Source organism: Pseudalkalibacillus salsuginis, from assembly GCF_021646685.1.
GTDB lineage: Bacteria > Bacillota > Bacilli > Bacillales > Fictibacillaceae > Pseudalkalibacillus > Pseudalkalibacillus salsuginis.
This window is the reverse complement of record NZ_JAKJHW010000003.1, coordinates 173015-288357: the sequence shown is the minus strand read 5'-3', so window position 1 is coordinate 288357 and position 115343 is coordinate 173015. Positions and strand designations below refer to the sequence as shown.

Genomic DNA, 115343 nt, shown 5'->3' with positions numbered 1-115343 from the left:
AATTGCCCCTCAGTTATAACTGGTCTGCTATGAGAATTTGGCAAGATATCGATGAATTTCTTCAACATTGGATTGTCACTACGGCCTAACTTCTCGTTAACAGTAGGAATTACTGAAAGATCACCAGGAAGCTCTGCAAAGTATACCTCTTGACCTTCTTCAGTACCGAAAAACTTTACGAATTCCCAAGCTGCTTCTACATTTTTTGCACCTTTCGGTATGATTACAGCATGACCACCAGACCAGGTAGTGAAGTCAGTACCAGTCGGAGTAGGTATAGGTGTTACACCGTAATTCAAGTCTGGCTTGTATTTCTCTATCGCGCTGATTGCCCAGTTTCCATCTACTTTCATACTGATTTGTCCTGAAATGAACGGATCCATAGCCCCTGAGCCTGCAGAACTTTCAAATCCAGCAATATCTTCTACATCGAACTTTTGAGCGACATCCGCCATCCACGTAAGTGCTTCAACAATTTTAGGATCATTTGCAGTTACTTCACCTGTTTCTTTATTGTAGAATTCACCACCAAAGCTCCATCCCCAACCATAAAGCCAACCTTGACCATACCACGGGATAAAACCAATTTGTTTAAAGCGATTTCCATTTTTTTTCGTTAATTTTTCTGCAGCTGCTTCTAGTTCTTGAGTGGTTTTAGGTGGATTTTCCGGATCTAATCCAGCTGCCTTAAAATGGTCTTTATTATAATAAAGCATACGTGAATCTGTTGTATAAGGAAGTCCATATAATTTTCCTTTGTAGTTCGCTTCCTCCCACGCATATGGGTAATATATATCCTCTGTTATGCCGTCCTCAGCAGCCATATCTGTTAAATCGGTAAGTGCATCTTGAGCTGCCCATGAACCAACCTTAAATCGGTCAAAAAGCGCTACGTCTGGTGGATTGCCGCCAGCTACAGCAGTTAAGAGTTTTTGGTCTGCACCTTCACTTGCTTCGGTATACACCATTTTCACTTTAATATCAGGATTTTTTTCTTCGAAGGCTTCTACCATTTTTTTTAATGCCTGTAAACCAATATCAGTTGCATCATGCCAGAAAGTTATTTCTGTCGTGCCTTCTTTTCCACCACTACTTGATTCTTCTGGGGAACACGCAGTTAAAACTAAACTGAAAATAAGAAAAAGCGCCAGGATGAAAATACCAACTTTTTTACCTCGAATTTTCACAAGAACTTACCTCCTATTAAAATTATAATCGTCTGTAATCCCCTTATATACAAAATCTAGGATGACTTACAATAAAAGAAGTGATCTCTTTCAACCAAATGAATGCGCTTTCATTTATTAGTTGAAATGAGATGTTCCAAAACCTATTACCCAACCTTCATGTTAGACACCAAAATTTATTCTATATGTATAAACGAGAGTTTGATATATCAAATCATATTTACTATTCATTGTTATATCAACTCTGTTATTAATGATGTCATTATAACAACTTAAATTTAAATATGTCAATATTTTTTTTGCAAGATTCTGAAAATTTCAGTTTGATTTTACAAAAAACTACACATTGAAAGTGCATTAACATAAGAAAATTTGTAATCATTACCATTCTTACTTCACAACTGTAGATCTTCTCGTACGAACCAAAAATAATAGAAGCTACATTCACATGAACATAGCTTCTATTATTAAATTGCTTTCATTGATCTCGATTGTGTAGATCTTCCTTTAATCACCTTAAATCCAACCTCAGAGTGAATTGGAGGCGTATCACTTTCTTGAATATGTTTAATTAATAAATCAACAGCATTAACCCCAATTTTTTCTTCGTCTTGCAATATATGAGTGAAGAGTGGTTCACCTATAGTATTTGTTGGGGTATCAAAGCATGCAATAGAATAATCTTCTGGCACTTTTTTACCTAATGAGATTAAGATTTCATATAGTAAAACAGCAACCAAATACTCACTTGTAATGAAGGCAGTGATTTCTGGGTTATTTTGAATTAATTTTTTTATTTCGTTTTTATCATTTTCATCAATTCTTAGCTTTCTATTATTTGAATTTTGCAGGGTACTCCTTATATTCTGTAAGATCGTATCAGGTTTAATTCTTACACCTTTGTCTGCCATTGCGACATGAAATCCCATTAGTCTATCTTCGAGAGAAGAAGTTCCCCCTGTTGGAGGTGTAAGGTAAGCGATATGTTTATGTCCAATCTCTAACATATAGTTTGTTAACTCAATTGCTGCCATTTTATTATTAATGCAAACTGCACTTGAAGGTATTCCTGTTAAGTATCTATCTACTAAAACAAGCGGGTAATTTTCTATAACTAACCTTAGTAATGCATTATTATAATGCTTTCCTGGAGAAGGCCATAAGATTAATCCCCTGACACCAAGATCTACTAAAGAATTTATTACTTTTTCCTCTGATTGAGGATTACCCAATGTTTGTTTCATGACCATAGCCAGGTTATGTTTAGAACATCTTTTCTCAACCGAATCGAGAAGCTTACTGCCGTAATCATCCCCAAACCCAGGAAAGATAAATCCAACTAATTCTTGTTTGGTATTGGATAGAAAGAGATTATTCTCTTTCTCTAAAGTTAAATTACTTGTAGTGTTAATATCCGAAACATAGGATCCTTTTCCTCGATATCGTTCTATTATATTTCTTTGAGCCAACATATCTAAAGCTCTTTTTGTTGTGATCCGACTTACATTGAACTTTTCGGCAAGTTCATTTTCAGACGGGATTCTATCCCCAGTTTTCAGTGTTCCATTTTTTATTTCTTCTAAAATTTCAAAGTAAATTTTCTTATATAATTTGCTCATTGTAACTCCTTGCAATGTTTAATTGATATATTAAATATAACAATTAAACATTGCTTTGACAACTATTGCACTTCGAAATTCGAACATCTTTTAAAGCATAAAGCCGTTGAATCGAGTGCAAAAAACAGTTACTTCTGTCGACCTGGCACACACGCCATTCATGAGAATCCCCGACTTCAGGTATCGTTTAATGAGTCTGAGAGGCGTACTGTCGGTAATCGACTTCGCCAGAAGACCCATGAGTTTATCATGATTGACCTTATCAAAGAATTTCGCCAAGTCCATGTCGACGACCCACCGTTTTCCTTCTCGAATGTATTGTTTCACCTGACATACCGCCTGATGAGCGTTCCGTTGCGGACTAAAGCCATAGCTATAATTCGAGAAGGTGGGGTCGAACACGTTGGATAGTACTTGTGCAATCGCTTGTTGGATGAACCGGTCCACCACGGTAGGGATACTTAAAAGCCTTACCCCTCCGTCTGGTTTCGGGATTTCGACTCGACGTACAGGAGAAGGCTCATAGGTTCCCGCCTCCAGAGCCAAACGTAAGGATGTTCAGTGTTCAGTTACATACCTTCGTAGGTTGTGTAAGGGTATATCGTCGACACCGTAACTTCCTATGTTTATGTCACTTGTTGTTCCACTAAACTCCCCGATTACTTAATACCAATTATTTCAATACCAGAAGACTAACTTAATCCTTAATTTTCATTAATAAAGACGCTTACCTTAATGAATGAACTGCACCCCAATTGTTAGTTGTGTCTAACAATTGGGGTGCAGTTCAATTTCAAATAGGCGCCCGATTACGGAATAAGTTTTAGACGAGGGTAAAATGGTCATTGCTCCTACAACGAAACAGATTCAAGTCTATCGAGCCAATTATTTACTAATGCCTCGAACAGGTCTGGTTGCTCAATTTGCAGGTTATGACCTGCCATGTCCATTATTGCAAAAGTTGCCCTTGGATATTTATCAATCAATTGCAATGCATCTATGTTTTTATTCTTCATTTAATCCCCCTAAATTATTCTTCAGTCTTATTCCAGAAAACAGCCCTTTAAGGGCATAGCTTACAAAACTAGGTGATCCAATTAATGTCCTTCTTTACTTTACAATATGACCCTTAACATTAAGAAAGAGCATAATTCTAATTACAGAATTACGCCCTTATCTTGAGTAAAAGTTTAGCTTTCTTTTCTTCTGAAATTTCCCACAATAAATGAAATAAGAAACCAAATGAACCCCACTCCAAGAAAAATTGCACCCATTAATAAATTTCCTATTCCTTCAAATCCTGGTGAAAAAATTCTAGCTTATTATGAAAAAATTCCAGTTTATTTTGAGAAATCACATCAGCCAACTACTTTTTTTCGTCTGGCGTTTTCTGGCTGTGCGAATAAGAGGCCAAGTTCGTGGTGTTCGTTCTGATACAGGGAACGTTGAACGAACCGGACATCATTGTTGAAGTTAAGTACCTCAAGCTTAACGAAATTTGCACTGCTCTGTACCGCTCCGTAAAAATCTTCAACCCTCTCCATCTTTTTTCCATTCACTTTGATGATCCGCTCCCCGATCGAGATGTTCATTTTAGAAGCAGGGGATCCTGGGATGATCCCCAACACCCGCAATCCTTCATTCATAGCACTGAAGTATGGGGAACTCTTGACTTCCAACTTCCTGTAATAAAGGATCAATGCATTACGCCCAACTAGCGCCAGGCAGACAATAATAATGCTGAGCATCTCCAAATCAAAAGTGAGAAGGACGATGGAACCGGCAAGCAATAGGATCCCAAGCCATAGGAACCGGATGCCGATACTTTTTACGATTGGTTCTGGCATCGACTGGGAGACGACATGGTGGAATCCGATCGCAAACGGAGCGAGTGCGATACCGACACTCGCCTCACCGATTTGCAGCAACGGGAACCAGTTTGAAGTCGCTACAACAGACCCTGGGACGAGTATGAATAGAGGTACGAGCCATATCCGACTGATGACATGGGCTCCGATTCCTTTACCTCTTTTACCCCGTAACAAGATCGGGGACGTATTTTTCACACCGATCGCCATGATAAGAATGCCTTCCGCTACAACCAAAGCAGCGATCAAAAGGGCAATCATACCGAGAGAAGCTCCTTGCAAATCCACCAGCCAACTATCTATGATCCGCACACCCGTTGTGAATGACGGCATATAAGCAGCGGCAAGATAGGTCAAACCTCCAGCAAACACCGGGTTGAAATAATTTTTACGCAATGTCAGCCCGAGTAATATGTAGAACACGGACATGACAGCGATGACGCCGATTGGCAGATACAAACCGGCGAATACGCTAAATATGGAAAAAATCAATCCTAGCAAGAGTCCCGGTCCAATCCCCTTGACAAAGTCGTCCATCGTGTCAAATACCCGCACGTGAAAATCACTACGCTCTCTTTTGACACGGGTGACCGCATGGAATCCGATCAATACTACTATCACGTAAAGAAGTGGATTGAGAAAGAACCAACCGATTCCCTTAAGTACATTCCACAATATATCTTGCATTTTCCAGCCTCCAAAAATCTATCGTTTGTCTATTTTTTGTATCACGTGATCAAGCTTACGTTCAATTTCTTTAAGACGGTTTTTCTTATACCGAATGTATGTAAATAAAAATACGATCCCTGAGATGATACTAAGAACCATCAAAAACGCTAACAATTGGTACACAATATCACCTATGTACATATCCATAACCTTCCTCCTATAGCATTCGAAAACGAACACAAAATAAAATCCGTAGAAGGGAATCTTCTACGGATATATTCGACAGTCGAAGGTTTCATCCTGCTATTACTTTTCGAATAAAACTTCAATTGCCGTCTGAAGCTGTTGATCATTCTTTCCACTATCGATCTTTTCAAGAAGCTTCTGTTCCATCAATGATGCGGTCTTTTCATCCACTTTACCAGTTGCCTTCACTTTATTGGCGTTCTGGAATGCCTTCACAGCTGTTTCCGTTTTATTATCGTAGTATCCATCATCCCTGCCAGGATTGAAACCTAGTCCCTTCAAGATCGTCTGGACGTTTTTCACCTGTTCTCCTGTCATATCATACGACAACGGTTTTTCAATCGTAATCGGGCTTGCCCGATAAAAGCCTGGTTGCTGTTGTTTCACTGTCGGCTCGACACCTTTCTTATGGATCCAGTTACCATCGGGCGTCAACCACTTGAACATCGTCAGCTTGATGCTGCTGCCATCATCCATTTCGACCGCCTGCTGGACGGTTCCTTTTCCGAAGGACTTTTCACCAACGACCTCATATCCACCTGCTTCTTTTAAAGCAGCGGCTAAAATTTCTGAAGCAGAAGCACTTCCACTGTCGATCAAGCCGACAATCGGGTAATCCTTTTTCTTGCTTGTGTCTGAGAAGAATCGCTGCTTATCTCCATCCCGCGATTCAATTTGGACGATCGGCTCATCTTTCGTGATGAACAACTTGCCGATGTCTTGAACGGCGTTAAGGAAGCCGCCTGGATTACCACGGACATCGAGTATCAGCCCATCTATTCCCTTATCCTCAAGCTCCTTCAACTGCTTTTCAACATCAGAAGCCGTATCTTCTGAGAAGGATGTGATTTTTAGATGCCCGATTTTTTTCCCATCTTTTTCAATGAGATCAGAGTACACTGTCTCAATTGGAATTTCATCACGCTTCACATCGATGGTCAACTTGTCATTGACCCCTGCCCGTTTGATTTCAAGCTTCACTGTCGTCCCTTTTTTACCACGGATCTTCAGTACTGCATCGTATAGATCAAGTCCTTTTGTGCTTTTACCATCAATGGTAATGATCTGATCACGTGGCTTCAAACCTGCTTTTTCAGCGGGGGAATCCTCGAATGGTGCCACGACTGTCACATATCCATCCATCATCGTAACTTCTGCGCCGATTCCTTCAAAAGAGGACTCTAATGTATCATTGAATTGCTCTGCTGTCTTGGCATCCATATAGACCGAATAAGGATCATCCAGTGTATTGATCATGCCCTGTATTGCCCCTTGGAGAAGCTTATCCTTGTCAACATCCTCTACATATTTCTCCGATATGAGCTCATATGTCTGTTCGATCTTGTCGAAATCTTCACCTGCGCTGGAGCTCCCCAATTTGAGATCTGTACCATTTTCAGTTCCTTTTTCTAAAAGCGAGGAACTACCTTCATCTGAGAACAAAGTCATTCCTGTATATGTTCCGCCTGCTCCAACAGCAAGTGAACCTGCTACCAACAATGCCACCACTTTACCTTTCACATTCATTTCATCACCCCATCGTGTTTGCAGGAAAAGGCACCACACCTCAAAGATGCGATGCCTTCTCACATGAGTAAGGTCCCCCTAAGTCCGTGCCATTCACTTACTCGATATACTATATGAACAGCTTGTATACTTTATGTGTGGAAAGAACACAATATGCGTTTAAATTAATTCTTTTAACGCAATCCGCGATACTCCTGCAGGAAAGGCGTGGCCCTGTTTGCGAGGCTTGTTGATCGCCTCCATGGAAAGGGAGGGAATATCGCATTCAAGTATAATTGAGTAAACGTATAAGCTAGCTTCATACTACTACACAACCTAAAATCTAACAAGGAAATTAGTATTATTTTATACAAGAATCCGTAAGAAGCCGCTTTAACTTGTAAACTGGCTATCCGTTCCTTCTTCCAACCCCAATTCTTTTTTCAATTGGGACCGGACCTCATTCAATTTCTGCTCATCAAGCTGCAAGTAATAAGTCGATCCAGGCTGGTAATCATACCCTTCCAATTGGAGTTTATTCATCTCTTTAATGTTTGTAAGATAAGGGACGTAAGAGAGAACCTCGTTAAATGAGAGATTCAAAGAAAAGTTGCCTTCAAGACTGTCCAATAAATCATCGTATTTTGATACTGAAGAAAAGGATTTCATCTTATTGATACTTGACTGGATGATTTGCATTTGGCGTTCCCCCCTCTTAAAGTCGGAATCCGCTTTACGTGTACGGGCAAAAGCTAAAGCCTCTTCACCATTCAACGTTTGATCGCCAGTATTCAATACGACTTTCCCATTCGTATCCTTTGCAATCTGATCGACGACGTATTGATCTTCAATATCGACCTTGACTCCACCGAGTTCATTTATTGCTGTTTTAAAGGCCTGGAAATTCCCGCGTACAACATAATCCACTGGAATATCAAGCAGTTCTTCAGTCGTCTGGACTGTCAACTCCATTCCACCCCTTAAATGGGCATGGGTGATTTTATCCATCCCGTAGCCTGGAATGTTCACATAGGAATCCCTTGGAATACTTAACATTGTCAATGTTTCGTCCGTTTTATTGAAGGTTGCCACGATCAAAGCGTCTGAAAGGGCACCGTTTGCCTTTCCATCACGGCTGTCAATGCCGACAAACAGCATGGAAAAATTATCTTTTTTCGGGTTGACGGTTTCTTTCCTCTTATCGGATTTCTCTCCCCTGTCTAAAGAAACCTGAGCGTTATCTGTTACCTCTGATGCTTTCGTATACAGATAACCTGCATATGATACCGGCACGAGCAGTATAACAAAAAGCATTATAAACAAAAATCTGATTACCCGTCGTTTTTTTTTCCGTCTACGAAATCTTGGCCCCATCAAAAACACCTTTCCGATATTTTTATTAAGAATTGTATAGAACGTTTACTAGTTCTGATTAAACTGAAAACTTCGGATTATGTTAAAGAACACTCCCTTCCTATTGTACATGAGAGTGTTCTTTGACCTAATCCCATATCAAATGAAAAATCATAAAAGTTTGTTACTTCTTAAGTCATCAAAGACTTATCTATTCAGCTTATCAAGTTGCTCTTTAACAATCATTAACAACCGACTAAAATCATTCAGGCCAGCAACCTTTTTGAACGTTTCGATGAATCCAAGCTTTTGTATGGAATCCTGAAGTTCCATCGCTTCATCATCATCTGGATGATCGTAACATAAGGCCGCCGCGATGACTTTTCCAAGATGGATCGGATTCTTTCCGACAAGTTCTAAATAGTCAATCGCAGGTCCGACCAGACGATCGTTAGCTCCCAACTTGCGTTTTGGTGCTCTGGCAACACGTGTCACTTCATCAGAAATATGCGGGTTCAAAAAACGGCCTATGATTCTTTCAATGTAAGCCTGGTGCTCCTCAGTTCTGAACTGGTATTTTCGGATTAAAACCTCTCCAGATTCTTGGAGAGCTCGTCGGACATCATTTTGGATGATTCTATCTTCCATTGCTTCCTTTATAGTTTGATATCCTTTTCGATACCCTAAGTAAGCTGCAGCTGCATGACCCGTATTTACAGTGAACAATTTGCGTTCAATATAGGGAGTAAGATCATCGACAAATGTGATTCCTGCAATATCCGGCTTCGCACCTTTCATTCCCTTCGTTTCCACTACCCACTCGTAATAGGGCTCAACCTTTACAAGCAGCGGGTCATCATTGGTTTGAAGCGGGACGATCCGATCGACAGCTGCATCCGGAAAACCGATGATATCCTCTAATGAATGTTTCGTATCTCGCTTGATGTTTTTGTACACATAGTCCTTCAAAAGAGTACTGCCACCAATCATATTTTCACAAGCTATAACATTCAGCTGTTTACCACCCTGGGCCAATCGTTTTTGCAATCCTTTCCCCAATAAATCGGATATGATAGGCAGGATATCAGGACCTACAGCTGTGGTGATGAGATCTGCCTCAGCAATTGAATTAATGACAGCTTCCGGATCCTTCAGGCTATTCAGGCCACTGATTCCGTTCACCTCAATGGTTTCATCATTTCCAACAAGCTCAATCGTATAGGAGCCCCGACGGTTCAATTCATCAATCAATTCAGCATTCACATCCACAAAGACCGTTTGAAAGCCTGCTTTTCCTAATAAGGCCCCGATGAATCCACGTCCAATATTACCGGCACCGAAATGGATCGCTAACATGTCAGTTCACCTCATCAAATATAGAAATGACTTCTTCTGCTGTTCTAGCTTGAAGAATTTTGTCGATATTCGCTTCTTCTGAACAGACTATCGCGATTTTTGAGAGGATTTCTAAATGCTCATCCCCTTTTCCTGCAATACCGATCAACAATTTCACAGTATTCCCATCACCAAAATCCACACCATCAGGAACGGTGACAATGCTTAACCCTGTTTCCTTGACAGATTTTTTCGCCTCATCTGTCCCGTGTGGTATCGCCACAAAATTCCCCATATAAGTAGACGTGATTTCTTCCCTTTTCAACATTTCACCAATATATCCTTGTTCTACATACCCCTGATCGTAAAGGATTCCCCCTACAAAACGAATGGCTTCTTTTTTGTTCGGAATCTTCGCATCCAAAACGATATTTTCAGCAGTTAAGATCGTATCAGACATTTTCATTTCCCCTTTATGATAGTTTTTCTTCTAAGAACCGATGCAGTTGATTGGCTACATACCGGTCAATTTTTTCAGCATTTTTCGATTGAAGGATCTGGACACTTTCTGAACTCTCCACAATCAATGAACTAAGAAAACTCAATACCTCCAGTCCTTCCTTATGAATATTCGCCGGCGCAAGCATGAGTAAAATCGTATGAATCTCCATAGCGGTCTGGTCCATGCTCTGAATTGAAATAGGTTCCGCCAGAATTTGAACCGTAAAGATCGGTTGTTTGATCTGTCCATGCCTTGCATGAAATAAAGCAAGCTTCGTGCCAGTAATTCCAAGACCACCTAGTTGCTCACGTTTTAATAGTGCCTCCATGACAGAATGACCGTCATCGATATACCCTTCCGTTTCAAAATACTGACACGTTACTTTCAATATTTCTTCATAGGTCCCCATAAGATGATGCGTAACCTTCATGGCGTTCAACAATTGATCTACTACTTCTGCATATTTATGGATCGCTTCAACAGAACCCCGGATTTCCTTTGCTGTTTTATCGGAGAACGGTTTCCTTCCTTCATCGAAATTTTTTATTTTGATTGAATCAGAGATTCGTATCTTCCTTAGTACATGCGCGATTTTATGGATATCTGAAGTGGGAAGCATCGGATTGACTTGGATGTATTGGTCAATATCGGACAAAGCAATCGTTGAAACAACCAGGTCGTACCGAGTTGTATCCAACTCTTCCAGCTCGAATAACGATCGATGCTCGATTTCTTCAATTTCTTTGAATTGTCTAGTTAATTTTGCCGCTAATATTTTCGATGTCCCGATCCCACTCGAACAAATGACCAATACTCTCAGTCCTCGGTAAGCTTCCATACTCAAAAGAGCAGAAGCGAAATGCATGACAAGAAATGCTATTTCCGTCTTTGGAAAATGATATGGAAACACTTCATGGGCTGTTTCCTCTACAATTTGAAAAAGCTCTTCGTAATCACGTTCAATCTGATCTGTTAACGGATTTTCGATCTCCTTATTTTCCTGAAGCCGATATAGACTTGGTTTCAAATGACTGACCAGATCATTCAGAAGGTGGTCAGACTGATTAAAATCCACATTTATTCTCTCGGAAACAAGTTCGATCAGCTGCTTTGCTTTGAAGGCCATCATTAAATCTGTCTCTTCTGAAAAATCCTCACCATTACGCACTTTCGCTCCTAAAAGATGGGTGGTGATATACCCCATTTCTGCCTCAGGAATCGTGATATTAAAAACATCCTCCAGCTGCTCGATCAAATTTCGCGCTACACCGAACTCTTTCGTCGACTTGAGTTTGTCCAGCTGTTCGAGAGGCATACGGATCGTCTCTCCTTGTTGGATCCGTTCCAATGCCAATGCCAGATGGATCACCAGCGCAATATACGCACTATCTACTAATTGGTTTTGTAAGGAATTGCGGATGGCATCGACACTCTGTTCAATGATCTTCAGCTTCTCTTTACTGATAAGTCCCAAAAGTTGTTCAGACAATGTGTTGGCCGTTGCCGGAATCGGTTTTACTATCTTTTCACGCAAAAGGGACAAAAGGTTTATTTCATCCGTATGCTGCATGATCAGATACCCGATCGCTTCCCTGATATGTGTTTCATCCCCTTGAATTTCAACGCCATAGCCACGCCTGCGAATCAAAGATAACTGAAAACTCTCCAACGAACTTTTAACCTTATCCAAATCATTACTGATGGTAGCAACCGTTACTCCTAATTCATCAGCAAGAGTGAATAATTTTACAGGGTCATTCGCTTCCAACAACTTCAAAAGGATCAATGCCTGCCTTTCACTTGGCATATAATCTGCCTGTATTTGTTGATGGATAATGGATAAAAGCGAATTGCGATTCCTTACAGAGGTGATTAATTTCAACCCACTTCCAGCTTTTTTGTCGAGTATGATTCCATGAGACTTCAGAATAGGTTCCAATCCTTTAAGGTCCCTGTGAATGGTTCTAGAGCTGACACCAATCTGATCGGCAATCTCTCTTATTGGAATTTCATCCTTGGTCCGTAACAAAACATCCAATATTTTTCGTTCCCTGGCTGTAATATACAACAGTCAATCACCTCCTCTGTTTGACAAAATTTGAATTTCAAGACCCTGTTTAAATCAAATTTTACGTTTCCCACCCTATATATATCAATGAAAACTAAATGTAATACCGTCTGATCTATTGTTGACAAAATTTAATTGGGGTATGCCCCACGGTTGATTTTACCTACATACAAAACGAAAGAGCTGACCCATTAGTGCACCATTGTTTTGGGACAGCTCAGCTCCTATATGTTTTTTCAATCTTTCTTCAATTCATTGACCAGTTCATCGTATTTAGGGCTGTTCAAGAAGTTATCGACAGAAATATGGTGTGCCTCAGGAACCTTTTGGATCGCCCGCTCGGTCAGATCCTTATGGGTAATGACAATGTCCACATCTGCAGGAAGATCATTGATCGCCATATTGGTGACATTGATCTCAATGCCGGCTTTCTTAAATTTATTTTTCAATAATGAAGCTCCCATCGCACTGGATCCCATCCCAGCGTCACAAGCAAAGATGATCTTATCGATATTTTCCTCATTGACACTTGGCACTTCATTCGTATCTCGATTGACAGGCTCATCAGTCGTAGTTACTTCTTCATCATCTTTCCGGGAAATCAATTGATCAGAAACCTGGCTTTTCTTTCCTTTCATTGCTTCCATCCGGGTAGTCGCTTCCGTAAGGTCATCTTCATCCTGCTTACTCGTTCTTAAAATGACTGAAGCAACAACAAAAGATACCAATGTAGCAACCAGTACTCCTAAAATGACACCAGCAAAGTTCCCTTTCGGTGTCAAGGCCATTAGAGCGAAGATACTTCCCGGAGAAGGAGTGGATGTAAGACCGGCTCCGAAAGCTGCAAATGTTGCTGTTCCACTTACCCCTCCAGCCATGACAGCAAGGACTAAAGCTGGTTTCGATAAGATGTAAGGGAAATAGATTTCATGAATTCCACCAAGGAAATGGATGACTGCGGCACCAGGAGCGGTTTGTTTGGAGATCCCTTTACCAAATACCATAAAAGCTATCAGGACACCTAGCCCTGGGCCTGGATTAGTTTCAAGTAAGAATAGGATCGATTTACCGACCTGCTGTGCCTGATCGACTGCAAGTGGACTCAAGATTCCATGGTTGATCGCGTTATTCAAGAACAGGATTTTAGCAGGTTCAATGAATAGATTGACCAATGGTAATAGTCCGGCATTGATCATCGCTTCTACACCGGCTCCAAGGGCTTTCGTAATTCCACTTACCACTGGACCGATACCAAGATAGGCGATGATAGTCAAAACTGCACCTGTAATACCGGCAGAGAAATTGTTGACAAGCATTTCAAATCCAGAACGTATGCGGTTTTCAAACAATTTGTCGACCTGTTTTATTGCATAACCGCCAAGTGGCCCCATTATCATTGCACCAAGGAACATAGGTATGTCAGCACCGACGATGACACCCATCGTCGCAGTTGCCCCGACGACACCTCCGCGCAAACCATAAACAATACGTCCACCACTGAATCCTATCAATAATGGAAGTAAATACGTGATCATCGGTCCTACTAGTTCTGCCAAGCTTTCATTTGGCAACCAACCTGTTTCAATGAATAAAGCAGTTATGATCCCCCAAGCAATGAATGCTGCAATATTAGGCATGATCATCCCGCTTAAGAAGCTGCCAAATCTTTGAACTTTAGCTCTTATGCCGGATTGACTTTTATTTTCAACCATATTTATTCCTCCCTTTTTTAACAACTTTACGATTACCTTTATCATAAAGCGTTTACAAGAGGACCATCAATACAATGTAAACGTATCTTTGTCAAAGGAGATGTTGACAATATTTAAGTAACGTAAAAATCACACCCCAATCATTGAGGTGTGATTTGAATTCATATCTTAAAAGAATTGACGTGGGTCGATGGCATTCGACTTGCTTTGGTTCCATTGTCCTTTGTGGATTTCAAAGTGCAAGTGCTGACCAGTCGATCTTCCTGTGTTCCCCATAATCCCAATCTGCTGTCCTTTTTTGACAGAGGCTCCATTACCAACATTACGCGAACGTAGATGAGCATAAACACTTGTATAGGTTTGTCCATTGAGATAGTGGGCAACAAAGATTACATTTCCATAACTGCTTGAGTAATAGGACTTGATGACTGTACCGGATGCTGAAGCTACGACAGGAACCGTTCCACCCTGTGCGATGTCAATACCAGGATGCATGGATCCCCAACGTTGACCAAATCCGGAAGTAAATCTTCCCGCTGCCGGTTTCATAAACATCCCGCCTGTTACGGCAGGAGTCGATGCTGTGTCTCCACTGCTGCTTGATTTTTTCTTAGCTGCTGCTCGGGCTGCTTCCTCCTGACGACGCTTTTCAGCTTCAAATGCCGCTTGTTGCTTACTTAACAGATCGGCTTCATCTTCTAATTTCCCGACTTCTTCATGCATATGTTCCTCTTCCTCTTTCAGGTCGCTTAACAATGCATTCTTACGTTTTACTTGAGTATCTAATTCATCTTTCAAACTTTGAAGTTCTTTCATTTGCTTTTGGAGATCAGCAAGCTCTTGTTCAATCTCCACTTTCATTTCTTCAAGAGCTTTTTTGTCTGCTTTATGTTCTTCGAGGATTTGTTTATCTTGCTTTGAAATTTCGTTCAAAGCAAAAACACGATCAAGGAAATCCCCAAAGTTTTGAGATCCGAGCAATACTTCTATGTATTGAACAGAACCACCGTTTTCATACATTGCTGTTACGCGATCTTTCAGCATTTCGTCACGTTCAGCAATACGCTTTTCCGTTTCTTGGATTTCAGCTTTCAGTTTTTCAATTTCTTCTTTCGTCTTTGCAATTTCTTTTTCTTTTGAGTCAATATTGTTTTGTGTATCAGCGACTTGTTGGTCTAGCTTTTTGATTTCAGCATCCAAAAGATTTTGGTTATTTTTAATTTTTTCTATCTCTTTCTTCGCTTCTTCTCGTTTAGACTTATTTTTTTCACGCTTTTCTTTCACACTATCGATCTTATCTTTTAAAGACTCGGCATGAGCCTCATTTCCCCCTGTGAAATTGAATCCACCGATCAATAAACTGACTGAGGCTGCGACGGCTATGAACTTCCTTTTCAATCTCTTATCCCCCATTCGAGTTTTTAAGTATATAAGGAGTCGGAGTCCGCCGCAGCGGCAGCTCCACCCTATTTTTTAACTTACAGAAAGTATTGATATCCTCCCCAGTACAAAGGCGAGTAAGGCTTTGTCTGGTTGATTTAAACTTTCAAGAACTTACGGACAGAAGTCAAGCTCCCCCATACGCCAATGAATGCGCCTATCACGATAAGCAATCCAGCCAGCTGGAACATTAAAGGATAGACAGGGAGAAGCTGAATGAACACTGTTTTCAAATCCACGCTCACAGCTTCATATATGAACTGATAGGCTAGAATCAACAATCCGATCGGGACGAGTGATCCAAGAACCCCTAACAGGAATCCTTCTACAAAGAACGGCCATCGGATGAATCCATTCGTTGCCCCTACCAGTTTCATGATTTCAATCTCTTTTCCTCGTGAGACAATTGTGATTTTAATTGTATTGGCAATTAAGAACATGGCTGTGAACAACAATCCGACAATCAGGATCAAGCCAACGTTACGGGCTGTGTCAGTGACCTTAAAAAGTTTTTCGACCGTGCCTTTCCCGTACTCTACTTTGTTGACGTTGTCGATGCCCTCAATCTTCTTGGCCACTACAGGTGTATCCTGAGGCTTTACTGTCTTGACAGCAAAAGCATCAGGCAGTGGATTTTCATTTTCAAGGGAAGCGAAGACTTCTCCTTCATCTCCTAAACTATCAATCAACTCTTTCAGGCCTTCATCTTTCGGAACGAAACGGACATCACTGACTCGATCGATTCCCGTTAATTCTTTTTCAATCTGTTGCTGTCCATTTTCGTCTGTCGTTTTATCAAGGTATACCCTGATTTCGACATCATCTTCTATTTGTGAAGCAATAGCATTGATATTAAGTAACAATAGTAGAAACACACCTACAAGCAAAAGGGTGACGGTAACTGCACTGATGGATGCGAATGACATCCAGCCGTTCCGTCCAAGGCTTTTAAACCCTTCTTTAACGTGGCGAGACAGGGTCCGGAGTTTCCTCATACCCGTAAACACCCCTTTTCTCATCACGTACGATACGACCTCCGTCAATAGCAATCACCCGTCGTTTGATCGTGTTTACGATCTCTTTATTATGGGTAGCCATGACTACAGTGGTCCCTCTATTCGAAATCTCTTCTAATACCTCCATAATTCCCCATGCCGTTTCTGGATCCAAGTTTCCTGTCGGCTCGTCCGCAATCACAACATGCGGCTTATTGACGATGGATCTTGCAATCGACACACGCTGCTGTTCACCGCCAGAGAGCTCATCAGGCAAAAACCGCGCTTTGTTCTTGAGACCTACGAGTTCAAGTGTTTCCATCACTAGTTTACGTATGACCTTAGGTGATTCCTCGATGACCTCGAGAGCAAACGCGACATTCTCATATACAGTTAATTTGGGCAGGAGTTTGAAATCCTGGAATACGATGCCGATCTGGCGTCTTAAGTATGGAATATGGCGTTCTTTTAACTTCGCCAAACTTTTTCCATTGATTATGATATTGCCTTTGGTCGGTTTTTCCTGCCGGTACATACATTTAATGAATGTCGATTTACCGGCACCACTCGGACCAACGACGTAAACAAATTCCCCTTTTTCTATATGGACATCTATCCCATTCAGTGCCATGACACCATTAGGGTAGGTTTTCCAAACATCGATCATTTCGATCAATTACATCACACCCTGTTTTTTCTCTTGTTGTCAATTCTAATCGAAGTAAATATCCTGTAATTTTATTTCAAAGTATAATAATAGATTTAGTTAAGATTGACTTTCAGCACAATTTATTATAACATCTCAATTCGCCAAAATAACCCAAAATAGTATTACATTTGTGTTTCAATTTGTTATAAAATGTGACGAAAACTAGGTATAATGCTACTTTTCGCCTTCGATAAGATTCGACAAGTTTTTACTTTTTCAAGTACCTTTCTACAATAACCTATAAATTCCTGCTACGAAATAGTCTGTTAGTATAAAAATTCTAGTTTTGGACCTAATTAGAAATAACTAGGTGTATTGTAAATATCGACAAAAAATATCAACGGATACATGACAAAAACCTCATTACTTTACTTATCGGCAGCTGCCTAGTGAAATTCAATCGATTAGTAGTAATAATAATTCGAAGCCGGTTTTATTCTGTGTCCTTAGTAGGAAAAGAAAAAATCCGGCCAACATGGAAATGACCGGATTTTTGAACAACATATGAACAAGTTTTTATAGAGAGCAGACCTGAAATAGTGTAATCGTTCAACAGAAGTGTCAATCATCAATAAAACGCTAGAAACGATCAGCCCCTTCGATCTTTATTTAATAGACTTGATCTGTTTCTGGCTGTTCACCTGAAGGAGGTCCATCTTGCTCTTATTGGTCGAAATCGTATAGATGGCCAGGACTGCTATGACTGTGATGATGGCTGTACCGAGATTCATGATCCCTTTTTCAGCCGTCCAGACGATCGAATACCCGAGTGCTCCTGCTGCAGTCGCATAGTAGAGGAACGGAATAAGTGTTTTTCGGATGACATCCCCTTCTTTTCCGACTAACCCGACGACTGCGGAAGCTGCAACGACATTATGCACACAGATCATGTTCCCGGCTGCTCCCCCAACAGCTTGCAGCGCCACGATCCAGGAAGCATCTACTCCAATCCTTGAACCTACATCATATTGGAACAAGGAGAACATCATATTACTTACCGTATTACTTCCTGCGATAAATGCACCAAGTCCACCTATGAACGGGGCAAACAACGGCCAAATGTCCCCTGTTAGGGAGGCTACACCATTGGCAAGTTCAATCGGCATCCTTTCATAACCAGCAGCCCCTCCACCTGAATTGAGGAAGACCTGGACCATCGGAACCGTAAAGACAAGAGCGGTAGATGCCGGGATCATCGTCTTTCCCGAATGTGCCCACGCTCTTTGATAAGACGATTGATCCATCTGATGGAGGAAAAAGGTGATCAACGAGACGACGATGAAAATCGTGCCCGGTAAATAGAGTGGCTGGAGGCTTGCTGTAATCCCGGTTCCGAACATATTTTCAAACGAGACAGTCCAGGACTGGAGCCAACCTTGGAAAGGAAGCGCTTTCATCCTTGTGATAACAAGAAACAAGCCAATGAGGATATAAGGCATCCACGCACGGACCATCGATATCCTGCCGTTTCTATGCTCGATGTCATGAATGACGATATTGCCAGTCCAGGATGGATCCCATTTGGACTTTTCTTCAAAATCCCAATGCTCCTCCTTCGGCGGCATTAAAAATCCTTTTTTGGCCGCAAAAACGACAATTGCAAGTCCGACGAGGCCGCCGATCAAAGAAGGGAATTCAGGTCCGAGCAAATTCGCGACGATCACATAAGGAATCGTCATCGCAAAAGCCGCAAACAAGGCAAACTTCCAAACCTTGAGGCCTTCTCTGAACGATTTGTTTTTTCCGAAGAATCGAGTCATGAGCGCAACGACGAACAATGGAACAAGTGTCCCGACAACCGCATGGACGATTGCGACCTTTCCACCGATCATCGTCACCAGGGCAAGGAAGTCACTCGTGATCCCAGGATCAGTCACTAACCCTGATTGCACCCCGACAAGGATCGGGGTACCTACCGCACCGAAGGAAACAGGGGTACTTTGGATGACCATTCCAGCAACAACGGCAGCCATGGCAGGAAACCCAAGTCCAACAAGCAACGGGACGGCCACCGCTGCAGGTGTACCGAAACCAGCGGATCCTTCAATGAAAGACCCGAAGAGCCAGGCGATGATGATGACCTGGACCCGCCTGTCTGGAGAAATCCCGATGAATCCTTCCCGGATGGTTTTGATTCCTCCGCTTTCCTGTAACGTATTCAATAGTAGAATGGCACCGAAAATAATATAAAGCAATGTAGCAGCAACGACTAATCCATTGACAGAGGCAGCAGCAACCGTCACACCGGGAATCTTCCATACAAATAAAGCCAATGCAACCGCCACTATGTAGGAAATGGGCATCGCTTTACTTGCCGGCCATCTGAGCCCTACGAGGAAGATCCCGACAGCAGCTATCGGTAAAAGTGACAATAACGCCAAAGCACCAGTACTCATATTTACCTCCTATAACCCTATTATTTTTCAATACCCTCCCCTGTTCACCGGTAGAATCAGAACTTCAGGACTTGACCGGGACTGGGGCTTTCACGAACGTGTTCCTCAAAGTGCCAATCTCATCAATCTTACATTCGACGACATCACCGTCCTTTACAAAATCGGCGCCTAATGGACTGCCTGTCAAAATGACATCACCTGGTTGGAGGGTCATAACCTTTGAAAGATAAGCAATCATATCTTTTAACGGCACGACCATGAGCTCCGTCAGGCTGTTTTGTTTCTCCTCGCCATTCACCTCCGCTCTTACATGGACTTTACTTGGATCAAGCTCCGTTTCGATGACCGGACCGATCGGCGTGAACGTATCGAATGCCTTCCCAAGGGTCCAATGGCCGTTCTCATGGAAAAATTGTGGAGCTGTTACATCATTTCCGATGGTGTACCCGAAAATAAAGTCAAGGACTTCTTCTTTCGGGACATTTTTCATTTCCCTCCCGATGACGGCCGCCAATTCTGACTCAAATTTGATTTCATCAAGGCTTTCAGGAACGATCACTTCGGTATCAGGCCCTGTTACAGAGGAATCCGGTTTGAAAAAGAAGACTGGCATTTCCGGCAGTGAAGATGGGAGTTCCTCCATCTTACCAACATAATTGGCGCCGATTCCGATGATCTTATTCGGGACGATTGGTGCCAGGAGCTCGACATCGTCTCTTACCAGTAATTCACCACTATATTCCCAGCTTCCAAAAATTTCTCCCTCAATCAACTTGATTCCATCCTCAGTTACCACTCCATAATGCTCTTTCTCTTTATACATGAATCTAGCAAACTTCATTTCCATCACTCCTAAGCTGATTATTTCTTTTTATGTCCAAAACTCTACATCACCTTTTTCACATCCATGCAGCGGCTTGGTGTCGGGAACAGCTTCCCGCTATTCAACAAGCCATCCGGATTGAACACGTCACGGACATTGGTCTGCGCCTCTAATTCTCCCTCGGTAAAAATGAAACGCATCTCCTCGATCTTTTCAATTCCTACACCATGTTCCCCGGTAATGGAGCCGCCTGCATCGGCACACGCTTTCAAACAGTCTGACCCAGCTTTTAACGCTTTTTCCGTCTCTCCAGGTTTTCTCGAGTCGAACAGGATCAACGGATGGAGATTTCCATCTCCCGCATGGAAAATGTTCGCAATCCTGAGCTCTGATTCCTCACTGATTTTCCGGATATTCCCAAGGACTTCCGGAAGCTTACTACGTGGGATCACCCCATCCTGGACAAGATAGTCAGGGGAAATCGCACCCATCGCTCCGAATCCGGTCTTCCGGTTCGCCCACCATCTTCCTCTTTCCTCTTCACTTTCTGCAACCTTCACTTCACGTACATTCCATCTCCGGCAGACATTCATGATCTCTTCGATTTGTTCAGCAATCCCTGCAATGATGCCATCCACTTCGATCAGCAGCAATGCTTCGATATCATCCGGGTGACCAACTGGATACGTTCCAGCCTCGACGCCTTCGATCGCTGTTTTATCCATCATTTCAAGTGCAGCCGGTACGATTCCTGCTGAGATGATATCGGACACAGCCTGGCTACCATCCTCAACATCATCAAAGTAAGCAAGAACGGTTTGTTTCCCTTCTGGATTCTTCAAAATCCGGACGGTGATTTTCGTTACGATTCCAAGGGTACCTTCAGAACCGGTAAGGAGCCCGAGCAAATCGTACCCTGGGGCATCCGGCAACCCGTTTTCACTGATCTCGATGATTTCCCCATCCGGCAGGACCACTTCAAGCCCTAATATGTGGTTCGTGGTCACACCATATTTCAGACAGTGTGCTCCTCCTGCGTTTTCCGCCACATTTCCCCCGATCGTACAGACATACTGACTCGATGGGTCAGGGGCATAGTAATAGCCTTTGTCCGCGATTGAGTTCGTTAGCTTCAGATTGACGAAACCAGGCTGGACGACCGCTTGCCTGTTTTCGAAGTCGACACTTAACAAATTTTTCATTTTCACTAGACTGATGATGACTTCTCCATTAAGTGGAATCGCTCCCCCACTCAAGCCAGTCCCTGCTCCCCGGGCCAGGAACGGCATTTTATGAGCTGAGCAATATTTTACGACGGCAGCAACCTCAGCTGTATCCTTTGGGAACACGACCGCTTTCGGCACCGCCTTATGAATCGTGAATCCATCACAATCGTAGGATAGGAGGTCTTCTTTTTTATACAAGATGGACTTCTCACCAACAATGCCGGCTAAGTGTTCAATGGCTGGATCTCTTGGTATTTTCTTCTTTTTTGTAAAAAACATCGTCAATCACCCCTCCCTTGCAGCTATGGTCTGTTTATCATCCGGGGTTCCTAAGCCATTCTTCTGGTCCTGTTGATAAGCCCAGTCGAGCAATTGGACGGTGTGGACGACCTCCGCCCTCCTGCCGTATTTCTGTACCCCGATCGCCATTTGCAGCATACAGCCAGGATTACCCATCGAAATCATTTCGACATCCCGCGGTACATTCTCCATTTTCCGCTCCAGGACGGCTCCTGCCATTTCCGGGTTCGTGATGTTATAAATCCCAGCGCTGCCACAGCACGTATCGGAATTCGGCTGTTCGACATACTCTACACCGTTGATATCATTGAGAAGTTTGCGTGGTTCATGCCGGATCCCCTGCCCATGAGCCAAATGACAGGCGTCATGATAAGTGATCCGCTTGTTCAATTCGCTATGCGGTTTTTCATAGCCGGTGTCATACAGATATTTTGAAATATCCTCGACTTTTTCGGCGAATTCTTCGGCTTTCTCTTTCCATTCAGGGTCATTCCGGAACAGCTCCGGGTATTCTTTTAACGCACAACCGCATCCAGCCGCATTGACAATGACTTTCTCCGCATCACGGAATGCTTCGATATTCTGCTTGGCGAGTTTTTTTCCGGTCCCGCGGTCCCCCGCATGAACATGAAGGGCTCCACAGCATGTCTGGTTTTTCGGTAAAACGACTTCATTACCGTTATAGGCCAGGACATTGATCGTCGACTGATTGATATCGGCGAACATGACATCCATGATGCATCCTGTCAGCATCGCAACCCTTGCTTTTGGCTTGCCGTTGGAAGGAATCACATCGACATCCTTGTATTTCTTATGGACCGGTTGTTGGATCGGAGGCATGATCGATTCCATCTCGACAAGATGCTTCGGCATTACCTTCAAGGCCCCTGATTTCCGAACGGCTTTTTGCAGGCCGCTCTTCTGGTAAAATTTCAGGATACCACCGACAGCATTCAATCGATTTTTATGCGGGAAAAGATCTTTCAGGAACAGGCGGCTCACTACTCCTTTCCAACCTTTCAACGGCATCGCTTGGCGGATTTGCCCCCTCGCCTCTTCAATCAATCCGCCGACATCGACGTCTGCAGGACACGCCGTCGTACATGCACGGCAATCAAGGCACTGGAAAACCGGATCCATGAAGTGTTTATTCACCTCCAGTTTTCCTTCTGCAACCGATTTGATCAGATGGACACGGCCACGGGGCGAATGCTGCTCCTGCCCTGTTTCGAGATAGGTTGGACATGATTCGAGACACATCCCGCAATGGACACAATCTGCCCACTTTTCCTCATCAGGGTGATCGTCCCATAAGTAATTGCTCAAACTATTGGAGGTGCAAGGCGGTTCGATATTCGTTTGTTGTTCCTTCATTTCTACAGCCATTTCATATCCCTCCTATAAAGCGCTTGTAATTCAAGGTGTTTTTGGGATCCGCTTTCCGTTTGATGCCTTCGAACAGGAAAAAGTAAGAAGGATTATCGTGCCAGGTGTCGATCTTTTTCCGGAGTTCAAATGGCAAATGCTTAATGGTTGTAAATCCTTGTTTTGTCCTGACAAAAACACGCAAGCTGGCAATAGTAGATGTGACTGATTCTTCTGGCCCTTTTAAAATGATGAAGCTCAAACCATGGCCTAGCCCTCCATGAGCATCCAGCTCTGCCTTGTTTCCTTGCTTCAGTCGCCGCACTTCCTCGAGGATGTCGAACACCTGCATGTTCTTGCTGCTGATTTTGACGGTCGCCAGAACATGGTCAGCTGGTTCATTTTCTTTCAATGCGTTCGGCTGGATGACGGAAAATCCCTTCCAAAATTCCCTCGATTCATCTGAAGATAAATTGGACAGGATCGCCGCATCCGGTTTGTTCGCTGCAACCCATTCCTCTTGGTAACGGACAGCCTTTTCCACATCCTCGAACGCGATCAGAAGAGTATATTCCTCCCGATCGAGCAGCTTTTTCGATAAAGAGGGGTTCACCAGTTCGAGTGATACCGGTTCAATCATCGAATCCTGCAGCTTCACCGTAAACGCTTTCAATTCTTCCAACCGATCTTCGTCGATCGATAAAAGGACCAGGCTTTCAAACTTTGGCAGCGGCCGTAATTTCATCGTGATTTCCGAGATCACACCTAACGTCCCCATCGAACCGATGAACAATTTGTTCATATCATACCCCGCCACATTTTTAACAACTTTCCCGCCTGTCCGGATAACACTTCCATCAGCATAGACGACCCTCAACCCGATGACCAGATCCCTGGCAGCCCCATACTTCAACCTTTTCGGACCGCTTTCATTCGCCGCAATGACACCACCGATCGTCGCCTCCTCCGGCCAGCTGGGATCTATGGAAACCATCTGCCCGTACTTTTTGAGGTATTCCTGTAGTCCCGCTATTGTCGTGCCAGGCCTTACCGTCACTGTCATATCACCGACAATGTGCTCAATGATCCCTTTATAATTGGCGAGTGAGAGAACGAGGTCGTATTCTTGTTTCACACCGCCATAACCGCGTTTCGTCCCCCTTCCCATCACTGAAATCTTTTTCCCTTCCTCATTTGCAGTGCGGAGGATTTGCTCGATCTCTTCTTCACTTTTCGGGGTGACCACGGACAACCCCGTATTTCCGTATTTTTCCGATAAAACAAGTTGTCCACCGCCGACTTCATTCAATTCCACAATATCCACCCCTTTTAGAGTGATCTCTTGTATTTGGATTCTTCGCAAGTGATCAACCACTGTTGTTCCTATTTATGTGTATTCAAGGTCAAAAACAGCATATGAGTACCTTATGTTCCGTTTTCAGCATTCTAAGGGACTCATAAAGCTCCTATGAGTACCTTAAGTTCTGTTTTCTGCGTTTTAAGGGACTCATAAAGCTCCTATGTGTACCTTATGTTCCGTTTTCGGCGTTCTAAGGGACTCATAAAGCTCCTATGAGTACCTTAAGTTCCGTTTTCGGCGTTCTAAGGGACTCATAAGACATTCATGATAGACATAAACCAACAGGATTACTTCACCGAATTTTAAAGAAAAGACCACTAACTGCACGTGAGTTAATGGTCTTATACTTTAAGCCGTTATTTCTGAGCCAGCATACGCTGTTTCGCTTCAATCCGACGGTGATGGAGGATCGGTTCCGTATAGCCGCTCGGTTGTTCGTACCCTTTGAAGACCAGATCGCACGCAGCCTGGAAACCGACCGAATTGTCATAGTCCTCAGACATCGGCTTATAATCCGGGTCACCAGCATTCTGTTGGTCAACAACCTTGGCCATGCGCTTCAACGTCTCCAATACCTGTTCTTCTGTACAGATTCCATGGTGGAGCCAGTTGGCCATATGCTGGCTGGAAATCCGCAATGTCGCACGGTCTTCCATCAAGTCGACGTTATTGATATCCGGCACCTTCGAACAGCCGATGCCATACTCTACCCAACGGACGACATAACCAAGGATCCCTTGCGCATTGTTATCCAATTCTTCCTGAATTTCCTCTGGACTCCAATCCGGATGGGCTTCAACAGGGATTTGCAGGATGTCATCTTTATAATCATCTGCCATTTCAAGTAGGATATTTTGCACTTCCTTTACATCGATCTGGTGATAATGGAGTGCATGGAGCGTTGCGGCGGTCGGAGACGGAACCCAGGCAGTACTCGCACCAGCCTCAAGCTGACTCCCCTTCTGTCTGATCATATCCGCCATCAAGTCAGGCATCGCCCACATTCCTTTGCCGATCTGGGCTTTACCCTGGAATCCGCTCGCAAGGCCGACCTGGACGTTTGATTTTTCATAACCCTGCAGCCATTTCGATGACTTCATCTCATGTTTACGGATCATCGGACCGGCTTCCATGGACGTATGCATTTCATCACCTGTGCGGTCTAGGAAACCTGTATTGATGAACACAATCCTCTCTTTCACCTTTTCGATACAAGCCTTCAAATTCAATGTCGTCCGGCGTTCCTCATCCATGACACCGATCTTCAACGTATTCCTTTTCACCCCGATCAGATCCTCTGTCCGATCAAAAAGTTCATTTGCAAAAGCAACTTCCTCTGAACCATGCATTTTCGGCTTAACGATATAGATCGAGCCCTTTTTCGAATTCTGATACCGTCCATTCCCTAGAAGATCATGCTTGGCAATTAGTCCAGTCACAACCGTATCGAGGATCCCTTCTGGAACTTCCTGGCCATCCCTATCCAATACCGCATGACTCGTCATCAGATGACCAACGTTCCTTGCGAACATGAGGGAACGTCCCGGCAATGTAAATAGCTTCCCATCAGGTGAGAAATATTCACGGTCAGGATTGAGCGTCCGGTTAACCGTTTTCAGCCCTTTGGAAAACGAGCTGGATAGATCCCCTTTTATCAACCCCAGGTAATTTTGATAGACGAGCACCTTGTCTTCAGCATCCACTGCTGTCACGGAATCTTCAAAGTCCATGATCGTTGTCAGCGCAGATTCGACGAAAACATCTTTTACACCCGCTCTGTCCGTCTGTCCGATCGGATGATCACGATCGATTTGGATTTCTAGATGGATGCCGTTATTCTTCAAAAGTACCGCTTCAGGCTCATTTTCATTGCCCTGATAACCGATAAATTGAGATTCATCCTTCAAGCGCGTCGTTTCGCCATTAAATAAAGAAACAGCCAGTCTACCGCCGACAATCGCGTAGCCCGTTACGCCCTGATACGTTCCTTTTGATAAAGGGACGGTTCTATCAAGGAAATCCTTCGCGTAAGAAATGACTTTTTCACCGCGAACTGGATTGTAGGATCCTTTTTGTTCCGCTCCACCTTCCTCGCTGATCGCGTCCGTTCCGTAAAGTGCGTCATACAGACTGCCCCACCGAGCGTTCGCGGCGTTGATCGCATAACGAGCATTGTTGACGGGGACCACAAGCTGCGGTCCAGGCTGTATCGCGATTTCATCATCGACATTCTCAGTCGATACTTTGATTTCCCCAGCTTCCGGCTCCAAATAATTCAACTCTCGTAAAAAGGACTTATACTCCTCAAGAGCGAAGTCTGTATTTGTTTTATGCCACTCGTGTATCCTGTTTTGCAATTCATCCCGCTTCTCCAGCAATTCTTTATTTTTAGGTGCAAGCTCATCGACGATCTTTTCCAGGCCACCCCAGAACGAAACAGCAGAGACTCCACTTCCAGGTATGGCTTCAGAATTGATAAAATCATATAAGACTTGGGCAACTTGGAGATTGCCGACTTTTACATATTCTGACATATGAATTCCTCCTATCGAGTATGGATCATGAACGGGCAATCTAGCCACTTCAATCTTTGACAGTTGTACGTATTAATCCTTTTCTTTTTAATGTTCAGAATTTACAAACGATTCATATATACTATCTTATAATAAAATGATCCATATCCATAATATATATTTGGAATGTTGATTATGCATTTTAGTTATAATAGACTTTCTATTAGAATAGAAACCTTGCAGATTATGGTACTGTGCCATCGCTTCCATTGGGGGTGTCGTGATTTCATTTTCATTTTACAAACCCACAATTACAAAGCAGGAAGGAGTGAGAATGATGGATATCCGTCACCTGGAATATTTTTCAGAGGTTGCACGACATTTAAGCTTTACGAAGGCCGCTGCCACATTACACGTATCGCAACCATCCATCAGCAAAGCGATCAAGCATTTGGAGGAAGAATTAGGGGTGTCTTTGTTTTATCGTTCCAAAGAATTGGAATTGACCGACGCCGGTAAAGCGGTGCTCATCAATGCCAAAAGTGTGTTGCAAGCCTTCCATAATTTGACCTCAGAACTTACAGACATCATGGAGCTGAAGAAAGGGGAAATCAGGATCGGAATTCCACCGATCATCGGAGCTGCTTTTTTTTCAAAACTGATCAGTCGATTTAAAGAAGCCTATCCTCTTGTTGTAATATCGTTGGACGAGGTCGGATCGAAGAGCATCAAACAAGGGGTTGAAGAAGGGTCACTCGATATCGGGCTCGTTTGCAATCTGCCGGACAACAAAGGGAATTTCGAAATAGTGAGGGTAATCAATGACCCATTGATGCTTATCGTACATAAGGAAAACCCATTGGCTAAGAAAAACGAAGTCGATCTGTCTGCCCTCGAAAACGAACCTTTCATTTTATACCGTCAAGACTTCACCCTTCATGACCGAATCCTGGAGGAGTGTTCAAAGAACGGTTTCACGCCGAACGTCGTCTGCCAGAGTTCGCAAAAGGATTTCATGATCGAAATGGTCGAGGCGAAACTAGGGATCGCCTTGTTACCTGGTAAAATCGCAAGCTCGATCACCAATCCACATATCAGGGCTCTCCCTTTAACGAATTCTAGTATAAGCCTTGAACTGGGGTTACTTTGGAAGAAAAATAAATACCTGCCATTCGCAGTCAGGGAATTCATAGAAATGTCAAAGGGGTTCTTGCCTTAAAGCGTTTATTTTAAGGTACTGCTGATTTCATAGTCGATTTTTAAGAACGATTTCGTAAAAAGGCTCATGTGGTGGGAAGCCTTCAAAAGGTTTGCCTTTTCATCAAACCAGACACTGAAATGCTCATCGATCGGAAGCTTGATTGCGAACCATTTCGTATGATAATAGATTCCTTCGTCACCATTTGAACGTTTTGTAAAGCTGGAAAGTCTCAATCCACTTTCGTCCTCTTCCATATGATCCATTTTCAAAATGCCTGTCATGTTTCCAAAGAATAGGGGCAAAGCAATATTCATATACCTCTCCCCCTTATATTGGTGGGAAGAATAAGCCGCTGCAAAAATCGATTCTCCATCTGCAGTCCTCCTGATCCAAGCCCGAACATCAGGCCTCCCATCCTTTTCCGAGATCAGTGGAATGATCTTTGAAGTCATTTGAATATGATCCATTCCATTAAGAGGAAGATTGATCTGCCCGATCCTTTTACTGATAGACTTATAGAGTTTGGAGAAAAAGACAAATCCGGGCTGCCACTGTGTATGGGAGTCTAGCTCATAGTTAAGTGTATTTTCATAGAACGATACTATTTCAGGATGCAGATTGCAGGAATGAAAGTCTTCACGATCATACGCTTCCATATTTACAATCAGACTATCATCGTGGAGATCTTGATCAACAAGATTGCTTCGATCGAAAAAGTCTGAACCCGTGTAAAAACGGCTGAAAATCTTGCTTGCAGGAATGCCGTAATGACTGTAATCCGCTTTTGGATGGATAATAAGCCAGCCGGCAATCCCGAAGAACACAACTAGTAATGCATTTGCGACCCCATGAAAGAGAACCATATTCGGAATGGAAATAATCGGCACATTCAATGCTCTACTGAACCCGTATAGGAAAGATAATGCCAGGGTTACAATGAGTGCAGAGGTTGATAAGAAAAGAAAGACACGCGGCAGCCAACTGATTTTCAGCAAGACATAAGTGAACATTTCAATACAATATAAAAGGAGTGCAGTGACAAAGATACCAACTGAAACAAACTCGAAGATCCGGGAATATGTAATACCGATGGCGATCAAGATCGGACCAGCAAGGATACCGAACGTAGCCAGCCTGTAAGTTTTAGAGAGCCGGTCCGTTTGATCTAAAAGGAATCGTCCAAGCAAGCCGTTGAAAATCGGCAATACAAATGCTGAAAAATGAAAGTGGATCGCCGTAAGCTGGATGATCGTCTTGCTGAAATGCATCACATCCATTCCGAAACGACCAATGACAAACCATACGCCCCCGAGGAGAAAGTACATCAACCCGATATCGATCGACAACTCCTCTAGTGGTCTGGTTCCCCTTGCACTGAATCTCGCAAAACCGTACAAAAAGACAACAACGGAAAAAACAAACCAACCAATAGAAAGAAACCCCGCGATCCATCCAGGGGGTGTGATAAAGGATAAGCCAGCCAATACCGCCATCGGCAACTGCAGAGTGAACGCAGCCGAATAACTTTTGAAATATATCCCACTCCGTTTCACCGTCTCGCTCATATACAACGTTAAAGGTACAGTGACAAAAATGGCGAATAATAAAAGCTGTTCAATTAGATTCAAGGTCACTGAGAACAAGAATATAAGCCAAATAAAGAAGCCGATACTTGCATTCATGACAGCTGTCTTTTTCATTTCCTAACACCTACTCTCTTGAATCGAACCTTTTCGGGAAGGCATACGCTGGGATTTGTTCACGCGGCATCGGCACAACATCCATCCCGAAGTGGCCTTTATACCTGAAAATCGTCCCAAAAATCATATTCTTCACCGTGACATCGATTGAAAACCGATTCTTTTTTTCATCAAACTCTTCTCGGACAGTAGCATGTCCGATTATTTGAGAGGGGAGTGATAGCCTTCTTTTTCCAAAATGGAAGTGTTGTCGGGATGATTTCATCCGTATCCCTCCGGTTTCTGTCACGTCTAATTCAATTCCGACCGGCGAAGCCTGGCTGTTTCCGAGATAATCCAGGATCCCCTTCCCTTTTTTGCTATAAACCATTGTTGCATCAAAGCGGCGGTCTGTATTTTTAAAATAAAACGTTCGGATCCAGGACATGGTTTCCCTGCCAAATGGATCTATAAATCCGTACTTTTCCAGCTTAAAAGGAATACCTGTGCCTCTTTCCGGAAATGTGACGTTCTTCTTGATCCCCATCTTGATGAATGGACGCATGAACCAACGACCACCTGCAATCTCCTCCATCGTACCCATACATATGATTGCTTGGTGATCTCCACTCGAAACCTGGAATTTCTTTTGAAGCATCGGATGGAGCATTTGGAACCTTTCTCCTAACGCTTTTTCATAGATTGAACTCAAGAGGCATCACCACGCATTTTCCGCTCACAATTCCTTGCTGACGGCAAATCCTTGTCATTGATAATTCCGATGGTCGATAACCCTGCCATTGCGAGGGTCAACGTAATCGGATTGAATGGTTCAACGAATATAATGGGATTGCTGAGGATCGCCCCGACCATCAGTCCGAGCAATAGGAAATTATTTATGTAAAATAAAGCTTTCTTTTTTAGTGGAAGGAAAAAGAAAACCCCGAATACGATTTCCAAAATGCCAATCAGATAAAGAAGCGTTTCTTCAAACCCGGTAAACAAACCCGATTCTTGAAGGATGGCGAGTTCACCTGAATCAGGAAAGAGCAGCTTCGGTACCAGCCCTTGATAAATCCAAACGAGCGCTAGAAGAGAGCAGATCATCCAATTGACCCCACTCCGTAACAAGGATATTTTGGGATGGATATTCTCTTCAAGCCATAGCCTGAGGCAATCAAAACTCCATGCTGTCGCCCATCCCATCAACGGCCTGAAAAAGAAGCGATCCATGATTTGACCCGGAAAGCCGAATCGGTTCGCGTAATCATACAACGTTACGAATTTTATTCCATCGCTTGTTGGTGTGTATTTCCAATAGCCACCACCCTTTTTTATAAGGGAAATCGGCATGTCTGTCCAAAACTTCAGTGATGAAGTACGCTCTCCGTTTTCATCCTCTTTCGTTCCGATACTCTCTCCCTCACCAGCTATACTGAGCCCAAACCCGATATTTGTTTTATACTCAAATCTCTGCGGTTCATCTTCACGTTTTTTCGGGAGATAAGTGATATTTGTGAAACGAAGATCCCATAGCTCATGTTGTTGTGGATCTTGCGTTGCCTCCCAGATCCGTTCCATATCTGTCTTGATGACCGACTCTACATAAATCGGTCTATTCCTGCTCAAATGATCACACCCTTTTAGTCTAGAAACCGGCTTTTGATATCCGGAGTAGGAATCATGCACGAGTCCCGTTTACCGAACCATTTATATCGGTTCCGTGCGATAAAATTATATATCACGTCTCTGATCGGAGTCGGAATGATTTTAAATACCGTGAAAAGACGCCAACCCCCGTTCAGATGACTGACAACTCTAAGTGCAGCGCTGGACTTTTGGTACGCTTTTCCGCCTTCAATCATGATGAAACTATCGAACTGATTTGGAAGATCGTACTCTTTTAAAAGCTTCTGGCCGGTTTCACTTTGCAAAGCAGCGAATTGGAATTTGGTATTCGGATCCCGTTTGATCACAAATTGGACGATCCCGTTGCACAAATTACATTCGCCATCAAATAAGAGGATTCTGCTCATGGAAATCACCCTCCTTATAGTGTTATTATACCATGACATATAAGCCGAATTTTCGTTTTATAGCCGATTTTGAAAGTTATAAGTGGATTTCCAATTTTATAAGCCGATCTTTACGAATTTGAAGAAAAGTGCAAAACATCCTGACCAGCCACGAAGGCCACTGGAAATTCGACGAGGAGGCTCGAACCAAACAAAGTTCAGTTCGCGCGGGTAAACACTTCGACCTAAATTAATGTGTCGACCGCCACAGGAAAGCTGAAGTGATCCAAGTGATTGCGTTGGAGCTAGACATTTCTTCACGAAACAAAATTTTTATGCTTTCTTATCTTTTTAAAAAGGACGTTTGAAAAGCTATTATTAGGATTGCGTAAACCCTTCTCCCAGCACTTCGTTCGCGTTGACGATAATGATGAAAGCTGACGGGTCCACCTTTTTGACATGTTGTTTCAGCCGAGTCACTTCAAATTGTTGTACCACGCACATGAGCATCGGCCGTTCGGAATCTGTGAAACCGCCAGTGGCAGCAATCCGTGTCACCCCACGGTCAATCTCTCTGAAGATCTCATCCCGTACTTCATCTTCCTGCTCCGTAATGATGTAAGCCATTTTCGAATATCCTAGACCCATTTGAACAACATCGATAGTTTTAGCCGTTAAAAACATTCCGATCATCGCATACAACGCTTGCTCAATGGAAAAGACAAATGCCGATGATAAAACGATTGCTCCATCAATCGAAAGTAAACAAAGGCCTAACGATAAACCGGTGTACTTATGGAGGATCTGGGCAGCAAGATCGATCCCGCCTGTTGAAGCCTTACCGCGGAAGACGATACCAAGCCCCAAACCTACCCCAAGACCTCCAAAAAGAGCCCCGAGTAACGGATCATTCGTAATTGGTTCTACCCCTTCGGACATATAAACGATGAACGGCAAAAACAATGTCCCCAGGAGGGTTTTTACACCAAAATTCTTCCCTAACACGAAGACCCCAGCAATGAACAATGGAATATTCAGTGACCATTGGACGATCGAAGGCATCCAGCCGAACAGGCTTTTCAAAATCAAACTGATCCCGACTACGCCGCCGGAAGCGATATTGTTCGGAGCTAGAAGCAGATTGAATGCTAGTGCAACAAAGGAGGAGCCAATCAGGACAAAAAAGTAATCTAACGCAATTAAAATTTTCGGATTGATACGGTTTCGACGAATTGCCATCATCATTTTATTCACTCACTTTTATCTTTAAGAAGTAATTATTAGTAGGTTCATAACCTAAAAAAGTATAACACTACCTTATGTTTTCGTAAATTTTCCGATAATTAAAACGAATGTGAGTGGGTAAAATCGGGTTTTGAGAAGAATTTTAGATTTTGGTCGAAACGTTGATTTAGAGGGATTCGACAGTATTTTCAAAGCTTTGAACAAACGTTTGATTGACAATGCAGGAGTGCGGTATAACTCCTGCAAATACGATAGGGACGGCATTTTTCAGCCATCCCCGTTTTGATTGTTTATTTGATTTTCGAACGCAGGTAGGCATCGATGAACGGATCGATTTCACCATCCATAACTGCCTGGATGTTTCCTATTTCCACATTCGTACGATGGTCTTTCGCCATACTATAAGGATGGAAGACATAGGAACGGATCTGGCTGCCCCACCCGATCTCCTTTTGCTCACCACGGATTTCATTGAGCTCTGCTTGCTGTTCTTCAATCCGTCTTTGGTAGAGCTTCGCTTTCAGCATTTTCATCGCACGTTCGCGGTTCTTGATCTGGGAACGTTCCGTTTGACACGAAACGACCGTGTTTGTTGGAACGTGCGTGATACGGACAGCCGAATCCGTCGTATTGACGTGCTGACCACCGGCACCGCTCGCTCGGTACGTATCCACCTTGATTTCATCTGGTTTGATATCAATCTCGATATCATCACTCAATTCCGGCATCACTTCACAAGATACGAAGGAAGTGTGACGGCGTCCCGATGAATCGAACGGTGAGATCCGCACGAGACGATGTACGCCTTTTTCCGTTTTTAAGTACCCATAAGCATTGTGCCCCTTGATGTTGAGTGTAACACTTTTTACACCGGCTTCATCACCAGGAAGGTAATCAACGGTCTCGACCTTGAAGCCCTTGTCTTCAGACCACCGCGTGTACATTCTGAGGAGCATGGACGCCCAGTCTTGAGACTCTGTTCCACCCGCCCCTGGATGCAATTCGAGTAATGCATTGTTCTTATCATGTGGTTCACTTAGGAGCAATGTCAATTCGAATTCGGAAAGCTGCTTGGAAAGCTCTTTCAGTTCATGCTCCAATTCAGTACGAAGATCCTCGTCCTCTTCTTCTTTCACCAGTTCATAGGAAACTTCCAAATTCTCGAAGGTTTCATTAAGCTCATTGAACTCATTGACGACACTCTTCAAGCCATTCACTTCGGTGATGACCGTCTGTGCATTGTTCTGATCATCCCAGAAATCACCGGCTGTCATCTGTTCTTCAAGCTCCGCAATACGAGCCTCTTTATGATCTAAGTCAAAGAGACCCCCTAAAGTCTTGGAGTCGCTTCTCCATTGCTGACAATTCTTGTTTAATTTCAACTAATTCCATAACACACGATCTCCCTTATTCCTATAAGATAATTGACTACTTTATTATAGCAGTGCCAGGCACCGGACCAGACCCCTTGGTATCACTGCATTCCTGATCGGTGCCTGGCACCATCTTGAAACCCTTGCTACGCCTGGCTTCTTCGAGTGTACCAGGCACCGTTGAATAAGCAAAAGAAAACTTGGCTGTTGCCAAGCCTTCTTTTTGATCTTATGGTCATGCACCGTGGCAGTGCTTGTATTTCTTGCCGCTTCCGCATGGACATGGTGCATTACGTCCTACGTCAGAACTCTTGCGGATCGGTTTTCTTTTCTGTTGTTCCTGCGCTTTCGGATCGACGGCTTTTCCTTCTGCGACTTTTTCACGCTGAAGGTTCTTCTCGACCTGTGCCTTCATGATATACGTCGATACCTCTTCTTCAATTTCTGCAACCATCGTTTCGAACATTTGGAAACCTTCAAATTGGTACTCACGTAATGGATCGTTTTGGCCATAGGCACGCAAATGGATACCCTGACGCAGCTGATCCATCGCATCGATATGATCCATCCACTTACGGTCTACAGCACGCAGTACGATGACTTTCTCAAATTCACGCATTTGATCCGGTTCAAGTTGAGACTCTTTACGATCGTACTCTTCTTTGACTTTTTCTAAGAACACATCAATGATTTCTTCGCGTTCTTTCCCTTTGATATCTTTTTCGGTTACGGCACCTTCATGCATGAATGTACCGTTCGCATAGTCGATGATCGCCTTCATGTCCCAATCTTCAGGAACTTCCTCTTCTGGTGTATGCGCCTCGACAATGCGCTCCACAGTCGACTGGATCATTTTTTCCGCGATTTCCCGGAGGTTTTCGGATTCAAGCACTTCTGCACGCTGCGCATAAATGATTTCACGCTGCTGCCTCATGACATCATCATACTGCAGCAATTGCTTACGAGCATCGAAGTTATGGCCTTCCACTCGTTTTTGCGCTGTCTCAACCGCTTTTGTGACCATTTTGCTTTCTAATGGCTGATCCTCTTCCATGCCTAGACGGTCCATCATCGCAAGTATGTTCTCAGAAGCGAATCGACGCATCAATTCATCTTCCATTGAAATATAAAATTGTGAAGAACCTGGATCCCCTTGACGACCAGCACGACCACGTAACTGGTTATCGATACGACGTGATTCATGGCGCTCCGTACCGATGATGTGAAGTCCCCCAAGATCTACAACACCTTCGCCAAGCTTGATATCCGTACCACGACCGGCCATGTTCGTCGCAATCGTTACGGCACCTTTTTGACCAGCATCTTCAATGATCTGTGCTTCCCGTCCGTGATTTTTCGCGTTCAAGATATTGTGTGGAACGCCTTTTTTCTTGAGCATTTGTGAAATCAGCTCAGACGTTTCAACCGCAACCGTACCAACAAGGACCGGCTGGCCTTTTTTATGACGTTCCGCGATTTCATTGACAGCCGCACGGAACTTCCCTTCTTGCGATTTATAAATGTAATCGGCATTATCGATTCGCGCAATCGGTTTGTTTGTAGGAATCACGACAACATTCATATTATAGATATTACGGAATTCCTCTTCTTCCGTCTTCGCTGTACCCGTCATACCAGCAAGCTTATTGTACATACGGAAGTAGTTCTGGAACGTAATCGTTGCGAGCGTCATCGATTCACGCTGGATTTGGAGACCTTCCTTCGCTTCAATCGCCTGGTGCAATCCATCGCTGTAACGACGGCCAGCCATCAAACGACCTGTAAAAGGATCGACGATGACAACTTCATCATCCTGCACAACATAATCCGTATCACGGTGCATGATGACATGAGCCTTCAACGCCTGGTTGATATGGTGATTGATTGACACATTGGAGATATCGAACAGGTTTTCAACCCGGAAAAAGCTTTCTGCCTTGGACATGCCTTCTTCTGTCAGCTGAACGTTCTTCGTTTTAATATCCACTGTATAATCTTCATCCTGTTTCAACTGGTGGATGAATTGGTTGGCGATCCGATAAAGGTCCGTCGATTTTGCAGCATTCCCTGAAATGATCAATGGAGTACGGGCTTCATCAATCAAAATCGAGTCAACCTCATCGACGATCGCAAAGTTCAATGGACGCTGAACCATTTCTTCCTTATATAGAACCATGTTGTCACGGAGGTAATCGAACCCAAGTTCGTTATTCGTCGCATAGGTAATGTCAGCATTATAAGCTTCCTTCTTCTCTTCCTTCGAAAGTCCAGTAACGTTAAGACCTACAGAAAGCCCAAGATAGTTATAAAGCTGCCCCATTTCCTCGGCGTCACGTGCAGCCAGGTATTCGTTGACCGTCACAACATGGACGCCTTTACCGGAAAGTGCGTTCAAATAAACCGGCATCGTCGCGACGAGTGTTTTACCTTCACCGGTTTTCATCTCCGAAATATTACCTTCATGCAAAGAAACCGCACCCATGATTTGCACCGGATATGGGCGCATATCAAGTACGCGTGTTGCCGCTTCTCGGACAACCGCGAACGCTTCAATCAAAATATCATCTAATGTTTCGCCTTTTTCAAGACGAGATTTGAATTCATCGGTTTTTGCTTTCAATTGTTCATGCGATAGTTTTTCCATTTCTGGACCGAGCACATCAACCTCGTCAGCGTATTTTTGAAGACGGGCTAATTGACGCTCGTTTCCAGTAGAAAACATCTTTTTTAACAATCCCATCATGAAGTAAGCACCTCTATTTACACAACTTTATTTGAAAAATCTTCTAACTATAGTCCATGCTTTATTTTAACAGTTTGAAGGAGGAAGGACAAGAATGCAAGGTATGTCCCTTGAAGGGTTTGACAGGGCAGCCGCTAACTTCAAGCTTCTATCCGCTAAAACCGTACCTTCCACTTGTACCAGGCACTATTTTGAAACCCTTGATACACAGGGATTTTCATCGGGTGCCAGGCACCGTTTCAAAACCCTTGGTATCACTGACTTTCTGAACGGTGCCTGGCACCTTCTTACTTCCCTTGGGGCAGTAGGGCGGAATTTTGGTGCCTGGTACAGTCTGAGGCGCACGATAAAAGACGTGGCCATCTGGCCACGTCTTTAAAATTTGCTATTTTGTCATTTATTCAATATCCGGGGCAATGAGTCCGTATTTTCCATCTTTCCGTTTGTAGACGACATTTGTTTCTCCTGATTCAGCATGTGAGAAGACGAAGAAGTTATGCCCTAGCATATCCATTTGAAGAATCGCTTCCTGTGTATCCATCGGTTTCAGATCGAAACGTTTGTTACGGACAACCTGGAATTCGTCTTCATCCTCTTCTTCCTCAAGAAGTGTTGTCGTGGAAGGAGCTACATTGCCATTTCCATTGGCAAAGGCGAATTTGATCGCGCCACCCTGGCGAAATTTACGATTTACTTTTGTTTTATGTTTTCGGATTTGTCTTTCCAATTTCTCAACTACTAAATCAATGGCAGCATACATGTCATCATGCGATTCTTCAGCACGCAATAACAAACCTGGCATAGGAATCGTCACTTCAACTAGCTGCTCGTTATTGAACACCTTCAGGTTGATGTAAACATCTGAGTTTGGAGTACCATCAAAATAACGCTCGAGCTTACTAACTTTCTTTTCCGAGTAGTTCCTCAATGCTGGTGTTACCTCAATATTATCTCCACGAATATTAAAGTTCATGAGAGACTCCTCCTTTCGGTGTTTATATATATTTCGCTATACCCCTTAACAATTCCTTCATAAACAAGAAAAGAAACTCAAAAAATATGACAATTTTTTTAAATTTCAGTCTTTTTTAGGGAAATTAATCAAAACAGCGAAATAAAAAGAAAAACACGCGATGTTCACGCCATGCTTCTGACGTGTTATAGACAATTTTCGACACACATTCAAAGGAAGTGTAGAGGTCTTTCGCATCAATGTAAAGGAACTGTTAAGAGGGTATAAAGTTAGTATTGTGATCCCATACACCTATACCCTTGATGATAATAAAAACCCGCTCCTCAAAATGAGAAACGGGGGATATTGCTTTTAATTCAAACCCTAAAAAAGGAATGTGAATTAAAGCTTTACTACATTTGAAGCTTGAGGTCCACGATTACCTTCAACTACTTCAAACTCAACGTCTTGACCTTCTTCAAGAGTTTTGAATCCGTCAGAGCTGATTGCAGAGTAGTGTACAAATACGTCGTCTTGACCTTCAACCTCGATGAACCCGAAGCCCTTCTCTGCGTTGAACCATTTAACTTTTCCTTGCATGTAATTCACATTCCTTTCGTATTCAAAAAATCATGTGGAATTTCCACAATAAGAGTATACAACGTGACAACCTTTAGAGTCAAGATTCCGAAAATGTTTAGTAAAAATAGACCAGTTATCAGACGACTGTCCTTGGGACTCCTTTACTGCCATAAGGGTTTTGAAGGTTTTACTCCAGCTCTCCGACAGCGATTTCCACCGCATATCGAATCGTCTCCAAGGGCCATCCAGACAATTCATAATTCTTAACCGAAAGCTCGAAGGATGCTGGTACATGGATGAACCCCGCAGGTATGGATTTCCCGCTTACTTCTATATAATGACGTACTGAATACATGACATTGTTGCATAAGTAAGTCCCGGCTGAATTGGAGATCATTGCTGGAATACCATTCTCCAGCAATGCATTCACCATTTGACGGATCGGTAACGTTGAAAAATAAGCATCTGGACCATCCTTTACAATCGGTTCGTCAACTGGGACACGCCCTTTGTTATCTGCAACACCGTCATTGACGTTGATCGCAACCCGTTCCGGTGTAATCTTATCCCTCCCTGCTGCAAGTCCAAGTGAGATTATCGCATCCGGCCCCAACTTCTGTATAAACCCAAGCAGAACGTCAGCCGAACGGCCAAACTCAACCGGGAGGACCCGACCTATCACCTGATAATCACCAATCATCTTCCCATCAAGGGCCTTAACGATCAGTTCCGTCGGATTGACCCCATGATCCAAAAAGGGCTCGAATCCCGTTAACAATAACTTTTTCATATACAGTACACTCCCTTAAACATTCACATGACTTGCAGCCACTCCAATATCAAAACACCTTGCAACCTTATAAGTTGTAATGTATTTTACCCTCGTGTTTAGTTTACGAAAGCACTATCCTCTCTTAATGTCCGATAAAATCCGCTAAATTTTAAAAAATTTGGGATACATGACACGGTTTCCTTTCATAATAAAAGCGTAAACTCCCTGTTCAGCCACGCAGGTCACTGGAAGTCCAACGATGTGGTTCGAACCAAACAAAGTTCGGTTCTGCGTGGGTAAACACTTCGATTTAAATCAATGTGTCGACCGCCGCAGGAGGTCTGAAGTGATCCAAGTGGTTGGGCGTTGGAGCTGGACATTACTTCTCCGAAAACAATATTTTATCCTTTTTATAGTAAAATAAAAAGCCCGGATCGACTCCAGGCTCTCGAATAATATGTATTAGTGCAGTAAATAAGGTTCGAACTTCGCTCGCATTAGGATGCTCCATGAGTTGAACGCCGGGATCAACTTCGATAAGATAATGTCTTTTTTCCAATCCTCATGATAAAAGTTCACTTCTAACTCTTCTATGATTTCAATGATCGATTTGAACATCTGGATTTCGTATAATACTTCTTCCCCAAATGCTGTCATCAACGTTTGGTTCGCCATTTCAAATTGCGAAAAAGCAATCAATATATCACCAAGCATTCGATCGCCAGCATCATGTTTTTCCTGTCTATATTGCTCATTTATATAGCCAAAGCCCTCTTCAACAATTTTAAGCAACTTTACATACTGACTGATCACTTCGTATTGTTTCTGATCTAATGCTAGCATCCCGACCTACTTCCTCTTATCAAAAAACATTCCGTCAGCACTATTCCCTTGATAAGGATTTGCATACTTCGTATTGTTCGTCCGTTTCGTCCTGATTTTCATGAGCTGTGCTTTGATCTCTTGCAGCTGTTTGTCCAGGTAAGGCTGGATCAGCTTGTTGATTTCAACAAGCTGCTTTCCCAACTCTTTCTCTTCTTTATTGTAATTACCAGTCAAACGTTCAATCAATTTCTGCCTGTATTCGATATACTCATTGAGCTCCTCGAAGTAATGATCTGGCTCTTCTTCTGGCAATCCCATTTTCACATGGTCATAAAGCTTCTCTGTGTGTTCCAACAACTCTTGCACCGCACTCATTTACGCCTGGCCTCCTGCCCCATAATTCGCTTTTCGATTTTGCTGGATAACCTGCTTCCACGTATCTCGGAACTCTACAGTTAATCCTTCCACTTCTTCAATGATTGCGATCTCATTTTTCACATTTGCTTCCATCAACCGGCGATTCATGTAATCATAAAGATGCATCATTTGGTTACCAACAGGGACATCCGTATTCAGCGTCACCATCAGCTCCTGGATAATCTTTTGAGCCTTCAGCAAATTCGTATTTTTGTCCTCGATTTTTCCTTTTTCAATAGCTGCTTTTGCCTGGTTTAAAAATTTCAAGCAACCGTTGTACAGCATTAACGTCAATTCACCTGGAGACGCAGTTCCGACTGAGTTCTGTTGGTACGTTTGGTATGCATTTAAAGACATGGTCAATCAAACAACTCCTTAGAAGTTTTTACGGCTTACATGCCGCCGCCAAATTGATTCATCAAAAACATAGACTGTTGATTCATCCGGCTTATCGCTTTTTCCATTGCCGTAAACTGACTCCAATAACGATCCTCGATTCCGATCAATTTTCTTTCAAAGTTACTGATCCGTGAATCAAGATCGGTCATGTTACGCCCTAACGAGAACTGCTGGTTTGTTTTTAAGCTGTTACCTGCTCTAACTTCGATCTTTGTCATAGTATCCGAAATAGATTCACGAAGACGACGAGCAATGCCTTGCTCACTGGTCGTTTCACCTTTACTCATGAACAATTGGTAAACAGCATTCGGGTCATCCTGGATCGCTTTTTTGAGCTTATCCGGGTCAATGATCAGTTTCCCGCCGTCACGGTAATTACTCGATGTTTTAATACCGATTTGAGCGAGCTGATTATAGTTCGATGAAACATTCGCGCCTGTAACTTGCGAGTAAAGACCTGAGCGCATAGCATTCAATCCGCCAGATAAAATCGTATCACCCCTGAGCATCCCGCTCTTCGCCTTCTCTTCCCAAAGCTCGACTTCACGATCTCCCATATCCTCACGCTGCTCTTTCGTCAAAGGCAGGTAAGAACGATAACGTGTTTCGCCGATCTCACCGTTGATCTTTTCAATTGTCTCATTATATTTATCGACAAACTTGACGATCGAGTCAAAAATCGAATCCGTATTCTGAGTAACAGATACGTTCGCCGAACCAACCTGTTTCAAGTTGTAGGTGACATCGTTGATTGTGAATGTGTTCGTTTTTCGCGTAGTAGCATAACCATTATAGGTAAACTCAGCATCTTGGCCGACTGTTTTCATGGTTAGCTCCACAGTTCCGTCTCCATTGGAGTCTCCCAGTTCATTTCCTGCCGATGCATTAGTAAAACCGAGCGAGCTGAAAAACTCAGCCGTTTTAGTACTGTCAGCAGATCCGTCATCAGTAATGCTTAACTTCGCTCCACTACCTGTATTTTTCATGGTAAGGACAACTTTATTGGTCGCTTCATCGTAAAAGGCAGATACCCCTAATGAAGTATGGGAGTTGATCTTTGACATGATATCATTGATCGAATCAGTCGAAGGATCGATGTCTAGCGTAATATCGCTTGCTAGTGATTCGCCTGGTTTGATCACACTTAATTTCAAACTAAAAGGAGCTGCAAATGAACCTGCAGTGTTGAAATCAACATCTTGTAAAAGTGTATCACCGTCATCACCACTGGCAGGATCAATAACGGCTGTTTCGGAATTGTACCTTGCTGCACTAGCAAGTCTGGTTACATCAATCGTAGTCGTTGTTGCTGCAGCATTACTACCTGCAGTTGCTGATACCACCGCTTCATTCGAACTGGCTGTCGATTTCGTCAAATAAGTCTTTTGTCGATAGATGCCATCAAAAATCAATTGGTCAAGATCCTTCAACAGTTTGTTCATTTCACGATAGTCATCACGCTTCCACTCAAGCAACTGCCTATCCTGATTCATTTTATCGAGAGGAATTCGTTCCGCCCTCATCAAATCCTTGACGATCTGGTCGATGTCCATTCCACTGGCAAGGCCACCAATACGCATGTCCATTCTATTTCACCTCTAAATTTTTTCGTCTACGACAATCCCCACTAATTCCGCCATTGCCGCATACATATCTAAAAACTTCTTATTCGGTATCTCTCTAATGACCTCTTTCGTCTTGTCATCAATTACCTGAACATAATACCGATCCAATTTTTCATGGAGCTCGAATTTCAAAGATGTTTGGGTAGGTAGTAAGAAGTCATTCATACTCTCCACTTTTTCCTGTAGATCTTGTTTCGATAAAACGACATCCTGATGTTTGTGATGTTCTTTTTGTTCAGCTTGATATTCATTATTCTGAGGTTCTAATTTACCTTCCTGCTTCGGAAAAACTGAAGGAGATGAACCGACATTCCCTACACTCATAACCGCTCCCCCTACTATTCTTATCTCTACTATTTTTATCGGTAAAAAAATCAATAACTTAAGTAAAACATGATATAATTTAAGGGAACATATGTTCCTATAATGAAGGAGGCTTTTTTGTTATGGATGAGATAATTGTGTATATTAAAAAGCATTTCCCTTTTGAAAGTACAGAAAAAGTGGCTAAGTATTTAAACCTCTCTGAATTTAAAGTACGGACAATTGCAAAGAAAAATCATATTAACAAAAATGAAGATTACTTAAATGAACTTAAAAATCAGTTAGTGAAGAATAGAAGAAAGTGGTATGAGGAGAACATTCCTAGCCTTTCACCAACTTTTATACAAGAGCAATTACTCTATGGTAGTTTACTAGGAGATGGTTATATTAGCCTAGGCGCAAAACGGAGTATTAATTTTGCTTATCAAGAACATTTTGGGGAGTCCCAAAGAGATTATAGAGAATGGAAATTATCACAACTAGAAAACCTGGGTTTTACAATAAACGGGAATTATCTACGCTCAGGCAGTCACCCCTACTTCACTAGTTTAAGAAATGTCCTTTATAATGGCAGTTCAAAAGTCCTCACTGATAACTTCCTTAGTAAATGTATGCACCCCATGTTTTTAACTGCACTTTACCTAGATGATGGAAGCCTTTCAATGACTACTCGATTGAATAAAAACAAAAAAACTGTTTATTGTACTCCAGGTATAACTATTTCCACATTAAACTTTAAGAGAAATGAGAATCATAAACTAGCAAATCATATTAATATCCTATTTAAAACGAATTTTGTAGTATCAAGCCACCCTCATGGTCATGGATCCCTATTAAAGATTAATAAAGTAAAGGAAGTTCGTCAATTTTTACAGATAATAGCTCCTTATTCAAAATGTATACCTTCAATGCAATATAAAACAAATATCGAAAAGAAAATTGAATCTATTTCGAATCGTATATACAAAAAATACGGAAGAAATATAACTATTCAAACAAGCTCTTCAGATAACCAACAGAATTACAGTTATGAAGAAATTAAACGAATTATTACATTGAAACAATCAGGAGTGAAGGATAAAGAAATAGCCAAAAGTTTAAACAGAAGTTATTGGTCTATCGTATATAAAGTTTCAGAGTTACGTAAAGATGGTCGCCTCGATTGAGACGACCATTAATTTGAAATTGATTAACGAAGAAGTTGAAGAACTCCTTGTGGTTGTTGGTTGGCTTGCTTCGCCGCTATGTCTTTCGATCATAGAATAGACTATATCTTCACCCTTGTTTTAAGGGGCTGGGCACTTCGAATGGTATTCCCACCCTACAGTCCTCATCATCATAGCTTTTAGCCTTAGATAGTCCGACTTAGTCGTTGAACCTTCTCCAGAGTTTCCTCACAGGAGCTTGGCTGCTGATTATCCAATCTCTCTCATTTTCAAACCTTCACGCGTGCCGTTTACAGCTACGTTGTGGTTGAGAGAGTTTAAGGAAGTTCCAGCAATTCACCCAGTTATACTCTCATCCGTTACCAGATAAGACGCCCTTCAATCAGTTACCTTAGAAGTTGTAAAACTCCGTTCGGAAGCTGATTTGATTGAGCCAACATTGCTTGTGCTGCTTGAGAAAGAATAGAATTCTTTGTTTGCTCCATCATTTCCTTTGCCATGTCTACATCACGTACACGAGACTCAGCAGCAGTTAAGTTTTCGGAAGATGTGTTCAAGTTGTTAATTGTGTGCTCTAAACGGTTTTGATAAGCACCTAATTTAGAACGTTCAGTAGACACTGTTTCAATTGCAGTGTTAATAGCTGTGATAGCTGTATCTGCTGCAGATTGAGATGAAATGTCAATACCGCCAGCAACATTAGCGTCAGCTGTTTTTGCTCCACCAGCAAATGTTGCTTCTGATGAAGAACTAATTCCAATATCAATAGTAGCTGCTGCAGAACCAGTAACAGCTCCATCTAGATTAACAGTTAGACCTTGGTTTGCCGCACTTGTGAACGTAGCAGAAGTAGCTGTATCTTTTACAATAACATCTTCTGACCCTATTGTTAATTTCACTTCATCATCAGCTAAACCTGCTGTAGTTGCGGCAACGTCTGTACCTCCTGCAACAGCAGTAGCATCACCAGTTGCAGTTAAATTAATATTTGCTCCATCTAATGCCGACTGTAATTTAGCAGCCGTACTACCAGCTGCAGCTACATCTGAAGAATAGTTAATTGTAATTGTTTTTGCAGTTGAATCAATAGCAGCAGTTACATCAGCACCAGCTCCACCAGTTTTAGTAACTGTTATTGTATAATCGTTATACTCTGAAGAATTTGAGGTAGATGCCAAAGATGTTCCAGTAATTCCTAAATCGGCAGCACTCCAAGTAGTTTTTGCAGCAGTATCATCAGCACTTAATGTTAATGAAGCTCCATCAGTAAGTGCTGTGCCTAGAGTACCGCTTAGTGTTGCTCCTGTTACATCTGTAGCTCCTGAAACTTTAGCAGACTGAACATCTCTAGTTACACCTAAAGACTTAGCGTCCATAGCTCCAATAGTTAATTCTAAATTTTGGCCTGCATTTGCACCAATATGGAAAGTTGCAGCTTTTACATTGTTATCATCAACAGCACCATTTAAAAGAGATTTTGTGTTAAACTCAGTATTATTAGCAATACGAGTAATTTCTTCTGCTAATTGGTCAACTTCCTTTTGAAGTTCAGAACGGTCAGCATCAGTATTAGTATCGTTTGATGATTGAACAGCTAGTTCACGCATACGTTGTAGAATAGAATGAGTTTCATTTAATGCACCTTCAGCTGTTTGGATGAAAGAGATACCATCTTGAGCATTTTTAGAACCCATTTCTAAACCACGAATTTGTCCGCGCATTTTTTCAGAGATTGCTAGACCAGCTGCATCATCTCCTGCTTTGTTAATACGAAGACCTGAAGATAGTTTCTCCATTGATTTACCTTGTGCTGTAGATGCACTATTCAACTGACGATACGTGTTAAGAGCTGCGATGTTGTGATTAATTCTCATTATTAAATTCCTCCTTGAATTTTGTCGAACCACGTCCTTGTGGTTCTCTTATTTTCGAAGCATCAATCAAGTCGGCCGCCCTCATTGTTGCTTCGTTTACATTCTTTATATCGTCTTATTCATAGAGATCTTTAATATAAAATGCAAAAAAAATAAAAGGCTGTCCTCCACCCTTGATTTGGTAGAAAACAACCTGATTTTTTACTATTATTTATTCTTTACGATCCCTGACAGCTTCTTGATAAGATCTGAATCAACAGTTGCGGCACTGCTATTCTCCTCTTGAATTGCTAGATAGATTTCTTTTCTATGTATATCGATGTTTTTTGGAGCGTCTATTCCTATCTTAATTTGATCTCCGTCGATACCGAGCACTTTCACTTCAATATCTTCACCGATTTGAATGGATTGATTCAGTTTTCGAGTTAAGACAAGCATTTAATTCTCCCCCTTCGCTGCTGTATGGGGCTGAGAAAACAAAGTGTGTCTTGTCTGATATTGGTCATCATTTAAAACGATCTGCTTACCAGAGCTATTTTTTATATTTAAGACAATCGGTGCCTTCAAATTGGCTGTCGTTTTTTCAAAAGGGTCCTGTACAGTTAAAATGACAAACACAGCCACTTCTTTTTCCTCTTTGATCTCTAATTGTTCTGTTACATTATCGGGAAGATTAAACTCGTAATCTTTAAAAAATAGAAAAGGATTGGTAATGACGAATGCCAGGTTTGAATTTTTTACAGCTTGCAAAATACTCAATGCTGTATCTTCATCTCCAAATGGCAGAATAACAAACTGTTTTTCATCAATAAAACCAGGAATACCCTGGTCAAAGGCTACAATGTCTTTCTCTTCAATTTCTACTTCTCCAAAGTACTTCGTATTTATTTTCATCATTTATCCACCACACTCTTTTTATTAGACAAAATTAATCGATACAGAGTTTCTCTGACGTAAAAAAACGTCTACTTTACCCGGTTGATAGGTATGCTCAGGTTTCTTGGCAACCGTCTCAATGTTCGGTTTGTTGACTTGTACATCAATATCGACATTGGCTGGCCAATAATTCAGCTTTACACTACCTGCCGATGGAATCCAACCGATGTTCCACTCTCTCATTTCCCCTCCACTGTTTACACGTGCTTGTTCTGCAATCGGATTACCACCGTTTTCAATCCTCATTAACTGGTCGCCTTCTTGAGCCCGTCGTGCAATACCAGAAAGAAGATCCTCCCGCCCTAAATGTGCTGCTTCTTCCGTACGAACAAAAACACTTTTTAAATCCATATCGTTCCAAGCCTTTGTCTGGTCGATAGTCATTATCCCTTTTGTCGTTTTTACATTGAGATCTGCTTTTGGTTGTTGAATGGATTGCTCTGCCTTTGGTTGCCTGATCTGTTGTACGCCTTTTGTCGTTTCCAAACCGATTAAAGCAGGCTGCGACTGTATTCGAATTTGGGGGATTTGCATTAGATCACCTCTTTAGCAGAAAAAAGCTATCTTGCGAGATAGCTTTCATAGTCACTTGAAATCAATAGTAGACGTTATAGAAACAAGGAGGTCGAGGCACAATGGTTTTGAAGACCGGAAATGAAACCGGCTAAAATCATCACGTCCTGTGACAACGCCGGTTCTAGTACTTCCTGTACGTCGGAGGACCGGAAAAACCGAGTAACAATGAAATCCGAAGTTTATAGAACGTCTATCGTAGAAAGTCCATTAATGTTGGCTGGATGATCCTCGCACCTGCTGCTAGAGCAGCTCGATGGATACTTTCCTGAGTCTTTAGATCGGTGATGACGCGTTCCATATCTGCATCTTCATTGTCCGATAGAATCCGGCTTGCAATGACTTCTTGCTCAGCCACTCGGTCGCTGATCATCTCAACCCTGTTGTAGCGTGCACCAAGTTCTGCTCTTTCTGCTGTATTGTTATCCATGTGGGTATCTAAGTTAGATAGATATGCACTGATTTCGTCTTCAGATGCACCATTCTCAAGTTTTTCTACTAAATCTTTAAGATCAGTAAAAAGACCCTGTGAAAATACATTGCCCGGTGTGATATTTGTCCTGACCTTGATCCCTTTGGATACTTCAATTTCAACTGGATTGTCATTCGCGGTAGCAGCTATTGCTCCATCACCCGTAACTGGTGCTTCCGTTGTATTATTCCCATTAAAAATATACTTCCCGGCAACCTTTGTATTGGCGATATCAATCAAGTGATCGCGAATTTGGCTGATCTCTTTCGCAATCGCTGACCGTTGTCCGTCTTCGTATGTTCCGTTACTCGCCTGCACGGTTAGCTCACGGATCCGGTGCAATGCTTGTCCTGCTTCGTCCAAGGCTGCATCTGAATTATCCATCCAGTTGTAAACCTCAGATAAATTCCTCTTGAATTGCTCGACCTCCGTCAGGTTAGTACGATATTCCATCCCTTTCATCGCTACGACAGGGTCATCAGAAGGTCTGTTAATACGTTTCCCTGTTGCAAGCTGGTCCTGGTACTTCCCCATCCGCTCATAGCTTTGGCTTAAATTACGAAGCATATTTCCTGTCAGCATACTTTGCGTAACACGCATCCTCTATCCCTACCTTCCTACTCGACCCATACCGTTGATGATCCGATCAAGCATTTCATCGATACTAGTGATATTTCGTGCAGCTGCATTATACGCATGCTGGAACTGCATCATTCTAGTCATTTCCTCATCTAATGATACACCGCTCACAGATTGTCTGCGTTCCTCCACAGATTGCTTCAAAGTCTCGGAGTTATTCATTAAACGGTTCGCCTGCTGAGTATCAACAGCCATTTTACCAATGACACCTTCGTAAAAGCTTTGTACTGTCGCTTCCCCAGAACTGAACTCAAACTTCGAATCCTTCACATCGGACAGCAACAACGCGTTGCTTCCATCACCGGAAAATCCATCTTTAGAAGCTGCAATGTTATTCAGTCCGCCCGTATCAGTAATGTCACCATGTAACTTGATGAGTGAGGCTGATCCCTGTGTATCAGCTAATTCATCGAAAAACAACTCCCCGGTGTTCTGGCTTGGCACGTTATTCGGATCTAATCCATACCCACTCGAATGGACTTTGTTAAATTCAACGGCAAACTGATACGCCATTTCATCAAGCTTCGACAACATATCAGGGTAAACGTCATTATGTGCTTCCATCTGACCGAGCAATTTCCCCTTAGAAGTGAAGCTTCCAATCTCAGTGTTATTATTTGTCGGGGTTCCATCCTTGCCATACTCCGTCAATGTAACCGTGTTGGTTTTCCCATCTTCATAACCAACAGTGAGTTTATTCCAATTAAGCTTCTCCCCATCAACGAGAGTACCGATCGGTTTTCCACTGTCATCCACCAATTCGATCGTGTACTTCCCTTCAGCAATCTCAAGATCATCTCCGCCGCTGTCCACTTTCTTAACCTTCACATTTGCGAGTTCGGACAATTGATCGACTAACAGATCACGCTTATCATACAAATCATTCGGCAAGTAACCGTGAGGCTCCAACTCTCCGATCTGCCTGTTCAAATTGTTGATCTGTTCTGCAATGGAGCTGATCGTGTCGGCTGAGTTGTCAATTTGCAGCTTGATATCCTCTTTGATTGAAGTCAATGAACCTGACAAATAGTTGAATGTTTCAGCAAGTGCCTGTCCACGTTCCCTCACGACAGAACGAGCTCCTGAATTTTCAGGGTTGACCGCTAGATCCTGCAAAGACTGCCAGAAACGATCCATCGTTTTTCCTAATCCATGGTCAGATGGCTCATTCATGATTTCTTCCATCTTTTGAAGGGCATCACTTCGTGCAGACCAGTAGCCTGACTTCGTATTTTCCCCACGGAACTGAACGTCAAGAAAACTTTCACGTACACGCTGCACTGAACCAGCTTCGACCCCTGTCCCGAGCTGGCCTGGAATCTGTGGTCGATTCCGTCCCGGTGCCGGGAATGCTTCCGTCTGTGTAAAATTGACGCGCTGTCTCGAGTATCCAGGGGTGCTGGCATTTGAAATATTGTGTCCAGTCGTATTCAGTGCGCTTTGATGGGTCCGTAATCCTCTGAGTGATGTTTCAAGTCCGTGAAACGTAGAAGACATGATGTTTTGCCGCCTTTCCTATGCTTTAGAATCAAATATTGATCGGGATTTCTGATATCCGTCCTGTTTGGTCGTCTGGCCAGGCCGTCTGTAATTCGCTGTCGGTTTCTTCGGTTCCATCAACGATAAGGAAGCATTGACGAATTGCAACGATTGCCTCGTCAGTTCATGGTTCAGTTCATTCTGTTCCTGAAGCTGCTGAATCGTCTGCTTCAGCTGATTTTGTACCTGAATCAGCTTCGCTTGCCCTTCATGATTATAAAAACGTAATAACTGGGATAGTGAAGGGTTTTCGTCCACGACAATTCCTTGTGTGTTCAAAAGGACTTCCACTTCACGGACGCGATCATTTTCTATACGTTCAATCGTTTGGATGCATTTATTTTCTTCGCTCAATAGCTTGTCCAACACTTTAATGTCGTTCTTTTTCAACGCTTCCGTTTTTTGCACGGAAAGGTCTAGAAGCAATTTGTGCTGATGATGTAAATCGGACAGCAGTCCGACCATACGATCCACTTTCATACGCTCACACCCTTAGCTCTTCGTCCAAAAGTCGAAGAATTTCTTGGCTACCTTCCCAGAATCAACGTGGTAATTTCCAGATTCGATATCCTTTCTTAACTGTTCGATCTTTTCAGTGCGTTCTTTTGAAACACTGTTATTTTTCTGCATCTCCAGCGCTTCTTTAGAAATTTGGATTTTATCTTGCTTCACTTGCTGCTGTTGGTTCTCTGCCGGTTTATTCACCTGTTGTTTGTATGGGTTGTTTGAGATGTTTCCATATCGATTGATTTTCAATGGAATTTCCTCCTCACTTCCACGTTTGAATTATTTTTCTGTATGATAAGTAATGCGTTCCTCTTGAATGGATTTCCGGGCCGTTTTTTCATGTATTCTCAATTCGTTCTTCATATCACCATTACAGTCATCACAGATCCGTCCATTGTGAATGTTTTTTCCACAACGTTCACATGGATAAGCAATGTTCCGTAATTGATGTGCCCTGATCCGACCTTCCTTTACAAATCGGATGATCGTTTTCTCAGGTACACCGGTCCCTTCATGGACTTCCCACAAAGATGCTTCTCGGTTCACTTTCTTGCGGATGAATTTATAAACGAGCTCGTACATTTTTTCTTTCTCTTTAAAACATACGTCACATACTTGTCTAAAAGCCTTTACAAAAATACGGTTGCATTGCGGGCAATTGGCTAACTCAGCCATAGATGCTCTCTCCTTCAATTCTACTATATCTAGTACATATATCGGACACTAAAATTGAAAGTTTAGCCTTTTCCTTTGTTTAGTAACAATTACCCCCTTGCTACTGTAAAAGACGAGACTTTTCGGGCACCATGATCTAGTAAAATCTTCCCTGCAGCTTCTACGGTCGCTCCGGTTGTATAAATATCATCAACTAAAGCAATGGATTTTCCGTGAACTTCTGAGCCCGTTTTAAAAGAAAATAACGTCCGATTTCCAAGCCGATCCAACCTGGATTTCTTACTCTGCTTTTCTTCATGTAACGGTCGTGCCAAAGCATCCAACATTGGGATATCAAGCAAACCAGCGATCAAAACACTCTGATTGAATCCACGCTCAAAGTGCCTTTCTTTACTAAGAGGGATCGGTACCAAAATAGAGTCACGAAACTCCTTATTAAAAAGAGTTTGCAAGCCGCTCTTAAATGCTTTAATTAGTTCTGCATCTCCACGATATTTGAACTGGGCCATAAATTCCTGTAAGAAAGAGTTGTATTGCAACAAGGAGCGATTTTTGCTTATTGAGCGGCCTTTTTGGTTCCATTCGACACAGTCTGAACATAGATCATTTTGACGGTATTTCTCGGGAAATAGCGAAAAAGCTCGACCGCACTGCCGGCAAATCTCTCCTTCGATAAAAACGAGCTCCCCCCGGCAATCCTCACACAGTAAAGGTTCATGATCTAAACCGAACAAATCCCTCCATCCAATTGATGTAACAAATATACTTTTGCAATAAAGGCATTTCATTTGTCAATCTCTCTGGAGGATCGGCTATTATGCTGCTCAATCGTCTTTTTCGCTGATGCCATCGCTTTTGTTTTTCCAAAATGGAAATAGGTGACTTCACCATAAGGATCTTCAATACTTCGTCCCACCCTCCCAGAAATCTGCACGAATGCATTAGAGGTGAATACCTCATGGTCAGCACCGAATACCGCAACATCGATTTCCGGAACAGTAACCCCCCGTTCAAGAATAGTCGTTGTTATCAGCATGGTTATCTCTCCTTTACGAAATCGGTTTACTTTCTCTTTCCGCTCCGGATCCTCTGCATGGACAAAATCGACTGAATCACTTTTCAGACATTCATATACATCATTTAAAACCTTCACCGTCGGAACGAACAGGAAACATTGCCGGCCGCTATCCAGTTTTCTTTTCACCCACTCCGTCAAGACCTTTGGCACGTATCCCTTCTTCAATCCTTTCTTCCAGTTCCCGCACCACGTAAACTCGGGTACTGGCAAAGGATAACCGTGAAACCTTTTCGATATGTGGATGACATCTAACTCTTTCCGTCTGACACGCGCCAATAGATCTTCAGAAGGGGTAGCTGATAAGTAAATACGAGCAGCTTCATCCTTACAAGCTTTTTCAACCGCAAACTGGAGCGTTTTATCATACGAATACGGGAAAGCATCAACTTCATCAACAATCATGACATCAAAGGCTTTTTCAAAACGGAATAATTGATGGGTTGTTGATAAGACAAGTGGAGAAGCTCTGTCCATACTCGAGTGTCCGCCATAGAGGGCTTCCACCTGGGTATTTGGGAAAGCTTGTTCAAATCTCGGAAATAGTTCCATCACCACATCGGTCCGCGGAGTAGCAAGACATACACGCAACCCTTCCCGCAATGCTTTTTCAATACCTGCAAAAAGAATCTCAGTCTTGCCAGATCCGCAAACCGCCCATACCAGGATTTCCCCAGCATGCCCGATCAACTCATACACTCTTTCAGAAGCGGACGATTGGAGCTCCGATAACTGACCGTCCCATCGTAAAATCGGTTCCTCTACATGGAAACCAGTTGCTGGGCCAGCCCACCGTATGAGTGGAGTACATTGGCTGATCCTTCCCATCATGATACAGTTCCGGCAATAAGCACACTCCTCTTTACAGCGGTAACAGGAAAAAGTAGCGAACAACTCCTTGTCCTGGTTGCCGCATCTTCGACAGGATAATCCATGTTCTTCTTTTGTTATTCCTTTTTCATATTGAATGAAACCATGTAAATAGTGAGCCTGGATCGTTTGGAGCGGGAAAGGAATTTCATCTAACAGGAGGAGCCGACCGGTAAAAAATGCTTGAAGATCAGGGTCGAAATTGAAATCAGACTGGAGTGGTGGATAAGGCAGTTCAGTTAATTTGCTGATTGGAAATAGTGAGGTGCTTTGATTAGCTAGAGGCTCGGGACATAGGAAGGGACCGAGTTTAGTAGGAATGGTGGCAAAACGCATCAGTTCCGCCACCGGTATGAAATAGATGAGTGCATTATTCTTTAATCCAAGTCAGTCCGATACTGCCTTCACCCAGGTGGGTTCCAATTACCGGACCAAAATATGTGATGATGACTTCTGCATTGGGAAAATCACGACGTAATTCCTCCGAATAGCCCTTAGCCTCTTCCTCCCGGTTGGCGTGGATGACAGAGATTTGTGCTGTTTCATCCTTCCCAAGATTCTCATGAATCAGTTCAAACAAACGCTTGATGGCTTTTTTGCGGGTTCGGATCTTCTCAAATGGGACGATCTTTTTATCGACGAACTGCAGGACAGGCTTGACCTGGAGCAGATTCCCGACAAAAAACTGTGCGCTGTTTAAACGCCCGCCTCGATGCAAGTGGCTCAGGTCATCAACCATGAAGTAAGCTGGAATGCCCTTTGCACGTATCACTTTCAGCCGAGATAGAATGACTTTAGCAGCTTGCCCTTGCGCTGCCATTTTCGCTGCCTCTAGCGCAAAGAACCCTTGCGGCATGCAACTGATTTCAGAATCGAAGACCTCAACATGGATCGAGTCGACCATCGTTTTTGCAGATACGGCGCTCTGGTACGTGCCACTGATTTCACTTGAAAGCGTGATGACGATCGCATCGGTATACCCTTCCTCAGCAAGTTCGCCATAAAGGTCTGCGAACAAACCAACTGCTGGCTGTGACGTTTTCGGCAGGTTCCCGCCTTCACGGACTTGAAGGTAGAAATCATCTGCAGTCAATTCGGTTTCTTCCTGGTACGATTCATTCTCAAAAATGACATTCAATGGTACCATCCTGATGTTGTATTGCTCCCGCAGATTTTTCGGCAGATAAGAAGTGCTATCTGTAATGATTGCGACTTTGTGCATACACTTATATTCCTTTCGATTTATTTACCTACACTATGTATTTGACTAAAACGACGAATCACCTTCCCTATTTTACTGGAATAACATTAAAATAAACATGTAAAATCGAAAAAGGGGCGGTCCCATTAGTGGTTGACTCTCACCGTCCCTAGCAACATTTTGAGAAAAAGTGTGTTTTTGAAACAAAATGTTGTGTGGTGGTGTCTGACACTATTGTTTTGGGACAGCCCCTTCTCCTGATGCTTATTGGATTGTACAGCTATTGACTACATCATCTGATTCAGGATGTTCTATAAACTGGTTTTCTGGCGGTTTTTCCTTATCCTCGACCCATTGTTCCATCAACTCGAACGATTCCCTGTAGCAAGGCAGGATCGGCCGGAGTTTATCTGGATGCTGGTCATAAAGTGAATCAGTATGAGTACCATCTTCTATCGTATAATACCGATGTTTATTGTTTCTTTCCCCGTTTTCCTCGATCATTCTTGTATAAACATCTGAGTCCGTTTTGATGGGAAGGAGTGTATCCATGGTTCCGTGAAGGGTGATCATCGGCTTTTTGATTTTTCCTGTCAGTGCTACTTTGTCAATCGCCTCTTTCACGAATCCCTTCCTTTCCTCATAATTATAATCAGCATCACAATTTGGTGTCCCTGGTTGACAATATGGGATGCCTGCTTCTAGTTCACCATCATAAGTAGGATCAAGCTCTTCCCTGTAAATCCGTTGTGTCAAATCCCAGTAGACACTGTAGTGATAGTCCCATAGGAACTCAGATCCTGGCTCAAAACCAGCTTCAAGCATTTTTTTATGTGCGTCCTCACTACCCAATTTGAATTCGGGATAATACGTGAGAGCAGTCGGTAAATACTGAAGCAAATTGTGGTCTTCTGAAAAAAGCGTCCCTTCCCAATCTACTCCGCCATCAAATAAATCCGGCGAATTTTCAATCGCATAACGAGTCAAGTAGCCACCATTGGAAATCCCTGTCATGTATGTAAATTTTGCTGGCTTTCCATAGTATTGTTTTATTGTTTTCTTTGCAGCGACCGTCAACTCTCTTACTCGGTCATGCCATTCTGCTATTGCATCCCCAGGCTTATCTCCATCCTTGTAAAATTGCAGCCCTGTATTGCCTTTGTCTGTCGAGGCAAAAGCATATCCTTTGGAAAGCACCCAATCGCTGATAATAAAGTCATTTGCATACTGTGCTCGATTTCCCGGAGCCCCTGTGATGACAAGTTTACCATTCCAGTTATCAGGCAAGCGGATGACGAACTGTGAATCATGGTTCCAGTTATTGTTCTTGTTTGTTGTGGATGTGTCCGGGAAGTAACCGTCGATTTGGATTCCTGGTATCCCAACTGGGTTAGACGTACCTGCCGCGTGTAGCCCTGCCCAATCATTCGGGTTGGTATGTCCTGTCAATACCAGACCTTCAGTAGATAGGTCATCCAGGCAAGCGATCTTTTGTTTTTCTGCACCTGGCACTGAAACTCCATCTGCATTTTCACATTCATTTGAAACAGATTGATTTGACGCATTTACACCTTGTTGGAGCAGAAATGGAGTCGAAAATAAACAGATGATGAACATCAAACGTATAAACTTCATTCCAACATTCTCCCTTCACATTAGTTACTTGAATCTTTTTACAAATGAGAGCTAGATTCCTGCACATCTTCTGGCCTATCTTTTTGAATATCTACATAAGAAAAACCTGAATGGAGAAAAAACCATCTCCACTCAGGTCTTTTTTTGTTAGAGAACATCCGATATTTTATATTCACCACCATGAATTCCTTTGTAATACTCTGGATACATCTTTCCTCGATTCACACGAAAAAACTTAGGCGGGATCGGATCGCCTTGAATTGTTCATCTGGTATGTGGCACACAAGTCTCGTAATAATTCTTCTACACTCATGGTCTCACACTTGTCTTTCCCGTTTGTAAAAAAGAACCTTCTGGCACGCCAGAAGGTCCATCATAAATACTTAATTCACTTTCACCCAGCCGTTTTTGATTGCTTCAACTACCGCCTGGGTACGGTCGTTCACGTTCATTTTCTGCAGGATGTTGCTTACATGGTTTTTGACAGTCTTCTCACTGATGTATAGAGCCTCTCCAATCGAGCGGTTACTCTTCCCATCAGCGAGCATTTGCAAGACCTCACACTCACGCCGTGTTAAAATGTGAAGCGGTTTACGGTACTCAACTTCTTTAAAGCCGACCTCTCCGCCTGAATTCCGGCCGTGCGTTTTGATACGGCGGAATTCACTCAACAAATTCACGGTTACTTTCGGGTGCAAATAAGCTCCACCGTCAGCAACAACTTTGACAGCTTCAATCAACGAATCTGCATCCATTTCTTTCAACAAGTAACCAGACGCACCAGTTTGTACCGCATGCGTTACATATGCCTCATCATCATGAATGGATAGGATGACGACTTTGATATCTGGAAACCTTTCAACTAAACGGCGTGTCGCTTCAACACCATTAATGTTCGGCATGTTGATATCCATCAGAACAACATCCGGATAATGGGATTCAATCAGATCTACAGCTTCTTGTCCATCGTCACCTTCAGCTACTACTTCGAAATCCTCTTCCATGTCTAGAATCCGTTTGACGCCCTCACGGAACAATTTATGGTCGTCAATCAATACAATCTTCGTTTTCACGGCGTTTACTTGTGTCATTTCCATGCCTCCTGCTTACTTAATGGTAGTTGTATGAATATCATTGTTCCCTTTCCAGGGGTGCTCTCGATTTGAATAGTGCCATCTAATAAATCGACTCGTTCCTTCATCCCGATGATTCCGAATGATTGGTCTTTTCTCTCTGTCTTATTGAATCCAATCCCATTGTCCCGGATGAGAATCGACAACTGTTCCTGAAATTCGACCTTCACCTGGATTTCATCTGCTTTGGCGTGCTTACAGGCGTTTTGAACAGATTCCTGAATCAGCCGATAGGTGGCAACCTCCATTTTTGGAGGGAGCCGACGCTCATTTCCGAGACACCTAAAATGTATGTTGATCCCTGTAGATTCAGAGACGGTACGAAGGTATTTTTCCAACGTTGGAACAAGCCCTAGATCGTCCAACGCCATCGGCCTTAGATCATAAATGATCCTGCGCACTTCAATCAAGGCACTTCTGACCATTTGCCTTAAATCTTGTAATTCTCTACGTGCCTCTTCGACACCTTTTTGCATATATGTTTTTTCTATCAATTCAGAACGCAAGAGAACGTTCGCTAGCATTTGAGCTGGACCGTCATGAATCTCCCTTGAAACCCGGCCTCGCTCTTCTTCTTGGGCTTCAATGATTTGTAAGCCGAAATCCTGTTTTTCTTTTGCGTCCCTGACAATATCACCGACTTTTCGCAAATCACTGTCAAGGTAACTTAAAACAACACTGATCTGGTTGACCAAACGTTCTGCCCGTTCAACGGTTTCTTCCAAAATGAGGAGCCTGCGTTCGATATCATCCCTGCGCTCACGTAACGCTGCTTCCTTCTGCCGTGTAGAAATCAACTCCACTTGAAACTGGCTAGCCGATTCATAGGTTTGCTTGATTTCTTCTTCCCCATACCGCTCGAAGTGTTTACTGACTTCCGCTAGCTTCGACCGGGAGAGCCTCGACTTTGTTTCTAGCAAGTCCCCTCGTCGAATCGTTTCTAAAACAGCTTCACGAATGCCTTTCAATTCTTTTGATAAACGTTCAAATTCTTCTCTAGATTGTTCGCCAATATCAAAGATTTGTTCTTTACTCTCAGTAACGGTGGAGATCGTTTTATCCAGGATAGCGTCAATACTGCTTGGATCAAACGTTTTTGTAGGATTCATAATTTCATCTACCTCCAATTGCCTCCATACTACTGTAACGAACAATCCCCTTTAGGCACTAGGTCCTTCTTACCCATTTAACCAAAAAGTCCTATATCCAAAATTTTCCCCTAGTATTATTACACATTTCGAAATAGTTTTGGAATTTATGACTTTCTTACTCAATTTTTTTCTTTAATTTCTAGAATTTGATGGGAGATTAGTCCAGATATATAATTGATAAAAGAATCAACCAATCTGGAGGTTTTATATGCTCTTATCATATTATACCGTAAAAGGTTACGGAGAACACGAAATAAACATTCAAAAATCAAGATTTATCGCCTATATACAAAGGGCCGAAACCGAACAGGAAGCCCAGGGTTTCATCCAATCGATCAAAAAGAAACATCACGATGCCAATCATAATTGCTCTGCATACCTTATAGGCGAAAATGACCAAATTCAAAAAGCAAATGACGACGGTGAGCCAAGTGGCACGGCTGGAGTCCCGATTTTAGAAGTTTTAAAAAAGAGAAAATTGAAAAATACCGTGGTAGTAATTACCCGTTACTTTGGGGGAATCAAACTTGGTGCAGGAGGACTGATCCGTGCATACGGGACTTCTACATCAGAAGGGCTGAATACAGCTGGAATTGTCGAGAGGAAATTGATGGCCATCATCGTTTTTCAAGTAAATTACTCATTGTTGGGTAAATTCGAAAATGAAATAAGGAATTCATCGTATCCGCTCAAAGCTATCAATTATTCAGACGACGTTGAATTTCAAGTATGTGTACCAGTTGATGAACGAGAGAACTTCATTGAATGGGTTACAGATCTATCCAACGGAAATATAAAAATAGCAGAAACAACCGAAAAGGAGTATATGGAACAACCGGTCACTGTCGATTAGAAAAGCGAAAACGCCCTGCTCAGCCACGAAGGTCACTAGAAGACCGACGAGGGGGCTGTAGCCGCCGCAGGAGGACTAAAGTGATCCAAGTGGTTGGGTGTTGAAGCTAGACAAAGAAAAGCGTAAACACCCTGCTCAGCCACGAAGGTCACTGGAAGTCTGACGAGGAGGCTCGAACCAAACAAAGTTCGGTTCTGCGTGGGTAAATCCCTCGATCTAAATCAATGTGTTGCCGCCGCAGGAGGACTGAAGTGATCCAAGTGGTTGGGGGTTGAAGCCAGACACAAAGAAAAGCGAAAACGCCCTGGTTAAACACGCAAGGTCACTGGAAGCCTTGCGTGGAAAGTTTAGAAGATGGGAAGGGGGAATAACCTCTCCCCATCTTCTAATCCCGAAAGATTTCTGGTAACACAAGTAGAAAAGCAGCCAGCATCAAGCCGACGATCACACCAAAGATTCCTCTTTTCACAGTGCCACCATCCGTCGTTGTCACAACCAGTTCCTGGTGAATGCCCGTTTCTCTCAAATTCAATAATTCATCCGTGAGGGGTGGTAAGGATTCTGCTCCAGGGTTGTGTTCTTCCATATCAGAAATCTGCTTTTTCAGCATTTCTTCCTTTTGCTCAAAGACTGAACGGCTTTCCTCCAAAAGGCGATCCACGATCAGGTTCAAGCGATCTTCCACTTCGGCTTCATCATCACCAGAAAGGGTAAGGCTGAGAATCTTTCCTTCTTTCAATTCCACTGCCATACCTGAATAATCTTCCTCAGTAGAAGTCAATTCCTTTAGATATTTTTCCGTTTTTAAGTTTTCTGCCATCAGTTTGTCATTCGTCAAAATACTGTCCTGGAAGTTACCAAGGACGATTTCTACATTTGCTGTACTGACGGCAGGTTCTTTTGCTGCCATATAATACGAAATAGCTCCCGTTAAAATTGGAATCAAGAGCAATAGCCACAATTGTTTTTTGATTCTTACCTTGGTTCTATCGATCATCTCACGCATAGTCTTCAAAGGCTCCCTCACGCCGTTTTTTCAACTGCATATAATTCAAAAACCCTAATCCAAAGGCAAATAACAACCATGTGTAGCTTAGCGTCATAATCGAGCTCGGACTTATACTTGCAATCGAAAAGACGATGAGGCCAAGCAAAAGTGCTTCACTGATCATTTTTTCAGAACTGCTTTTAGATTTTGTATTCAGCTTAAAAAGCTTGATGATGATTGCCATATAGAGCAGTAAATAACAAGTGAAAATGAAGATCCCGTAATTGACCATGATCTCAGCCCACCAATTATGTAAATTCGTCTGGCCGTATGTCGGGTAAATACTTACATTTTTAATATAATACTCCGCATTACCTGCTCCTATACCAAACCCATATGTATCCCGAAGAAAAGCCATTCCATTCCGCAAAAGGTTTTTCCTGATGTCTACTGAGCCTTCCTCAACCCCCGGCCCACCAACTACACTCCAAATTTCAGCCATGATGCTTTCTACCACTGAAGAAACCCGATCAAAGAATAATGCCACTCCGATAAAAATAGCACCCGTACCAATATAAAGAGTCCTGACCTTCTGTTTAAAAGTCGTTAAAAATACGAACCAAACACTGAATCCTAGCAAAATGGCGATGATGCTAGCACGGGAAGTACTGACCAGGATCAAATACAATCCAGCGAATGTCGTAAACAGTCCTAAGCCTTTCATTATAATTGTTTTTGCATGGTTAAAAAGTGCAAAGCTGAAAAATATTCCGATAACCATGAAGCTGGCAAAGTCATTTTCGTTCGTAAAAACCGCTGACGGTCTTCCTCTTATATACTCAGGCGCCGTCATCAGCCTGGAAATAGGCAGATGCTGATGTGTCAGGTGATTCCAAAACCCCAGCAAGATGAAAAGCAGAACCGCACCGATCCAAAGATAAAAGAAGACGATGTAATCCCGTTCTTTATAAAAGAAATAGATGACAAACAAGATTGTCAATATTCCTGAAGTCAAGAAGATGAAATCCCTGACACCATGGGTGAACGATCGTGTCCAAACTAGCGATAATAGACCATAGCCGAGCCAAAACCATAAAAAATAAAGAGCGGGTTTAATATAGATCGAATGGACAGACAGTTTATGCTTCGGCTTGATAATTTCCTTTAAAAACAGCATCCCCATCAACATCAAAAAGATTCGGTAAGGGAAGAAGCTTATCGGACCTATTCCGACATTGAAAATTCCCGGTCCAATAAAGAAGCTCACAATCAGCAAGTAAAGCAGCATCGTTGTTAATGGGATTTTATACTGAATGATCACCTTTAAAATATAAAGGCAGCCGAGAACAGTAATAACGAAAATTCCAGCCCAGATCGGATCATTCCATGAGTCCACTCTAAAAACATTTTGTATGGACCAGCCAAGGATAACGGAAAAGAGGATTGCCAGGACGATTTGATTCATTTTGGTGTATGCAGCTTCTAAGTTCCTCATGGTAAACCCCTTCTAATCCTGATATTACTTTTATTGGTTCCGAAGCAATTGATTCTCTGGGACATGCCGAAGTTTCTTTGCAGGTGATCCTACAACCAGTTCTTCTTTACCGACATCTTTCGTCACGACACTCGCTGCTGCCACAGTCCCATCTTCATGGATCGTTTTTCCGGGTAAGATGGTAGAATTTGCTCCGACTCTACCTCCGTCCTTTATTGTAACGCCTTTGAATTGATCATATCGCTCTTTTGATCTTGCCATGTAATTGTCATTCGTCGTTACCACATAAGGTGCTATGAAGACATAGTCCCCTAATTCAGAGTAAGCTGTTAAATAAGAATTGGTCTCCAGCTTACACTTTGTACCTACCTTACAATCATTCTCGATAGCCACACCTCTGCCGACAATCGTCTTTGCACCGATTGTCACCCTTTCGCGGATAGTAGCCAGGTCCGCGACAAAGACATCCTCTGCTATTTCAGCATTTGCGTAGATGATAGAGGATGTACCTATCGTACATCCCCCACTGATTTTAGCAGGGGGTAACTTTTTTACATCTGGGAGGGTCGAGTTTTTGGCTCGTGTCGGCTGTTTTCCGATTATGACATTATCTTGGATCAACACATGATCTCCGATAATAGAACCTTCATAAATAACGACATTATTCCCGATTGTTACATTCTTACCAAATGAAACATTCTCTTTGATGACGACATTTTCTCCAAGTGTCGGTGTGGACATACTATGACCTCACTTCTTTTACTTATAAAATTTCTGTATCATATCGACGACGTATTCCTGCTGCTCTTTTTTCAGTTCAGGAAACATTGGTAAAGACAGCACTTCATCACAAGCCTTCTCTGTTTCTGGCAGGTCGCCTTCTTTATATCCTAATTCAGAAAAAACCGGCTGTAAATGGAGTGCCTTCGGGTAATAAATCATTGACGCCACCCCATTTTCCTTCAAAAAAGCTTGCAACTCATCCCGTCTCTCAACACGGATCGTATACTGGTGGAAAATGTGATTGTTATGTTCTTCGATGAACGGAATAACAACCTTTTCTCCGACTTTTTCATTCAACATTTCAGTGTAGGTTGCAGCAAGGCGTTTCCGTTGTGCACTCCAATCATCGAGATGAGGAAATTTTACATTAAGGATCGCCGCTTGAAGTTCATCTAACCGGCTATTGTATCCAAGAATATGATGATAGTACTTCGGCTTGCTTCCATGAACACGGATCACCCGCATCGTTTCGGCTATCTCATCGTCATTACTGACAACCATCCCGGCATCTCCATAAGCACCAAGGTTTTTTGTCGGGAAAAAACTGTAGCAGGCAGTTGTTCCAAACTCCCCAGGCTTCTTCCCTTTATATTCAGAACCGATTGCCTGTGCAGCATCCTCTACAATTGAGAGGCCATGCTTATCAGCAATTTCAACAATCAGTTCCATATCTGCCATTTGGCCATACAAATGAACAGGAATGATGGCTTTGGTTTTGGATGTTACTGCCTCTTCTATATTTTCAGGATTGATATTATACGTTTGTGGATCAATATCGACGAATACAGGCTTAGCACCGATTCTTGCAATAGCACCTGCAGTCGCAAAAAACGTGAAGGCTGGACAAATCACTTCATCACCAGCTTCCACGCCACAGCCTAATAAAGATATATGAAGTGCATCACTTCCATTCGCAACACCTACACCGTGCTTTACGTTACTATATTTCGCTATTTCGGATTCAAGTTTTTTGACATTGTCCCCTAAAATGAATCTGGAAGAAGACATAACTTCCTCGAGCGCCGCGTTAATTTCTTGTTTCAAATTCAAGTATTGCTCACTTAAGTCCAGCATAGGTACATTCATTGCCGAAAACCTCATTTCAATCAATTTAAGTTGTTATATAACTGAATTAGCCTTTCACTCTCTTTTTTCCAATTGTATTTGTCAGCAACAGCTCTTCGTCCATTCTCTCCCAACCTGATGCAACGTTCAGGATCATCCAGCAATTCAAGAATGGCTCTTGAGATTTCTTCTTCATCCAATGGATCGACACAAATTCCACAATCATTATCTTCTACAATTTCTTTCCAAAGCGGGAAGTTTGAAGCGATTACGGGTAAGCCTGCTGACATATACTCGAACATTTTTATCGGCAAGGAGACGACAAAGCGTGGCTCAGGATGCAGCAGGACTAATCCGACGTGTGAATCCGATAAGGCTCGCTTTACTTCTACACGGGATAAAAACCCTCTATAATCGACATACTTCCACCCTGGCAATTGTTCTACCTCATCTCTAAGTGTAGGTGGTGCAAAACTCCCGCCCAGGATCAGATGGGTATTCCGGATTTGATTGACCCGCTCTATGGAGTTGATCATCTCGATAATCCCTCTTAGACGATAAATCCCGCCTAGATATACGACTTTCCCAGTATCACCACTGGCCGATATATCACTGGAATGATCCTCGTCCATCAATTCACTGAGGATCGGATAATTATGGATCGTCACCGTGTTTTGATTGTATACACGGAATTTTTCTGCGATATAAGGTGTTGCCGTCACGACTGCATCGAATTTCCCGGAAGCTTTCTTTTCATATGACGCAAATCCTTTCGACATGAGCCTCCGGGCTTTTTTCGGGATCCATTGTTTCGAAAGAATCTGTTCTGGCACATCCTCATGAACATCATAGATCACTTTTTTCCCAAGTTTCTTCAATTTCAATCCGATCGGAATCAATTCAGGATCATGAAAATGATAGACATCAGCGTTTTCCGATTTCGCAGCTTCGAAAACAGCGCGGGTCGTTTTCCTTATCCGCTGGATTGGGTGTCTCGAATTCGATGGAACACCAACAATTTTTACACCATATTCGGTTCGATTCTCTTCATTCGGAACAATATAGGTAACGTCATGTTCCACCTTTGCAAGGGATTGGCACTCTTTGATGACAATCCTTGTATCCAACCCCGAATGAACAGAAGTCAAATGGCAAATCTTCATGCGATCAACAACTTTCCAAAATTTCCACAGTCTCTTCTTTAAGGTTTTCTTCGAGATCATCGACAATACTTCTCCAGGAATACTCCCTTTCCACAAATCGCCTTCCGTTCCAGGAAAGTTCTTCATACTCTTCCTTACTCATTGCAGCACATTGAATCACTGTTTCAGCAAGGTTTTCCGGATTTTCAGGTTCCGTGATGATTCCGCACTTGTTCTGGGTGAGCAGTACTTCGCTCTCTCCAACCCCAGAGAAAATCACCGGGACACCTGAAGATAACGCAGGGAAAATTTTCGATGGTCGAGCCCCTTTAAATAAATCGATATTTTTCAATGTGACGAGACTGAAATCCGTTATCGAATAGAGATCCGGCATCTCACTGACTGGCACAGGATCATGGAAAATGACATTACGCAGTTCCATTTCTTTCGCCATTTCGATGATTTTTTTCTTTTCAGGGCCATCACCGATGAAGAGGAACGCGATATGAGTCATTCCTCGCTTCTGAACAAGCTCAGCCGCCTTCAACACGGAATCCAACGCCTGTGCATAGCCCATTCGACCTGCGAAAGTGAACACCTTTTTATCAGTCAAGTCCAGAGACTGTAAACGTTCTTTATTTTCTTCGCCAGGCGAGAACTGGTCGGTATTGACCCCATTCGGCAGTAGGAAGACATCCTCTTCTTTTTTTCCTTGCTTGATCATGTATTCCTTAATTCCTTCTGTCGCGGTTGCGATTTTCCATGCTTTTTTGTAGAGGAATTGTTCCAACTTTTCCGCAAACCGGATACAGGCTTTATTTTTCAAGATACCGAGTTCCACTGCAGACTCCGGCCAAATGTCAGCAACATTGAAGATGAATTTCGCACGCTTCAATTTTGAAGCGATATATCCTGTTATCCCCAGAAACAAAGGAGGGGAGGTGCAGATGATGACATCTGCAGGTTTTGCTTTGAATACAGAATACAAAGCACTGAGTGTAAAAGAAAAATAAGATGCCAGACGTCGGATGAAACTCCCTTTCGGAGATGGATAGATCCACGTACGATGTACAGGGATTCCGTCATAGTGTTCAAACTCGTAGAATTTGCCTTTATATTCTTCAGGAATTTCACCATGCGGGTGATGAGGAAATGCAGTCAGTACCTCTACCTGATGTCCGCGGGCGATCAATTCTTTCCCAACTTCATATAACCTGATTTGAGGCGCTCCCACTTCTGGTGGAAAGTTTTCACTTAATAATATGATTCGCATTCCAATCCCCTCGCTTGTCGAGTGACTTATTAAACGGTATTTATTTTAGTTTTCCTACGATTTTCTCGGCTGCATTTGCTGAACCGAAATATGGTTTATATGACGGCTTCACTTCTTTTAACACCGCACGTACGATTTCTGCTGTATCCGTACCGACCAGGGTATTCGCTTCATCTTCAAGCGTTTCAACCCACTCAGTCTGTTCCCGCATCGTGACACATGGAACTTGCACGAAATAGGCTTCTTTCTGCACTCCGCCTGAGTCCGTTAAAATCTTTTTTGCATTCGTTTCGAGCTTCAACATGTCGAGATATCCGACTGGCTCGATGATCTTCAAATTCTGGATTGAAGAAAGATCAAGCCCGTAATCCGAAATTTTATTTTTTGTGCGTGGATGGAGCGGCCATACCTTGATCTCTTCAATCTGTGCAAAGGCTTGTAAAATATTCGCCAGCTTTGTAGGGTCATCTGTATTTTCAGCTCGATGCACGGTGATCAAATGATAAGAGTTCGCCTCGATCTGTTGTTTTTTCAAAATATCAGACTGTGATTCAGCAAGCTGACGGTTATATTCGACTGCATCATACATGACATCGCCGACATTGATAATTTTCGCGTTGACATTCTCATTCTCCAAATTCTTGACCGCCGTTTGAGTCGGACAAAACAAGTATTCTGATACATGATCGGTCATGATCCGGTTGATTTCTTCGGGCATTTGTTTATTGAAACTACGAAGTCCTGCCTCTACATGCACGACTGGGATGTGCAGTTTACAAGCCGCCAGGGCACCGGCTAAAGTTGAATTTGTGTCGCCATAGACCAGCACATAGTCGGGTGTCTCTGAAAGGAGTATTTCCTCAATTCTTTCAAGCATCCGGCCGGTCTGTTTTCCGTGTGATGAACTACCGATCTCTAAATTGAAATCTGGCGTCGGAATATTCAATTCCTCAAAGAAGATATCCGACATGTTCTGATCATAGTGCTGGCCTGTATGGACGATTTGTTCCGTATGATGTTTCCTTAACTCCCTGGATACAGGGGCAGCTTTTATGAACTGTGGTCTCGCACCTAAAATCGTGATGAATTTCATAACATATCCCCTATTTTTACAACTTGTAGTACTTTTTCGGCTTGGTGTATTCCTTCAGTGCATTACGTGTATCAAAAATGACTGGACTGACTTTTCCGATCATTTCATAATCGAATTGACTATGGTCTGTCGTGAGGAGAACAAGGTCTGATTCATGCAGCAGATCTTCAGATAATGAAACAGGCTCGATAATTTTCCCCCCAAGCTTAAATGATTTCACATGGGGATCGACCACGATATAGTCAGCTCCCTGTTCTTCCAGTTTTTCGAGAATTTCCAATACTGGTGATTCCCGGACGTCATCAATGTCTTTCTTATAAGAAACGCCTAAAACGACGACTCTCGATCCATTCAATGGCTTTTTCTCTTTATTAAGAATTTGCATAGCTCGTTCAAGTACAAATTCAGGCATACTATTGTTAATTTCCCCAGCGATCTCAATCAACCGGGTATGATAGTTGTATTCACGTGCTTTCCATGTCAGGTAGAATGGATCGATCGGGATACAATGACCGCCAAGTCCTGGACCAGGATAGAACGCCATGAATCCATATGGTTTTGTGGCAGCTGCATTGATGACTTCCCAAACATCGATTCCCATCTTATTGCAGAGAATCGCCATTTCATTTGCCAGTGCAATATTCAAATGTCTGAAGGTGTTTTCCAGGATCTTCTCCATTTCCGCTACTGAAGGGCTGGAAACTTCGTGGACATCACCTTCAAGCACATTCCGATAAAGGGCAGCAGCAATTTTCGTACATGCTGGAGTTATGCCCCCCACCACTTTCGGCGTGTTCTTCGTGTTATAAACTTTATTGCCGGGATCGACCCGCTCAGGAGAATACGCAATGAAAATATGCTCGCCACAGACTAAGCCTGTACTTTCTAAAATCGGTTTCAGCACTTCTTCTGTCGTGCCTGGGTAGGTTGTACTTTCCAGGACGATGAGCATTTCCGGATGCAGATGTTTCGCAATTTCTTTACCGGAGCTTTCTACATAGGAGGTATCTGGTTGTTGATAGGTATCTAAAGGGGTTGGTACACAAATCGCTACAGCATCCACTTCTTTTATGAGTGAATAGTCTGTCGTAGCTTTGATCATTCCGTTTTGAGTATATTTGGCTAATTCTTCATCTACGACATCGCCAATATAATTTACACCTAGATTGACCATATCCGTACGTTTCTTTTGGATATCGAAGCCGATGACGTTATAACCGGCTTTCGCTTTTTCAACTGCTAAAGGGAGCCCTACATATCCAAGTCCAACGACCCCGATTGTAGCCTTTTTACTAAGGATTTTATTTAATAGAGAGCTTGCATTACGATTTAATACCGCCTTTTCTGAAATAGCCATTGAACAATCCCTCGTTTCTTAAAGTTTGATTGGTCTATTGGTGTCAGCAGACTCATGAATTAATTTAACCGGGTTGTTACTATCTGCAGATTCATAAAGAGCAATAACTAATGCTAACGCGTTCTTTCCGTCTGTTCCTGTCACGATTGGTTCTCGGTCATTTTTGATCGCTTCTACCATATCTTCAATGATCCATTGATGCCCTGGTTTTCCAAATGGATCTGATTTGACTCGATCGATAAGATCATTGGAAACCTGATCATCCAAGCCTTCTATATTGAGGTGCTCAATCAAATTAGCCGTCGCCCCTCCGATTTTCAATGTTCCAGTTTCACCAAAAATACTCAGTGTTTCTTCGAGGTTCCTCGGGTATATCGTTGTGGCTGCTTCAATGACGCCTAGTGCCCCATTTTTGAAGCGAACTACACCTACAGAAACATCTTCTGATTCAATTTCACGAAGTCGAGTCGCCCCCATGCTGTAGACTTCATCCACTTCACCCATCAGCCATACGAGCAAGTCAAGATTGTGGATCGCCTGATTCATCAGGACCCCGCCATCCAATGATTTCGTTCCTCGCCATGGAGCCTGATCATAATAGGCCTGGTTTCTGTTCCAGCGGACGGTTGCATTGGCATGGCTCAGTTTTCCGAATTTGTTTTCATCCATCAGCTTTCTAGTCTCCATGATCGCTGGACGGAAACGATTCGGATGGACAACCGAAAGCTTCACATCGTTTTCTTTACTGGCAGTAATGATTCGATCCGCATCCTCTAATGTCAACGCAATCGGCTTTTCTACCACGATGTGCTTTCCAGCTTTAGCTGCTTTCACTGCAATATCCGCATGGAACCCGCTTGGTGTACAAATGTTGATCACATCAACATCTTCTTGTTCTAACAGCTCATCTAAATCCAGAAATCCTTTTACCTCATATTCTTCAAAGAAAGGGACCATCTTTTCTTGTACCGTGTCACAAACCGCATACAATGTCGCCGTTTCACTGTTCCTGATGGCTTCTGCATGTTTCTTAGCAATGTGTCCGCATCCTACAATAGCGAAATTCATGACTTATTGACTCCTTTATGCTCAAGTTCGTTGATCATGCTATTGATACCAGCCTCAACGGAATAGGCAGGAGCCCATCCTGAGGCATCAATGAATTTAGAGTTATCAAGACAGCTGCGATAAATGTCGCCTTTACGTGCATCTATATGCTCAGGCTGAGTATTTTTACCCATCGCTACAATCATATATCTACAGAGTTCATTGATTGTGATTTCCGTATTCGTGCTTAAATTGTAAATACCGCTTGGCGTATCTAAGGCATAAAGATGTGCTCTAGCAATATCCTCTACATAGATGAAGTCCCTCGTCTGATTACCATTCCCTTCGATCAAAGGGGTCTTCCCTTCGGCGAGTAGGTCGTAGAAAATCTTAATGACGCCGCCTTCACCCTTAGCTGTCTGCTTTGCCCCGAATACATTGGCATATCGTAAAATAACATAATCGATACCATAAAGTTGGCAAAGGACCTCGACATATTTTTCAGCGGCCATTTTCGATATCCCATATGGTGACATCGGTTCTAGAATACTTTCTTCTTTGATCGGCAACTGGTCATTATCTCCGTAAACTGCTGCTGAAGAAGCGAAGATCACTTTCTTAACATTCGCTTTTTTCGCGAATTCTACTACTTTAATAGTGCCGCCGATATTTTGGTCCATATCGAACAGCGGATCCTGAACGGATACAGGAACTTGGATTTGGGCTGCAAGATGAATGACAACGTCGATGTCGTCGATACCCTTCAGATCGGAAAGGTCTTGAATATCACCTTTATAAAAAGTATCATCATCGTCGATGTTGCTTTCGTTGCCAGTAGACAAATTGTCCACGATCAATACCTGATGCCCTTTTTCCTTCAAAAGATCCTTCGTGTATGTGCCTATAAAGCCTGCCCCGCCTGTTATTAAGACCTTCATTCAGAAAACCTCCGATTCATCTGTCAGCCATTTTCGTTTTCAATTGCTTGAATAAATTCGAATAGAGATAGAGATCATCCCTTTGTATCAAAAGAAAGCTTCGATAATTCGAACTGGTCACTTTCTTATAAAGATAGATTTTGATAATAAGACTTAAAATATAAGTTGTAGTAGTCGCAACTGCAGCTCCGACCACTCCATACAGAGGGATCAAATAGATGTTCAACCCAACGTTGAACAATACGTTGAAAAGGGAAACGTACATGTTGACCTCTGGTTTCCCCCTACCTGCTATATCATTGGATAAAAGCCTATCGATTGATAGTGCCGCAACTCCAGGAATGAGCCATTTCAAAAGGCTCGAACTCTTTTCGTATCGAACCCCGAATAATAAATCGATCACCCAATCGGCAAAGAAAAAAACTCCGATGGTCAACAGCAGCACAAAGACTAAAAAGTTTCTCGTCAAGATCGATGTCACCCGATTGCGGTCCCTTTCATCATCAACCGATGCAATTCTAGGAAGTAAGACGGTCGACAGGGATTGCGACAATATGGATATCCTCTCTCCAATGTTTACGGCTGTTACATAAACACCAACTGCTGCCGGGTTCAAAAAATACCCTAACAAAAGAAGGTCGATTCGATAGTTTAAAAAAGACATCACGTTACTTATATGTGCTTTCAATCCAAACAAGACTGATTTTTTAAAGTACGAAAGATTGAAAGCCCCTTTTTCGTACCTGAACCCGAATTTAGCATAGAGGATATAAACAATCGAAACTGTCGTGATCAAGTGCCCTAAAATAAAGGCGACGACTGCTCCTGTGAGTCCATAATCCAAAACGATGATGAATAAACAAACAAAAAATAATGTACCCAATTGCGTAATGATCAAAATCGTATTAAACACACCGAATTGCTGCAATCCTTGAAAAACCGTCTGAAAATAAATGTTCAGGAACATGAACGGCAATGCGATCAAACTCAACAATAAGAAAGTTGTTGATGCTTCTTCAAAAAATCGATCTGAAAAAAAGAATGCAATCACCATTCCAATCAGAATCGACACAAAACTTAAAAATACACCAATATACAAATTGTTTTTCACTGCTGAATCAACGTCGATTTCTTCCCTGCTCACATAGTAGATTGTCGACGTATTCACCCCAAGATTCATAAACGTCATGAGCAGCTGGGGTAATAAGATGACAAGTGTATATTGACCTTGTCCAGATGGACCAAGAAACCTTGCGAGAACGATCAATAACAACATCCCGAGGAGAATACTGGTGAATTGTCGCGTAATCGTGATGAAACTGTCTTTCGCGAAGCTATTCCTAGCCCTCATGTTGTCGGTTTCCTCCTAACAGGACTAACTGCTTGGTAAATTCATCGTAATTTTTCTCTGCATTGAAATATTCATTCCATATTTCATAAGCATGTTTACTAGCTGAATCATATTCCTGGTCAGTCATAGCATCAAATTCCTCGACAGCGTCCGCAATTTTCTCAGGGGAGGTGTCCTTATCCAACAGCTTCCCATTCCGGGTGTTGACCAATTCAGACGTACCACCCACATCTGTTGCAATAACAGGGATACCACAACTGAATGCTTCCATGATGGAAACCGGAACCCCCTCGCTGGCACTCACGTTCATGAAAAGATCAACCGGGGTCTGTTGATAATACGATCGGATTTGAGTACCATCCAAATAACCTAGAAACTCCCACTGTACATTTGATGGAAGTTTTTCTGCTAATTCATTAAGCTTATCCCACAAAGGGCCATTTCCTATATGTGTCCACTTTACTCTCCGCTTCGTTCTAGTCAGAGCTTCAATGAGCAGGTCCAGCCGTTTCACCTCGACCATATAAGAGCAAGTGACAATGTGCATCTGCTTATCCCTGTTTTGAGGATTAGTTTGCTCTACTCCGACTGTTCCAAGTCTACTAATTGAAAGTTTAGCTGGAATTAAGTCAGGATATTTATTTTGTAAATAATTTTTCCCATCGGCTGAAATCGTGTAAAGTTTGTCAAGGTTCGTAATAGTCTTTCCTTGTAATGGCAGGAATGGAGGTGTATGCCTATACGCATACAGATCACCGCCATGTGCCCTGGCTACACTCTTTATAGCTTCCCCATACTTTTCCTTCAGCATTCCTAATGCAACCGCAGCAGGACTCAACCAATACGAGTAAAAAACACATTCTGAAAGTTCTGTGTTGTTTTTTACATAATTCTGTTCGAGTTGTTTACGTATATTCACGGCCAGGCTCAACCAGTTGACCAGTTTCAATACACCGCTCATGCCATGTTTGCGAGCTGTTCCGAACTCCTCGGCAAACCATTTCAAAGCTTGAGGGTCAGTCAATAGCGTAAGTCTTCGCATGTATGTAAGGGACTTGAAAGGTGCCATGTTCCGTTCAATTGGATTTATGATGACGTTATCGGGAACTTCCCTTTTTTCGTTTTCGGGTGAATAAGCAACTGGAGATATAATAATCTTATGAAATTCTTTTTGTAAATATGGCAGTTCAGTTTCAAAAAAATGCTCTCCAGGTAAGTATGGAAAGTTTTGAGTCAATACGATCAAGGTCGAATTCATATAAAATCCCTCATTTTCTTCATTAGTTTAATTTTTAGCAACTCAATTCAGTTTTTATACCAAAAAGAAAAACAATAAACTTTTCGCAGAATTAACAAATTGTTAGTCCACGAAATTTAACGGGCATGAAAGCCTTCCGATCCGCCCCCGGAAAAGGAGTAAATTACGACATAAATAAAAAAGGAGCTGACCCAAAACCAGCAGCTTCAAAATTTGAAGTGTCTGGCTCTTTCGAGTCAACCCCTTATAAAAACGTAATTATTGTCTGCTTTTAATGACTTTCCGGTAAAACCTCAGAAACGGTTTATATCGGTCACTGACTAGGCCTACGGTCTCAGCAACGAGCTGAAACGCCACGAATAGACCAAATAAAATCAATAATGATCCGATCAATGTCGTCTCCGTTACAACCACTGCACAAATACTGAATATGATTCCAAAAGCATAAATGACGAGTACAGTATTCCGATGCGACAGGCCTAGTGCTAAAATTCGATGATGCAAGTGTGACTTATCTGGTGCCGAAATCGGTTTTTTATTCACAACCCGTCGTATAATTGCAAATGATGTATCAAAAATCGGTACTCCTAGGATCAGGATCGGAACAAGGAAGCTGAACAAGGTTACACTTTTGTATAAACCTAATAGGGAGAGGATAGCAATTGCATACCCTAAGAATAGTGCACCGGTGTCTCCCATAAATATCTTAGCTGGGTGGAAATTATAAAAGAGAAATCCGATGATACTACCGATCAAAATCAAGGCTAAGGTCAAAATCAAGCCTTTCCCAGCAGCTCCTGCCATGAATGCAATCGTGGCGATACCGATCAAAGAAATTCCTGCAGCTAGACCATCTAACCCATCGATCAAATTAATCGCATTTGTGATTGCAACAATCCATAAAACTGAAATTGGATAGGACCAGATACCGAGTTCAAAATTTTCAACAAGGAATGGGACACTAAGTACATTGATCGTCAAGCCAGTCGATACAACAAGCGTTGCTGCGATCAATTGACCCGAAAGTTTTACGATCGCGGACAATTCCAAAATATCATCAAGAATACCTAATACAATGATTAAAAAAGCCCCAAGCAGAATTCCGGTCATTTGTTCTTTATATAGTCCACCAGCAAAATATCCAGTGGTACATCCGATGAAAATCGCCAGCCCGCCTAACCGTGGCATGACCTTTTCATGGACTTTACGATTATTCGGTTTATCTGTAGCTCCTATTTTATGGGCTAGTTTTATAACGAAGGGAGTAATGATCAGGACAGTTATGGATGATGTAATCAGTGCAATGATCATGCTATTGTCCATAAGTGGATCTCCTTTGCTTAAACATTCTAGGTAAGCGTATCACATATTTAGTGAAAATCAATTCTTTATTCAGTAAAGATTGTAAAGATTATTATTCGAATTATTAAAACTAAATAAATATTTCGTAACAAGTCCATCCTTATTGACGATATTACCTATTTTTACAATTTATAATCCTATTGTTTGATAAACGAAACCGGTTGATGTGAGGAAGTACCCCTTAATTTTCAAGTAAAGATTGGTAATAGTGAATCCCTTATGAATAGTAAAGTAAAACATACTTTCTACCCTGCACTTTGGTTACTAATTGAATAATTAACGAGTGCCTGCTTCGGCTTTTTCTTTGAAAACTTTAAATAAAAACTTCGGTAATTCCAACATCCTTTTAAATCGCCAAGGTTGGGTTATAAGCCTATACATCCATTCAAGGTTGAGTTTCCTCCACAAACGCGGGGCTCTTTTCACTTCGCCGGATAATACATCGAAGCTTCCACCTACACCCATAAATATACCCTTTTTGAAGTGCTTAAAGTTTTCATAAATCCATTTTTCTTGCCGCGGAGAGCCTAAACCTACAAAAACCATATCCGGCTGGAGCTGCTTAATCTCATCACAGATTTTTGAACTTTCATCACTAGAGAAATAGCCATCTCGAAAACCTGCAACACGTAAGCCCGGAAATCTGGCATGTACATTATTCACTGCTTTTTTCATTGTAGTGTCTTTAGCACCTATAAAATAAACGGAATGATCTTTTTTCTCAGCATGTAAAAGAAGACCCATCATCGTCTCAAATCCTGTAATCCTTTCAGGAATAGGTTTGTTCAACATCTTGGAAGCAATTACGATCCCGATACCATCAGGAGTGACGTAAGAGCTCTGTTTGACAATCTGTTTAAATGATGGGTCTTTAAAAGTTTGCATTACAATTTCCGGATTAGCTGTTATTACAAATTTCTTTTCTTTCCTTTTTATATGATTCAAAAGAGTATCTATAAATTGGTCTTTAGGGGTTTTTACAAAAGGAACGTTAAGAATCTCTACACGATCGTCATTTTTTATATCGATTTTTCTTAAAGTGTTTTCCATAAGAGTATCGCCCCAACCTTTTACAATGTTTTACGCTCTTATGTAATTATCGACAATTATTGAATATATGTAAAGGATTTCTTTAAAAAACGAACACAAAAGTGTATAAAGAAAGGGCTGGTTCAATGGTTTTCGCTTTAGAACCGACCCAGGTCATTTATCTTGATACTGTTGAATGAACAGAAGCATATTGAGCTTCAGGAACACGGATAGACTTTTTTCTTCTTGTATTACCGACTATATAGCCACCAAATGGGAATAAGGATACCGATTTTATAATCAACATCGATAAGATGAGACTCACAAAAAACAAGCCAATCACACGGGTGCTTGTATGCTCAAAGAAGTTCGCAGTATAAGGACCGACATATCGTTGGACCTGCCAATGTAATAAATAGATACCGAGTGAATAGTTACTTATCGTATTTATGATTTTCGAGTTAGGTACGAATTTTCCAAACGTAAGGATCGCTAAACTACATAGGATCACAAATGGGAATAGATCGAACCTTTTAGAATTAACACTTGTAAAACCAAATTTATAATTCATTGCTACGAAATACAAGGATAGTAATACGCCGGTCAAAATATGCCATTTATATTTTCTTGAAAATTCGATGATCTTCTTATAATGCCGGCCAATCAGATAACCTGTAGTAAAATAGCCGAACCAGGCTGTGAATGGGAGCTTTAAATAGTGCCTGTTATCTTGTATGAACGCTAAATCAGAGTAATTCAAAAGATGGAGATGAGCGAACATAACTATATAACTGATTGGAAGAAGGACCTTCATTGAAATATTGAACTTGATCACTAAATAATGCAGGATATAGAACTGTAGAATGATCAACACAAAATATCCTTCAAACATACCGAATAAAACATTATCTAGAACTTTATCTTTAATCTGTATGTTTCCACTCAAATTGAACGTAACCAGTGCATCAATAATAGCAAATGAAACGAAAGGGAAAAAAATCCATTTTATTCTCTTACTAAAAAACCCCTTTCCCAACCGATCCGGATATCGGTTCGCCAATATGATTTCTGACAGGACAATGAAGGTTGGAGTTGCGTAACATAATAGTAGACGCGCAAGGTTATAATATTCAGTTTGCGGAAAGCCTGCCACTAACCCTGTCTGGGTTGTACTATGAAGTAGAACAATGCTAAGGCAAGCTACAAAACGCAATAGGTTCCATTCCTTGATCATTTTTATCCCCTGCTTTTAAGTTAATTTTTGTCGAATTTTGTCGAATTTTTTTTACAACGGGAATACTATAACAAAATTATCCTAATATCGCAACACACTGTTCGTTCAAGGAAAAAGAACCTTGACTATGGCATTGAAACTAGTCAAGGTTCTCCCTTTTTAAATGGTAGCTGTTTTCAACTTGGAATTGTTTTTAATGGCCTCTTCCCTATACTTTCTTTTCTCTTTTTTAGACATCTTTTTATATTTCTCTAAAAAATCTTCATATTTAGGCATCACTTCATCTACTGGACCAAACTCTTTGACAACTCCGAATTCAAGCCACAAGATCTTTTCACAGAATTTTTTCATCTGCCCAATTGAATGACTGACAAAAATCATTGTTTTACCTTTGGATTTGAATTCCTTCATTTTTTCCAAGGATTTTTCTGCAAATGCTTTGTCTCCTACAGATAATGCCTCATCAATGATTAAAATATCAGGATCGATATTTATTGAAATTGCAAAGCCTAGTCGTGACTTCATCCCACTGGAATAGGATTTTACTGGTTGATCAATGAATTTCTCCAATTCCGCAAACTCGATGATATCGTCCTCCATCGCTTGGATCTCTTTTTTTGAAAACCCGAGCATGAGACATTTGAGTTCGATATTTTCTCTACCAGTCAAATCACCTTTAAGACCTGAAGCAACCGCAATTAAGGCCGCCTGCCCATTCAATGTCACAGAACCAGTTGTTTCAGGGACGATTCCAGCGATTATGTTCGATAATGTTGATTTACCTGAACCATTGATACCGACAAAACCTACCACATCGCCCTTTTCAGCATCAAAATCAACATGCCTTAAAGCATAGAAGTCTTCACCATAGCTTTTTGGTGTAATCAAATCTAATATTTTCTCTGAAGATTTCTTATATAATTTGTATTTTTTTGAAACATTTTTGACAATAATCGCTTTTTCCATACTAATTTTCCTCTCATCTATAGAAAGTCGATGAAATGTCTTCTGAATTTTACATGTATTGTTGAACCAATGATAAGGAGCATACCTGTAACAGCCCAGAAATACAAGGTATATTCCCAGTTTTCAATAAAATACCAGCCTATTCCGAAGAATCCAGCTCTATAGCCTTCAATCAAATAATAAAGGGGATTGATCTTCATAACCAACTGAATAAACTCGTTATCGATGCTCGAAACCTGCCACAAAATCGGTGATAAATAGAGCAACATACGTAGTGTTGCTTGTAAAAACATTTGTACGTCACGAATAATTGTTGCTAGTGTTGATGTGACTAATGCGAGTGCAAAAATGAACATGAATGTTGCAAAAATAAAGTAGATGAACTGTAAATAGTATATATTTATCGGAAATCCTGAAAATTGCATGACCAGTATCGTTATGATTCCCAAGGCAGCATGGATATAAAATTGAGAAAAAATGATATAGTTAGGAATGACACTCATTGGAAAATTCATCTTTGAGAGCATTCTCAACCTTGTATAAATTGATTTCGAGCCTTTTATTGTAGATTGATAGAAAAAGAACCAAATGATGATCCCAGCCAGCATCCACTGTAGAAATGGAACTTCCAGCCCATTTTCTAATGTAATATCCGCTCTCTTCCTTATACCATATCCAAATACAAACCAATAAATAGCTACCTGGATAAGCGGATTAATGAGTTCCCATGCCATGCCTAAATAATTATTGCTATTTGAACTTTTCAATTCATATAAGGATAACCTTCTAACCAAGTAGAAGTGCTCAATCTGTTCTTTAATCACAGTGATTACGGATTTCATACTTTAGTCCTTCCTGTGTACCTATTGGATGATAAAATACTCCTCAAATTATACTTTCACACATTTTAAAACACAACAAATGATACAAAATTGTAGAGATGTTGTAAAACTCTCCCCTAATGCCTCTGCCGACAATTAGTATTTCGTACTCATTATCAGAATTTTAACCGCATGCATTACATAAAAGTAGAATTGTACAAGAAAAGCGCAAACCCCTGACCAGTATCCGCAAGAGGACTGAAGTGATCCAAGTGGTTGGGTGGTGGAGCTGGACATCACTTCATCGAATTTATACTTATCTTTTTAATAAAACAGGCCGTCGATCAGTTTCGACAGCCAGTACAAAAGACGTAATGATTTACTTTAAAAACACCTCTTCTACTACTCTCTTTGAAGATTCCCCAGATTCCAGATAACAAAACTTTCCATAAAACTCTTCAGTCGTATCAGATGGGATGAATCCTTTCTCTTTTATTTGCTTTATCTCGTGAATGATTTCTTCTGTTGTCCGGGTTAAAGGTCCTGGCGCTTTTTCTTCAAAGTCAAAATAAAACCCTCTCAAATTATCTCTATAATCATCAATATCATATACAAAAAATAGCATTGGTCTTTTTAAGTTGGCATAATCAAAGAATACTGACGAATAGTCGGTTATCAGAATATCTGCTAACATGTACAATTCTCTAATGTCCTCATGGTAGGAAAAATCATAAACAAAATCTTCATAACCAGCCAAATCAAGGTTTTCAGCCACAAGATAATGCATCCTTAACAGTACAATATATTCTTCCCCAAGCTCTTCCTTGATTTTATCCAATTCAAGCTGCAGATCAAACTTGTACTTCCCTTTGGCATAAAATTGATTGTCACGCCATGTCGGAGCATACAATATGATTTTTTTATCCTCGGGGAGATTCAATCTCTCCTTCAACTGATTGATTGTAGCCAGATTATTGCAATTGAGCAAAAAATCATTTCGAGGATAACCCGATTCTATCATTGTTTTATCAAAAGCGAACGCCCTTTTGAAGATTTCGGTTGAATATGCATTAGGTGAAACTAAATAATCCCAATTACTTGCTTCCTTCAAGAAGTTCTCTTTATATTTTTTAGTGTTAGTCCCCGGCATATGGACCTCATCCATATCAGCAGCAAGCCTTTTCAATGGTGTCCCATGCCAAGTCTGCAAATAAATAGTATGTTTCGGTTTTGGGATCCAAAGAGGCAATCTGCTATTGGTAACCCAGTATTTTGCTCTAGTCATCAATATCAGCCATTGAATAGAAAACCTTCTTACATACTTTACATCTTTATCTGTGAAGTACTTCAAGTGTCTTCTATCAACACTCCAGTACATTTTATACTCTGGATGGTTTTCCAACAAATATTCATATATAGCCCTCGGGCTGTCACTATATTGTTTTCCTAAAAAACTCTCGAACATTACCAGTTTGGGATTGGCCGGAAGAAGCCTGCCTAATAAATAGAAAACGCTTTTATATAATTCTTTCAAGTAGTTGCTTCTTCTGATTTTCACCCACTTCTTTTTCACATTGGTAATTGTCTGTTTTACCACGTTATAATCAACTACATTTACTGAAAAATACTTTGTTTTCTTGGTAACACTACAATATATTTTCCTTTTTTTACCATTTGTAACAAGGGTAGTTTCGGTAGGAAGAGAAGCATCATGCGTTAGTCGGATCCTTGTACTCCGCATTTTTACAGTGTTACCTAAGTGATCATACTCAAGCTCTAAAAAAAACTTGAAACATTTTTTATTCTCATCTTTTATATATGGTTTGACATCAAATAATCCTTTAAATCCGATTTCTTCAAATGAAAGGGCACCTGAATATTTTGAGTATAGATCTTGACGAGCCATCTGTTTGATGTCAATAAATTTTTCGTCTTCACCATTTTTTGTGACAACCAGCTTAATTCCGGTAATATTAAACTCTTCAACTTTATGAAGTGGTGGATAATTGAAAAATCCAGCTACTGAAATCTCCCCTGTACTTGTCAATTCCACATTATCAAATGATGCGAAAAGAGTATATTCATTGAACCTGAAAGAAACATTACCCTCTTTAGTCGTAAACGGATAGAACATCTTCTGTTTTTCTCTAATTACAATACACAATAGCCTCAAATGGTCATAATTACTTTTGATCCGGCTCTTCTTTAATGCTCCCTGTGTTTCACGAACAATATATAAATCCCAAATATCATCTATTAAAGGATTGAACACATCCGAAGAGATTTTGATTTCATATATGGTAAAATCATTTATTGAATCTTTTTTAGTTGAAGTTAACACAATTTCCTCATCATCTAGTCTTTTTGACAAGATAAAATACATTTGATCGGCAACATTTGAAAAAGATTCCTTTACAGGTATTTCTATTGTGTACACTTTATCATGTAGATCTAGATTCGTTATCTTTATGTTTTCCAATTCATGTTGGTCCATATTTTGTTCCGTGCTCCTCTCTCTCGACATTATACGATATTATATGCCGAAAATTTTTGGTTTTCAAATGGGGATTTTCCCCAGACATAAACGATAAATTAATACGAAAACTTTTAAGATATATAATAAGTTCCCTATTAACGAGAAGTTTTATGAAACCATCAATTAATTGAAAAGGGATTATTTTCACTTCTAACTTCAAAAATAGAGGGTTCTCTCTTTCCACCTAGAAAGTATTTGTAATATACAACAGTCGAAATTTACGAAGAAAATATGGCCCTAGTTATCTGATTGTCGATGGCGAAAATGGGTTTCTCATGGAGAACAGACGTAATCGACTAATTTCAAATTTAATGACCTTTTATATAGAAAATGCTCTAATAGCAATCAAAATGAGTGAGAACGCTAAATATAAACATTTGATAAGGGGATTTATAAGAAAAAATGGCTCGCATTGAAGATGCAGCGGAAAATAAAAAATAATACAACTGAATTGGATTTAAATCGTAAATTAACTGCAAAGTCTATTCAGCCTTGGGTTTGTTTCATTTGAATTTCAATACTTATTTATGCCTTAAGTCCTGACTGAAGCATTGGTTACATGATTTGACAAACATGTGTATTATTATGGTATAATTTAAAGGTTTATTGGTAAATATTTTAAATTGATCAATTCCCCTTGTAAATTTTCTGTAAAGAGTTTTAATTATATATATAGGTGGTATAAATAATCAGAAGTATTGTTAATAGAATGTAAACCCTATGTTACAGTTTTGCAAATTTGTTATATTACTATATACATTGTGGACGTAACAATAATTTAAGTCTTTATATCTAGCAAAACCTATAGGAGGAACCAAAAATGAAAAAAGTATTGACATACGGTACGTTTGACTTACTCCATAATGGCCATATAAACCTACTCCGCCGCGCTAAAGAGTTGGGAGATCATTTGACGGTGGCAGTTTCTACTGATGAATTCAATGCTCTTAAAAACAAAAAAGCATATCATAGTTACGAAAACCGTAAAGTAATACTTGAATCTATCCGTTATGTAGATGAAGTGATCCCTGAAAATCATTGGGATCAAAAGATTCAAGATGTCGTTGAAAACGATATTGATGTATTCGTCATGGGTGATGATTGGAAAGGAAAATTCGATTTCCTTAAAGAATATACTGAAGTAGTTTATCTCCCTCGTACAGTCGGCATATCTACTTCAAAGATCAAAAAAGATCTATTAATAGTCAATAATGGTTAGAGAACTGTTGATTGGAACATACTTAATGATTTTCAAACTGTTATTCAATATGTTCCAACTATTTCCCCAAAGGAAAAAGGCAACATTTGTTGCTTCTTTTGGGGATAATATTTTTTATGTAGCCGACGAAATAGCAAAGATTCAACAAGATGAAATCATCATTTTAAAACACCCAAAATGCAATATAGAGTTTGAGAACATTAAAAACTCGAAAATATATTCATTTGAATGTTTGAATTTATTTCACTTGATCGTCTCAATCTATCATTTAAGTACATCTAAAATCGTATTTACAGATAATTATTATGGATTTTTATCTGTTACGAATTTCAAACCAAATGTAAAATGTGTTCAACTTTGGCATGCAGCTGGAGCAATAAAAAAGTTTGGTCTCATGGATCCTTCAATCAAAGGGAGACAAAGTTCCGCAAAAAAGCGGATCCAAAGCGTGTATCAACGGCACACTCATATAGCAGTTGGATCTGAAAAAATGGCAAGTATCGTTCGACAAAGCTTCGGTGTAGATGATAAGGCTATTTTACGTACTGGCGTACCCAGAACAGATTTCTTTTATGATGAGAACAAAAAGCAATCAGCAATTGAACAATTAAGGAATGAATTTCCTATAATCAAATCAAAAAAAGTGATTTTATACGCCCCTACCTTCAGAGATGGGGAATTTAATCTGCCGGATATCCAGCTGGACCTTCAATCCATGTACGAGGAATTGAAAGATGATTTTGTAGTATTTTTACGGATTCATCCTGCGGTGAATTTTAAATTGAATCATAATTATTCAAACTTTGTTTATGATGTTTCAGATTATTATTCAGTGAATCATTTACTATTGATTACTGATTATTTAATTACTGATTATTCTTCTATACCTTTTGAATGCTCGTTGCTTAAAAAGCCAATGATATTTTTCATGTTTGATTTAAATGATTATCGGAAAAAACCTGGTATTTGGAAAGAATTCGAAAGTAATATTCCAGGTCCAATCGCAAAAAATACACGTGAGATCCTTTCCATTATAAAAAATAATCATTTCAATTATCTTTTAATTGAAAAGTTTGCTGATGAATGGAATCAATACTCAAAAGGGAATTCAAGTGAATCCTTGATCAAGGGATTATATTATAATATCGAATAAGTGAACTGTATAAATAATTGTTATAAACTTTTAGAGAATTGTATTGATATATCGTTTTTTATAATATAAAATTTTAAAAGCCGGTAGATTATAAGAGACCTCCATCGGGTCTCTTTTTTATTATTCGACTTTTACATTTCATAATCCTGAGGAGAAAACAAGTATGTATCGAAAAGAAATTCGCAAGAGAAAAAAACGTCATCGTAGACGCCTGGTATTGATTCCATTATTTTTAATTATTTTTTATACGATTGGATATGGTTCCTATTTAACTTTTAAACTAGCAAATGCTACCGATAATTCAATAGAAAAATTGAAAAGAGGAGAAAAATCGGATCTCCGTGAGGATAAAGTCGATGTCAACAAAGATAACTTTTCTGTGTTATTCATAGGTGTAGATGCTCGTGAAGGTGAACGTGTCAGTCGCTCTGATGCACTGATTCTCGCCACCTTCAATAAAAAAGACAATTCTGTAAAAATGGTTAGTATTCCTCGGGATTCTTATGTGGAAATATCAGGAGTAGGCATGGATAAAATCAATCATGCACATGCCTACGGTGGGGTCGATCTAGCAGTAAAAAGTGTGGAAAACTTGTTTGATGTACCAGTTGACCATTATGTAAGAGTGGATTTCAAAGCCTTTATCGACATAGTTGATGCACTGGGCGGAGTTGAAGTTAATGTACCGAAAACATTTTCTGTTCAGGATAGTAAAGACCGGCATGATGCCATCACCCTACATGAAGGCAACCAGCAATTGGATGGTGAAGAAGCTTTAGCCTTTGTCCGCATGCGAAAGCAGGATCCTACAGGTGACATCGGCCGTGGAGAAAGGCAACGGCAAGTGATTAAAGCTATCATTGAGAAAGGTGCCTCCTTCAGCTCCATCACAAAATATGATGATGTAATCGATGGATTAGAAGGAAATATCCAAATGGATCTGAATTTCAAAGAAATTGTAGGCCTTCATGGTTATGCAGGAGAAATCGATAAAATAGACTCTCTCGAATTAAAGGGTGAAAACTCTAATAATGGAGTTTTTTATTATATATTAGATGAGACTAGTGTTGAGGAAATCTCAAATAGCTTCAAGGCACATCTGGAACTTGATGATGACAAATATGAGAAAAGTCCAGAAGCTACAAATAATGAATCGACAAGTTATTAACCCTAAAAGGCTGCCCCATTAATGGGACAGCCTTTTTTGACTATTCGTATTCAAGCTTTTCAATAGCCGATCCAAGTAAATAATAAGCTTCAGCACGATTTAGCCCTTTTTCCTCTTTTAGGTGGTTTATCAAAACTTTATCTGCCAGGTTCAACTTTTTTGCTTCTTCCCAGGCTGAATCACCTTTCAATGTATTATCTCCAAAAACGGAAATTAATAATCTGCTTGCTTCATTTCTTGTAATCAGGGTACCTTCCTCTTTCCCCATGATATCAAGGAGACGATAATTATGGTCATTAAATTTATCTTCATCAATTCTTGATAAAGCGTTCCGTAATATTTTAGCAAAACCAGCTACAGTCATTTCTTTCTCTAAATCAAATTCATTTTCATAGCCGCCAGAAATCAATCCCCAGGTCAGAAGCTTTTTAATTTTCGGATAAAACCATTCGCCCTCATACGAATAATCAAGGTTAAATTTATAAAGATTAGCACCTTGGTCCCTTAACGTCTCTTGAAGTTGCTTGATCAACTTTTTATCCTCTGTCATTTTTCGGAATGTTATTTCTTCTTTTATAGAAAGCGCTGCTGCTGCCCCAGCCGCCTGTCCGGCTGTCATTCCTGTCGGGACGACACGTGCACTACCAGCTGCTAGAGAAGAATATCCTGATGCTTTACTTGCAATCAACAAACCGTCAACCTTCTTAGGGACAAGAGATCGGAAAGGAATCGCATATTGCACTGGATCTGCAATGACATATCCCCAATCATTCACTGAAGTAGCTTGCACATCTACTGGATACGCCCCAAAGCCGATACTATCCCATTGATCGTTATTTTCCCAAACATCAATGATTGATAGTTGATACTCCGCTTCAAAGTGTCGTGTTTCACGAACATATAGTTCAGTTGGATAACTTGCTACTTCAGTCTTTTCAAAACCAGGGAATTCTTTTCTTAGATATTTTACAATGTTCTGTATTTCTTTCTTCCCTTTTTCTAAAGCTTTAACTTTGGCTTCTTTATCGAGTCCATCGACCTCGAAAATTTGCAAAGCGTTGATTACGACAGACCCGTCAGAGTTACGAGCGATATTCAAACCACGTAACCGGGTATGTTCCTCAACAGGTTCATACATATGATGGAGTTTACCAAATCCCCATGCGACATTGGAATGTAGTACTGCTTCTCCAAATTTTTGTGAGTCGACCGCTTTTTGGATGTCGTTCCATTCGACATTCTTCAAATGAATCATAGGGGAAACAGCCATCCGACTATCCTCGATACCGATATCTTCTCTCCCTACAAAAAACGGTGCCCCAGCCATTACCGCAAGAGCTCCATCTTGTGTAGAGTCAATGAATCTTTTTGCATTCAGTGTATGTACGCCTTGCGCATTTTTAACTGTTACCGTCTCAAGTTTACCCTTATTATTCAGTTGTACGTCTGTCAACTCAGTATCCAAAGCAACAGTCAAATTCTCTTCATTATCCGTAAGAGTCAAGAACGCCTTCTTACCCCGTTCGATATCAAAAGCAACTTTTCCACCGACTAACTCATGCCATTCATTAAAAATACCTGCATTAGCATTATGCCCTTTCGAATCATTGGCAATATCAAGGAAATTCAACATGCCAAAAGTCAACAAGCCCCCAAGACCCTCACGTTCTTCGATCAATAATGTTTTTGCGCCATTCCTTGCTGCTGAAACTGCTGCAGCAACTCCCTCCGGTTCACCACCGATTACAATGACTTCATAATCAGTGGTTGCCGGATCGTCAGTTGTATCGAATGGTTCAGGTTGAGCAGGGTTCAATTCATGTCCGGTACTTGTTTCTTTGTTTGAAAATTGTTTATAGGCCAGAACTCCAGAAAATCCAATCAGTAAAATCCCGACCAAAGCAAGAAGGAGGTTTTTATTGGTCAATTTATTCCCCCCTTTGATTTCAATATCCCTTTATTTGAACTTAGGCTTGAAATTGCTAATTTCGCTGTTTCTTTAGCTGTTAACTTCATTTCTTCTGTAGTCCCTCTCATTAACTCCAAACGCGCTTTTCTATTTTGATAGCTTTCCAATAAAATCTGAGGTAGGTCATTCAAATCACCCTGTTCTACATGTCCGGCTACTGGTTGATGGGTTAAATTCGAATATGAGTCGATTTTAGGATCATATGATAATGCCAAAAATGGTGTACCTGCAATTCCTGCAAAAATCAAAGAATGTAACCGCATACCAAATAAGAATTCAGACGAACCGATTATGGCGATCTTTTCTTCAATGGATGCATCATAAGGTGCAATTTCAGAAGGGTTTTTCATCAGTTTTGCTACTTCGACAGATGTATTATGGTCATGCCACCCATGCATAGGTATGAAAATGATTTCTACTTGTCTTTGATCTATCAAACGATCCAATGCTCCAGCAACTTTAATTTTAAAATTCTTTAGCCCTTTCCAATCCCTGACCGATACTGTGACAATCGGTTTATTGAATTTTCGCCCGGAAATCCAATCGCTTTTCAAATTTTCCACTCTAAATCCCATAACAGGATCAGGAACGATTTGGATGTTTTTCTTGATTCTTAAATTTTCTAATAGCCTTTTTGATTCCTCATCACGGACTGTAATTCGATTGACTTTGTTCAAAACGACTTTTACGATCCATTTGTTGAAAAATCTGTCCAATGGACCAATTCCTTGTGCATACATATAGACCGGTTTTCTTAAAAGCTTAGCCAAGTACATGATACCTGAATAATATGGGACGCTTTTCCAGCCCGTTTGGTCCTGTAATAGACTTCCTCCTCCACTTATTAAACCACCGCTCTCTTTCAGGGCTTTTAAGATAGCCTTGAAATTCCATCGATCTACAGCATCGACACCATATGTGGATTTTGTAAGTTCCGGTTTATTTGAAAGGACTACAATCTCTATATCAGGTTGTATTTCCTTTAATGATTGGATGATTGAGGCCAATATTGCTTCGTCTCCAATATTGTTGAAGCCATAATAACCTGAAATAACAAGTTTCACCTTACCACCTTGCTCTCAATTTTAAATAATACTTCTGCCCTGCTTTATAAATGAAGATGAATGCAATACCTACCAATAATCCTATTGATAAACTATAAATACTCCTTAAAACAGAAACGTATAAAGGAATATGCAAGTGTGTAAATGTATTGACTAAAGAAAGCCACCCTATTGTCGCAGGGATCAAACAAACAAATGCTGCTTTTTTCATTTTCGTCATAAACAAATACAAGGAAAGGATATAGAATGGAAATCCTATCAGGAATTCCTTGGTTCTAGGCCTTACATACAATAAATCCTCTAATTTCTGCCTAAACATCAGTTCATATGAAGATACTGAACCAAAACTTCCTGTTCTGCTTATATAATAGAAAAGGACACTTCCTAAAATCCCAAACAAGATGAGGTGCCCATATTTTATTGGTAATGCCAATAGGGCTTTTACTTGAGCAAAATCAAACTTCCAGCCTTTGTTTAAATGGTAGACGACAAATAATAATGTGAAAACGATTGGGAATACATAGAGAATTTTTACACCCCTGAACCCTTGATCAATATGCAATGAATATTCATTTCCATATAAAAGACTGATGCCAATCCATATACCTACAAAACTTATACCGATTGCCCGAACATACTGATAAATAATATCTCTCTTATTTTTAATAGGTTTCAATACTAAAGCGGCATAAACCGGCGTTATAACAGCAACAGCTAATGCCATCAGTTTAAGTAAGGTGTCTGATCCTAGAATAAGATAACCTGCAGCAACCAGAAACATCCCTACACCTGAACCTACAGTAATCGTTTTACGTTTTAGTAATGTTTCTACAGTAAGCATTACGAAAAGTACTGAACTAAGCAAAGCTGCTGCGATCAAATAAAATGATTTGGACAACTCACTAAATGTCTCTGGATCTCCCAAGGTAAATATTCCAGGCATATTACTGTTTAAACTTTTGAAAAAAGCCATATTTTCCTCTAAGGCCTCTTCAGGTTCTCCCTCATTCGTCAAGTGAAAATAGAGTACCCGGATATTTCGTTCCTTTACTGCCCTGATCGCCTTCTCTTGGCTACTTATCAGAGATTCACGTTCAAGATCAAAACTCCTTAACCTGATTACATTCAAATTGTTAGACCTTGCTAGTCTTTCAAATCCTTTTTGGTCGAAATCTTCTATTGATAGTGTGGAGATCCCCTTTTCTTTCAATTTTCCAGCCCATTTCACCTGATTGTTTGGATAGCCAAGTGCTTCAACACCGGAAAACAACATCTGATCTGAACGATCATCAAACGTAAAGGCTTGTTCCCAAATGAATTCATTTTCTTTGGATACATCTGCAACCGGCACATGAATGATTGTCGATAATCCATATTCTTTTACCTTATTTAGGTTTTCCTCTGAAAACCCTAAATACGTTTTTTCTATTTTTTTAGGGTCTCCTTCAATATAGATGAAGTCCCTTTCATTGATTTCAACTTTCTTTGTATTGCCATTAAATACTTTTTCCACCGATTCCATTACAGGAAATGAACTGTCCAAAAGACTGATAAATAAGCCTTTTTTCTCAGGTAGTTTATCCGATGAGTACCCAGAAAAGAGAGCAAAGCGAAAAAACTCATCCTGACTGAGGGATAGTATTTCACCTTTATCCGCCAATGCTTCAATGGATTCAGGACCAATACTCATAGCATTGACTCCGGATGATTTCAGTCCATTAAAAACATCCTCTTCATCCGCTCCTTTATCAATCAGACTTTTCACTTCTTTAAAAGGGACCGCAACTTCATAAGTATTGTAATTCCATTCAGCTTCAGTACGTTCAAATAATCTGACAGAGGTGACGAGTAAGGAAAGTATGAGGATGATCCATAGCCACTTTTTCAAAGATAACAACCCTTTCTGAGCAATTCATGTTAGTAAGGAGGAACATTAACAAGGGGCTGACCCATAAGTATCTGAGTCTCCGCTTTTAACAAATGACTAGAAGTGTCTGGCTCTCCGTCTTTCAACAAAATGGTGAGGGCCTTACTCTACACTAGTCATTGTGCTGGAGGTGTCTGACACTTTTCTTTTGGGTCATCCCCTTGTCAATTTGTTTCATTCCATCTAATCCATAAATGTTCTTATATTTTACGCGTGCTAGCAACTCTGTGGAAAAAGTTTAATAATGGCCTGTAATTCGTATCGACCAACCCGACAATTTCGACAACCAATTCAACGAATAGTAAAAGCACCATCAGGATAAGAAAAGATCCCCATAAGGTCGTTTGTTCTATAAGAACCGCTGCGATCCCAAAAATTGCACTCATCGCATAAATAATTAAAACCGTTATAGGGTGGGAAAACCCTAACCTTTGTAAACAATGATGCAAATGGGATTTATCAGGAGCTGAAAGTGGTTTGTTATTCACATACCGACGAATGATCGCAAAAATTGTATCTGATATCGGTACTCCTAGAATGATAATCGGCACTAATAAAGAGAATAAAGTAATATTTTTGAATCCTAACAAGGAAATTACTGCTATGATGAACCCTAAGTATAACGAACCTGTATCGCCCATAAAGATTTTTGCAGGATGAAAATTATATACAAGAAACCCTAGTGTACTTCCTAAAACTGCAAAGCTAACAGCTGCAACAAACACGTTTCCATTGACAATCGCCATTATAGAAATTGTAATCAATACAATTGATGAAACACCTGCAGCTAATCCATCCAAACCATCAATCAAGTTTATCCCATTTGTGATACCAATGATCCATAGCAAGGTAAGCGGAATACTCCACATGCCTAAATCTAACCGCACATCAAACGGTAAGTTAATGAAATGGACGACCACTCCTCCATGTATGACGATACCTGCAGCGATAATTTGACCTAACAGTTTGACTTTTGGAGATATTTCGAAAATGTCATCCAAAAAACCGGTTGTAACTATGATCAAGCTGGCTGCAAATAAAGGAATCATGTACTGCTTATCAGGGGAAAGCAAGTAAAACCCCAGTATGGAACTTAAATAAATGGCTAGACCGCCAAGACGCGGCATTACTTTTGAATGGACTTTTCGATCATCAGGCTTATCCGTAGCTCCAATTTTCAACGCGAATTTTTTAACAAACGGCGTTAATAATACTGACGATATGAAGCATATGAATAGCGTTAAATACAGCATACTTTGGAACACTCTCCCTGAAAACTGTTACCTTTATATCTGGTAAACAATACCCTAATTTTTTCAAATTAAAGCATGAATTTCTTCTTCTACATCATAAGGAAAATTATATCACAATTTTTTTTGAAAAAAATGAAAAACTTACAACTAATTCGTCGAAAATCCAAATAAATTGTTAACAAAACAAAAGAAGACTTTTCAATTCCTACTCTTTTTTCTTATTAATCTATTGGCACCAGGAATTCGGATTAATTCTTCTGTAGAGATCCCTTTGAACATGATCACCATGAATATATAGATAACGGCCCCTATACCTGCTGCCCCAAAACTATAAAGTAATGCATTGATCCTATCCCATCCTTGTATGTTGAACAGCAAGGTAGGGATCCCTATGACCAGCCCCATTAATATTGACGATCCAAGATGAACAAAAGTTTCTCTTGTAACCAATTTCACTTTTGTTTGTTTCCAAATGAAATACGCATTTGTCAGCCAAAGCAAGATATAAATGATTAATGTTGATATTGCTGCACCAACAAGTCCATAGAGTTGAATGAAAATGAAATTCAATAGTACTTTCATTAGAGCACCGAAAACAATGATCCATGCAGCAATTTTAGATTCTTCCAGCCCCTGCAAAATTCCTGTTCCAAGTACAGTCAAGGACGTAAACACTGAGCTAAGTCCAATCAAAGCAAGAACGAGGCTTCCATTCAAATCTGTAAACAAACCAAGGTTCAGTGGTAAAGCCAAAGCGAGCAGTCCTATTGCTGCCGGCCATGAGAAAAGGTGTGCAAGGTTTTGGGATTTTACGATAACCTTGTTCGTCGTATCGAATTCTTTTTGAGTAAGGTGTTTACTGATTAAAGGAATCAAAGGTAGCACAATCGAAGTGGAGAATACTGTGGCGATTTGAACCAAGGACAGTCCTCGCCCGTACAGGCCATATTGATAATTGATCTCCGTACCTTCTCCTCCTGCCATCTTCAAGCTGAACGGAATTGATAACGAATCAACAACATTCAATAGCGCCATCGTCAAAGCACCTACACAAATCGGCAAGGAAACCTTCAATATTTTTCTACTGGTTGTCTTGAAATCTTTCAAACTATACTTAATTTCTGAATAAGGTTTAAAAGGCGATTTTTGAAAAAGGTAGCGTAAATAAACGAGTGATAAGAGAGCCCCGATTGACGAGCCGACCATTACCCCACCAGCCACAATCTCATTACTGAAGTCCATGTTTACTGTGTAATAGGCAATAATAATGACTAGAGCGACACGGATCAATTGTTCGATTACTTGGGAAAAGGCTGTCGGTTCCATATTTTCGTGGCCTTGGAAAAAACCTCTGTATATCGCCATGTATGGTGCGATCAGCAACGTGATGGAAACGATGATGATTGACAACCTTGTCTTTGGGCCTCCCAATAATTGGGCCAATTGTTCAGATAACCCGGTCAGCAGGCTGAAGCTAAATAAACCGAACAGTACAGCTAAAATACTTGATGTGACGAAAATGTTTCTAATCTCTTCTTGATCATTTTCGACTCTTGCCTTTGAAATTAGCTGTGATATAGCTATTGGAATACCGGCCACGGATAAAATCAACGCTGTCATGTAGACTGGATAGACAAGTGTGAAGATCCCTAATACTTCATCCCCTGCAATGTTTTGCAAAGGAATCCGGAAAACACTCCCTAAAATCTTGGAAATCAATGTTGCAATAGTCAAAATCAGTGTACTTCTTACAAATGTTCCGCTCATTTTTTCCCCTTTACTTTCTGTTCGAACACTTTGAACATGAATCTTGGTAATGCCAACATCCTTCTGGCTCTTGAAGGTTGTTTCACTAATCTATAGAACCACTCCAAGTGCAAGTTTTGATAGATTACCGGCGCGCGTTTCACAATTCCGGCAAACACATCAAAACTACCACCAACTCCCATGAAAATACCTTTATCAAAGTGATGGATATTTTCAGCAATCCAATTTTCCTGTCTTGGTAGACCTAACGCGACAAAGATCATATCAGGTCTTAGTTGTTGGATTTCATTGACAATATCATTATCGTCCCAATCAAAATATCCATTGTGTGAACCGATTATGTCTACATTAGGATAAGTTGCTTGGATATTCGCTTCCGCCGACTGTAATACCTCTTCCTTTGTACCTAATAAATAAACGGAAGACCGGTTTTCATTTGCAATCTGTAAAAGGTTGCACATTATATCAAAACCTGAAACCCTTTCTTTTATTGGAGTCCCAAGAATCCGAGCTGCTTTTACAATCCCGATCCCATCAGGCGTAATATAATCTGCATCATTCAAGACACTCCTATAACCTACATCTTCACTAGCATACATTACAATTTCAGGATTTGCTGTAATGACAAAAGCTTTACTTTCCTTCTCTAAATGTGATTCATGAAGATGTTTAATGAATGAATCCATTGAGGTATCGACAAATGGGACACCCATTACATCTACTTTATTTATAGTCATAAAAATTCCCCTTAAAAATTATGCTCTATTATACTTGATTTTTTCCTTGCAAATTTCCACCTTTTTCTCGGGCAATCCACAAGCCTTCTCCTCGCTCTTTATTGCACGGTTTCGTTTGTCTTGTTCCCTTAAGAGTGTCGAGATCTATACTTAAAGAAATTTCTAAAATGAACATGTTAAAAAACTAACATTACCATAACATAAGGGAATGCAACTAGAAATAGCCGCATTCCCTAATTTATAGATTTTATTTTGCTACATTAATTTTTTTTGCTAAAGTACCATATTTCCCCTCACCATAAATATAAGCAGCAGGACGCGATTTCTTTGGAACGATTTGGTACCAAAGTCCATCTGTTTGAGAGGATTCCTTTATAATAGCAACGCTTGTCCCCGATTTTGGAAACTGATAAATGATATTATCGGATACCATAGGTTCAGAACGTACATTTAACGAAGCTGTATTCGTCAATCCTAATTGATGATTACCTAAGTCTCCACCTTTCAAAAATTGATCAGCCTTATACATATATGCTCCGATTTTTTCAGCCCAATATGGATCCGAGGCGTATTTTACATTCATCCCCATCGTTTTGTTCCCTAAGAAAGCCCCGTGATAAATGGGATTGCTTTCTGTGAAGTACTTTGGAATGATATACTTTACCGCAGCCTCTTCGATTCCCGCTTCTAAAGACTCAAAAGTGATAGCATTTCCATACGGATCGCTGTCTACAGCACCTAAACCGAATAAATTGTACTTATCCACTGCGATACGGCTAGTACCCCATGCACTTTCATGGATGGCGTGTGATAAGAAGTATAATGCGTTTACCCCATACTTATCCTCTACCCTTTTGAATATTTCCCCAGTACCTTCTAACGGGGATGTAGGAAATTTGCTTTTATAGGCATCTGGGTAAGAGTTTCTGATGAAAGAGTCAAGCTGTTCAGCAGTATATTTTGTTTTCGTATATAAAGGCAAGTATTGGTAATATTGATAAGCTTGGCCTGCTTTATTACCCGCAGTATTATAGAACTCATTTCCATCCCAGCTAAAATATTTAGTACCTGGTGTCATGAAAGATGGGGCTTTCCCAACTACAATCCCACTGTAGCGATTTAGTGTCGGACTGTAAATATAATGGTATAGGCTCCCTGAACTAACCGAATAGTAAGATCTTCCTTGTAACATTTGATAAGGTGTCAATGATACACTGTCCTTTTTCACATAGCCCCGTGTATCAGCTATTGTGACTTCAACCCAGGTTTCCCCTGCAGAATGGAATTGCATTTCTGTACCAGTTGTTACATATGTGTAGTTGGAAGTGAATTTCGTACTGTCATAGATAATAGTGAATCCATTTGAAATTGTAAGACCGCTCTTCATCCATACGATCTTTTTCCCCTTCATGACAACTTGTGAAGATGGAGAAGTCAATGCATTTTTTGCATCATTATACGTTTCATATTTTTTTACTTCCTTTAATTCTCCATCGGAAGTGATGTTTGCCACACTGTATTCAAGAATTGGTGGTGGGCTGATGATGTTAAGCATCCGATAGATCACAATCGCCGCATCAGCACGTTTTGTATTGTCTTTCGGCCGATATGTATTATCTGGATAACCCGAAATAAGCTTTACTGATGCTACCATGGAAATCTCATCTATAAAATCCTTAAGAATCTGGTCTTTATCTTTGAATCCTAATGAAATCTCTTTCATTTCAATACCCTTGAACTGTAAGGCGCGGTACATGATGACAGCCATTTCTTCACGGGTAATTTTTTGATTTGGTCTAAAGTCACCTTCAGGATATCCTGTAATGATACTTGCTGCTACCGTCTGGTTGACTGCATCATAGAACCAATCATCTGGTTCCACATCACTAAAGTTTCCTGTACTTGGATCAATTGGAAGGTCCAGCTCTAAAGCCCTTTTCACGAATGCTGAAAATTCTGCACGGGTTACAGCACGATCAGGTGAAAAAGTCCCGGGACTATCTCCTTTCATGATTCCTTTTTCGTTTAATGCCCTCATTTCTTTCTCAGCATAGTGTCCAGTTATGTCGTCTGCCGCATTCACACTAGGCATAGAAACAAAAGACATCAACAAAATCAAGATTAATGCTGAAACAATTTTCTTTATATGCGCTTGCATACTCATCCCCCTTATAAATTACTATTCTATAACATTATCAAAGTGTCTGTGCAAATACTACCAACTTTTTATCTATTTCTACAAATTATTACTATTTATTACAAGATTTTTTTGTTATCCTTAAAATTAATTTCCAATTCATCATCAAAACCCATAAATAGTTGGTTAATTTTGTAGAAGTTTCTATGATATACTAATTTTAAGAAGGGGATAGGGAGAGAAAGGTTTATGCTTACTTACATAAAAAAGATAGTAGATTCAGATAATCGGGCGTTAAAAAAGTATTTTAAAATAGTAGAACATATTAATGAGTTGGAGCCTGAGATAGAAAAACTTACTGATACTCAGCTTAAAGAAAAAACGGTTTATTTCAAAAATTCATTGCATAACGGCAGTACGATAAACGACATCCAGGTAGAAGCTTTTGCTGTGGTCCGCGAAGCATCTAAACGTGTATTAGGACAAAGACATTATGATGTGCAACTCGTCGGAGGGTTGGCATTGACTTATGGAAATATCTCTGAAATGGTAACCGGTGAAGGGAAAACGCTTGTAGCATCTTTACCAAGTTACCTAAGAGCTTTAGAGGGTAAAGGTGTACATGTCATAACTGTTAATGAATACCTAGCAAAGCGTGATAAAGAAATCATCGGTCAAATACATGAATTCCTGGGTCTTACAGTAGGCTTGAACATACCGCAAATCACGCCTGCTGAAAAAATAGCAGCTTATAAGGCTGACATTACATATGGTGTAGGAAATGAATTCGGTTTTGACTTCCTACGGGATAACATGGTGTATAGCCCACAGGATCGTGTTCAACGCTCCTATCATTTTGCAATTATCGATGAGGTAGACAGCGTATTGATCGATGAAGCAAAAACCCCTTTGATCATTGCTGGTAAAACAAGTCTCAGTGCAGAACTTTTCAATGTGGCATCTATGATCGTAAAACAATTCACTGAGGATCATGAATTCACATATGATCCGGAAACTAAGTCTACCAACCTTACAGATGAGGGAATCAATAAGATTGAAAAAGCTTTTGGTATTGATAACCTTTATGACCTTGAGCACCAGACGCTCTATCATTACATAATCCAATGCCTAAGAGCACGTGTCATGTTCCGTCGTGATGTCGATTATATCGTCAGAGATGGAAAAATCGAGCTTATCGATCAGTTTACAGGTCGTATCATGGAAGGTCGTTCATTAAGTGATGGCCTTCATCAAGCCATTGAAGCTAAAGAGGGTCTTGAAATAACTGAAGAAAATAAAACGCAAGCGATAGTCACTGTCCAAAACTACTTCCGTATGTATCCTACCTTATCAGGTATGACTGGTACTGCAAAAACAGAAAAGAAAGAATTTCAACAGATTTATGGAATGGATGTCATCTCCATCCCAACCAATAAACCTAAAATTCGTGTTGATTTGGAGGATCTTGTCTTTGTAACCGTTGATCAAAAATATAAGGCTATGGCTGCCGATGTTAAATCATGTCATAGCAATGGACAGCCTGTATTAATTGGTACAACATCTATCGAGCAATCAGAGAAAGCCGCCAGATATTTGGATGAGATTGGTATACCATACGAAATCCTAAATGCTAAGAGCCTGGAACGCGAAGTACAACTTATATCGATGGCTGGACAAAAAGGACAAGTTACAATTGCTACGAATATGGCTGGAAGAGGGACTGACATCATTTTAGGTGAAGAAGTCGCAGAATTAGGAGGGCTTCGCGTTATCGGTACAGAGCGACATGAGAGCCGCCGTATCGATAACCAATTGAAAGGGCGTTCTGGACGTCAAGGGGATCCTGGTTCCTCTCAATTCTTTATTTCTATTGAAGACGACATGTTCCATAGATTTTCACAGGATGAAATCGAAAAGCTCCAGCCTAAGCTTAAAACAACTTCTAATGGAAAAATTCTCAATAAAGATATTCATGATTTAGTAGAACGAACTCAACGGATTTGTGAAGGAAGCAATTATTCCATCCGCGAATATAATTTACATCTCGATGATATTGTAAACGAGCAGCGTAACGTGATTATCAAACAATTACGTACCCAGTGGCTTCTCGCTGAAAAGGGGTTCACTGACCTGATCCGACCAGTCATGGAACATTCTGTTATTCGTACGATTGAAAAACATTGTATTTCGGATATACAAGAGGACTGGGATCTAGTTCGTTTAAGAAGCGCCCTGATCTCGTTGATTCCTATTGAGATTCCAGAGTTTGAAAATGAAGCTATTGAAGAAGTGAAGGATATCCATTCCATTGTATTGCCTGTGGTTGAAGAGTCTTTGGATTTTTTGGAAAGAATTTTTGTAGAAAAGCCACATTGGGGACAGAATTTCAAGCAGATCACTTTACAATACATTGACCAAGGCTGGGTTGAACATCTTGAAAAAATGAATCGTTTAAAAGAAGGTATTGGCTTGCGAAGTTACGGTCAAGACGATCCGATGAGATTATATGAAAAGGAAGGATACGAAATCTTTCTTTTCACCTATCAAAAAATAGAAGAAAAAATAAGTAAGCAATCTACAATCATGGCACGTTCATACTTGAAAGTTGATTAATATCCTTAAGGAGGATCAATATGCTATTTTCACTCAAAAAGAAAAAAAACGGAAAGGACAGTTCAATCTCATCAAATGAATTAATTCATGAAGATCCACAAATAAATTCAAATGATGAAATGGTAGATACCCCTCTCTCGTTTCACCCAGAATGGGAAGTACCTGCTGAAAAAAAGTATGTGTATCAATTTTTGAATAACGAATGCGAAAAGCTCAAGCCAAATCAAATTTCTTTATCCGGGATTGAAATAAACAAAGATGAAGCAACTGACGATTATATTATAACAGCTTTTATCAGGAGCAGCTTACCAAAACCAATCCATTTGCCAGACTCTACATTATTATTCATCGCAGAGTCTGGAGAGGTTCTTGGCAGGAAACGGTTCTCCTTTCAACAATTTGGGGAATTACCACCTAATAGCAGCCGGCCCTGGAATTTCCTCTTCAGTTCCAAAGATTTATATGTAGATCAATTACCTAGGGAAGGATGGAAACTGGCTTTCGAACTAAAACAATCCAAGCCCCACCAACTTGATCTCGAAAAAAGCTGGGAACAAAGTCTTTCTGAAGAAAACAAAAATAAATTGGAAGAAATCATGAAAAATATAAATCCTCCTAAACCAGGTGAAGTAAACTTCTTAGGCTTACAAGCCTCCAAGAAAGATAATGGAGACCTTCATATTATGATATTGATTAGAAATGGGTCCGAAAAGAATATTCAACTAGAAAAATTACCGTTGATCGTTGAGGATGCATATGGGGAGATGATTGCGAAAGGCGGTTTTGAACTGGACAATTTTGAAGTGAAAGCAAACACAAGCAAACCGTGGAGCTTCATCTTTCCAAAATCATTAGTTCAAAAAGAGGAATATGACTTGACGAAATGGAAAGTATATCCACCCCAGAATGATTGAATTCTTAATTTAAAAGGGGGGCTGTCCAATTAAGGACAGTCCTTTTATGTAAAAATTTTATCTAATCAAAATCAAGGTTTTGTTTGATCAAATGGTAGATCGGGCATCGTCGATATTTTCCATTTGATGAAGAAGATAACAAGCAGCAAATCCCATAAAGACACTTTTACTGATCCTAGTCTCCTCTGCCATATCCGTGATTTTTATTCAAACCTTGATCTAATGTAATACTAACTCTTTTTTTCATAGTCCCCTCCTTTAATTAATGATTAAGATAGATTGATTGCAAAAAAATAACATAAAAATTTTTGTATAAAATGGATTATTAATATGAAAATAATGGTATGATAGTTTCATAGGTAAAACTTGGTTGGATAAATGGAGACCTTTAGTTTTTGAATTAAGGTCTCGCTTGGGAACCGTTTCTTTCCTTTTGAAAAGACGATGATTCTGTATATCATCGTCTTTTTCATATTAATTTTTAAGTCGGATTCTGGAGTAAATCTTACCACTTCACTATCTCTGTATTGATTAAATAATTAATTAAACGATTGGCGAAGGGAGATAATGAAGTTAAAAATGTTCGAAGACAATTAAACTAAGAGGCTGACTAGTAAGTGCTCTAACACTTAATTAGTCAACCTCTCTTTTGTTTCAGTGTTCACTTTTGTCTTTTCTGAAATGTTCAATAAGATTTCCATTTATCACTGTATCGGAAGTAGAGAGTCGTTTTTTCGCATTTTCAAATCCGGATTTACACGCATTGGTACTCGTCAATTCTCCAGATTCTGTATCAAAGCATTTTCCATTCTGAAAGATTCCATCCCCAGAAACCAAGTAGAGCACTTCACCATTTATGAAAGATCCATTCCTAAAGACAGTTAGATGGTCTTCATCTGTGAATATATTATCACCCATCATATATAATTCAGGCATTTCTATACCTAATACATGTAAAATGGATGGTGCAATATCAATTTGTCCGCTTGTTTTATGATAGACCCCATTGCCTTTCCCACCAGGTAAGTGGACAAATAGCGGAATTTTCCTGAACTCTGCTTCTTTATTGAATTCTGAAGATTCTAAACCAGCGATATCTGTAAGTTGGTCTTTTTCATTAATACCGGCGTCATGATCACCATACATCATGAAGACTGACTCATCCCATAGTCCTTCCTTTTTAAGCCTTTCCACCATTTCCCCAACGGCTTTGTCCACATAATGGACTGAATGGATGTAATCACCCATGATCGTACCTTCATACTTACCGACATCCAACACCTTATGCTCCCCTTGTAGAGTGTATGGATGGTGACTCGTCAGAGCAACCGCAAAAGCATAGAAAGGTTTTTCAAAGGTCAACATCTTGTCTACAGCCTGCTGAAGGAATGGACGATCTCCAAGAGTCCAGCCAGCGATTTCCCCCTCATCAAAATCACCTTTTCCATAAAAATGATCAAATCCTATCGTATTGTACATGACATTACGGTTCCAGAAACCTTTTTCATATGCATGGAAAGCAGCAGTTTCATAGCCTTCTTCTTTAAGAATGTTAGGAAGTGCATCAAATTCATTCCCTGCATAACGAACATAGACAGAACCAGATGCGGTCGGATGAAGAGAGGCATTTTCTAGAAACTCTGCATCTGACGTTCTTCCAAGAGCTGTTTGATGATAAAAATTATCGAAATACATCGTTTCCTCTAACAATGTATTAATATTTGGTGTAATCTCTTCACCATTGATTTTTTTATTGATGAAAAAACTCTGATAAGCTTCCAATTGGACGACAATGACATTCTTCCCTTCAGCAATCCCCTCATATTCAGTAGGTTGCTGAAGCTTCTCGTTATGTTCATTGAACCATTCCTTAATATTTTCACGGTCAGATGCTGAAACTGATTTTTTGTTGATCAAATTTTCGTCGATATAACGGTAAGAATCAAAGGCATGGAACCCTAACAGTCCCGTTTGCTGATAAATCGATACGTTATACCAGTTTTGGTTGAACAATGCTACGCTGTACTTCTCGATATAATTTTGAATAGGAGCAATGACGAACAGTAATCCTATGCCAAATACAATAACAGTCGTAGCAGCACGCATCCAGTTCCAAGACAGCTTTTCCTTATTCGTTTTGATCCATATAAAAATAATTGCTGGGATCAACAGGATAAAATCTACAACAAGCAAAATATCACGACGTTCGAACAAATCTGTAATACTACCAGAAATCGCCCCTATTTGGTTGACCTGGAACAGTACTTGAACAGCTATCAAATCATGAAAATAACGGTGGTATACAAGATCCGATATTGTAATGAATGTGACAATTAAATCGATGATGAATAGGACCAGCAGCTGTCCTTTTTTTGTTAACAAAAACGTCCAACATGTAAGTAATAAGATAGAACCCGTACTGACTAGAAATAGCCCACTATAAAACTTTTCGAACGAACCTTCCTGGATCAGAAAAAGAAAAGCTTCTCTAAAATAGCCTAAATTATTCGGTAGATAAGTAGTATCTGTAAACTTACAAAAAAGGAATATTTTAAATGAAATTAGTAAGAAGAAAATTATATATATTATGAAACGACTATATTTATATATTATATCCCCGAAGTTGAAATCCCGCATTTAATGTTACCTCCATAAATTCTTTACAAACAATTAACACTATTGTAACTGAAAATATAAACTAATTAAACCTGATTTTTCCACAAAATTTAACAAAAAAAATAACCTACTCTGTATTAAGAGTAGATTATTAGAAACAAATCTCTTATTTTGTTTTAATATCTGTAATCGTCAGAGTACCATCTTTATCGATATAATTGAATTGGACCTCCGTGTCAGGCTCAAGTTCATCGACTTGCACCTTTACTTCCTCAGTGATTTGAAAAGCCTGTGGGCCATCTTCTAGCATTATTTCTACCGTATGGTTATCTGCAAGTCCGTTATATGTACCTTCTCCTGTCTGTTCAACTGCTTCTTGCTCATCCCCAGTCCCTTCAGATTCTGATGTCGAGTCCGGGTCAGAGGATGAAGAATCATCTGTAGTACCGGATTGTTCAGTATCATTTTCATTACTTTGCTCATCTTCGGCCGTACCACAACCAGCTAATAAACCTATTACCAAAAACAGTGCCGCTGTCCACTTCCATATTTCTTTCATGAAGAAACTCCCCCTATATTTGTGTTTCTAACATTATTCTACCAAATTTGATAAAATATGATTTAACTTTTATTGATTTCAGTTCTTTTGGACTACTTAAATAGGTAAAGAACCTCCTTTAGAGATTTCATTGATTGCTAACTAATAGTATAAGGACATACTATCAGCCCTTAGACCTTAGAAAAATCGGAGAACTATTAAATATATAACTCAAACTTCGCACCTAAGTAACTGTAATTCCTGTGCTTCAGAGGTTTTGCTTAACTTTAATATGATCCTTGACAATATACTCTACAAATATAATAAATACCTCATCCTGTATTATTTTAAAAATGATATAGTTACATCTCATGTTCTTGTTTTTTCATTTCATTCTTTCTCTTTACCTCTTGTAGAATTCTGTATCCGTCAGAAGGCATGTTACTGTATGGTTTCCACCATTCAGGATAACGAATAGGTAGAATGGTTAACAGGAACAGATAAATATTGAATACACCTACACCTGTCATAAGATTTTTAATACTATTTTCATCAAACATATAGGTAGAACTAATAAACCCAAATACCCCAATGCATAGTGATACTAAAGGGCCTCCTATAAATATCACTATCCTTTGACCTGTTGTTGTTATTGGACTTTCATTTGCATAGCGTACAAATCCGTAAAAAGCCCAATTAATATGAAAATGTACTCTCCCTAAGCGGAATGTTTCCTTATTATTTTTTTGACCTAAATACACATTAGCATTGTATTTTGTTGTCAAAATAATACCTAGTGCATGTCCAACCTCGTGAATCAATACACATACAGGAATAACGATTATGTAGAACAGCAAAAATAATAGAATATTACTCACCTCTAAACTTTAAACGAGAAATCATAGGTATTAACAATTATTAAGAATATTTATCTACTAAATATCAGATTCTTCTTTTAGTTTGGATTTAATGGATTCTAAAAGTTCATATCGTTTACCAAATGTATCCAGTATCCTGCCCGATTACTGAATAAGAAAATTCTGTATAATCTAATTTTAACATAATTTCCCATAACAAAAGTAACCTTCCTAGACTCTTGACGGAAGGTTACTTTCTCTAATTAATCTACTATCTATATCTCTTATCATAGAGCTCTGATTTCTTTTCAAGGAACTTATATAATGCGACCGCTGCTTCGGCTTTCGTCAGACTGCTCTTAGGCATGAATCGATTGTACGATCCCTGCATGATTCCTAACCCCTGGATTAATCCGACATGCCCTTTATAAGTAATTTGATTTTCGTCTAAATAATCTATAGTAAAGACACCTTGGTTGGCAAGCTTATCATATCCGAGTGCTCTCACCATCAGAACAGCAAAATACTCTCTTGTAGCTTCATCGTTAGGATGAAATTTCTTTTCCTTTGTGATTACGATATTGCGTTCGACTGCTTGTAATAAAGCTTTATAGTACTTGGATTCCTTCTCAATATCCTCAAAAGGAAGCTTGATGCGATCACCATAGTAATAATCATCTCCAAGTGCTTTTATTAGTAATTGGACTAATTCTCCCCTGGTCAAACTCTTCGATGGATTGAACTTCCCATCTTCAACCTCCATCAGGTTATATTCGACCAACATGTTGATTTCTTGTTCTGCCCAATGCCCTTTTATATCAGATATCTCTTTCTTGACTCCAATCTGTTTACCAGTTTCCTTATGTCGCCATTTTCCAGTGACTGCATCCAAGAACTTATAATACGGAGGATGAATCGTCCTATAAATCAGCATTGCGTTTTTCTTCTCACCTGCGAGTTCTTTACGCTGTTTAGGTTTGTCAGGATATGGCACCATGTATTGTAGCTCCACATCTACTTCTGTAAAATAAATATCTTTCGCTTTCTTAGAATCCATTGCATTCGCTATCGACGGAAATTCCAAATACTTCCATTCCATGTTATATTGCGTCACTTCACCAGTTGATGCAGAGATTTCAATATTCACACCCTGATGATCGACAGGAATGCCATTATGTTTTCTTATAAAATATATTCCGTATGTCCTTGGCTGGGTTTCTTCATTATAATAGTGCTCAGTCGGTATAGTCGGATACAATTGATCCACTTTGTCTGGAGAGGTATTTTTCACAAATTCAATCGCTTTCATCAATGCTTGCTGCTTTGATACATTGACAGTTACGTTGTCATTACTTCCTGGATAATTGTGCATATCTTTATAGAACCTCAAAATATCTCCGGTTTCTGCATTAACAGTGACATGCCACATCATCATCGGGGAGTCTTTTTTATCTCGTAAAAAAAATGCCCAGACTGGTGTTTCATTTCGATTCCATTGCTGTTCATATTCGACATGTTCGAGTATGATACTTTCAGGTAACGAAAAGTGCTCTTTAATGATTTGATAAGCCTGATCTTGTGTCAATTCCTGATTATACTCCTTCGAAGGTACAGCATCTTCAGAAACAGGGCCTTCCGGCAGCTCAATACCATCATTTGATGGCTTTTCACCGGTATGATCAATCCATTTCCCACTATTGGCATCTATGATCTGAAGAGGATAGGAAAAATACCTTTGACTTGTATTGACAGGTACATATGCTAAATAAGCTTCATCAGATGTTGAATCTTCGTAGTATGGTTGATGAATATATCGGAGCTCCATTTCCAGCTCATCTTCAACCATCTTTTGAGCTGTTTCTTCGTCAATCAAATCAATCACTTCTTCAAATTGAATGTGATCCCGCATTCTGTAATGATGGTTTTCTATTTCACCGTCCCCTGTGATCCGAAAGCTTATTGAGTTTTCTGGGAACTGAACGCCATTGATCCTTTGGAAGAATTGGATATAGTAACCTCCACGTTCTTTATAATATGGATCATTCTCATACTCTTCCATCGCTGTTTCATCTAACTTCAAGTTCTCTGATTTTTCAGGATAATGCTTCTCAATATATTTTTCAGCAATTTTCACTGCTTCTTGGAAATCCGTTTTAGGTGGAAACACAACACGATCATTTTCAGGTTCCTTGAAAAAGTGAATTTCAACCACGGATCCTGTGTGTGCATTGATCGTAACTTCAATCTCATGATACTTTTGTGTTTGCTTTCTCCATGAAACTCTCCAAACTTGTTCCGTACCACCCCAATTTGCATGAAAGCGAACTTGTTCTTGTACAAAATCATCCGGTATATCAACCGATTTCTTAGAAATTTCAATAGCTTCCTCTTTCGAGATTTCAGCTTCTTCCTCAGCCGACTTAATCGCTGCAGTAGTATATGTATGTTGAGCTTTAAAATTTACAGGCTCTTTCTTCGGTGTAAACTGATCTTTTGTAGATTCATCCGTTTGTGCATATCCAGGTGGTAAGCTTAAAGTAAATAGAAAAATCGTTGAAACAAGTAAAATCAATCCTTTTTTCAGTCTCTTCATTCGTTTCTCCTCTCATTTTACTAATTCTATATATCTAATATTCTAACAAATATTTCTATTTTTAGTAATAAAAATCTATATTTTTACTTAAATAGCCTTAATATAACAAAATACACTCTATTTTTTTTATAGAATATTAACTCCACCATTTAAAAATAAGAAAACGACCTCCTATATTGGAAGGTCGCTAATTGTTTCTCCTTATTACTCAGTTTTTATTTTTAAAAATCTATAAAGACCTACAGCAGCTTCTGCTTTTGTTAATCTATCCTTTGGTCTGAAGTTATTATATGCGCCCTGCATGATCCCTAACTTCTGGACCAGCCCTACATGTTCTTTATGAATAATTTTATCCTTATCTAAAAAGTTGAGTGGAACCATTTTCCCCTCTTTTGAAAAACTTTCATAGCCCAACGCATGAACCATCATAACGGCGAAAGACTCTCTAGATACCTCTTTTTCAGAATGAAAAAGGATTTTTGATAGGAGTTTGTTATTACCGTCCCCTTCTTTAACCACTTTTAACAATAGCTTGATCAACTCTACTCTTGTAAGGGTTGCATCAGGATGGAACAGATTATGTTCAACCTCCATTAAACCATTATTGACTAGATTTTTTATTTCTTGTTCCGCCCAATGCCCCTCAATATCTAATATGCTCTTATGTATAATCTCACCTGTCTTACCATCTCTCCACTTCCCAACGCGGGCATCTAAAAATTTCCCCTCTGGTTTATTCACCTTATAGACGAGACTGGCTTCTTTCACTTTACCGATTAGCTTTTTACGTTCAATGGGATGATCGGGTACAGGAGCCATATACATTAATTCAATACTCAAATCTTTACTGTAAATATCTTTTGCTTCTGTCGTACTTAATACATCAATTGCAGGAGGAAAATCAATATCCCTCCAAATCATATTATATTCGATTATTTCACCATTAATTGCAGAAATCTTTATATCGACACCTTGATTTGTGACCACGATCCCGTCATGTTTTCTGATAAGATGGACGTCATACGCTTTTGCCTTTATTTCCCCGTCATAAAAATGTTCTTTCACAATCCTAGGGTATAGATGAGCAGCTTTATCAGGCAGAGCCCTTTTTACAAATTCAATCGTGTTTTCAATGGCTTCCTCTTTAGATAGATTTATATTGATGACCTCTTCATTGATAGGATTTTCCTTAGAAAAACGGATTACTTCCCCACTCGTTGTATCAACAACTGCATGCCATACTTTAGATGGTCCTTCTTCATAGCCTATCTGAAATACCCATAATGGTGCCTTATAATCCACATGACTTATAACTACATTATCCGGTATAGGAAAAAGATTTTTTAAAATTTGATATGCTTCTCCTTGGGTTAGGATATTAGTGGGTTTCTGTCTGGGTTTGGGATCTGTAGAAACAGCTGTCTCAATAAACCTATCGTCTGGTAAAGTGGACCTAGAACAGTCGATCCATTCACCACTATTGGCATCTATCAAAAGTAAAGGTCTTAGATATTGTTTATTTTTACTCTTAGGGAGATATGCAAGGAAGGTATCGTTAGGAGTATATTGGTTATTGGGAGGTTGATGGATATAACTCAGTTCTAACTCAACTTCTTCACTAATTTTTTGCATAACCATCGAATAGGGAATCAAATCTGTTAATGGCTCAAAATGAATTTGATTTCTAATGCGGAAACGGTGATACTCAATTTCTCCATTCTTACCTATTTGAAAACGAATTTCATTTTCCGGAAATGGGATGCCGTTCACCATCTGGATAAATTGAATATTAAATCGATCAGCCTCCATAAAATGGTTTCGCTGTAATGTCATACCTTCTATAGCTGGATAGTGAAGTTCAATGTACTTTTCTGCAATCTCTACTGCTTCTTCAAGAGAAATATCATGTCCATTTGAACCCTCCCCCTTATCAGGCTTTAGGTAAATACTGATTTCCATGATCGAACCATCAATAGCATTGACACCAACTTCTATTGTTTGCAGCTTCGGGGCCTGTGTAACCCATGAAATCCGCCAGAGTTTTTCTGTACCACCCCAACCATGTTGGAGCTTTATGTTCTGTTTTACAAAGTCAGCCGGTATATGAACTTTGTGTGTAGCGATTTCTGTCGCCTTTTCTCGGGAAATACTGACATAATTCTCTATAGAACCGCTATCTGAGATAGTATGGCCCCTCTCACTTTGTGTGGAGTTTTGTGATTGAACATAATCTGGGACGCTCCAAATAAAGAAAAAACCAATTGCCCCTAACAAAAATCTTCCTAATCTTTTATACATTCTTTTCTCCTCTCGCTCATTCACTTTATTTTTCTAGCATTCTAACAGACTTTAATTTAATTCATCCTAACCTTTTTGGTAATAACCGTTTCAGGAGGCTGGAATAACGTGAAGTCTCCTGGCTATTTTGTTTATTTATTCCTTTCTAATAGATAACAAATCATGTTTACCTCTCAATTTTGCCACCAAATAAAACTTAATTTTCTAAATTCAACCAAAATCTTGGTAAATTATACTATAATATTAATTAATAACTTTTTAGGAGGGGTAAAATGAAGAGAATATTTTCTATCTTCATGGCATTGGTATTTATTTTATCATTCCAATATAGCAATGTTAGTGCCGGGGAAACATTTACAGACCTTGGGGGAGTGTCCTGGGCAGAGGATGAAATTTATTATTTGAGTGACCGGGGAATCATCAACGGTTATGGTAACGGTAAATTTGGACCAAGTGACCAAATAACCCGTGAGCAAGCCGCTTTGATGTTAGTCAGGGAATTCTATCCTGATGATACGACAATAGTGGACCCAGGTTATTCTGATGTCAGTAAGGATAGCTTTTATTATGAAGCGATCGCTATTGCAACTGAGCACGGGTTATTTAACGGATTTCCAGACAACACATTCAAGCCAGGAGATAAAATCAATCGCGCTGCAACAGCAAAAATCATTGCACTCGCTTTTGGTTTAAACGGTGATACGGCTTCTACTTTTACAGACTTGGATCAAGCAAAGTGGGCTAAAGAGTACATATTAGCTTTAGACGCCAATAATGTCGTAAATGGTTATGCTGATCATACATTCAAACCACTTAATAATATAACAAGAGCAGAGTTCTCTGTTGCTTTCGCTCGTTCATTGGATGACAAATTTAAGCCAATGGATGATTTGTCAGTCCATTTTATTGATGTCGGTCAAGGGGATAGTATGTTAATTATATCTCCATCTGGTAAGACGATATTGGTTGATGGGGGCCGTAAATCGGCTGGGCAAGTAGTAGTTGATTACTTGGCCCAGGCTGGTATAAACTCAATTGACTTAATGGTTGCTACACATCCGGATGCAGACCATATTGGTGGATTGATCGATGTATTGGAACAAGTATCTGTTGGGAAAGTTTTAGACAGCGGAAAAGCCCATACTTCAGAAACGTATTTGGAATATCTGAGTTTGATAGATCAAAAGAATATCCCATTCGAAGAGGCAGTGGAAGGCAGCACGCTTACCTTTGATGATGTTCTTCATATTCAGGTATTGAATGGATTGAATACAAGCAGCGATAATAATGAATCTTCGATTGTATTGAAAGTATCTCATGGGGATATCGACTTCCTATTAACCGGTGACGCATCGGTGGATAATGAAATCAATATGGTAAATAAATATGATATTGAAGCAGAGATCTTAAAAGTTGGCCACCACGGAGGATCGACTTCTACATCCGACGCTTTCATTTCTGAGGTGAATCCTGAAATAGGTATCCTTTCATACGGAGAAAACAACTATGGTCATCCGTATTCTGACGTTGTGCATCGTTTATGGGAGGCAGGTACGGACTTGTACTCCACTTGTAAATCTGGAACGATCACCGTCAAAACGAATGGGGTTTCATACGGTGTCGATGCTTCTCCATATAACGGTGAAGATAGCTGCAGTTCAATAACGGATCCAGAGCCGGACCCTGAGCCAGAACCAGAACCACAATATCCGATCAACGTGAATACTGCAGATTTTGAAACACTTCAATTGATCAAGGGTGTCGGACCAACGATCGCGCAAAACATCATTGATTATCGAAATACTCATGGATCTTTCCAAACAATTGAAGAATTGGATAATGTTAAATATATCGGACCTGCAACCATCGAGGAAATGAGACCGTATATTACACTATAAAGGTGTGAGGAAATGAATCGATATACAATAGATCGGTTTGAAGGTGAATTGGCGATCCTTTTGAAAAAGGGAAACGAGTCAATTCAAAAAGAAGTTCCAATGAAGTGTTTTCCTGAGGAAATCACAGAAGGAGATATTGTTGAAGAATATCCTAAAGACGGAGCACAACATTATCGAATTCTAGTAGATGAAACTGAAAAAGCTCGTAGTAAAGCAGAGGAACTGTTAAAAAAGCTTAGGAACAAATAAATATAGATACTACACTATTTTAACAAATATCATTATTTTTGTAACTAAAATATGGAAATTACAGCAAGACCTCCATCAAGTTTTTTGATGGAGGTCTTTTACTTAATTAAATTGTAGTTTAGATAACAGTCTGTTTATCACTGTCGCTGCTTCTGCACGTGTTACCGTATCTTTTGGTGCAAGGGTCTCAGTGGTTTTTCCGTTAACGAGCTGTTTGTCAATTGCAATGTCCACACTCTCTTTTGCCCACTCACCCACTCTACTTCCATCTTTGAACGGTGATAATTGTTTCAAGTCTGCTTCCTGATCACCGTTGACTAACTCAAGACCTCGGATTATCATCGTAATCATCTCTTCACGAGTAAGCGTATCCCCTGGCTTAAAGGTTCTCCCTTCATATCCATTGATCAAGTTTGCATCGCGCGCTGCATAGACCGCTTCGTTATACCATTTTGAACTGTCTACATCTGAAAATACATTTTTATTACTGTCTTTATTGGAAAGAAGCCCTAAAGCCCGCGTAATCATTGCAGCAAACTCAGCTCGATTTACTGACCTTTCTGGTTCAAACTCATTATCATTTACACCCTTGATAATCAATTTGGCAACTAAGGCTTCAATATCCCCCTTTGCCCAATGGTTAACCACATCATCAAATGGTTTTTCAGGTGTTTTCACGAGTGCATAGATACTATTCCCATTACGATGGAAAATCGCCCAATATTGACCGTTCTCATCTTGCTCAATCGTTGTTGGTACAGATTGGTAAGTTCTATTTACAGGATCCAGCACTACAACCATCATATCGTCCAGGGCTGATGGGTCATTTATCGGAATTCTACGTTCGACAAATTGATCACCATAAGAAGTTACGGTTGTAGATGTACCATTTTCAACAATCTGTAATGAAAAATCAATAGGTTGGCTGATTAATTCAAAGAAATGATCTTTCGCAATTTCCTCTAGGTCCTGTGATATCTCTTCAGCTACTTTTTTGATACTTACCTGGATATAAGAGTTTTCATCATCTGTATAAGCATCAATCGTATTAATCGGGAGCTTGAATGAACCTAATTGTGTCTCGATATAAAATCCTTCATCCCCTGTTTCATTCATTTCATTGATCAGGCTTTCGTGAAGGTTCAATGCTATGTCTTCTACATCCTCTTTATATTCATAAAGTTTTTGGAACGTAGTAATTCGCCTTACGATTTTAGCATTATCCAAATCAAATAGGTTGGAAGGCTCATCAACTGAATCATCATTGGAGTTTCCACCATTACCTATCGTACCTTCTCCCTTATCTGGGGTTGTAGTATCCTCAGTCGTTGTTTCTGAATTATCTCCAGTTTCTCCATCAGCTGGTGCCACAGGTTCTTCTTCCGGTGTTTCTTCTACAGAAGGTTCTTTAATTGTTAAATTATATGTTGCCATTTCCGAACTTTTTTCTCCAGCATATGCCTGAACACCAAAGGTTACTGTCTGGCCAGACCATTGTTGATAATCAACTTCTGCAATTGTAGATTGATTATCCGTCAATTCAGAATCGTTAATAGCAAGAAAATCGTTCATCGTACTTGTTTTATAGAATAACTTGTAAAAATCAGTTGTAACTAAGTCCCAGTCGAACAATAAATCATTGTTTGAATTTTGTACTACTGTAAAATTAGGTGGCATCTCTGGAGCAAATGTATAACTTGCTATGGTTTTCTCCGAAGTGCATTCTCCAATAATGGATTGAACCGAGAACGCCACTGTTTGTCCAGCCCACTGATTGTACTCCTCTTCACTCAACATAAGTTGATTATCTACCAATTCATTTGAGTTTAAAGGTTGGTCACCTGCTATGTCTCCAGTGTTATAGGATACCTGATAATAATCTGCAGTCACACGATCCCAACTTAGTTGGAAACTACCGTTTGAATTTATAGCTGTTTGTAATTTCTCAGGTTTCCCATTGATGATATCTTGTACACTATTAAATTTATAAATCGACTTGTTTTCTGGAACATACAAGAAAACGTTCTCAGCAGTATTAATGGAAGCATGTGAAACTTCATATGGAAATGAAGCTGCTTTTGAGTCATCAGTTTTAGAATAAACCCCTGTTGAAGAAATTACATAGTTATTAGATACACTCAGGATTTCTTCGTTGTAATTCCATAGTTCATTTGTCAAATCAGCTTCAGATATCTTTCGTTGTGCGTAATAGATGTGCTCACCATCTAATACCATTTTCCTCTCAGGAAATGAAAACCCTGTTCCATCATTTGTAATATCCAAGGTATCAGGATTCAAAGTATAAAGATGGGACCCTGAAGAACCAGATTCAGCAATGTAAAGTGTGTTTTTTGTACTATCATACTCGATATCCGGCTTATAAAAACTATAATCATTTGTTTTCAACCCTTCGGCTATCACTGTTTCAGTGCCCTCTGTTAAATTGATTTTATAGACACCTGTCCATTGATCTTCCATTACATAAAATAAGGTTTGACCATCAGTGGCAATGCGATATGGATTTTGCTTTGTCTTAATTTTAGATAATGCACCAGTACTCAAGTCAATTACAGTAATGTAGGTGCTTCCATAGTCAGCGATGTAAAGTTTGTCTCCTGCTAAATCTATATCCGATGGAAAAGATCCTACAGATTGTTCATTCTCGATTTCCATAGTAACTGCATTGATTGTTAGCATTTTGTTATTTTCTTCTGAAACAGCATAAATTTTCTTATTAGTACGGTCTATAACCCAATCGGTAAGCTCTTGATTAAATGTTACCTTCTGATTTTGAACCGGGTATTGTTGAACAATTAAAGATGTAGGTAAATTATAATTCTTTTTATGTATGATCATGTTGTCTGTATCAAAGAGATATACTTCCGTCATAGAAGCAAGAATATGTTCTGTTTCAAAAGGAAGTAATTCAACCTTGTAATATTCATCTCGATCGTAAATCGCATTATTAGTAAGAACAAATTGTTCAGTTACATCCAATACTGTTTCTTCAAAATAATCGTGTTTATATGTACCGTTAATTACTTCTAGATTATCTTTGTCTAAACTTTTCCCTGAATAAAAAGCTTCATTTTCATCTAGTATTACTTTCCTCTCTGGTGAAGGAAAACCATAACCTGTATCATAAGTAGATTCCGATATAATCGAATTTGAATCTAGAGATACTTTCAAAATATGTGAACCAGAAGATCCAGATTCAGCTATATATAAGATTCCTGATTCATTAGATTCTAGATCGGGATTATAAAACCTGTCATAAGTCGAATCTTCATCAATATCTAGCGCGGTTTCTTCTTGTGTCGTTAGATCTACAATTCGCACTTCACTATGTTGATCGTAGGCATAATATAAGCTGCCATCTAAAACTTCAATGTTGAAAGGTGACTGTGTCAAAGATATCATGTCATCGACTGTAAAAGTCGAAAGGTTTACCCTAGCTACTTTGTTCTGATCCTGCATAGCCACATATAATGTGTTCCCATTCAAATCCAAATCACTCAACCCTGTTCCTATTGAAACAGTATTTGTTATTTCGAATGTGGTTCTCGATATAACTAAGAGCTCGCCTGCGTCTGTGATTGCATAGATATTCCCATTTGTATCATCCAAAATCCACCCTTTTAATTGTGAATCAATAAATAATGATTGATCTGCAACTTCAGCTTTTGCATTTGAAAATGGATAGCCCAATACTGTACCTAACAAAAGTATGGCTATCATCACTCCATTAAATAATTTTTTCATATTCTCCCCCTAAAAATAAAAACTTTGCATGAAAAAGACATGCAAAGCCAAGGCAAACAGCAAAATTAACTTTCACTGGCAACCCGGCGATCATAGCATGAAACTAGTACCTTAGACCCGTAGCTTTGCGTCATCAACTTTCACTGATTTTGCCCTTTTCAATTATTAGTACTATTATAATGATACAATACTATACTATTTTGTCAATATTTGTCCTATTAACCATACTTTTATACCATAACCCATAAATTGTTATTACTTTGAAATGATTTAACCCCTAAATATTATAAAACTTCTTTACCCCAACACAGAAAGTAATTTGTCTATTAAATTTCCTATTAATAGGCTGATAGATTACAAGCTATATGATGTATGATATTATACTAATTGTAAGTAATAATATGGAAAATGAGTTTTATTTTTTCAAAATTAGGGGGATGAGTAGCACTTGGGACATTTTAGAAGAGCAGTAACTGGTTTCACCTTTGTTTTCGCCCTGTTTTTTATCTTTAATGGACATGTAAACGCAGCAGAAAATATACCTGTTAAATGTAATTTTGAACAAATGCAGGGTGACAATCCAGATTATCAAACTATGAATTGTTTATTGACTGAAACAGCACAAGCTAACAATATTCCACCTGAGATCGTCAAAGCAATTGCTGAAGGAGAAAGTGGAGACTGGAAACATTTTGATGAAAATGGTGAAGTCATCATTACTGATGATAACGGTATAGGTATCATGCAAATCACAAACAAAGCTAACTATGATGAAGAGCGATTAAAGAATGATATCCTCTATAACATACAAGCTGGCGTAGAGTTGCTAGATTACATGTTTGAACGTACTGATTTACCGACAATAAATGGTGGGGAACGTGATGTTATTGAACACTGGTATTTCGCTGTTATGGCGTATAACGGTACAAAACCAGTCAACAGCCCAATTATACAGGCAACCGGCGAGAGAAACACAAACGCTTACCAAGAGAAAATTTTTAATATTATCGAAGACTTCAATTTGGTAGAGTTAAACATTTTACCATTTACAAGGGACGATTTCGAATACGATAGTAATAGCGACGATAACATTCAATTTGTAACAATGAACTACGATTTTGATCTACCTATGACCAAATCAAGACATCATTTCCATAAAGGTTATGAAGTAAGAGCTACATCTTCGGTTAACGTAAGGACCCGCCCTACTACAGATAGTCCTTCTAAAGG

At 40.3% G+C, this 115343-nt stretch carries 92 protein-coding genes, 2 pseudogenes and 1 riboswitch (2 of these 95 running past the window's edge); of the genes and pseudogenes, 12 read left to right on the top strand and 82 right to left on the bottom strand.

Annotation, left to right across the window (positions count from 1 at the left end):
* From L1611_RS10705 to L1611_RS10605, 21 genes and pseudogenes are all read right to left on the bottom strand, one after another.
* Positions 1-1187: the 5' portion of an ABC transporter substrate-binding protein gene (locus L1611_RS10705; protein WP_236313086.1), read on the bottom strand. The gene continues 118 nt to the left of window position 1, outside the view; only the first 1187 of its 1305 coding nucleotides appear in the window; its start codon is at positions 1185-1187; the stop codon falls past the left edge of the window.
* A 467-nt stretch (positions 1188-1654) separates the two neighbouring features.
* Entirely contained in the window at positions 1655-2806 is a 1152-nt protein-coding gene (locus L1611_RS10700) for a GntR family transcriptional regulator (RefSeq protein ID WP_236313085.1), read from the bottom strand.
* Positions 2807-2932: 126 nt separating this feature from the next.
* Positions 2933-3466 (bottom strand): annotated as a pseudogene (locus L1611_RS10695) (reverse transcriptase domain-containing protein); the annotation flags it as partial.
* A 191-nt stretch (positions 3467-3657) separates the two neighbouring features.
* Positions 3658-3804: pseudogene (locus L1611_RS10690) on the bottom strand (alpha/beta fold hydrolase); the annotation flags it as partial.
* A gap of 360 nt (positions 3805-4164) precedes the next feature.
* Positions 4165-5361, bottom strand: a complete 1197-nt coding sequence (locus tag L1611_RS10685; RefSeq protein WP_236313084.1) for a PDZ domain-containing protein — start codon at positions 5359-5361, stop codon at positions 4165-4167.
* Between the two features lie 18 nt (positions 5362-5379).
* On the bottom strand, positions 5380-5550 hold the full coding sequence (locus L1611_RS10680; RefSeq protein ID WP_236313083.1) for a DUF4083 family protein: 171 nt from the start codon (positions 5548-5550) through the stop codon (positions 5380-5382).
* A gap of 99 nt (positions 5551-5649) precedes the next feature.
* Complete coding sequence (locus L1611_RS10675; protein WP_407681727.1) at positions 5650-7110, bottom strand: S41 family peptidase; 1461 nt, start codon at positions 7108-7110, stop codon at positions 5650-5652.
* Positions 7111-7488: 378 nt separating this feature from the next.
* The gene (locus L1611_RS10670; RefSeq protein ID WP_236313081.1) at positions 7489-8469 is read right to left on the bottom strand and encodes an LCP family protein; all 981 of its coding nucleotides are present in this window, start codon (positions 8467-8469) and stop codon (positions 7489-7491) included.
* Positions 8470-8655: 186 nt separating this feature from the next.
* Complete coding sequence (locus tag L1611_RS10665) at positions 8656-9804, bottom strand: mannitol-1-phosphate 5-dehydrogenase (RefSeq protein WP_236313080.1); 1149 nt, start codon at positions 9802-9804, stop codon at positions 8656-8658.
* A gap of 1 nt (position 9805) precedes the next feature.
* Entirely contained in the window at positions 9806-10243 is a 438-nt protein-coding gene (locus tag L1611_RS10660) for a PTS mannitol transporter subunit IIA (RefSeq protein WP_236313079.1), read from the bottom strand.
* A gap of 13 nt (positions 10244-10256) precedes the next feature.
* Positions 10257-12353: a BglG family transcription antiterminator gene (locus tag L1611_RS10655; protein ID WP_236313078.1), complete on the bottom strand. Its 2097-nt coding sequence runs from the start codon at positions 12351-12353 to the stop codon at positions 10257-10259.
* A 236-nt stretch (positions 12354-12589) separates the two neighbouring features.
* On the bottom strand, positions 12590-14065 hold the full coding sequence (locus L1611_RS10650) for a PTS mannitol transporter subunit IIBC (RefSeq protein WP_236313077.1): 1476 nt from the start codon (positions 14063-14065) through the stop codon (positions 12590-12592).
* A gap of 168 nt (positions 14066-14233) precedes the next feature.
* Positions 14234-15463, bottom strand: a complete 1230-nt coding sequence (locus L1611_RS10645) for a murein hydrolase activator EnvC family protein (protein ID WP_236313076.1) — start codon at positions 15461-15463, stop codon at positions 14234-14236.
* A 140-nt stretch (positions 15464-15603) separates the two neighbouring features.
* Positions 15604-16500: a permease-like cell division protein FtsX gene (gene ftsX, locus L1611_RS10640; protein ID WP_236313075.1), complete on the bottom strand. Its 897-nt coding sequence runs from the start codon at positions 16498-16500 to the stop codon at positions 15604-15606.
* The gene (gene ftsE, locus L1611_RS10635) at positions 16466-17176 is read right to left on the bottom strand and encodes a cell division ATP-binding protein FtsE (RefSeq protein ID WP_236313074.1); all 711 of its coding nucleotides are present in this window, start codon (positions 17174-17176) and stop codon (positions 16466-16468) included. The genes ftsX and ftsE overlap by 35 nt, the downstream gene beginning before the upstream one ends.
* A 638-nt stretch (positions 17177-17814) precedes the next feature.
* Positions 17815-19605 (bottom strand): L-lactate permease, encoded by a 1791-nt coding sequence (locus L1611_RS10630; protein ID WP_236313073.1) that lies wholly within the window; start codon positions 19603-19605, stop codon positions 17815-17817.
* A gap of 64 nt (positions 19606-19669) precedes the next feature.
* The gene (locus L1611_RS10625) at positions 19670-20446 is read right to left on the bottom strand and encodes a fumarylacetoacetate hydrolase family protein (RefSeq protein WP_236313072.1); all 777 of its coding nucleotides are present in this window, start codon (positions 20444-20446) and stop codon (positions 19670-19672) included.
* Between the two features lie 44 nt (positions 20447-20490).
* Positions 20491-21933: an FAD-linked oxidase C-terminal domain-containing protein gene (locus L1611_RS10620; protein WP_236313071.1), complete on the bottom strand. Its 1443-nt coding sequence runs from the start codon at positions 21931-21933 to the stop codon at positions 20491-20493.
* 6 nt (positions 21934-21939) lie between these two features.
* Positions 21940-23340, bottom strand: a complete 1401-nt coding sequence (locus L1611_RS10615; protein WP_407681719.1) for a (Fe-S)-binding protein — start codon at positions 23338-23340, stop codon at positions 21940-21942.
* Between the two features lies 1 nt (position 23341).
* A complete protein-coding gene (locus tag L1611_RS10610; RefSeq protein WP_236313070.1) occupies positions 23342-24634 on the bottom strand; it encodes an FAD-binding oxidoreductase in 1293 nt (430 codons plus the stop codon).
* 401 nt (positions 24635-25035) lie between these two features.
* Complete coding sequence (locus L1611_RS10605; protein ID WP_236313069.1) at positions 25036-27213, bottom strand: malate synthase G; 2178 nt, start codon at positions 27211-27213, stop codon at positions 25036-25038.
* A gap of 316 nt (positions 27214-27529) precedes the next feature.
* Between L1611_RS10605 and L1611_RS10600 the strand changes: the two genes are divergently transcribed.
* Positions 27530-28411 (top strand): LysR family transcriptional regulator, encoded by an 882-nt coding sequence (locus tag L1611_RS10600; RefSeq protein ID WP_236313068.1) that lies wholly within the window; start codon positions 27530-27532, stop codon positions 28409-28411.
* 5 nt (positions 28412-28416) lie between these two features.
* Here L1611_RS10600 and L1611_RS10595 read toward each other — a convergent pair whose 3' ends face one another.
* The 7 genes from L1611_RS10595 to secA form a co-directional block, all read right to left on the bottom strand.
* Positions 28417-30093 (bottom strand): YndJ family protein, encoded by a 1677-nt coding sequence (locus tag L1611_RS10595; protein WP_236313067.1) that lies wholly within the window; start codon positions 30091-30093, stop codon positions 28417-28419.
* Between the two features lie 10 nt (positions 30094-30103).
* Positions 30104-30784, bottom strand: coding sequence for a DUF4166 domain-containing protein (locus L1611_RS10590; protein WP_236313066.1), 681 nt, complete (start codon positions 30782-30784; stop codon positions 30104-30106).
* The gene (locus tag L1611_RS10585; protein ID WP_236313065.1) at positions 30781-31701 is read right to left on the bottom strand and encodes a DoxX-like family protein; all 921 of its coding nucleotides are present in this window, start codon (positions 31699-31701) and stop codon (positions 30781-30783) included. The genes L1611_RS10590 and L1611_RS10585 overlap by 4 nt, the downstream gene beginning before the upstream one ends.
* Positions 31702-31715: 14 nt before the next feature.
* Entirely contained in the window at positions 31716-32108 is a 393-nt protein-coding gene (locus L1611_RS10580) for a thiol-disulfide oxidoreductase DCC family protein (RefSeq protein WP_236313064.1), read from the bottom strand.
* 357 nt (positions 32109-32465) lie between these two features.
* On the bottom strand, positions 32466-33326 hold the full coding sequence (locus L1611_RS10575; RefSeq protein WP_236313284.1) for a YitT family protein: 861 nt from the start codon (positions 33324-33326) through the stop codon (positions 32466-32468).
* A 296-nt stretch (positions 33327-33622) separates the two neighbouring features.
* Positions 33623-34724 (bottom strand): peptide chain release factor 2 gene (gene prfB, locus L1611_RS10570; protein ID WP_236313063.1). Its coding sequence is split into 2 segments (ribosomal slippage): positions 33623-34651 and positions 34653-34724, totalling 1101 coding nucleotides; the frame shifts between segments, so codons are not numbered across the junction.
* 216 nt (positions 34725-34940) lie between these two features.
* Complete coding sequence (gene secA, locus L1611_RS10565) at positions 34941-37448, bottom strand: preprotein translocase subunit SecA (protein ID WP_236313062.1); 2508 nt, start codon at positions 37446-37448, stop codon at positions 34941-34943.
* 94 nt (positions 37449-37542) lie between these two features.
* Between secA and L1611_RS10560 the strand changes: the two genes are divergently transcribed.
* On the top strand, positions 37543-37827 hold the full coding sequence (locus L1611_RS10560) for a hypothetical protein (RefSeq protein WP_236313061.1): 285 nt from the start codon (positions 37543-37545) through the stop codon (positions 37825-37827).
* 18 nt (positions 37828-37845) lie between these two features.
* Here the strand turns inward: L1611_RS10560 and hpf are convergent, their stop codons facing one another.
* From hpf to flaG, 8 genes are all read right to left on the bottom strand, one after another.
* A complete protein-coding gene (gene hpf / locus L1611_RS10555) occupies positions 37846-38421 on the bottom strand; it encodes a ribosome hibernation-promoting factor, HPF/YfiA family (RefSeq protein ID WP_236313060.1) in 576 nt (191 codons plus the stop codon).
* 381 nt (positions 38422-38802) lie between these two features.
* Positions 38803-39000, bottom strand: coding sequence for a cold-shock protein CspD (gene cspD / locus L1611_RS10550; protein WP_236313059.1), 198 nt, complete (start codon positions 38998-39000; stop codon positions 38803-38805).
* Between the two features lie 169 nt (positions 39001-39169).
* Entirely contained in the window at positions 39170-39772 is a 603-nt protein-coding gene (gene pcp, locus L1611_RS10545) for a pyroglutamyl-peptidase I (RefSeq protein WP_236313058.1), read from the bottom strand.
* 444 nt (positions 39773-40216) lie between these two features.
* Positions 40217-40597: a DUF8042 domain-containing protein gene (locus tag L1611_RS10540; protein ID WP_236313057.1), complete on the bottom strand. Its 381-nt coding sequence runs from the start codon at positions 40595-40597 to the stop codon at positions 40217-40219.
* Positions 40598-40603: 6 nt separating this feature from the next.
* Positions 40604-40954 (bottom strand): flagellar protein FliT, encoded by a 351-nt coding sequence (gene fliT, locus L1611_RS10535; RefSeq protein ID WP_236313056.1) that lies wholly within the window; start codon positions 40952-40954, stop codon positions 40604-40606.
* The gene (fliS, locus tag L1611_RS10530; protein WP_236313283.1) at positions 40955-41353 is read right to left on the bottom strand and encodes a flagellar export chaperone FliS; all 399 of its coding nucleotides are present in this window, start codon (positions 41351-41353) and stop codon (positions 40955-40957) included. It lies immediately after the preceding gene.
* 35 nt (positions 41354-41388) lie between these two features.
* Complete coding sequence (locus L1611_RS10525; RefSeq protein WP_236313282.1) at positions 41389-42975, bottom strand: flagellar hook-associated protein 2; 1587 nt, start codon at positions 42973-42975, stop codon at positions 41389-41391.
* Positions 42976-42993: 18 nt separating this feature from the next.
* Positions 42994-43344 carry a flagellar protein FlaG gene (gene flaG / locus L1611_RS10520; protein WP_236313055.1) on the bottom strand — a complete coding sequence of 117 codons (351 nt, stop codon included), beginning with the start codon at positions 43342-43344 and terminating at the stop codon, positions 42994-42996.
* A 122-nt stretch (positions 43345-43466) separates the two neighbouring features.
* Between flaG and L1611_RS10515 the strand changes: the two genes are divergently transcribed.
* Entirely contained in the window at positions 43467-44510 is a 1044-nt protein-coding gene (locus tag L1611_RS10515; protein WP_236313054.1) for a hypothetical protein, read from the top strand.
* A gap of 386 nt (positions 44511-44896) precedes the next feature.
* On the opposite strand, the gene L1611_RS10510 is transcribed toward L1611_RS10515, so the two are convergent.
* The 15 genes from L1611_RS10510 to L1611_RS10440 all read right to left on the bottom strand — a co-directional run bounded on the left by L1611_RS10510 (position 44897) and on the right by L1611_RS10440 (position 58748).
* The gene (locus L1611_RS10510) at positions 44897-46384 is read right to left on the bottom strand and encodes a flagellin N-terminal helical domain-containing protein (protein ID WP_236313053.1); all 1488 of its coding nucleotides are present in this window, start codon (positions 46382-46384) and stop codon (positions 44897-44899) included.
* 207 nt (positions 46385-46591) lie between these two features.
* Positions 46592-46822 (bottom strand): carbon storage regulator CsrA, encoded by a 231-nt coding sequence (gene csrA, locus L1611_RS10505; RefSeq protein ID WP_236313052.1) that lies wholly within the window; start codon positions 46820-46822, stop codon positions 46592-46594.
* Positions 46823-47278 carry a flagellar assembly protein FliW gene (gene fliW / locus L1611_RS10500; RefSeq protein WP_236313051.1) on the bottom strand — a complete coding sequence of 152 codons (456 nt, stop codon included), beginning with the start codon at positions 47276-47278 and terminating at the stop codon, positions 46823-46825.
* 24 nt (positions 47279-47302) lie between these two features.
* A complete protein-coding gene (locus tag L1611_RS10495; protein WP_236313050.1) occupies positions 47303-47854 on the bottom strand; it encodes a DUF6470 family protein in 552 nt (183 codons plus the stop codon).
* 232 nt (positions 47855-48086) lie between these two features.
* Positions 48087-48965 carry a flagellar hook-associated protein FlgL gene (flgL, locus tag L1611_RS10490; RefSeq protein WP_236313049.1) on the bottom strand — a complete coding sequence of 293 codons (879 nt, stop codon included), beginning with the start codon at positions 48963-48965 and terminating at the stop codon, positions 48087-48089.
* A 9-nt stretch (positions 48966-48974) separates the two neighbouring features.
* On the bottom strand, positions 48975-50501 hold the full coding sequence (gene flgK / locus L1611_RS10485) for a flagellar hook-associated protein FlgK (protein WP_236313048.1): 1527 nt from the start codon (positions 50499-50501) through the stop codon (positions 48975-48977).
* Positions 50502-50519: 18 nt separating this feature from the next.
* Positions 50520-51023: a flagellar protein FlgN gene (locus L1611_RS10480; RefSeq protein ID WP_236313047.1), complete on the bottom strand. Its 504-nt coding sequence runs from the start codon at positions 51021-51023 to the stop codon at positions 50520-50522.
* Between the two features lie 12 nt (positions 51024-51035).
* Entirely contained in the window at positions 51036-51299 is a 264-nt protein-coding gene (flgM, locus tag L1611_RS10475) for a flagellar biosynthesis anti-sigma factor FlgM (protein WP_236313046.1), read from the bottom strand.
* Positions 51300-51329: 30 nt separating this feature from the next.
* Complete coding sequence (locus tag L1611_RS10470) at positions 51330-51725, bottom strand: TIGR03826 family flagellar region protein (RefSeq protein ID WP_236313045.1); 396 nt, start codon at positions 51723-51725, stop codon at positions 51330-51332.
* A gap of 89 nt (positions 51726-51814) precedes the next feature.
* Positions 51815-52513, bottom strand: a complete 699-nt coding sequence (locus L1611_RS10465) for a ComF family protein (protein WP_265738427.1) — start codon at positions 52511-52513, stop codon at positions 51815-51817.
* Positions 52510-54006, bottom strand: a complete 1497-nt coding sequence (locus tag L1611_RS10460; RefSeq protein WP_236313043.1) for an ATP-dependent helicase ComFA — start codon at positions 54004-54006, stop codon at positions 52510-52512. The genes L1611_RS10465 and L1611_RS10460 overlap by 4 nt, the downstream gene beginning before the upstream one ends.
* Before the next feature lie 34 nt (positions 54007-54040).
* A complete protein-coding gene (locus L1611_RS10455) occupies positions 54041-54892 on the bottom strand; it encodes a DegV family protein (RefSeq protein WP_236313042.1) in 852 nt (283 codons plus the stop codon).
* Between the two features lie 243 nt (positions 54893-55135).
* Positions 55136-56506, bottom strand: a complete 1371-nt coding sequence (locus L1611_RS10450) for an alpha/beta hydrolase family protein (protein ID WP_236313041.1) — start codon at positions 56504-56506, stop codon at positions 55136-55138.
* A gap of 383 nt (positions 56507-56889) precedes the next feature.
* The gene (locus L1611_RS10445; protein WP_236313040.1) at positions 56890-57597 is read right to left on the bottom strand and encodes a response regulator transcription factor; all 708 of its coding nucleotides are present in this window, start codon (positions 57595-57597) and stop codon (positions 56890-56892) included.
* Positions 57594-58748 (bottom strand): sensor histidine kinase, encoded by a 1155-nt coding sequence (locus L1611_RS10440; RefSeq protein WP_236313039.1) that lies wholly within the window; start codon positions 58746-58748, stop codon positions 57594-57596. The genes L1611_RS10445 and L1611_RS10440 overlap by 4 nt, the downstream gene beginning before the upstream one ends.
* 250 nt (positions 58749-58998) lie before the next feature.
* Between L1611_RS10440 and L1611_RS10435 the strand changes: the two genes are divergently transcribed.
* Positions 58999-59643, top strand: coding sequence for a YigZ family protein (locus L1611_RS10435; RefSeq protein WP_236313038.1), 645 nt, complete (start codon positions 58999-59001; stop codon positions 59641-59643).
* 385 nt (positions 59644-60028) lie between these two features.
* Here L1611_RS10435 and L1611_RS10430 read toward each other — a convergent pair whose 3' ends face one another.
* From L1611_RS10430 to L1611_RS10345, 18 genes are all read right to left on the bottom strand, one after another.
* A complete protein-coding gene (locus L1611_RS10430; RefSeq protein WP_236313037.1) occupies positions 60029-60649 on the bottom strand; it encodes a hypothetical protein in 621 nt (206 codons plus the stop codon).
* Positions 60642-62126 carry an O-antigen ligase family protein gene (locus L1611_RS10425; RefSeq protein ID WP_236313036.1) on the bottom strand — a complete coding sequence of 495 codons (1485 nt, stop codon included), beginning with the start codon at positions 62124-62126 and terminating at the stop codon, positions 60642-60644. The genes L1611_RS10430 and L1611_RS10425 overlap by 8 nt, the downstream gene beginning before the upstream one ends.
* A gap of 30 nt (positions 62127-62156) precedes the next feature.
* On the bottom strand, positions 62157-62867 hold the full coding sequence (locus tag L1611_RS10420) for an N-acetyltransferase (protein WP_236313035.1): 711 nt from the start codon (positions 62865-62867) through the stop codon (positions 62157-62159).
* Between the two features lie 18 nt (positions 62868-62885).
* Positions 62886-63995 (bottom strand): DegT/DnrJ/EryC1/StrS family aminotransferase, encoded by a 1110-nt coding sequence (locus tag L1611_RS10415; RefSeq protein WP_236313034.1) that lies wholly within the window; start codon positions 63993-63995, stop codon positions 62886-62888.
* 20 nt (positions 63996-64015) lie between these two features.
* Entirely contained in the window at positions 64016-65137 is a 1122-nt protein-coding gene (locus L1611_RS10410; protein WP_236313033.1) for a glycosyltransferase family 4 protein, read from the bottom strand.
* Between the two features lie 4 nt (positions 65138-65141).
* Positions 65142-66389, bottom strand: coding sequence for a glycosyltransferase family 4 protein (locus tag L1611_RS10405; protein ID WP_236313032.1), 1248 nt, complete (start codon positions 66387-66389; stop codon positions 65142-65144).
* Positions 66390-66429: 40 nt separating this feature from the next.
* The gene (gene wecB, locus L1611_RS10400) at positions 66430-67482 is read right to left on the bottom strand and encodes a non-hydrolyzing UDP-N-acetylglucosamine 2-epimerase (RefSeq protein ID WP_236313031.1); all 1053 of its coding nucleotides are present in this window, start codon (positions 67480-67482) and stop codon (positions 66430-66432) included.
* A 16-nt stretch (positions 67483-67498) separates the two neighbouring features.
* A complete protein-coding gene (locus L1611_RS10395) occupies positions 67499-68839 on the bottom strand; it encodes a nucleotide sugar dehydrogenase (protein ID WP_236313030.1) in 1341 nt (446 codons plus the stop codon).
* Between the two features lie 18 nt (positions 68840-68857).
* Positions 68858-69907: a Gfo/Idh/MocA family protein gene (locus L1611_RS10390; RefSeq protein ID WP_236313029.1), complete on the bottom strand. Its 1050-nt coding sequence runs from the start codon at positions 69905-69907 to the stop codon at positions 68858-68860.
* Positions 69904-70824 (bottom strand): NAD-dependent epimerase/dehydratase family protein, encoded by a 921-nt coding sequence (locus tag L1611_RS10385; protein ID WP_236313028.1) that lies wholly within the window; start codon positions 70822-70824, stop codon positions 69904-69906. Before L1611_RS10385 ends, L1611_RS10390 begins: the two co-directional genes overlap by 4 nt.
* Before the next feature lie 16 nt (positions 70825-70840).
* Positions 70841-72175 carry a flippase gene (locus L1611_RS10380; RefSeq protein WP_236313027.1) on the bottom strand — a complete coding sequence of 445 codons (1335 nt, stop codon included), beginning with the start codon at positions 72173-72175 and terminating at the stop codon, positions 70841-70843.
* On the bottom strand, positions 72165-73433 hold the full coding sequence (locus tag L1611_RS10375) for a glycosyltransferase (protein WP_236313026.1): 1269 nt from the start codon (positions 73431-73433) through the stop codon (positions 72165-72167). The genes L1611_RS10380 and L1611_RS10375 overlap by 11 nt, the downstream gene beginning before the upstream one ends.
* Positions 73434-73691: 258 nt before the next feature.
* Positions 73692-74756, bottom strand: coding sequence for a glycosyltransferase family 4 protein (locus tag L1611_RS10370; RefSeq protein WP_236313025.1), 1065 nt, complete (start codon positions 74754-74756; stop codon positions 73692-73694).
* Between the two features lie 315 nt (positions 74757-75071).
* Positions 75072-75845 (bottom strand): WecB/TagA/CpsF family glycosyltransferase, encoded by a 774-nt coding sequence (locus tag L1611_RS10365; RefSeq protein ID WP_236313024.1) that lies wholly within the window; start codon positions 75843-75845, stop codon positions 75072-75074.
* A gap of 157 nt (positions 75846-76002) precedes the next feature.
* Positions 76003-77058: an acyltransferase family protein gene (locus L1611_RS10360; protein ID WP_236313023.1), complete on the bottom strand. Its 1056-nt coding sequence runs from the start codon at positions 77056-77058 to the stop codon at positions 76003-76005.
* 159 nt (positions 77059-77217) lie between these two features.
* Positions 77218-78024, bottom strand: a complete 807-nt coding sequence (tagH, locus tag L1611_RS10355) for a teichoic acids export ABC transporter ATP-binding subunit TagH (protein WP_236313022.1) — start codon at positions 78022-78024, stop codon at positions 77218-77220.
* A 17-nt stretch (positions 78025-78041) separates the two neighbouring features.
* Entirely contained in the window at positions 78042-78866 is an 825-nt protein-coding gene (locus L1611_RS10350) for an ABC transporter permease (RefSeq protein ID WP_236313021.1), read from the bottom strand.
* A gap of 358 nt (positions 78867-79224) precedes the next feature.
* A complete protein-coding gene (locus L1611_RS10345) occupies positions 79225-81339 on the bottom strand; it encodes a CDP-glycerol glycerophosphotransferase family protein (RefSeq protein ID WP_236313020.1) in 2115 nt (704 codons plus the stop codon).
* 862 nt (positions 81340-82201) lie between these two features.
* On the opposite strand from L1611_RS10345, the gene tagD reads away from it, so the two are divergent.
* The 3 genes from tagD (at position 82202) to L1611_RS10330 (ending at position 84921) form a co-directional block, all read left to right on the top strand.
* Entirely contained in the window at positions 82202-82600 is a 399-nt protein-coding gene (gene tagD, locus L1611_RS10340) for a glycerol-3-phosphate cytidylyltransferase (RefSeq protein WP_236313019.1), read from the top strand.
* Between the two features lie 25 nt (positions 82601-82625).
* On the top strand, positions 82626-83753 hold the full coding sequence (locus L1611_RS10335; RefSeq protein ID WP_236313018.1) for a CDP-glycerol glycerophosphotransferase family protein: 1128 nt from the start codon (positions 82626-82628) through the stop codon (positions 83751-83753).
* A 163-nt stretch (positions 83754-83916) separates the two neighbouring features.
* Positions 83917-84921 carry an LCP family protein gene (locus tag L1611_RS10330; RefSeq protein ID WP_236313017.1) on the top strand — a complete coding sequence of 335 codons (1005 nt, stop codon included), beginning with the start codon at positions 83917-83919 and terminating at the stop codon, positions 84919-84921.
* Positions 84922-84961: 40 nt separating this feature from the next.
* On the opposite strand, the gene L1611_RS10325 is transcribed toward L1611_RS10330, so the two are convergent.
* The 7 genes from L1611_RS10325 to L1611_RS10295 all read right to left on the bottom strand — a co-directional run bounded on the left by L1611_RS10325 (position 84962) and on the right by L1611_RS10295 (position 95796).
* Positions 84962-86848, bottom strand: a complete 1887-nt coding sequence (locus L1611_RS10325; protein WP_236313016.1) for an FAD-dependent oxidoreductase — start codon at positions 86846-86848, stop codon at positions 84962-84964.
* A complete protein-coding gene (csaB, locus tag L1611_RS10320; protein WP_236313015.1) occupies positions 86845-87954 on the bottom strand; it encodes a polysaccharide pyruvyl transferase CsaB in 1110 nt (369 codons plus the stop codon). Before csaB ends, L1611_RS10325 begins: the two co-directional genes overlap by 4 nt.
* Position 87955: 1 nt before the next feature.
* Positions 87956-89842, bottom strand: coding sequence for a DUF5693 family protein (locus L1611_RS10315; protein ID WP_236313014.1), 1887 nt, complete (start codon positions 89840-89842; stop codon positions 87956-87958).
* A gap of 239 nt (positions 89843-90081) precedes the next feature.
* Positions 90082-91134: a glycosyltransferase family 4 protein gene (locus L1611_RS10310; RefSeq protein ID WP_236313013.1), complete on the bottom strand. Its 1053-nt coding sequence runs from the start codon at positions 91132-91134 to the stop codon at positions 90082-90084.
* A 198-nt stretch (positions 91135-91332) separates the two neighbouring features.
* On the bottom strand, positions 91333-92901 hold the full coding sequence (locus L1611_RS10305) for a putative polysaccharide biosynthesis protein (protein ID WP_236313012.1): 1569 nt from the start codon (positions 92899-92901) through the stop codon (positions 91333-91335).
* Complete coding sequence (locus L1611_RS10300) at positions 92898-93638, bottom strand: WecB/TagA/CpsF family glycosyltransferase (RefSeq protein WP_236313011.1); 741 nt, start codon at positions 93636-93638, stop codon at positions 92898-92900. The genes L1611_RS10305 and L1611_RS10300 overlap by 4 nt, the downstream gene beginning before the upstream one ends.
* 247 nt (positions 93639-93885) lie before the next feature.
* Entirely contained in the window at positions 93886-95796 is a 1911-nt protein-coding gene (locus L1611_RS10295; protein WP_236313010.1) for an S-layer homology domain-containing protein, read from the bottom strand.
* A 228-nt stretch (positions 95797-96024) separates the two neighbouring features.
* On the opposite strand from L1611_RS10295, the gene secA2 reads away from it, so the two are divergent.
* Positions 96025-98388 (top strand): accessory Sec system translocase SecA2, encoded by a 2364-nt coding sequence (gene secA2, locus L1611_RS10290; protein WP_236313009.1) that lies wholly within the window; start codon positions 96025-96027, stop codon positions 98386-98388.
* Positions 98389-98408: 20 nt separating this feature from the next.
* Positions 98409-99302, top strand: coding sequence for an accessory Sec system S-layer assembly protein (locus L1611_RS10285; RefSeq protein ID WP_236313008.1), 894 nt, complete (start codon positions 98409-98411; stop codon positions 99300-99302).
* Positions 99303-99956: 654 nt separating this feature from the next.
* On the opposite strand, the gene L1611_RS10280 is transcribed toward L1611_RS10285, so the two are convergent.
* The 5 genes from L1611_RS10280 to L1611_RS10260 form a co-directional block, all read right to left on the bottom strand.
* Positions 99957-101684 carry an LTA synthase family protein gene (locus L1611_RS10280; RefSeq protein ID WP_236313007.1) on the bottom strand — a complete coding sequence of 576 codons (1728 nt, stop codon included), beginning with the start codon at positions 101682-101684 and terminating at the stop codon, positions 99957-99959.
* Positions 101685-102084: 400 nt separating this feature from the next.
* Positions 102085-102477 carry a hypothetical protein gene (locus tag L1611_RS10275; RefSeq protein ID WP_236313006.1) on the bottom strand — a complete coding sequence of 131 codons (393 nt, stop codon included), beginning with the start codon at positions 102475-102477 and terminating at the stop codon, positions 102085-102087.
* A 341-nt stretch (positions 102478-102818) separates the two neighbouring features.
* Positions 102819-103334: a site-2 protease family protein gene (locus tag L1611_RS10270; RefSeq protein ID WP_322972540.1), complete on the bottom strand. Its 516-nt coding sequence runs from the start codon at positions 103332-103334 to the stop codon at positions 102819-102821.
* Between the two features lie 250 nt (positions 103335-103584).
* Positions 103585-105906 carry a YcdB/YcdC domain-containing protein gene (locus tag L1611_RS10265; protein WP_236313004.1) on the bottom strand — a complete coding sequence of 774 codons (2322 nt, stop codon included), beginning with the start codon at positions 105904-105906 and terminating at the stop codon, positions 103585-103587.
* A 204-nt stretch (positions 105907-106110) separates the two neighbouring features.
* Entirely contained in the window at positions 106111-108204 is a 2094-nt protein-coding gene (locus L1611_RS10260) for a YcdB/YcdC domain-containing protein (protein WP_236313003.1), read from the bottom strand.
* 272 nt (positions 108205-108476) lie between these two features.
* Between L1611_RS10260 and L1611_RS10255 the strand changes: the two genes are divergently transcribed.
* Both L1611_RS10255 and L1611_RS10250 read left to right on the top strand, forming a co-directional pair.
* Positions 108477-110102, top strand: a complete 1626-nt coding sequence (locus tag L1611_RS10255; RefSeq protein ID WP_236313002.1) for an S-layer homology domain-containing protein — start codon at positions 108477-108479, stop codon at positions 110100-110102.
* Between the two features lie 12 nt (positions 110103-110114).
* Entirely contained in the window at positions 110115-110351 is a 237-nt protein-coding gene (locus L1611_RS10250; RefSeq protein WP_236313001.1) for a DUF3006 domain-containing protein, read from the top strand.
* A gap of 102 nt (positions 110352-110453) precedes the next feature.
* On the opposite strand, the gene L1611_RS10245 is transcribed toward L1611_RS10250, so the two are convergent.
* Positions 110454-114113, bottom strand: a complete 3660-nt coding sequence (locus L1611_RS10245) for an S-layer homology domain-containing protein (protein WP_236313000.1) — start codon at positions 114111-114113, stop codon at positions 110454-110456.
* 74 nt (positions 114114-114187) lie between these two features.
* Positions 114188-114277: riboswitch (cyclic di-GMP riboswitch) on the bottom strand.
* Positions 114278-114561: 284 nt separating this feature from the next.
* On the opposite strand from L1611_RS10245, the gene L1611_RS10240 reads away from it, so the two are divergent.
* On the top strand, positions 114562-115343 hold the 5' portion of the coding sequence (locus tag L1611_RS10240; RefSeq protein WP_236312999.1) for an S-layer homology domain-containing protein. 685 nt of this gene lie beyond the right edge of the window; 782 of the gene's 1467 nt are visible here — the first part of the coding sequence; it begins with the start codon at positions 114562-114564; its stop codon lies off the right edge, out of view.

Coding starts and splice junctions, on each gene's coding strand:
- L1611_RS10275 (WP_236313006.1), bottom strand. CDS start 102,477: ATGAAAGAAATATGGAAGTGGACAGCGGCACTGTTTTTGGTAATAGGT.
- L1611_RS10360 (WP_236313023.1), bottom strand. CDS start 77,058: ATGATCAAGGAATGGAACCTATTGCGTTTTGTAGCTTGCCTTAGCATT.
- fliT (WP_236313056.1), bottom strand. CDS start 40,954: ATGAGTGCGGTGCAAGAGTTGTTGGAACACACAGAGAAGCTTTATGAC.
- L1611_RS10600 (WP_236313068.1), top strand. CDS start 27,530: ATGGATATCCGTCACCTGGAATATTTTTCAGAGGTTGCACGACATTTA.
- L1611_RS10480 (WP_236313047.1), bottom strand. CDS start 51,023: ATGAAAGTGGATCGTATGGTCGGACTGCTGTCCGATTTACATCATCAG.
- L1611_RS10525 (WP_236313282.1), bottom strand. CDS start 42,975: ATGCGTATTGGTGGCCTTGCCAGTGGAATGGACATCGACCAGATCGTC.
- L1611_RS10470 (WP_236313045.1), bottom strand. CDS start 51,725: ATGGCTGAGTTAGCCAATTGCCCGCAATGCAACCGTATTTTTGTAAAG.
- L1611_RS10625 (WP_236313072.1), bottom strand. CDS start 20,446: ATGAAGTTTGCTAGATTCATGTATAAAGAGAAAGAGCATTATGGAGTG.
- L1611_RS10420 (WP_236313035.1), bottom strand. CDS start 62,867: ATGTCCACACCGACACTTGGAGAAAATGTCGTCATCAAAGAGAATGTT.
- L1611_RS10630 (WP_236313073.1), bottom strand. CDS start 19,605: ATGAGTACTGGTGCTTTGGCGTTATTGTCACTTTTACCGATAGCTGCT.
- tagD (WP_236313019.1), top strand. CDS start 82,202: ATGAAAAAAGTATTGACATACGGTACGTTTGACTTACTCCATAATGGC.
- L1611_RS10460 (WP_236313043.1), bottom strand. CDS start 54,006: ATGCGTTTTGCCACCATTCCTACTAAACTCGGTCCCTTCCTATGTCCC.
- L1611_RS10305 (WP_236313012.1), bottom strand. CDS start 92,901: ATGAGCGGAACATTTGTAAGAAGTACACTGATTTTGACTATTGCAACA.
- L1611_RS10560 (WP_236313061.1), top strand. CDS start 37,543: ATGCAAGGTATGTCCCTTGAAGGGTTTGACAGGGCAGCCGCTAACTTC.
- L1611_RS10295 (WP_236313010.1), bottom strand. CDS start 95,796: ATGCAAGCGCATATAAAGAAAATTGTTTCAGCATTAATCTTGATTTTG.
- L1611_RS10510 (WP_236313053.1), bottom strand. CDS start 46,384: ATGAGAATTAATCACAACATCGCAGCTCTTAACACGTATCGTCAGTTG.
- L1611_RS10435 (WP_236313038.1), top strand. CDS start 58,999: ATGCTCTTATCATATTATACCGTAAAAGGTTACGGAGAACACGAAATA.
- L1611_RS10330 (WP_236313017.1), top strand. CDS start 83,917: ATGTATCGAAAAGAAATTCGCAAGAGAAAAAAACGTCATCGTAGACGC.
- L1611_RS10335 (WP_236313018.1), top strand. CDS start 82,626: ATGATTTTCAAACTGTTATTCAATATGTTCCAACTATTTCCCCAAAGG.
- L1611_RS10620 (WP_236313071.1), bottom strand. CDS start 21,933: ATGTTTTTTACAAAAAAGAAGAAAATACCAAGAGATCCAGCCATTGAA.
- flaG (WP_236313055.1), bottom strand. CDS start 43,344: ATGAGTGTAGGGAATGTCGGTTCATCTCCTTCAGTTTTTCCGAAGCAG.
- L1611_RS10300 (WP_236313011.1), bottom strand. CDS start 93,638: ATGACTATAAATAAAGTAGATGTAATGGGTGTCCCATTTGTCGATACC.
- L1611_RS10450 (WP_236313041.1), bottom strand. CDS start 56,506: ATGAAGTTTATACGTTTGATGTTCATCATCTGTTTATTTTCGACTCCA.
- L1611_RS10685 (WP_236313084.1), bottom strand. CDS start 5,361: ATGCAAGATATATTGTGGAATGTACTTAAGGGAATCGGTTGGTTCTTT.
- L1611_RS10250 (WP_236313001.1), top strand. CDS start 110,115: ATGAATCGATATACAATAGATCGGTTTGAAGGTGAATTGGCGATCCTT.
- L1611_RS10405 (WP_236313032.1), bottom strand. CDS start 66,389: ATGCGAATCATATTATTAAGTGAAAACTTTCCACCAGAAGTGGGAGCG.
- cspD (WP_236313059.1), bottom strand. CDS start 39,000: ATGCAAGGAAAAGTTAAATGGTTCAACGCAGAGAAGGGCTTCGGGTTC.
- L1611_RS10370 (WP_236313025.1), bottom strand. CDS start 74,756: ATGGACAATAGCATGATCATTGCACTGATTACATCATCCATAACTGTC.
- pcp (WP_236313058.1), bottom strand. CDS start 39,772: ATGAAAAAGTTATTGTTAACGGGATTCGAGCCCTTTTTGGATCATGGG.
- flgK (WP_236313048.1), bottom strand. CDS start 50,501: ATGTCTTCTACGTTTCACGGACTTGAAACATCACTCAGAGGATTACGG.
- L1611_RS10605 (WP_236313069.1), bottom strand. CDS start 27,213: ATGTCAGAATATGTAAAAGTCGGCAATCTCCAAGTTGCCCAAGTCTTA.
- L1611_RS10540 (WP_236313057.1), bottom strand. CDS start 40,597: ATGCTAGCATTAGATCAGAAACAATACGAAGTGATCAGTCAGTATGTA.
- secA2 (WP_236313009.1), top strand. CDS start 96,025: ATGCTTACTTACATAAAAAAGATAGTAGATTCAGATAATCGGGCGTTA.
- L1611_RS10310 (WP_236313013.1), bottom strand. CDS start 91,134: ATGCTGTATTTAACGCTATTCATATGCTTCATATCGTCAGTATTATTA.
- L1611_RS10285 (WP_236313008.1), top strand. CDS start 98,409: ATGCTATTTTCACTCAAAAAGAAAAAAAACGGAAAGGACAGTTCAATC.
- L1611_RS10495 (WP_236313050.1), bottom strand. CDS start 47,854: ATGCAAATCCCCCAAATTCGAATACAGTCGCAGCCTGCTTTAATCGGT.
- fliW (WP_236313051.1), bottom strand. CDS start 47,278: ATGAAAATAAATACGAAGTACTTTGGAGAAGTAGAAATTGAAGAGAAA.
- L1611_RS10255 (WP_236313002.1), top strand. CDS start 108,477: ATGAAGAGAATATTTTCTATCTTCATGGCATTGGTATTTATTTTATCA.
- L1611_RS10350 (WP_236313021.1), bottom strand. CDS start 78,866: ATGAAATCCGTAATCACTGTGATTAAAGAACAGATTGAGCACTTCTAC.
- L1611_RS10430 (WP_236313037.1), bottom strand. CDS start 60,649: ATGCGTGAGATGATCGATAGAACCAAGGTAAGAATCAAAAAACAATTG.
- L1611_RS10385 (WP_236313028.1), bottom strand. CDS start 70,824: ATGAAGGTCTTAATAACAGGCGGGGCAGGCTTTATAGGCACATACACG.
- L1611_RS10410 (WP_236313033.1), bottom strand. CDS start 65,137: ATGAAGATTTGCCATTTGACTTCTGTTCATTCGGGGTTGGATACAAGG.
- flgL (WP_236313049.1), bottom strand. CDS start 48,965: ATGCGTGTTACGCAAAGTATGCTGACAGGAAATATGCTTCGTAATTTA.
- L1611_RS10595 (WP_236313067.1), bottom strand. CDS start 30,093: ATGAAAAAGACAGCTGTCATGAATGCAAGTATCGGCTTCTTTATTTGG.
- L1611_RS10440 (WP_236313039.1), bottom strand. CDS start 58,748: ATGAATCCTACAAAAACGTTTGATCCAAGCAGTATTGACGCTATCCTG.
- L1611_RS10580 (WP_236313064.1), bottom strand. CDS start 32,108: ATGAGCAGAATCCTCTTATTTGATGGCGAATGTAATTTGTGCAACGGG.
- L1611_RS10465 (WP_265738427.1), bottom strand. CDS start 52,513: ATGAAATGCCTTTATTGCAAAAGTATATTTGTTACATCAATTGGATGG.
- wecB (WP_236313031.1), bottom strand. CDS start 67,482: ATGAAATTCATCACGATTTTAGGTGCGAGACCACAGTTCATAAAAGCT.
- csrA (WP_236313052.1), bottom strand. CDS start 46,822: ATGCTTGTCTTAACTCGAAAACTGAATCAATCCATTCAAATCGGTGAA.
- L1611_RS10665 (WP_236313080.1), bottom strand. CDS start 9,804: ATGTTAGCGATCCATTTCGGTGCCGGTAATATTGGACGTGGATTCATC.
- fliS (WP_236313283.1), bottom strand. CDS start 41,353: ATGTCTTTAAATGCATACCAAACGTACCAACAGAACTCAGTCGGAACT.
- L1611_RS10345 (WP_236313020.1), bottom strand. CDS start 81,339: ATGGACCAACATGAATTGGAAAACATAAAGATAACGAATCTAGATCTA.
- L1611_RS10455 (WP_236313042.1), bottom strand. CDS start 54,892: ATGCACAAAGTCGCAATCATTACAGATAGCACTTCTTATCTGCCGAAA.
- L1611_RS10700 (WP_236313085.1), bottom strand. CDS start 2,806: ATGAGCAAATTATATAAGAAAATTTACTTTGAAATTTTAGAAGAAATA.
- L1611_RS10650 (WP_236313077.1), bottom strand. CDS start 14,065: ATGGTTGAAAATAAAAGTCAATCCGGCATAAGAGCTAAAGTTCAAAGA.
- L1611_RS10425 (WP_236313036.1), bottom strand. CDS start 62,126: ATGAGGAACTTAGAAGCTGCATACACCAAAATGAATCAAATCGTCCTG.
- L1611_RS10670 (WP_236313081.1), bottom strand. CDS start 8,469: ATGGGGCCAAGATTTCGTAGACGGAAAAAAAAACGACGGGTAATCAGA.
- L1611_RS10415 (WP_236313034.1), bottom strand. CDS start 63,995: ATGAATGTACCTATGCTGGACTTAAGTGAGCAATACTTGAATTTGAAA.
- L1611_RS10260 (WP_236313003.1), bottom strand. CDS start 108,204: ATGTATAAAAGATTAGGAAGATTTTTGTTAGGGGCAATTGGTTTTTTC.
- L1611_RS10375 (WP_236313026.1), bottom strand. CDS start 73,433: ATGAATTCGACCTTGATCGTATTGACTCAAAACTTTCCATACTTACCT.
- L1611_RS10515 (WP_236313054.1), top strand. CDS start 43,467: ATGGATGAGATAATTGTGTATATTAAAAAGCATTTCCCTTTTGAAAGT.
- L1611_RS10680 (WP_236313083.1), bottom strand. CDS start 5,550: ATGGATATGTACATAGGTGATATTGTGTACCAATTGTTAGCGTTTTTG.
- L1611_RS10395 (WP_236313030.1), bottom strand. CDS start 68,839: ATGGCTATTTCAGAAAAGGCGGTATTAAATCGTAATGCAAGCTCTCTA.
- L1611_RS10245 (WP_236313000.1), bottom strand. CDS start 114,113: ATGAAAAAATTATTTAATGGAGTGATGATAGCCATACTTTTGTTAGGT.
- L1611_RS10365 (WP_236313024.1), bottom strand. CDS start 75,845: ATGGAAAACACTTTAAGAAAAATCGATATAAAAAATGACGATCGTGTA.
- tagH (WP_236313022.1), bottom strand. CDS start 78,024: ATGGAAAAAGCGATTATTGTCAAAAATGTTTCAAAAAAATACAAATTA.
- secA (WP_236313062.1), bottom strand. CDS start 37,448: ATGATGGGATTGTTAAAAAAGATGTTTTCTACTGGAAACGAGCGTCAA.
- L1611_RS10445 (WP_236313040.1), bottom strand. CDS start 57,597: ATGACACAAGTAAACGCCGTGAAAACGAAGATTGTATTGATTGACGAC.
- L1611_RS10575 (WP_236313284.1), bottom strand. CDS start 33,326: ATGGCAATTCGTCGAAACCGTATCAATCCGAAAATTTTAATTGCGTTA.
- L1611_RS10265 (WP_236313004.1), bottom strand. CDS start 105,906: ATGAAGAGACTGAAAAAAGGATTGATTTTACTTGTTTCAACGATTTTT.
- L1611_RS10660 (WP_236313079.1), bottom strand. CDS start 10,243: ATGTCTGATACGATCTTAACTGCTGAAAATATCGTTTTGGATGCGAAG.
- L1611_RS10380 (WP_236313027.1), bottom strand. CDS start 72,175: ATGAGGGCTAGGAATAGCTTCGCGAAAGACAGTTTCATCACGATTACG.
- L1611_RS10390 (WP_236313029.1), bottom strand. CDS start 69,907: ATGAATTTCGCTATTGTAGGATGCGGACACATTGCTAAGAAACATGCA.
- ftsX (WP_236313075.1), bottom strand. CDS start 16,500: ATGAGGAAACTCCGGACCCTGTCTCGCCACGTTAAAGAAGGGTTTAAA.
- L1611_RS10615 (WP_407681719.1), bottom strand. CDS start 23,340: ATGGCTGTAGAAATGAAGGAACAACAAACGAATATCGAACCGCCTTGC.
- hpf (WP_236313060.1), bottom strand. CDS start 38,421: ATGAACTTTAATATTCGTGGAGATAATATTGAGGTAACACCAGCATTG.